Here is a 114,021-nt window from a genome sequence, read left to right on the forward strand (position 1 = left end):
CGGCATCAATGCCAATGGCGGCTACGCGCAATATCTGCTGACGGGCGAACGCTCGCTGATCCAGTTGCCGAAATCGCTCGCGCCGAAGGACGTCGCGCCGTATACCGACGCCGGCTTGACCGCGTACCGCGCCGCAAAAAAAGCGTCGCGCCATTTGCTGCCCAGTCAATTTGCCGTGGTGATCGGCGCCGGCGGTCTGGGGCATATCGGCATTCAGGTCCTGAACGCGCTTTGCGCGGCTGAAATCATCGTAGTGGACCGCTCCGATGTCGCGCTGCAGCTCGCGAAGGATTGCGGCGCGCATCACACGGTCAAGGGCGACGGTGATGAAGTGGAGCGCGTACTCGATCTGACGGGCGGCAACGGCGCCGAAGCGGTAATCGATTTTGTCGGCGAAGGCGACGCAATCGCAAAGGGCCTCGCCATGACGCGCAACGCAGGCTTCTACTACATCGTCGGCTATGGCGGAAAGATCGAGTTGCCGACCATCGACATGATCACCAGCGAGAAGACCATCGTCGGCAACCTGGTCGGCACCTATCCCGAACTCGTGGAACTGATGGCGCTCGCCGACCGTGGCCTCGTCCATCTGTCGACACGGGAATACCGTCTGAGCGAGGCGAACCAGGCGCTCAAGGATTTGCACCACGGCAAGGTCAAGGGCCGGGCGGTGTTGATTCCGTAGACGCCTCGACGGGCGGACCTTGACGTGGAGATTGCCGTGACTGTGGAGCGTGACGCAGCCTCGCTTTTCGAGCGCATGCGTCTGGTTATTGCACTGACCGAAGTCAATTCCCGCCACTTGCGCGGAGAAAGCAGACGCGCGGGCGCGGAGATCGAACTGGCGTGCGCATTGGCTTGCGAGGAGCGCGACGGTGTCTCGTCGGAAGGAACGTCGCATATCGAGCAATTGCGCGAGCGCCTCGGCGAGGCCGAAAGCGCGTTGTGGGCGATCGAATCCGAGCGGGAGCGGCTTGCGAACGAGCTGGCCCGATTGGACAGTCGAGCGTCGTCTGAGACACAAGGGGGCTGGCAATGAATCGGATTCCGGTTACGGTGCTCACCGGCTTTCTCGGCGCTGGCAAGACCACGCTGCTCAATCGTATTCTGCGCGAGCAGCACGGCCGGCGCTATGCGGTGATCGTCAACGAATTCGGCGCGATCGGCATTGACGGTGGTCTTGTCGTCGGCGCGGAAGACGAGGTCATCGAATTGAACAACGGCTGTGTCTGTTGCAAGGTGCGCGGCGATCTGATTCGCGTGGTGGCGGCCCTGGTCAAGCGTAAGGATGGCTTCGACGGGATCCTGATTGAAACTTCCGGTCTGGCTGACCCCGCGCCGGTAGTGCAAACCTTCTTTATCGATGATGAGATCCGGCAGCGCACGCGGCTCGACAGCATAATCTGCGTGGCCGATGCTGCGCATTTGCAGGCGCGCCTCGCAGACAGCCGCGAGGCCGCGGAGCAACTCGCGCAGGCCGACATCGTACTGATCAACAAGATCGACCTCGTCGATGCGGCCAGTCTCACTTCGGTTCAGGACGCCGTGCGGCGCATCAACCCGACTGTGGAATGGCGGACCAGTGTGCGCTGCGAAATACCGCTTGCCGTGCTGCTCGATCGCGGAGCGTTCGATCTCACGCGCATGGCGCTTGCCACATCGGCGGGTGAGGCCGGTGAATCATCACGCGGCGAGCGGACTTACCACTACGTGCCGCTTCGCGCAGGCGCCCCCGTCAAACAGGGTCGCCATAGCCACGGTATCGATAGCGTATCGCTGCGCGTCGAGCGCCCGCTCGAACGTACGCGCTTTCTCTCCTGGTTGCAGCAGTTGGTGGTCGAGCAAGGCCAGAACCTGTTGCGTGCAAAAGGTATCGTCGATCTCGCCGGATCGGAGCATCGCTTCGTGTTTCAGGGCGTGCACATGACGATGGATACGGATTTCGACCGGCCCTGGCGAGCCGGCGAACACCGTGACAGCCGCCTGGTGTTTATCGGCCGCAATCTCGACCGGCGCGAGTTGCGGGAGAGCATCCGGTACTGCGAGATCGACTCATGAACGCGCCCCCCGTTCTGATCGAACTGCTTGGGGCGTGTTGGGTCACCGACGCGTCCGTCGTCGAAGTCGTGTGGGACACGGCGGGGCAAACTGCTGGATTCGCCCTCGGCGACGGTACGCTTGCGCTCGCCACCGGTGTCTGGGACGGCGGCCCTCGACTCAAACCACGCGAGAGCGGCGGCGTCGAGGTCGTGCAGGCGCAAGCACCGCCAGCGCCGCTCGCGCGCTTCAGCGTGCATGAGGGCACGTGCCTGGCCCTCGCCGCCGACCCTGCGGGCGGATTCTTGAGCGGTGGTGACGACGGCCGTCTCGTCCATCTGCGCCTCGATGGCACGAGCGAACTCGTCGCGCATGAGGCCGGCGCATGGATCGACCGCGTGGCCGCCAGCCAGGCGGGTGGCCGAGCCTATGCAAGCGGCCGCCGGGTTCATTGGCTTGGGGCCAAACCCGCCTGCCTGATGCTGCCCGGATCGGCAACATCGCTGGCTTTCGACACGGCTGGTACACAACTGGCGATCTCGCATCATGGTGGCGTCACGCTTTGGGCGGCCGACACGCTCCGGGAGCGTCAGCTTGCGTGGCCGGGCTATCACCGTAACGTGGCGTGGAGCCCTGATGGTCGCTATCTCGTGAGCGGTATGGAGGAGAACGCGCTGCATGGCTGGCGGCTGCCCGACGGCGCAGACATCGAGATGGGCGGCTATCCCGGGCAGCCTCGCTCGCTATCGTTTTCCGCTGACGGCCGCTTTCTTGCCACCAGCGGCGGCATGCGCGCGGTGTGCTGGCGCTTCGATCCGCCCGGCGCGAACGATGAGCCACACGAATGCGGCGTTCCCGGCAAGGCGCCGGTAAGCCAGGTGGCCTGCCATCCGGCTCATCCGCTGATTGCAGTGGGTTATCACAGCGGTGCGGTGTTGCTGTGTCAGCCAGGCAGTAGCGACATTCTGTTCATCAAGGGATCCGGCAACAGCGCGGTCAGCGCGATGGCCTGGTCGCCGGACGGCGGGCGGCTCGCTCTGGGCACCGAGGCGGGCGAGCTGGCGCTGGTGTTTCTGCCGGACGAGCTGTTCCGCTTCGGACGCCGCAGATAAACGGGCCGTGCTCCCATCACATGTCAAAACGGAGACAACCATGCATAACGGACACACACCCAAAGAGCAGTTCTTCGAGCGCCTTGGCGCCGTGGCGGACGAGATGATCGAAGCGTACGGCAAGGATTTCGCGCTGGGCGCGCTAATTCTTACGGCACGCTTTGTCGCTGAAGGAAAAGAGTCCGACGGCGCTGCCCGAAGCGTGATTCTTACGAGTGAAAGCCACGGCAGCGTTGCGACGTAGCAGCGTGGCACGGTTTACTCTATTAGTCGTTATTAAAAATAAGATATCCGAAAGAATTTAGACGATCGATCCAGCATCCGCCACCCGATCCAAACGTCCCAATATCGGACAGCGTCGTGAGGCGGAGTTGTCGCAGAACACAACATGGCGCATTGCAAGAATTTTTAGCAGAAGCCCGTGCGCGTTACCAGGCTTGATGCGGAATAAAGGATTCCTTCTGGCACGCTTATCGCTCTATCAGTGCAGGTCAAACCGAAAGCGTCGACGTCACAAAACGCGAGCCGAAAACAGCAGGAGACACGATCAATGAAGACCGGCCCAGCAAGCTTGTCCTTCCGTTCCTTCTCCCGAACTTTTCGCTTGCCAGCGAGACGGCCCGCCCGTGTTGTTGACTCTGGTCCTGGCGGTAGCCGGCCCTGCCCGAAGCGTCGCATTGCGACAGTTATCGAAATGGAACTAGGAGAGCTCAATGTCTGATGGATTAACGCTCAACAAGATCACGTCCCAGCGCGGGATCAGCATTGGCGAAGCGGCACGCCGCGTTGCCGATCTCGGCTGGACTCCGAGTTACGTCCAGGAGGCCATGACCTTCCCGACGGACTACAAGATCAGCAAGGCGCCACGTGACCCGATGAAACAGGTGCTGCGCTCTTATTTTCCGATGCAGGAGGAAAAGGACAACCGCGTCTACGGCGCACTCGACGCGGCATTGCGCGGCGACATGTTCCGCAACGTCCAGCCTCGCTGGGTGGAATGGATGAAGCTGTTCCTCGCCATCATTCCGTTTCCCGAGATTTCGGCGGCGCGTTCGATGGCGATGCTCGGCCGGCTCGCACCGGGCGAAGAGCTGCGCACCGGCTTTACGATGCAGATGGTCGACGAGTTCCGGCACTCCACGATCCAGATGAACCTGAAAAAGTGGTACATGGAAAACTATATCGATCCGGCCGGGTTCGACATTACTGAAGCCGCGTTTGGCAAGTGCTATGCGACCACGATCGGCCGCCAGTTCGCCGAGGGGTTCCTCACCGGCGACGCGGTCACGGCCGCTAACGTGTTCCTTCAAGTGGTGGCCGAAACGGCGTTCACGAACACGCTGTTTGTTGCGATGCCATCGGAAGCCGCCCGCAACGGCGATTACGCGTTGCCGACTGTGTTCCTTTCGGTGCAGTCGGATGAAAGCCGCCATATCGGCAATGGTCACTCGCTGGTGATGTCGATCATCAACGATCCGGACAACCATCTGCTGCTCGAGCGCGACCTGCGCTATGCGTTCTGGCAGAACCACGCGATCGTCGATGCCGCGATTGGCACCTTCATCGAGTACGGCACCACGGACCGCGACAAGAACAAGGAATCGTACGCCGAGTTGTGGCACCGGTGGATCTACGAGGATTACTACCGCACCTACATGCTGCCGCTGGAAAAGTACGGCATCAAGATTCACCACGACGATGTCGCCGCCGCCTGGGACCGCATTGTCAAGCAGAACTATGTCCACAAGGTCGCACAGTTCTTCTCCGTGGGCTGGCCCGTCAACTTCTGGCGGATCGAAGCGCAGACCGAAAAAGACTTCGAATGGTTCGAACACAAGTACCCCGGCTGGTACGCCGAATTCGGCGACTTCTGGAAGTGGTACGCGAAAAAGAGCGTGCCGGGCGAAACCAACATGCTGTTCGATCAGGAAAACGGTTACGTGTATCCGCACCGTTGCTGGAGCTGTCTGGTGCCCTGTCTGATCCGTGAAGACTTCGTGGTCGACGAGGTCGACGGCCAACTGTACACGTATTGCTCGGAGCTGTGCCGCTGGACGCATAAGGTGGCGTTCGCGCCGGAATACGAGGGCAGACCGACCCCGGCCATGGGCCGCTTCAGCGGGCGCCGCCAATGGGAAGAGTGCTACCACGGCTGGGATCTGGCCGATTGCATCAAGGATCTCGGCTTTGTGCGCAACGACGGCAAGACGCTCGTGCCGCAACCGCATCTGCGCTTTGACGACAGGCAGATGTGGACACTCGACCACGTGCGCGGCTACACGATCCAGAGCCCGATCGTGCTGCTGCGCGCCATGACACCGGAGCAGCGCGAGAAACACATTGCCGACTATCGCGCCGGCTTCAAGATCAATCCGGTGAATTGACGAAGCTATCCGATCCGGCGGCGCCTGTATCGCCGCCGGACGGATCGGGAGCACAAGATGAGCGACACGCAAGAGACGAGGCACGAGATGACGGACACAGGCGACGACAAAGTATTCCATACCGTTTACTTCGAGCCGGTTGGTGTGCAGATGTCGGTGGCGGAAGGCGAGACAGTGCTCGATGCAGCGTTTCGCCAGGGCATTGCGGTGATGCATGGATGCAAGGAGGGGCAGTGCAGCAGTTGCAAGTCGCTGCTGGTGGAAGGCGATGTCGAACTCAAGAAATACTCGACGTTCGCGTTGCCCGACTACGAACGCGAATCCGGCCATATCCTGCTGTGCCGCACGCTTGCCTATAGCGATCTGACCGTCGAGCTACTGAATTATGACGAAGACCTGATGCGCCGCTCGATCGCGGTGAGCGAATATGATGCGACGCTCACGAAGATCACCGCGCTCACGCACGACATCAGGCTGCTGGAAGTGAGGTTGTCGAGGCCGTTGCGCTTTTGGGCCGGCCAGTATGTCGACTTGACGATTCCAGGCGCAGGCATCACGCGATCTTTCTCGATGGCGAATACACCTGACGGCGAATCAACGCTGAAATTCATCATCAAGAAATATCCCGACGGTGCGTTTTCGTCGCAACTGGACGGTGGTCTGAGTCCAGGCGACAGGCTGGTCGCGAAGGGGCCTTACGGCACCTGTTTCCGGCGCGAGGACCAACCGGGACCGATGGTGCTGGTGGGCGGAGGGTCCGGGATGTCGCCGCTGTGGTCGATCCTGAGCGATCACGTGCAAAGCGGTGAAGAGCGACCGATCCGTTTTTTCTACGGTGCGCGCAGCCGTCGCGATCTGTTCTATCTCGACGAGTTCGCGGAGCTGGAACAAAAGCTGCCGGATTTCCGCTTTATTCCGGCGCTCTCGAATGCCGACCCGGATGACGGCTGGACGGGCGAGACCGGCTTCATCCACGAAGTGCTCAGCCGCACCTTGCGCGCGGAGGCGCTTGCTGGCGAGATCGACGCCTACACATGCGGTCCTACCCCGATGATCGAGGCGGTGATGCCGGTTCTTCAGATGGCGGGTGTCGCACCCGAGCGGCTCTATTTCGACAAGTTCACGCAGGCGGTTCGCTGACCGAATCTGGCAAAACGCCTATTCGAAGTGCCTATAACCGAAACACGATGGAGGACTAACATGAGTACGTTGGCAGAGCAGTCGCCAGTGAAGTCGGGCGCGGCCGGCGCGGCCCAGTTTTCCGGCTGGGACAGCCGCAAGTACAACTACTTCGAGCCGAAGGGACGCAAGGCGAGCCACTACGAAGACATGACCGTGGATGTACAGCCGGACCCGAATCGGTATCTGCTGCAAGACTGGATTCTTGCATTCGCTGACGGCACGCCAACGTATTCGAAAACCTGGACGGCGGCCAGAAGCTCGGACTGGCATCAGTTCCGCGCTGTTGACGAAGAGTGGGAGCGTACCCATTACCAGCGTCAGTCGACCATTGTCGGCATGATCACCGGCGCGATCCAGAACGCGCGACGCTCAGGGGCGGTAAAGCGCTTCGACAAGACTTGGATCAAGGTGCTGGAACAGCATCTGGGCGCATACAAGCATGCGGAGTTCGGGTTGGGCACAGCAACGATGCATGCGCAGCGCTACGGCTACACCCAGATGATCAATAGCGCCATCCTCACGAACGCGTCGTACAAGCTGCGATTTGCTCAGGACCTGACGCTTTATTTGGGCGAGATCGCGTTGGACCTGCCCAATCTCGACCTCGATGCCGGCAAGCAGCATTGGCTTACCGATCCAATCTGGCAGGACACGCGCCGGGCGATAGAGACCATCGGCGGCGCCACCGATTTTCTCGAGAAGTACTTCGCCGTGAACGTCGTATTCGAACCGCTCGTGGCGGATCTGTTTCGCAGCGGATTCATCATGCAGGTCGCTGCCTCGCAAAACGACTTTCTGACTCCGACCGTCGTGTCCGCGGCGGAAGGGGACTATGAGCGCAATCTGGCCAATGCCGTCGAACTGTTCCACATGCTCGCTAACGACCCGCAGCACGGCGAAGCCAATCGCAAGCTGTTCGGCGAGTGGCTGGAGAAACACGGTGCGCTGGCCTCAGCGGCAGCAAAACAGTTGCAGCCGATCTGGTCGATTCCGCATGTGAAGACGGCCCAGTTCAACGACTGTCTGAACAGTTCGATAGAGCGGGCGGAGATGATCGCAAGAGAAATCGGCGTTCACTTTCCATCGTCGATCCGCGCCTGAGCGCTTCTCGAACCCATCGAACCAACCGCGAAGAGGAGTACGCAATGTCAGTGCATACCGACAATATTTTCAAGTCGATGAAGGACGTCCGCTTCGAACAGACCATTTCGCATCAATGTGGCGTGACGATGAACGACAGCGTCGAGGCCCGTGCGATTGCCGAACTGATGTCCGCCAAGCCCGGCATCACGGTGACCTATCTGCCCGCGATGATCCGTATCGACGGGCAGGGCAAGATCGAGTTCAAGATGGGCGAGATCAGCGAGGTGCTCGGTCGCGAGATGACGCCGCATCTGTTCGAAATCTCCACCTCGACCCACTACGGGCGGATGGTGATGATCGACGACGAGACGGTGGTGCTGTTCGGCAATATGGACGATGCGATGGCTTACGAGTGAGCGAACACCCCGCCAGCTAATCAGGCGGCCGGGTGCCCTCGACGGCGACGGGCCGCCCATGCAACCAAGGAGACGAATGCCATGTATCGAACCACGGACGGTGAGGAAATCTTCGTCATCGACGGACACGTTCATCTATGGGACGGCAGCAAGGCCAACCTTAAAAACGTGCACGGTCAGCAATTCATTGACTGCTTCTACGCGTATCACTCGAACCTGAGCCCCAAGGAGTATTTGTGGCCGAAGGAGAAGTTCGACAAGTACGGCGAAGAGGCGATGTACAACGACCTGTTCGTCACGGGCTACGACGACATGGCGATCTGTCAGCCAACCTATCTGACGGACTTCTACAAGAACGGCTTCAACACGACCGAATCCAACTACGTGCTGAAGCAGAAGTATCCGCACCGCTTTATCGTCAACGGAGCATTTGATCCGCGCGATGGGGAAGCCGGACTCGATCGTCTCGAGGAGCTTGCGTCCCTCTACAAGATCCAGGGCGTCAAGCTTTACACTGCGGAGTGGCGCGGCGACAGCAAGGGCTACAAGCTATCTGACCCCGGCGTGCAGCGTTATTTCGAACGCTGCGAGAAGCTGGGCATCAAGAACATCCACGTCCACAAGGGACCGACGATTCTGCCGCTGAATCGCGACGCGTTCGACGTGGCCGATGTTGACGACGCCGCCACCAGCTTTCAGAACCTGAATTTCATCGTTGAGCACTGTGGCTTGCCACGGCTTGACGACTTCTGCTGGATCGCGACCCAGGAGACAAATGTCTACGGTGGTCTCGCCGTGGTGCTGCCGTTCATCCATACACGGCCTGAGTACTTCGCGCATGTGATCTCGGAGCTGCTGTTCTGGATCGGCGAGGACAAGATCCTCTACGGCAGCGACTATGGCATCTGGTCGCCGAAATGGCTGATCGAGAAGTTCATGGCCTTCGAACTGCCCGAGTCGGTGAGTAAGGAAACCGGCGTGCAGTTGTCGCTGACGGCCAAGAAAAAGATCCTTGGGCTCAACGCGGCGCGGTTGTACGGCATCGACGTCGAGGCGCAAAAGGCGCTGCTGGAGGACGTCCGGCAACCGGCAACGGTCGGCGCATGAGCACCATGCGCACTGTGCAAGCACCGGCTGCCATCGTGTCGAAGAGCGCTTCCGACCGGGTCGCCGAGGTCTGGTCCCGGCTGGAGGCGGTCGACGACCCGGAACTCGATGAGTCGGTGACGGAGTTGGGTTTCGTCACCGCGGTGGAGGTCGACGGCGGCTGCGTGTCGATCGGCTTCCGCCTGCCGACCTACTGGTGTGCGGCCAACTTCGCCTACCTGATGGCGGACGACATGCGACAGGCGATAGCGGCCTTGCCATGGGTGACAGCCATCACGATCACACTCGACGAGCATATGTATGCCACCGAGATCAATCGAGGCGTAGCCGCTGGACGGTCGTTCCAGCAAACCTTTGGCAGCGAAGCGAATGGAGAAGTGGAGGACGTGCGGCGCATTTTTCTCGTCAAGGCTTTTCAGCGGCGACAGGAAGCACTTTTAAGCTGGCTGCTGGCGCAAGGCAACGAGCCTGCGATGCTGGTGCGCCTGAGCATGGCGCAGCTGTCGGCGCTTGCAAGCACGAGCGCGGACGACGGGAAAACCCAGCGCCTGGTCGCGCGATATCGCGAGCGGCGTTTTGTAGCGGGGCGCCGTATCGACGACGCAGAGCAGACGGATGAGCCGGCTTTTATCGACACGCAAGGCGCACCGCTGAATCCTGACGAGCTGGGTGCATACCTGCGCGCGTTGCGAAGGGTTGGCGTCAATGCCGAATTCAACGGCGCGCTATGCCGCGGTCTTCTGGCTGCGCGCTATGGCGAAAGCTGCACCCCAGCGCCAGCGGTCGAGATCAAACCGGTGCATTTCGTCCGCACTGGTGGCTCGAAGCCCGGAGGTACGTTCGCGCCAGCACGAGAGACACGCGGCGCAGCAGAGTAAAAAACAGCAATCCGAACCAACCGGATCAGGAGGAGCAGGATCATGCCGAATATCATGTTGCATGACGACGACGCGCGCATGGCGCTAGGTCGAGGTGTTGCGAAACTGGCCAAGGCAGTGCGAGGCACGCTCGGTCCGCGCGGAATGAACGCGATCATCGACCGGCCAATCGGCACGCCGATCATCTCGCGCGACGGTGTCAGCATTGCCAACGAGATCGAACTCGAAGATCCCTTCGAGAATATCGGTGCGCAAGTCGTGCGCGAGGTGTCCAAGCAAACCAACGAAGTCGCCGGAGACGGTACGACCACCGCCACCGTTCTGGCCGACGCATTGGTCCAGGACGGCCTCGCCTGCCTCGCGCAAGGCGCCAACCCTGTCGAACTGGTGCAAGGTCTGGAACTGGCCGTCAACGAGGCAATCGACGCGCTCAAGCGCGCTGCGACGCCCCTGCGCAGCGGCGACGAAGTGCGCGCCGTGGCGGTGGTGGCAGCCAACGACGAATTCACCGGAAAGCTGGTTGCCGAAGCATTGGAGCGGGTGGGCGCCGATGGGATTGTCGACGTGGAATACGGCACCACAGTCGAAACCCGTCTGGAGGTGGTGGACGGGATGGCTTTCGATCGTGGCTACCTGTCACACCACATGGTGACGGACATCGAGAGAATGCAGGTGGTGCTGGATAACCCGCTCATTCTGATGACCGACCAGCGGCTGCAATCGCAGGAAGAAGTCGCGGCGCTTCAGGCATTGGCGACTCGGAGCAAACGTCCGCTGCTGATCATTGCCGAGGAGGTGGCGCCGGCCTGTGTGATGACGCTGCTCGCATGGCGCGACAACGGCGGCATGCCTGTGGCGGCGATTCATCCACCGGAGTACGGACACTGGCGCAAGGCGATGCTCGAGGACATCGCAATCGTCACAGGCGGCAAGGTCGTTGCCCGCGACCTGGGCGGGAAGCTGGAAGCCACAGAATTGCGCGACCTCGGTAGCGCGCGGCAGGTGCGCATTTCGTCGAACCAGACCATCATCACGGCCGGCGGCGGCGATCCGTCGGCGGTGGCGGCGCGCCGTCAGCAGGTGGCGCGCCAGTATGAGATGGCGCCGGAGAACGTCGAGCGCGACAAGTTTCAGGTGCGCCTTGCAAAACTGTCGGGCGGCACCGCGCTGATTCTCGCGGGTGGCGCGACGCCGGTCGAACAGAAACGTCGACTGCATCTGATCGACGATGCGATTCACGCGGCGCGCGCGGCGATTGCCGAAGGCGTCGTGCCGGGCGGCGGCATGGCCTTGTTGCGGGTCTCGTCCGACCTGGAGGGCGTCATTGCCCGTAGCCACGGCAGCGTGCAGCAAGGCGCACGGCTCTTGCAGCGTGCGTTGGCGAAGCCGCTCTTTCACATCGCGACGAATTGCGGCCTCGACGGCGCGGCCATCGTAAGCGAAGCGGTGCGGGCGGAACCTGGCATGGGTCTCGACGCGCGTAGCGGCGCATTCGTCAATCTCGTCGAGGCCGGCATCATCGATCCGGTCAAGGTCAGCTACAGCGCGGTGCGCAATGCGGCATCCGTAGCGGGGCTGATTCTCACCACCCAGACGCTGATCGCCAAGAAGCCGGAGACGATCGATCCGACCGCCGGACCGGCGCTAGGCGCAGGCGCCGAACTGCTCGGCCGCCAATAGACGCGTGAGATCGACATAGCCGGTCTCCGTAGCGGGGACCGGCACAGCTCGGCCGCTGCCGCACGAACCAGGCGGCCACCGGTAGAAGGAGACGAACGATGGCTACAGGAATGGCCCGCCACTTCAGCGCAATTGCGATGACTGCCCGGTATCTTCGCGCGATGCCTCCGACGCGCCTGCTCAAGCTCACACTGGGCGGGAGCATCACGCTGTGTGGGACAGGTATTCTGGTCAACGATGTAAGCGCAACGATCGCGCCGTTTTTACGCGGCGTCGCCGGTGCGATCATTAAAGCAATGGTGTGATCGACATGCGTGCTTGCTTGGGCGCTCGCTCTTGCGAATTGCGGCGGGACGGAGAGCGCACGCATGGATGATCGCATTCGGCGAACGTGCGTGACGAATTCAGGGGTACGACAAAGGACGCTAAGAAAGGGGCGCGATCCAGTGCGCTGACCGTGTTTCCCCCAAAAGACATGTTGAAAATCCAGGGCTATACTGCACGCGCGTTAGCTGCTGGGTTTGAATAATAGAAGCCCCACCCGATACGCCCAGCCATAACATCCTAGCTAGTCAAGACGAAGCCAGCCGCAGAGCCCGGTTCCGCGTTAACCCATCGCCCAGGAGGAAAGTTGTGGCGAGGAGACATCAGATTGGCAGCATGTTGGGTCTAGGTGATCAGGCCGCGATGCGCAGCATCGTGGCCAACGCGCAGCGCGCCAATCTCCGTCATTCCGACCGGGGTACGATGCTCGCGTGGGAGCGTTTTCTGGCGGGCGAGCCGTCGACGTCCGCTCCCCCGGCGCTCATCGACTCATGGCAACGCAGCTTGCAGTCCGGCGTCAGTCCGACTGCGGTCTCGGCGCCGATCGCGGTGCACGGCGACGAGGTGGCGGCGCTGTGCTGGCGCCATCGCGACCTGCTGGCAGCGGCCGACCGCCTGTTCACGGTCACGGCCGACCTTTTCGCCGATTCACATTCAATCCTGCTGCTCACGAACCAGGACGGCGTGATTCTTAAAGCTGCCGGCGATTTGCGCACGCGGGCGGCGGGCGAAAAAATCCATTTGACGATCGGTGGCGACTGGGGCGAGGGCAGAGCCGGCACCAATGGTATCGGCACCGCGCTGGCGACCCGCGAGCCGACCTATATCCACGGTTCCGAACACTTCTGTGAAGGCATCAAGTCATGGAGTTGCGCGGCGGCGCCGATTTGCGAACCGGGCACTGGAGCGGTGATCGGTGTGCTCGATATTTCCGGACCGCCTTCCACCTATCAGATCAACAACCTCACGCTGGCCGTGACCGCGGCGCGCCAGATCGAAATGGTGCTCGCCGAGCAGGCCGCGCGCGAGCATATGCGTTTGTTGGCCTTTTGTCTGCAACGCTTGTCGTCGTCGGATGCGACCGGCATGGTTGCGATAGACCGCAGTGGCCGGCTCGTGCATACCACGGGCAAAGTCGCATTGCCGGTCGGCATCGGCGAGCGTTTCCCGGGGATGAGCGAGACTTCCGCCGTGGAGGACTGGACGCAGCATTTGCCCGCAGGGTTGCACGCCGACTGGTTCAATCCTGTCGTTGTCGACGGCAACACGATTGGCGCGATGCTGGTCGTGCCCGCGCGAACCCGGCCCATGCATGCGCGCGTCGCGGAGCGCAGCGGAGAGGCTGATCCGCTGCGCAACTGCTTCGCGCAGATCCAGGGGCGAAGTGCGGCGATGCTGGCTGCCGTCAATCGTGGGCGCCAACTTGCCAGCAGGCGCGTACCGGTACTGATCGAGGGCGAGACAGGGGTTGGCAAGGAACTGTTCGCGCGCGCAATTCATGGCGAAGAAGGCGGAGGCGGCCCGTTCGTCGCATATAACTGCGGAGCGGCGTCGAAAGAACTGATTGCCAGCGAGTTATTTGGTCACGTGCGCGGCGCTTTTACTGGCGCGACAACGGAAGGGCGGGCCGGCCGTTTCGAGCTGGCTCATGGTGGGACGCTCTGTCTCGACGAGATCGGTGAGATGCCGCTCGAGCTGCAACCTGTCCTGTTGCGTGTACTGGAAGAAGGCATCATCTACCGGCTTGGCGACACGCAGCCGCGGCGCGTCGATGTGCGTCTGCTGGCGATGACCAACCGTAACCTGCGCGAAGAGGTCGAGTCCGGTCACTTTCGCCGCGATCTGTATTACCGGATCAGTGTTACGCGCATACGTATTCCGCCGCTGCGTGAACGGGACATTGATATCGATCTGCTCGTCGAGCACTTTAACCGGAAGCTTGCCTTGCGCCACGGAGTCCCCGAACGCCAACTGAGCGCGGAGATCATGGCGGTGTTGCGCGCCTATTCGTGGCCGGGCAACGTAAGGGAAATGCGCAACGTGATCGAGAATATGCTTTTGACGTCCGGCGATCCCGTTGTGTCGTTCGATGATCTGCCTGCCGAGTTGCTCGATGAAATCGCGACGTCCGGGGCCGTACCGTTGCTGCGGGACGAGGGGGCGAGTCTCGAGGAAACGGAGCGTTTGGCCATTGCACGCGCGGTGCACAATGCGCACGGCAACCTTGCGCAGGCCGCCCGCGCCTTGGGCGTTTCGCGCAGTACCCTTTATCGCAAGATCGAGCTTTATCAGTTGGAAGGTATCGTCAAACCGGCGGGAAAGGAATGAGGTTGTGCGGACATCTGTGCATCGGCTGCTCATGGGTACGGATTCAACTGGTCGACGCGGACTTAAGGATGACCGTTGAAACTTGGAAGCTTCGATAGGCTGCTCCGGCGAGTGGTTGTTATGCCCTGCGCACCAAATCGACGATGCCAGTCTCAACGCTCCCGAAGTGCGATGCCGAATGTGTCAAAGTAACAGCTCTTACCATGAGCGACCCCACATGACCAAATTACCGATTGCCGACCGATGGTTCGAACTCAAACGCATCAGTGACGAAATTACCCTGCTTTGGGAACCCCACGTCGTGCCGCTGATGCGCTGCAATATCTGGCATGTGCGCGGCCGCGACCGGGACCTGATGATCGACACAGGAATGGGTATCGTCAGTTTGCAGGATGCAGCCAGGCATCTGCTGCAGAAGGACGTCACCGCTGTTGCCACGCATACGCACTCGGATCATATCGGCGGACATCATGAGTTCGAGCACACGCTGGTTCACGAGTTGGAGGCAGACAACCTGCGCTCGCCGCGTGAGTCAGGCACCCTTCTGGCGTCGGTATTGGGTGCCGAAGCAATTCGCCGGTATCGCGAAGCAGGTTATCCATTCGACGGCGATCTGATCACGGCCCTTCCCAGTGCTGATTACTCGATGTCCGACTATCGCGTGCGTGCCGCAACCGTCACGGAAATCGTCAAGGAAGGGAACATCATCGATCTCGGCAACCGGCATTTTGAAGTCCTGCATCTACCCGGCCACTCACCGGGCAGCATCGGCCTATGGGAAGCGGCATCCGGCACACTGTTCTCGGGCGATGCGATCTACGATGGCCCGCTGCTGGATGAGATAGGCGGTGCTGACATTCCGACTTATGTGCGCACGATGAAACGCTTGCGTGAATTGCCCGTGCAAGTGGTCCACGCTGGACACGACGCGAGCTTCGGGCGGGAACGACTGATCGAGTTGGTCGATGCCTATCTGGCTAAACGCGCCTGACCGTTGGCCGGGTCCGCCGCGCCGAAGCCGGTCGTCCGGAGCGTGCATCTCACACAGCCGCATCGACGCACTATCGCAGACCGGCCGCTGGCAGCGCGACTCGCTGCAGCGCGGCCATCGGGCCGAGCCGTTCGATTACTTCCATCTGCGCCGCGTCGCGCACGAAAAGCGATCCGGCGAATCCCAATGCGTTGATCGATACGCCCTCGACACGCTCTTCCAATCTCGGCACGAGCAGCATCCATCGGCGTGTAACGAGCAGGTTGTACGGCGCCGATTGACGAAGTTCACCGTCGGCCTCGACCGCCCGGACGTCGACGGCTTCGAGCAATGCACGGTAGCAGGAGAGGACCGATTGCGCCGCATCCACGGAGATCGCCGCGCCGGCTTCGAGGCGCGCGAATGCATGCCGGAATGGCAGGCCTGGTACGCATTGCGGCAGACCATCGGGGAGCGTGGTTGCGAGAATGGACTCAACGGGGACCGGCGGTTCAGAGTCGCCGAGCGGCAACGGTATGATTTGCAGATGCTTGTGCGCCTGACTCGCGCCCGCGGCAGCGCCTGCATTGTAGAAACCAATGCCGTCGAACTCGGCCATACAGGCAATCAGCGACTCGAAGTCGGCCAGGTTGAGCAGCGCGTCCTGCGATTCGAAATCACGGGTAACGATCAGCAGATGATTGTCGATCACATTGAACTTGTTGAGCAAAGCCAGATGCGTGTCAGAGATATCCGCGACAAAGAGATCCTGCTCGTACGGTAGGAATGGATTCACCGAGGGACGCTCCCCTCCATGAAGCTCTCGCGTTTGCCGGCTCTGCTGCTCCTTGTGGATCAGGCTCGAGACCTGCCGCACGACAAAACGGATGCCGCCGCTTTCGATCACCGCCTGGAAGGTGTCGATCTGTTGCAGCGCGCCGCAGCGCAGCGCGTGCGCGGTCTGGCGCAGCATGGCAGGCCACAGGGTTCCCGGTGAAAGGCGTCGATTTTCCATGGTTCGTTGGGGAGAGACGTTCGTCATTGGGCGCGATCATCGATTGCCGCTAAAGCTTGTAACCGATCGTGCGCAACAGATCCTTGCGCCATTGCACGTCTTCCTCGCTTTCGACGCCGAGCGGCGAGAATCCATCAATCACGCCGACGATGCCACGGCCCTGGTCCGTTTCCGCGATCAACACCTCGACAGGATTCGCTGTCGCACAGAAGATCCGGCATACCTCGGGCACCGCCTTGATCGCGTTCAGCACGTTGACCGGAAAAAAGCCGTCCCCCAGAAAGACAAAGAAGCTGTGGCCCGCGGCGACGCTCATTGCGTTTTTGCAAGCCATCTCGACCAGGCCCTCGTCGGTGCCGGAGCGGCGCACGAGGCGCTTGCCGGAAGCCTCGCAGAACGCCAGGCCGAACTTGATGCCGGGCACGGTGCCAACCATTGCCTCGTGAATATCCTCGACGGATTTGATGAAATGGGTTTGCCCGAGGATAAAGTTGGTCGTTTCGGGCTTGACGATTGTGACGGCGGACAATTGCATATCGGACCTCGCTCCGTTGCGGCAGCACAGCGGTAAAGACGCACAGATGACCGGCAATTGTGACTTCGGCGATTTGCGCCAGCCGGTCCACCGCTTTACCTCATCTTCTAGGCTAGTACTAACCGTTCGTCAGCGGAAGCACTGTTCGCCGATGAGGTCTCGCGAGCCTTCTGTTTTCTCGTTACCCGTCGGCATTCGTGTCTGGCGCGGTGCATCCGGTTTTTCAATCATTCGGGTACAGGCGTTGACCCGGAGCCCGCCGTCACGCGATCGGTCAGCGGACAGTTCTGAACTTTGCGTGCCGACGGCAATATGTAATCGCGGAACTGCTCGCGCAGCTTCAGCTTGTGCAGCTTCCCGGTCGCGGTGTGCGGCAGCTCGTCGACGAAGACGACGTCGTCAGGAATCCACCACCTGGCGACCTTGCCTTCGTAGAATCCACGTAACTCGTCCTGGGTCACATCGGTATCGGGACGCTTGACGACCACCAGCAGCGGCCGCTCTGCCCACATGGGATGCGCGCAGGCAATACACGCCGCTTCCGCCACCGCGGGATGGGCGACCGCCACGTTCTCGATGTCGATCGAACTGATCCACTCGCAGCCGGACTTGATCAGGTCCTTGCTGCGATCGGTGATGCGCATGAAGCCGTCGCGATCGATCGTGGCAACGTCACCCGTCGGAAACCAGCCGTCGACGAGCGGCGACGTATCGTGGCGGAAATAGCGGTCGATCACCCACGGCCCGCGCACATGCAGATCGCCGAACGCGACGCCGTCCCACGGCAATTCGCGCCCGCCGTCGCCAACGATCTTCATGTCGACGCCATAGATCACATGTCCCTGCTTCTCGAGCAGCCTGCGTTGCTCGTCCGGCGAGCGCTGCATCTGCTCGCAGTTGAGTCTTGATAGCGTACCGAGCGGCGACATCTCCGTCATGCCCCACCCATGGATGGCCTCGACGCCATAGTCTTCCTTGAACATCCTGAGCATCGCGGGCGGGCACGCCGAGCCGCCGATTATCGTGCGCTCCAGCGACGAGAACCGCACGCCCGCTTCGCGCACGTAGTTGAGCAGCCCGAGCCACACGGTCGGCACGCCCGCCGAACACGTGACGCGCTCGGCTTCCATCAACTCGTAGAGCGACTTGCCGTCGAGGTCCTTGCCGGGGAACACCAGCTTCGCGCCAGTCAATGGCGCGGCGTGCGGAATACCCCACGCGTTCACATGGAACATCGGCACGACGGGCAGCACGGAATCGCGCGCGGACAGGCGCATCGCATCGGGAAGCGATGCGCCTAACGCATGCAGCACAGTGGAGCGATGCGAATACAGCGCGCCCTTCGGATTGCCCGTCGTGCCCGACGTGTAGCAAAGATTCGATGCGCTTCGCTCGTCGATGCGCGGCCAGTCGAAGTGACCGTCGTTCCCCGTGAGCAACGCTTCGTAGCACGATACGTCCGTCGACATGCGCGGCATATGCGCTTCGTCCGTCATCGCAATCCAGCCGCGCACGTTCGGGCATTGTGGCGCAAGCGTGTCGACGAGCGGCGCGAACGTGATGTCGAACAGCACATAGCTGTCGTCGGCGTGATTGACGATATAGGCAATCTGGTCGGGAAAGAGCCGCGGATTGATCGTGTGGCAGACGGCGCCGAAGCCTGTCGTGCCGTAGTACGTTTCCAGGTGCCGGTAGCCGTTCCATGCGAGCGTGCCGATTCGCTCACCCGCTTCGACGCCAAGTGCGATGAGCGCCTGCGCCAGTTGCTTCGCGCGCCGCTCGCAATCGCGATACGTGTAGCGATGCACGTCGCCCTCGACGCGCTTCGACACGATCTCCGTCGTGCCGAAGTAGCGTGACGCATGCGCCAGCAACGAAGAAACCGTCAGCGGCACGTCCATCATCTGTCCATGCAGCGGTGTTGTCATAGCCGCGTCTCCCTGCTGTTCTCAACGCTTCCCTTTGGCACTCGAAGGCTGACGCTCTGTGCTCGAATGGACCGGCTGATGCTTCTATTGGCCTCTGACTTAACCCACGCAGCAATCCTGTTCAGTGATTCAAGATAGGCTAGCCCCAGACCTGTTGCAAATGGCTAACGGGAATATTGCCAGCCTCGATGGCGCCATCCTGGAAGAAGCCCTTTAGTCGGCTAATTAACGAGACGGTCTGGAGGGCGCTCTTGTCGCAAACGGGTCCTGCGCCTAATGTTTAGAAGCAGGCACCGGACAAGGGAAGGGATCGTATGCGCTGCACAAACTGCGGATTCGAGAATCCCGCTGGGGCCAGCTTCTGTGAAGCATGCCGCGTCGTGCTGGCACGCACATGTCCGCGCTGTGGGCAAGCGGCGGGGTCTTCCGCGAAGTTCTGCAGCGAGTGCGGCGCGCCGCTGACTGATGGGCCCGCAGGGGCGTCCCTGCCGTCCCGGTCCGTTTCGGAGCCGTCCCCGGCGCCTGTCCATTACACGCCACACCACCTTGCCGAGCGCATCCGCGCCGAGCAGGTGGCCATGGAAGCCCGCGGCGAGATCGCCGGCGAGCGCAAGACCGTCACGGCGCTATTTGCCGACATGGCGGGGTCCACGGCATTGGTTCACGACCTGGACCCGGAAGAAGCCCAGCGCCTGATCGAGCCAGTCGTCGCGCTGATGATGGAAGCTGTCCACTACTACGAGGGCTATGTCGCCAAATCGCTTGGCGACGGCATCCTGGCGTTGTTCGGCGCGCCCATCGCCCATGAGGACCATCCGCAGCGCGCGCTGTATGCGGCGCTGCGGATGCAGCATGCGATGCGCCGCCACGGGGACAGGATTCGTCTGGAAAAAGGGATTCCGCTGCAAATTCGCGTCGGTATCCACACCGGTGAGGTCGTCGTGCGTTCGATCCGCACAGACGATCTGCACACCGACTACGACCCGGTCGGACACACGATCCACATTGCGTCCCGGATGGAAGGGATCGCCGCCCCATCTTCGATTCTGGTGAGCGAATCGACGCACAAACTCGCCACGGGCTATTTTGAGTTCAAGGCGCTCGGGGCCACGCAGGTCAAAGGGGTCCCCGAACCACTCGTCGTGTATGAGGTATTGGGTCCCGGCGCGTTGCGCACGCGCCTGCAACTGTCGGCATATCGCGGCCTTGCCCGATTCGTCGGCCGCCAGATCGAACTGGACCATTTGCATGCGGCGCTGGAGCAGGCAAAAGAGGGACGCGGGCAGGTCGTTGCGGTGGCAGGCGAGGCCGGGGTCGGGAAGTCGCGCCTGTTCCATGAGTTCAAGGAGCGCTCTCAGGGCAACCGTGTGTTGCTGGAGACATTTTCGGTTTCGCACGGCAAGGCCTTCGCCTATTTGCCGCTCATCGAGCTATTGAAGAACTATTTCCAGATCACCGCTCGGGACGACGAGCGGCAGTGTCGGGAAAAGGTCACGGGCAAGGCGTTGACCCTCGAGCGAAGCTTCGAGGATCTCGTGCCTTACCTTCTCTACCTGCTTGGCATCGGCGAGCGAGGATCGGCGCTCGCGGAAATGGATCCGCAGATCCGGCGTGACCGGACCATTGACGCGATTATCGAACTTCTGACACGGGAAAGCCGCGATCAGCCGATCGAGTTGTTGTTCGAGGATCTGCAATGGCTGGACCGCGAGACTGAAGCGTTTCTCTTGAGCCTCATCGACCGCGTGGCGAATTCACGGATCCTGCTCCTCGTGAACTACCGGCCGGAGTATCAGCCGGTCTGGGAACGCGCGGGCCATTGCAGCCAGTTGCGACTCGAACCGCTGGGCCCGGCGGAGGCCCAGGGATTGCTCTCGGCGCTGCTTGGGGACGATCCCACCCTCATGCCGCTCAAACAGCTCATCCTTGAGAAGACGGAGGGCAACCCCTTCTTCATGGAGGAAGTCGTCCAGACGCTGGTCGAGGAGAAATCGCTGCTCGGTGAACCCGGCCGTTTCCGGATCGAGCATACGCCGGCTGCGTTGCATATTCCGACCACCGTGCAGGGTGTGCTCGCCGCCCGCATCGACCGGCTGCCTGTCGCGGAGAAGGACTTGCTGCAGGCACTTGCCGTCCTCGGCAAGGAGTTTTCGTTCAGTCTGGTCCAGCACATCTGCGACGGGCCGGGCGCCCCGGCCGATGACGCGTTGCGGGAGCTGCTGGCCCGGCTGGAGGCCGCGGAATTCATCTACGAGCGTCCCGCGTTTCCGGAGGTCGAGTATTCGTTCAAGCACGCGCTGACCCAGGAAGTCGCCGGCCGCTCGCTGCTGACAGAGCGCCGTAGCGCGTTGCATGAGCGTGCGGCGCAGGCCATCGAGGCGCTGTTCTCCACCCGTATCGCGGATTACTGGAGCGAATTGGCGCATCACTACCGGCTGAGCGGCAATGTCCCGAAGGCCGTGGAATACCTGCACCGCACTGGGCAACAGGCGCTCGAGCATTCCGCCCATCTGGACGCGATGCGTCATCTCGGCGCGGCGCGAGAATTGCTCGAGCATTTGCCTGACACGCCCGAACGCGCCCAGCAGGAACTGACGCTGCTGCTTTCGCTGGGGCCCGCCTTGATGGCCGTCCGCGGCTACGGCGCGCCAGAGGTCGTGGCGGCGTACACGCGCGCGCTGGCGTTGTGCGAACGGATCGGCGAGACATCGAAGATCTTCCCGGTGCAACTGGGACTGAGGACTTATTACCAGCTGCGCGCGGAGTACCGTACCGTGATCGAGCTGGGAGAACGGCTGCTGCGCATGGGACGCCAGCTCGGCAAACCGGCCTGGCTCGTGGAGGCGCATCTTGCGCTCGGGGCAAGCCGGTTCTTCCAGGGCGATCTCGCCGCTGCCCGTGTCCACCAGGAGCAAGCTCTGGTTTTCTATCTCCAGGAAAGGCACGAGGAGCGGGTCTACGACCACGTGATCGATCCGGGCGTGCGCGCCCTGAACTTTATCGCCTGGACCTTGTGGCATCAGGGATACCCCGATCAGTCAAGCAAGCGGAGTCAGGAGGGGCTTGCACTGGGCCGGAAATATACCGGCGGCTCGACCTTGGCACTGACGTTGACCTACACGGCGCAACTGCATCAGTTTCGCGGCGAGGCGACGCTGACCCGCCAGTACGCGGAGGCCGTCATGTCGCTCGCGGCCGAGCAGGGGATGCCGTTCTGGCTTGCGTGGGGAACGATTCTGCGCGGCTGGGTGCTGAACCAGCAGGGAAGCCTCCAGGAGGGGATTGCGCAGATACGCGAGGGCTTGGCCGGCTACCGGGCGACTGGGGCGGAAATGGGCTACTCGTACTTTTTAGCGCTGCTTGCCGACAGCTACCGGCAAGCGGGCGAGACGGACGCGGGCCTCGGCGCGATCGACGAAGCGATGGCGATGGTGAGCCGTTCAGGCGAGCACTGCTACGAGGCGGAGTTGCATCGGATCAAGGGGCATCTGCTGCTCGGCGCGTCGAGCGATCGTATCGGCGATGCCAGCCGCGCGGAAGAAGCCGAGGCCTGCTTTCATCAGGCGATCACAGTGGCCCGCCGTCAGGGCGCCAGGTCGTTCGAATTGCGGGCCGTATCGAGCCTCGCCCGTCTGTGGCAATGCCAGGGCAAAACGGCCGACGCTCGTCAGGCGTTGTCCGAGGTGTACGGCAGCCTGGCAGAAGGCTTTGACACGGCCGACATGCGAGAGGCGAAAGCCTTGCTCGATGCGTTGGCGTTGTGCGAGAGGTGAACGATCGAAGATCGATGGCGCTGACTCGCGCATCGGCGTGCTGCTGCACGGCGCGTGATTGACCGGCGCACTGCGCCGGGCGCGTGCTACCGATCCGCAGTGAGGCGAGGAGACGGGAAATGACGACGAAGAATACAAGACGTCGCGGCGATGACGAGCACAAGCCGATCGCGCTGGCTTTGCAGGGAGGCGGGATGCACGGCGCGTTCACGTGGGGCGTGCTCGACCGTTTGCTCGAGGACGGCAGGCTTGCGATTGAAGGGGTGAGTGCGACCAGCGCCGGCTCGATGAATGCCGCGGTGCTCGCGTACGGGCTGCTGAAAGGGGGCGAGGACGGCGCACGGCAGGCGCTGCACGACTTCTGGTACGCCGTGGCGCAATCCGCCGAGCGTTACAACCCGTTGCGCTGGATGCCGTGGCTGAAAGGGACGCACAGCTTCGGGTTCGATCATTCGCCGCTCTATGCGTTCGCCGACATGGCGCTGCGCATTTTCTCGCCCTACCAGTTCAATCCGAACAACCTCAATCCGCTGCGCGAAGTGCTGGACAGTCAGGTCGATTTCACCGAGTTGCGAAAACAATGTCCGATCCATCTGTATCTGTGCGCGACCAACGTCGAGACGGGGAAAATACGCCTCTTCACAGGCGAGGATGTCTGTGCGGACGCCGTGCTCGCATCCGCATGCGTGCCGACGCTGTTCCAGGCGATCAGCATCGACGGCGAACACTACTGGGACGGCGGCTACATGGGAAATCCGGCCATCTACCCGTTGATTTACCACTGCAAGACGCGCGACGTCGTGATCGTCCACATCAACCCGCTCGTTCGCCGGGGCGTGCCGATTACGGCTGCCGATATTCTCAACCGCGTCAGCGAAATCAGTTTCAATTCGTCGCTGATGCGTGAGATGCGCGCGATCGCCTTCGTCACCGATCTGATCCAGCAAGGCAAAGTGGATGGTGGCGAGATGAAGGAGATGCTGATCCATTCCATTCGATCCGACGAGGCCATGTGCGCGCTCAGCGTGTCCAGCAAGTACAACGCCGATTGGGATTTCCTTTGCGGCCTGCGCGATAACGGGCGGCGCGAGGCCGACGCGTGGCTCACGCATCACTACCGGAACGTTGGACAACGCTCGAGTATCGACATTCGCGAGGAGTTTCTTTGAGCATTGCGAGTCGATCGGCGCAAAGCAACGAGGTCATGATGGGGGCGGCGCCGGACGCTTACACATCCGTGCATGGTGGAAAGGGGCGGGAATGAGTCAGACGCAGGCGCGCTTCATCGCATTGTGGTCACGCAGCGGCGGCTTGCGCGGCGAGGCTGCCTATGCCGAGCTGGTGCAGCTGTATGCCGAACCGACGCGTCATTACCATACGCTGCGTCATGTCCGCCGCTGTTTGCGCGATCTCGACCAGGCGCGTGGCGCGATTCCTCATCCCGATGTCGTGGAACTTGCGCTCTGGTGTCACGACGTGATCTACGTTCCCGGCGCACGGGACAACGAGCAATGCAGCGCGGACTGGTTCCGGCAATGGGCAGATGACCGTATCGCCGCGGGCGAGCGCATCTGCGAAATGATCCTGGCGACGAAGCATAAGCGTGTGCCGGCCGGATTGGACGATCGCTTTGCCTGCGATATCGACCTCGCGGTGTTGGGCGCTCGACGCAGCCATTTTCGCGAGGATGGGGTGCGCCTGAGAGCGGAACGTCCCGACCTTGACGACCGCGCCTACGACATGCACGAACGGACGATTCTGGGCAATCTGCTTGCACGTCCGCGCATCTATCACACCGATTTTTTCCATGCCCGTTGCGAAACGAACGCGCGGGGCAATCTGATGTGGCGTCTTAGCCTGCCTGTGCCGCAATGACTGGGAGACGGCGGCGCGGGGCTGGCCTGCTCGGCAAGGGTCTCCTGACCGGCGCGATCGACGCAAGTACTGAGTTCGCCTCGCACGACTCTCGTAGAAAACATGCTGCGAATCTTCAAGGCGGCAAACTCCGCGAGATTTTCGGTTTTTATTCGTGGCGGTGGTAGCGGATGCGCCGTGCCAATGCTTGCGGCCGGGCGGGCACGGCGTCGCGTAGCAGCTTAAGAACAGTCCATAGGTCGACGCCCCTGGCGATAAGATGGCAAATGCAGCCTTAACTCGTCGGTGGAGTCGCACGTATGGATACGTTCCGTAACATGAAGATTTTCGTCGAGGTCGCGGAAGCCGGCAGCTTTACGGCCGCCGCACAGCAACTCGATGCGACGACAGGCTATGTGTCCCGTTCGGTCTCCGAGCTCGAAGCGCATTTGCGTACGAGATTGCTGAACCGCACGACACGCCGGATCGCGCTGACGGAAGCCGGCGAGCGCTATCTGAACCGCTGCCATGCGATCCTCGCCTCGGTGATGGAGGCGGAGGCCGAAGCCTCCGACGCCCATGCAAAGCCGGTGGGAACGCTGAAGGTGCACGCCATGGCGAGTATCGGGCAGAACTATGTCGTGCCTGCGATCGCTGCCTATCAGGAGCGCTACCCGTCGGTGACCGTCGATCTGACGCTGTCGCAGAACGTGCCCGATCTTCTCGAAGAGGGATACGACGTCGCGCTCAGGGTGTCACCGGATGCTTTGCCTGACTCGAATTACATTTCACATCAGCTCGGGACCGTCTACAGCGTGCTGTGCGCGGCGCCGGTGTACCTCGAGAAGCACGGCACACCCACGTCCGTCGACGATCTCTCGCATCACATTTGTCTGCAAGTGGCGATGCCTATTTTTCCGTCCGAACGCTGGCTGCTGATCGGTCCGGATGGAGAGCGTGAATTCCGGCTGCAGAACGCCCGCTTCAAGGTCAACGTACCCGATGCGATGGCGGCCGCCTTGCACGAAGGCATGGGCATCGGTGCGCTGCCGACGTTGACGATAAGATCGGCGTTCAAGTCCGGCTCCCTGATTAGAGTCCTGCCCGACTATCATCTTCAGCTTCTGAATATTTACGCGGTCTATGCATCGCGCCAGTACCTCGACGCGAAGATCAGAACATGGATTGATTTCTTGCGTGACTCGATCGCACAAGCGTTAAGCGCCGACCAGGCTGCTGTCGGGACGACGCCCGTCAAGGCGTAGATCGCCGCTACACATGTTGAAGAACGGCGCGGCACGGTGCTGGAGTTGAACAGCGACAACGTTACAGTCGCCGAGGTGCCGTCATTGAGGAGGGAAAGCGGAGAGCACGATCGAGCCGAGTTCATCGAGTATCTCGGCATACGGGCGCGGCGTGACCCGAGGGTTGAGTGCGACATGATTGACACCGGCGTCTCGCGCCTGCTCAAGAAAGTCTCTCAACGCACGGCTGCCTATGGCGAATCCACCGCGAATTCGTGTAAACGGATGATCCGGCTTCGGATGCAAATAAAGGAATCCACCAAAGGCGAGTGGTTTGAATGCAGTCGTGTTGGCGGCGGACCGTGTGAGGCTTCGCCATTCTTCCGTGAAGCTGCGCAACTCGGATGGATCCGGGACGAACCCGAGGTAACCATCCATGTTCTCGGCGATCCACTGCAACGCTTGCTGCGAGCGGCCGACGGCAATGGCGGGCGTTCGGCCATACGGCGGCTTGGGAAGCATATCCAGCCCACCCGACGACTGTCCGAAGCGCGCTGAGGCGAACTGCGGGAACGCGCGTTCGCTGACATTCCGATAGACACCGTAGGCGTCTCTGAACCGTTCGCCGCGTGTCTCGAAGTCGATGCCGAAGACGGGATACTCCGACGGCCGGTCACCACTCGACATGCCGATCACAACGCGTCCGCCCGTCAGTTGATCGAGCGAATTGACCTGTTTCGCCAACAGTAGCGGCTCGCGCATCGGCAGCACGATGCCCGTCGTGCCGAGCGTGATGTTGTGCGTGGCGGCAGCGAGTTGCGCGATATAGATCAGCGGCTCGAAAATCTGCCCGGCGTCGCCATAAGCGGGATCGAAGAACGGGATGTCGCGTGCCCATAATGCCGCGACGCCCAGGCTCTCCGCGCGTTGCGCCATCGAAATGTGGTCGCGCATCGTGGGATGGGGCATGCCAGGGTGTGTTTCCAGCGGCAGAATCAGCCCGACAGTGAGTTCGTGCGGCTGGAATACGCGGCTGTATCCCGGATGCGATTCAAGTCGAATCGTGGCTGCGGCTGCGGCTGCGTCGATGCGAGCAGGTGTGACGGACATATCCATGGCGTTTCCTCAGAGCGTGGTGCGAGATTACGCACTTTCTCGTCCGGGAAAAACGCAGCCATGCAAACAACACTTGATACACGGAGTCAACAACCGTGTTCACAAGACCTTTTCCATCTGGCGTACGCAAAACAACCAATACGTCCTCCCGGAAGCATTTATTCCATCGAGGAAAAACTGTTGTTCAGCGAGAGGTCGTGCCAAACAGCCGCCGCGACTCCTATAGTTCGCTTGGACCGCATGCCGGTTTTATCAGCCCATATGTACCAGGGCTCTATGTGCGCACTACCGCGCTTTACCGATCTGTTAAAACGGCGTCGTGGCGGCGCCGCACGGTGTAATCATGAAACGTTTTAGTCTGACCGCGTCACTATGTATTGCGTCGCTCATGTCGCCGGCCATTCAGGCGCAAGAATCGCAGATGTCCGGCTACCACTACACATTGCCGCTCGACGTCGCTCTCGACGCGGCGAAAGAAGCGATTCGCGTGTGCGAAACGAAGCACTACTGGGTGACCGCCACGGTGCTCGATATGGATGGCGTCCCGCAAGTGGTACTGCGCGGAGACAGGAGCACGGTGCACACCGCTGAATCGAGCATGCGTAAAGCGTTCACCGTCGTAACGCTAGGGCCGGAATTCGGCTTTGAGCGCTCGAGTGGCTTTTTCGAATTGATGAAGACGAGTCCGTACGCACCGCAACTCGCGACCGTGCACAACGTCATGGCGTTGCCGGGTGCGGTGGCGTTCAAGGTGAACGGAGAGATAGTGGGCGCGCTCGGTATCGGCGGCGCGCCCGGCGGCGACAAGGACGAAGTATGCGCTGCGGCGGGTGTGGCGAAAGTCGCGGACCGCTTACCGCACTGAGCCTGCTCCTCGTAACAGTGCGCGCTCAGGCGGCCGGGACTCGCGGGTCGAAGTCGAACTCGAGCCGAATTCCGCCCGGTTCAAAAATCATCGTGTGCCGCTTCGGGCCGGCACCCAAGGGTTCGGGTGCAAATTGAACTTCGACACCGGGCCATTGGGACACCTTGGAGAACACGTCCTCGAGCGCTGCTTCACTGCCGACGCGCAGGGCCAGGTGGTGCAGGCCCACGTTCGTTTTACGATCGAATTCCACGCGGCTCGCTTGATTCTGCACTTCCCACAGCGTCAGCATCACCTGCCCGTCGGAGACAAATGCAGCCGGATAATCCGGCTTCTCGCCAACTTGCGTCCATCCCAAACAATTGATGAAGAAGTCGCGAGTGAGATTCAGATCGCGAACGGTCAAGCCGATGTGATCGATGCCAAGCGTCAGCGGTTTCGCAGTCATTTCGAGCCTCCGGGTTGTGGTGATGATGCTACCGCAGAAAAGCAATGTCGATCGATGACGCGCGGGGCGGCGCAATCAGATCGCGATTGATGTAATCGGGACGCTCAGTCGTGCATTGCGAGCCAGTCGTTGCGTGCATTCACGCGCACCCGGTAAACGATGTCTTGATTGATTGGGGGTTAACCCCGACAAGGTTGAAGCATAGACTTCATTCACCGCTTCAAACAACTGAGTTTGTTGCAGGCAGGTTCCAACATTTATCGAGGTGTTTGCCATGAAATCAATTATCCGTGGAGTCCTTATTGCCAGCGCTTTTGTGATTCCCGCTGCTTCGTTCGCTCAATCGACGGAGCACACGACACGTGCGCAGGTCCGCGCGGAACTCGTGCAACTGGAGAGTGTGGGTTACCACGTCGGTGACGGCGATCCGACGCACTATCCTGATGCAATCCAGGCCGCCGAAGCGAAGGTGGCGGCACGCGATGCATCGACGAGCAACTACGGTGGCGCGTCGAGCAGCGCATCCCAGTCGGGTAGCGGCGTGTCGGCTGCGGACTGGAATGCAATGTATAGCCGCTGAGCGGTGATGGTTCTCCTTGTACCAGGACGCGGTCGTCACGCCGTCCCGTCCTGGGCTTGCGCATGACGCTCATCCATAAAGTCCGGCGCGGACGCAAAGAACCAATGCAAGAATTCTTGGCCGGCGGCGATAACTCGATTACTCTTTTCATTGCAATCGCGTAGGCGGTCGTCGCGCCCCGTCATTCTGGCGGTGCCCATCAGCATTGGAGGAGAAGCCGCGATGAGCAACGAATCGGGGTTGGAAGGCGGTACACCCATCCCTCAGCCGTCCGCAGACGAAAGCCGTATCGACGACGCATTCGCCGATGACCCGAGCGTGCGCGATCATCCGCGCTACCAACAGATGTTTCCGGTCCTCACCGATGCGGAAGTCGACAAGGTGCGCCGCTTCGGCAGCTTGTCCCGCTACGTCAAAGGTGAATTGCTCTACCGTGCGGGAAGTCTCTGCCCCGGAATGTTCGTCCTGCTGTCGGGCAAAGTCCGGATAGTCGGCCGTGATGGCCTCGGCCACGAACGGATCATTCACACCTATACGCAGCGCGGCGAGTTCACCTCGGATGTCACGCAGCTCTCGAGCAAGCCCGCGGTTGTCGACGCGCATGTCGTCGAAGATGTCGAAGCGGTGTTGGTGCGGCCCGACGAACTCAGCGCCATGATGATCAGTGAAGCCGATCTTGGCGAAAAGATCATGCGCGCCCTGATTCTGCGGCGTGTCCTCGTGATCGAGCGCGGCCAAGGTGTGGTCCTGCTCGGCTCATCCAATCATCCACAACTCCTCGCGTTGCAGAATTTCCTGCGCCGCAATTCTTTTCCGAACATGACGCTCGACGCCGAGCAGGATGCCGAAGCCATTGCGCTGCTCGAACGCCTGACGCCGCAGCCCGATGACTTTCCACTTGTCGTTTGTCCGAACGGTACGGTGCTGCGAAATCCCGACGAGGGGCAACTCGCATCTTGCCTCGGACTGATTCCCGAGTTCGATCCGACACACGTCTACGATGTGGCGATCGTCGGCGCAGGCCCGGCGGGACTGGCGGCGGCCGTCTACGCGGCATCCGAGGGACTGTCGGTGGCGGCGCTCGACTGTCGCGCACCCGGCGGCCAGGCCGGTACGAGCGCACGCATCGAGAACTACCTGGGCTTTCCCACCGGCATCACCGGTCAGGCTCTCGCGGGCCGCGCGTTCGTCCAGGCGCAGAAGTTCGGTGCACATATCGGCATCCCGTGCGAGGTCAAGGCGTTGTATTGCCACAAGCAACCGCCTGTCGTGGAACTTGCCGATGGCCGCCGCATCACCACGCGCACTGTGGTTATCGCCAGTGGTGCGGAGTATCGACGACCTGATGTCGAGGATCTCCCGCGCTTCGAACGCTGTGGCGTTTATTACTGGGCTACGCCCATCGAAGCGAGGCTGTGCCGCAAGGAACCGGTGTTGCTGGTAGGTGGCGGCAATTCCGCGGGGCAGGCGGCGGTGTTTCTGGCATCACACGCCGAGCATGTGCATATGTTCATTCGCGGCGCGAGCCTCGAGCACAGCATGTCGCACTATCTGGCCGAACGTGTCGCATCGCTGCCGAACGTGACGCTTCATACGCGCATCGAATTGACCGCGCTCGAGGGGGCGGCGCGCCTCGAGCGCGTGCACTACCGCGGTGCCGGCGGTATTGAAGGAAGCATGACGGCACATCATCTGTTCGTATTCATTGGCGCGGAACCGAATACTGAATGGCTCAAGACATGCAGCGTGTCACTCGACAGCAAAGGGTTCGTCTTGACGGGGACCGATCTTGGGGAGGCGGGCGTTCATTCGATGCCGTTGCAGACGAGCGTCGAGGGTATCTTTGCCATCGGCGACGTTCGTTCAGGATCGACCAAGCGTGTCGCGTCGGCAGTGGGTGAGGGCGCGGCCGTGGTGGCGCAGATTCACGGTTTCCTGGCCGGTGCGCGGTGAGCGTATTCGCGCACACGTGGCATCTCATTCAGACGGGTTTGACGTCGAGTCGGCGTGGTTTTCCACGCCTGAGTCAGGTCACGGTGTGATCCGAATGCCGGCCTCGCGTTGCTCTCTCGCGTCGTCGGCATCCGCAGGGCATGCGACGCTGGTCGAGAAGCTGAAGACCGAAGCCAAGGTGCTTTGATCACGCCCATCACCGATAAAACGGAGACGAATGAAAGGGCGATTCTGGTAATCGCTGAACACGGTAACGCTTCGCTGAAAGAGGCAACGCTGAATACGATTGGGGCCGCGGCCGCCATCGCGACATTCACGAATCAGGCGATCCACGTACAGCCAATACGAAGTGCATACGAGTCTAACGGCTTATATCCTGGGGCATGGGCGGAATATACAGCCGGCTGGTCACGAGCATCACCGCTGCCAACACAACTATCCCGGCGAGAATGCCGGATAGCCGCATGAGCGCTGGCAGCGGGTCGGATGACCAATGATGATCCTGGACAAATACCATGATAAACGCGATGGTGAATTGCCGGCCCACGTAGCTTGCGCCTTCCCGTCCCGTTTGCACGTGACATCCTACCCACACGCCGATGGACAGCGCGAGCATGCACAGCACTGCTTGCCCCTGCATCAGAGGGAGCAGCGCCACGCCGATCACACCGGCCAGCAGGCAGCCGGCCACGCGCTGCACCATCTTTTCCATGACCGGCTGCCGCGTTCTGTCAGCTGCCAGGCCCGGCGGCACGATCAGCACCGCGATCGCCGTGACCATTGCTTGCGCGAAACCCGGCAGATGCAGAACGTAAGTCAGGGATGCGAGGATCGTGATGGACAGCGCGGCCTGCAAGCACAGCAGCATGCGGGTCGAGCGCGCTGATTCCAATGGCGGCGTCAAAACCGCAGCGGAAGGCACGCCCGAATCGCCCGTTGCACGAGCGACTGAAGCCGCCAATGGCGTCCTGTTCTTTCGGTACCACTTCGGCCCGAAATGAAACACGCTCGCCACCAGCAGGCAAGCCAGTGTTCCGACCGCGACCTCGGCGACCCGCAGCGCCGCAAATATTGCGGTCGCGCGGACGGACGCGAACTTGTGCGCTTCGTACGTCACCATCAGGGCAGTCGCGCCGCCCAGAATCCAGGCGTAGGCCGCTTTGGACCCGTTGGCTCGATACACCGCGACAGCGCCGATCGCCCCCAACGCGGGCACGAATAGCCACGGGCGGTCGCCAATCCAGGGCCCTGCCATGGTTCCCAGCGCGGCGCCTATCACCGTACCCATGATGCGGTGTGCGGCACGCTGCATGGAGCCGGCAAAACTCGTTTGCATGACCGCGAAGCCGCTGATTGCGGCCCACCACGTGTCTGATAGATGCAACGCGTTGGCAAGCGCGACAGAGAGTGCGACCGAGAGCATCGCTTCGGCCCCGAATGTCGCGCGCGCTCCGGAAGGCTTCCAGGCCGCCAGTTCACGCCCGAGCCCGAATAGAGCCGTCCGGCTAATCTGAGCAAGCGTGCCGAAGAGCGTCATCTATGCCACCGCAGTCTCGTACCGCCAACGCGAGAGACATAGTCCCGCGGCATTGCCGCATCGCGGTAAGCGAGTCTTCCGAGCAATGGTGATCTGCCAGGCTTGGCGCACATGCGGCCCGAGCGCCGCACCCGAAACAATGAGGCCAAGCACAACGGCAGAAAAGACATAGTGATCCATGTGGAACCGCCCTCCGTCGATCGCGCAGATGATGACACTGACGTCGAGTCATCCTCGCGGCCATTGCAGATTATATGACTGGCGGTGCAACAGGCCATGCGCTATCCGGCGCACGGCCTGGCGGATCCGAATGGGCGGCTGATCCGGGCTTTCAGGAGGTCACGTCAGACGGGGTGACGTGAAACGCCCATCATCTTCCGCTGATTCTTGCACGGTACGAAGCGGACGTGCCCGTTGACGCATCTTGCCGGACAGGACGGGCCGGAAGTTGCCACGCGTCGCCCAGCAGTCTCAGGAACTCGGCTTCGCGATCGCAGTGGCCGCGGTCCGCCATGACAGCTTCGCTGCACAACTCCATGATGTCGCGCCGGAGTCGCCGGTCCTGCACATCAGCCGCGAGCCAGGCGAGCGTCGTGGGATCGACCTGACATACGTCGCTCCAGCTCAGGTATCCGGAGCGCGTCAGGTCTTCGTACAGCGTTTGCACGATCGAGAGCAGACGGTGTCGATTCAACAACAGGCGCCTTTCCATGCCGCAGCGATCGAGCGCCTCGAGTTCTGTGAGGCTGAGGTGTCCATCGGATAGCAGGCATGCCGCCAGGATGCGGCCGGCTGCCTCGGGACTGTTGCATTGATAGTGACGCATTTGCTACTCCTCTCTATATCGGCAAGAACAGATCGGCGAAATGAATCCTGAGATGTTCCAGGTGAATCGCCGTGACAATTCAGTTCACCTCACGCGTTCGCTAACTGAGGAAAACGAAATGATGGGTGTGTCATGCGGCCGGATGGGGTTCATTGGCGGAAGCATTCTGGCGACCGCCCAGCCGCCAGTCGGCGACGAGATTGCGACCGATCGAAGCGGGGCGTGGCTCGACCTCGAGTCGCCTTGCAGGATCATTTCGATTGCGTTGCGGTCTGCTTTCCCCTGTTCAGTAAGCGGCACGCGATCTGCCACGACGATATGAATCCGCCTGGCGACCAACGGGCCGAGCGCGATTTCGAGCCTGCGCATGCATTGCGCGACGTCCGCCTGCCCGGCGACCCACGGTTCGATCAGCGCGTTCCATCCGTATTTGCCGGCAGACTGGTTTGCGGCCAGCGCCACGGCGTAGCGAACGTCAGGCAAGTGGCACAGGGCGTCTTCGATCTGGGTGGGGCCGATCGCCAGTCCGTCGATCTCCGCGACATCGGCCGCGCGGCCGAGAACGTGCAGATCGGTTGCCTCGTCGATGAAGCCGGCGTCGCCAGTCAGGCACCAGCCGTCCTGAAACTTTTGTGCCTCCTCGACGGGTTGATGGTAGTAACCGTCTGCCACAGCGGCCGACCTGACTTCAATGTTTCCGCATTGTCCCGCGCGCGCCAGCGTTCCATCGGCGCGACGCAAACGTACTTCGACGCCAGGTCGAATGGGGCCCGCGCAAGCCAGCAGGTCCGGATTCGCCTCGTACGCGGATGGCGGCAGAATGCTGACGAGACCTGTTTCGCTTGCACCGTACATATGAGTGAGCACAGGACCCAGACGCGCGATCGCGCGTTGCCGCAGTACCGCGGGCGCTGACCCGCCGATGTGCGCAATGGAGCGCAGCGACGACAGGTCGCGCCGGCCGACGTCTGGGTGGTCCATTGTTTCGAATAGCTGAGGCTCGACCAGAAGCACGTCGGTGATGCGATCCGATTCGATTGTCGCGAGCGTCTCCGCGGGATCGTATCGACGCTTCAGCACGACCGTACCGCCGCCGATGAGCGTGGTGTCGACGAGCACTTGCGACAGGTAGGCGAGCGGGCCATTGATAAGCTGACGCCGGCTCTGGTCGTTCGCTGCGCCGACCATCTTCGAATATGTCGCAAAGGACCGTCGGCTGCATTTCGGCACACCCGTCGTGCCGCCCGACGAGACGACGACCGCGAGGTCATCGGGCCTCAGTCGTCTGCGTAACGGCTGATCCGACTGCGCTTGCGCGAGCGTGTCCAGGCGTGAAGATGCGGGACCGACGCCGACGAACGCGAAGACCACGTGGCCCTCCATCGCAACGGGAATGTGGTGAAGTGTTTCAGGGAAGGCTACGAGAAGCGTCGGTTGGATGCGGGTCAGCAAGGCTGCGCGCCGTTCGGCATTCGCAGACGCAGGCACGAACATCGTGGCCGAACCCAGGAGGTTTGCTGCGTAGCGAATCGCTAGCGCGTCCGGGCAATTGGGGGCGAGCAGTGCGACCAGGGAGCCCTGGCCGATGCCGAGCGCGGCAAGCGCCCGCGCATAGCGAAATATTGCGCTTCGCAGGATCCTGCCCGTTACGTCATGATCGAGATAGCGCAAGACTGCACGATCAGATTGGTTTTCCAGTTGATCGAGTAAGGCGTCAACATAGGGCCGAAAGGCTGCATTCCCGTCGTTTTGCATGATTGCTCCGCTCCAGTGGTGCGTGATTCGATGTGTGAATCAGGCTGTGCTGTGAAGCATTGTGCGTTTGCAAAATGAGCGGAGAATTAGGCGGTCGGCCACGCTGATGAACCTTGAGGTATTCACTGGCGCTGTTGCCAAAGAGCTTCGAGCGACCAGGCCCGAAGTCCGTGAGGCCGGCGAGAGACTGCTCGGGCTTCACAAGGGTCTTGTAGTGAAAGCGGATCGTCGACATGATGAGATCCTTCGTTTGGCTAACTAAGCAGAAAGCCGATATGTTCGGCTTGCGTGGCCGGTATGACTGCAGGAGCCTAGTATGTGAGGTTGACGCGTCCTGGACTTCAACTGATGTCTAACGATCCACGGTCAGCCAAGTTCAAAACCTCTGCCCGCCTTGAGCGGATCGGCGTGGATTCACACGCGTTCGATGGCTGTTGAAAAGCGAGAACGAATTCCATCGTCGGTTGCCGTTAAAAGAGAGGATCAGGCAGGCGTAAACGCGGCCGCGTGGCGGCGAGCAAATTCGGCGGCGGAAATCGGCGCGTGGCCGACCAACTGCTGGAAGGTGTCGGTCATGCGGTCGTAACGGTTGTCGCGATGCAGTTGCCCCATGACGACCAAATGCGCGGTCAGATGCGCCGGCTGTTGGAGCTCACGGAGTTTCGCTTCCCAGATCTGCGGCGGCACATTGAAGTATTGGATCGTGCGGCCCAGAGCGCTGCTGAATTCCTGTGCGAGTTCGGTCATCGTCAGCGACTGCGGGCCGGTCAATTCGTAGACTTTGCCGATGTGCGGTTCCGGGTTGGCCAGCACAGCAGCGGCGGCTGCCCCGACGTCGGCGGCGGCGATCGGCGAGGTCTTGCCGTCGGCGAACGGCAGGCGGATGGTGTTGTCGTTGCGGATGCCATTGGCCGCCGGCAGGAACAAGCCTTCGAAGAAAGCGGTTGGACGCAGATAGACCACCGGCAGGCCGGACCAGCGCAGCATCTGCTCTGCAAGCCAGTGCTGCTTCTGTTGCGGGCTGCCGGTGGTCTCTGTCTCGCTCATCAGCGACAGCGTCATCTGCGACAGATTCACGAAGCCCTTCACCCCGAGGCTTCTGGCTGTGGCCGCGACATTGGCGGCCGCTTCCAGATAGTCGGGCGAAACCGACATCGTGAAGTACACCATCGAGCAGCCTTGCATGGCTGCGCGCACGGCGACGATGTCGAGCATGTCGGCGACCACGACTTCGGCGCCCAGGTCACGCAACCTGTCGGCGCGGGCGTCGAGCTTGCGCACCATGGCGCGCACACGATGGCCTTGTTCCAGCAGGATGGCGATGGCCGAGCGCGCGGTCGAACCGACGCTGCCGGCGGCGCCGGTGACGAGAATAGTTTCTTGGGACATGGCCTTCCTGATAACATCGAGTATGTAGGAAAATACATAGTGGCACGCCGTTTTGACTATGTCAAAAAAAACATAGTCATCATGTGCGCGCTGACGCAATCCAGGAGCAATGCGAGTGAGTGATCTGAAGGAAGCCGCAGCGAGCAAGGAAAAGCCGCTGAAAAATGTTCTTCTTGCCGGGATATACAACGAGCCGCGTTCCGGCTATGAACTGACCAAGTGGCTGCAGGTGGTCGGTCAGCACTGCTGGTCGGTTGAGCACAGTTCGGTGTACCCCGCTTTGCGCGAGCTGGAGAAGGACGAACTCATCCAATCGAAGCGCTTGCCCGGAACGCGCGGGCCGGAACGCTCGATCTACAGCATGACTGATGCTGGACTCGACAAGCTGAGGGCGTGGGTGGCTAACGGTTCGCCGCGCCCCGCCATCAAGGACGAACAGATACTGCGGGTGTTGTGCTTCGATCTGCTTCCGCGCGAGACAGCGTTGCAGCAGATCCGTGAGGTGCGTGCGGACCACCAGGTCCAACTCGAATTCTTTCTCGCAAGACAGGCCATGCTGACCGAGCGTCAGCTTGGACCGCTGCTGGTGGCGCGCCGCGGGGTGCTGGCGGAACAGGCCTATATCGCGTGGTGTGACGAGGTGGAGGACGTGATCGCTCGCAGGCCGGCCTGATGTCAGGCCGAATTCAGGCGTGCCCCACAGTCAACCAGGACTGCTTGCGACCGTCAGCAGTCCATGGAGTCAACCGTCTATCCGCCCGGTCGACCGCGCGGGTAAAGATAGATCCATTCGCCGGGAACCTTCACGTGCGTCTCGCCAACCCGACATGAACGACCAGGCGATCTCGCAAATCGATTTCAACGCTTGACGATCTCGTGCGTGAAGCGTTTGATCCGGCGCACGGGTCGTTGTACGCGGAACCGCTTCGCCACTATTTCAACGACGTCTCGAAGGCTGAGTGTGTCACGCACGTACTAATACACATACAGGGCAATGACTTCGCGGTCCGTCGTCTCTACAACCTGCGAAGCACCGTTCCCCGGAGCGTTGTGCATGTCTGATATACATACATTGTTGTCCATTCGTTAAATCCCCCTGCAACAGTGCTCCCACAGTTCAAGGTGGATGCATTCGGTGTCCGGTAGGCATACACTTCGTGAAGTGTCCTGACTGGTTCAATACCAGGCATTGACCAACACCGTGAAGCCGACTGGATCGGAAACCAACGATGGATATGCTGCAGGGCATCCGTGCCTTTGCTCAGGTTGCTTCCGCGGGCAGCTTTACGGCGGCGGCTCAACAACTGGCGATTGGCACGCCTCAGGTTTCGCGCGCCATAGCGGACCTTGAAACGCACCTGAACACTCGCCTGCTAAATAGAACCACTCGGCAGGTGGCATTGACTGAAGCAGGAGAGCGGTACCTTTTTCACTGTGAAGCGATTCTCACGCGTTTGGCAGAAGCGGAGGCGGAGGCCCTGGGATTGAACTCCGAGCCGTCCGGGACGCTTAAGATCGGCGTGACCGCCAGCTTTGATCGGCACCATCTGCCTCATCTGATTTCAAGCTATCAAGAGCGATATCCACAGGTTTCGGTGAGCGTAACGCTGGCACAGCAGGTAACGGAAATACCGCTCAGCCACTATGACGTCTTACTTCTTTGCTCCTCGAATCCACCTGAGCCGCGCATGGCCTCTGAATGTCTTGGTGCGACGTCGTCCATCCTGTGCGCGTCGTCGGACTATCTGGCGCGGTACGGAGTGCCGCAAACACTCACTGATCTCAAGCAACATCGATGTGTGCGTCTTGCCGACGACCTGTCATCCAATCAATGGATGTTCGACGGGCCAAATGGACATGAAGCATTTTCGGCTGGCCACACAGTTCTTCAGTGCAATCTGAGCGACATGCTCAATGATTCCGTTCAGGCAGGTTTGGGCATTGGTCCTTTGCCGGTTTCGGTTGGGATGCCCGGATTGCGCACTGGCTCGTTGGTGCGTGTCCTGCCCGAGTACAGGATGAAGGCACGCAATGCCTACGTGCTTTATTCTTCTGCCCGGCATCTCGATGCAAAAATCAGGACATGGGTCGAGTTTCTCAAGGAAGCATTGCCGCAACGTCTTGCCAATGACCAGGCCGCATTCTCATGGCTTGTAACGACGTTTCGCGACGATGGCACGATGCCGGGCAACGTCACGCAAAACCAGGCTCTCTAGCACTCCCCCAGACCAACGCGGTTCCTCGACGGGTAAAGCGGTAAAACGCTTCACTCAAGAAAAAAGACCAGCCACCGGCTTGCGCCTGTCGCTGGTCTTTGACCGCGTCTTGCTTCAGCCGTGCAACAAGCTCTGATTAGAACTTGTGACGAATACCGAGGCTGACGATTTCTTGCGTGCGCGAATCTCCCGTGAAGCCGTAGTCGGCCACCGAGGCAACCGCGGGTTGTAGCTGCTGCGGTGGCGAGCTGCGCGGGTTCCGCTGCGTGCCGCTCGCGCGCTGCCAGGCGCCTACCAGGTAAAGGTCCGTGCGTTTCGACAGGTTGTAGTCCGCACCCAGTGAAATCTGGTTGTACGATGCAGACGTGTCGCCTGAACCGTGCGTGTAGGTATAACCGAGACCCAGCAACGCAGCCGGTGTCACCTGGTAGCCAAAATAGCCGCCGGCCACGTTGTAGCGCTCGGTCGAGACGAACGTCGACGCTCCGTCAGGCTTGTATTGCGCATTGCTGTAACGCACGCTGGCCGTGAACGGGCCGGTGACGAATTGCACGGCGACCGAAGCGATGCCGATCGACTTCGCCGTTGCGTATGCCCCGTTGACGATCGAATCGATCGTGCCGTCAGACGTGCTCGTGAAGGCGTTGTTCGGCCGTATCACGCTCGAGTTGGCATTGTTCATGCGGATGTAGCCTGCTGCCACGCTGAACGGGCCCGTTGCGTAGGTTGCCGCACCCGACCACGTTTGCTGCGAACCCGTCTGGCCTGCCACCCCGCCGAACGCGTACATGCCTTCGAACTGGAAGCCAGACCACGTTGGCGAGGTGTACTTGACCGCGCTGTTCGTGCGCGAGCTGTTGTCGTTGTTGTCGACGTCGCCCGGAGTGGTGAACGTGCTGCCGAAATAGTTGTCGGCCGTTAGCGGTTGAACCAGATCGACGACTGGGTCGTATTGACGGCCAAGCGTCACGGTACCGTATGCCTCATGTGCAAGGCCGACGTATGCCTGACGGCCGAACATGCGACCACCCTGGTTCAACTGGCCATTGTTGATGTCAAAGCCGTTTTCCAACTGGAAGATTGCCTTCAGGCCACCGCCGAGATCTTCCGTGCCCTTCAAGCCCCAGCGGTTGCCCTGCAGGTTGCCGCCAGCCAACTGGTACAGGTTCTTGCCCGCCGGATCGGCGTTGTGCACGAACTGGAACGCTTCATCGATGACGCCGTATAGGGTAACGCTGCTTTGTGCATGTACTGCGCCGGTTGCGCTGAGCAGCGCAAGCGAAACGGTAGATAGAGCGATTCGTTTCATCGATTTCTCCACGCAGACGGTTAGGTTGCTGTTGCGAAGTTGAGCGTAACCCCACACCCTGGGATACCGAAGCAAAAACAAATTTCTGTCGCTAAATTCTGACACTTTTGCGTGCCAATTTCGTTTCAAAGCGACTCGCATCGAACGTAGATCGGTCCGTGAAGTACGGATTTCACACATGGATCAAATCGAAATGATCTGCGTGCGCACAGAAACATCTGACAAAAGATCTGGGGCCGATTGCATGGCAAATGCGGGTTGTGAACGTTGACGCGTTCGTTTGTGCATCAGGAGCACGATGCGCGAACCTTGTTGGACTGCCGCAAACAGCGGCTCAAAAAAGCGTTCGATACAGTCAGACATCGCGGCTTTTCAATCTCGCGAAATACCTTTGTGGTTGAGATCAACTCCTGTTTATTTTCAGGTGGTTAGCGTCGCTCATGGGATGAGCGGATCGCGCTTGGCATAGCCCGTGCATTTGTAGCTGCGGGCGCAACGACGACCGGTTTCGTGCTTTCGCCGCGGCGTCAGCAATATTGCTCACATTCCAGGGGAAATGCGTTGTTCGTTTGAGCCTCTTTGTCAGCGCGCGGCAGGCCCTTTGCCTCTTCCCATCAACGTTGAATAGCGCGCCGAAAATGGACCCGATCAGGGTGCATTCGAGTATTCAACAAATTTATTATTGGAGTCCTTATGAAGACGAAATTTATCGTTGCTCTATTAGTCGCAAGCTCTGCCTCGCTGGCTGCTCCCGCGTTTGCGAGCGGTTACGGCCCTGCACCTTTTTATCGCCCGGACGTCGGCGAGCCAGCAGCGCAGCGCAGTCAAAGCGCTCAGACGATGGCCGCGGAAGTAAGCTCGCCAAGAATGGTTGACGAAAACAGTAGTGGCGTTGGTGGTAACGAATCGGTCAGATCACAGTCTGGCGGGCCTGCCTCGCCTGATAGCGTCGGCTTGATGTATCGCGGCAATTGATAAGCCCGGTCGCGGGGCGCGAGTCAGCGAGCGCTCCGCGACCGAACTCTTGTTGCCGCGGGCTATTTCAGTTTGCACTCTCGTTTAGCAAAATCATCCCGTGTATGCCCGAAAGCGTCTGTTGCCATGTACTGCTGTTCCGTGCGGCCTGGTTATCGTCAAAGAAAGGTTTTAGCAAGGTAAGCAGATCTTTCGAATCCGACGTGTTCGTTGGCGTGGTGACATCCGACACCAGCACGCCTCTCACGTACTCGGATTGTCGTACAGACTGATTGGACGCCTGGTTCAACGTCGCCTGAAGTAACTTGCCGCGTTTCGTTGCGATGTTGACTGTGCTGCTTGCGTCGTCGTTGATCTGCACATAGTCGTAGTTCTGTGACGCTAACGATTTGTCGAGTCGTAGCGTGCCGCCGGCTAGCGCCTGGTGGTAAGTCGCTTGCAGATGCGATTGCTGGGTTTGCGAAATCTTGCCGTCCAGCAGATTGCCTTCGGTTCGCGTGCTTTGCGAGACCTGATAGGAAAAAGTATCCGTTTGATTCACCAACATCGGATTGGATGACACCGGGTTATCGGTCATCGAGCCGGTGAAATCGGCCAGACCCGTCAACATGGCATGATCCGACTGGGCCAGCCACGGCGCATAGGCCGTATCGGGAAGCTGTTGCGACGACGTCCCATAATCGCTGTTCAGTTGCGTGAACGCGTCTTTGAACATTGACATCAACGCGGTGTTCCCGTGACCTTTCGCGTCGGCGTTGTCGAACTGCGCCAGATAGCTTGCGATGGCCTGGTTGCGTTGCGCGCCCGAGCCCCAGACTGCGGAATCGCTCGTATCGACCTTGAGGTTGATCGTGCCGGCCGAGTCCGTGACGCTCACGCTCCTTGCTGAACTGTCCAGCGAGATATCGGCTGACACGTTGTTTGGGCCGTCGCCCGTCACATCGAACTGCATATTCACCGACGACAATACCGACGTGTCGTACTGGGTCAGACCGCGCCCGCCGAAGCGATCGTGACCGACTGCGAGAAATTGCTACCCGTGGTCTTGAAGCGATCGAGCAGCGCACTTCCCAGATTGTAGAGTTGCCCGGACATCGTGCCGGCCATGTAGTCGCCCGCCATCGTCAGAGATACGGCATCGGTGTTGCGGTGAGCCCAGGTGATGGTCGGTCCCGTACCCGCCAGCGTTCCGTGCTGCGTGTACACGATGGGCGATTCGACGCCCGCGTAGGGAATCGTGACAACTGTCGACCCGGTCCCGGTGACGGCATCTTCCGATACGACGCTTGCTGTCGAAGCAAGGCTGTTCGCCGTACTCGATGATGGCGTCACCGTTAGAGGAACGCCTACGTTCAATGACGATAAGGTGGTCATAGTGCCGTGCTTTGTTATTTTTCGTTGCAGGATTGAGGTCATCTGCGCGACAAGCGGCTGCAGTCGATATATCGACTGCAAATTGAAAATCTTTAAACTTAATAAATGGTTTTATGGAAACCCGCGACGCTTCGACCTGGCACGATTTTCCACGATAGTTTAGCGGCCACCGACGCGTCCCATATCCTCCTGTGTCGATGCCTTCGCAGTGTAGTCGCCGAAGCGCGAGTTACCACGAGTAAAATGATCCGACTGCAACGCCAACCAGTCAAAAATATGAACCTCGGCCGGATCGACCTTAATCTCTTGCGTGTATTCGACGCAGTATTCGAGGACCGCAATCTGGTCCTTGCCGGAAAGCGGTTGAATCTTAGCCAGTCCGCCGTGAGTCACGCACTTGGGCGGTTGCGGGACGCACTGGAGGATGACCTGTTCGTCCGGACCTCGAAGGGGATGGAGCCGACCGCGCGTGCAGTCGCAATGGCATCGCCGTTGCGCAACGCGCTCCACCAGATTCAAGTGGCGCTGGGCGATGAGCCGTTCCGGCCCGACGTCGCTGAACGTGAGTTTGTCGTCGCGGCGAACGACTACATCACGATGCTTCTTCTCGGCCGTCTCAGTCAGAGACTTGCCGCCGAAGCGCCGATGGTGAACCTTGTGATACGACCTTCCACGCGATTGGATCTCGCCGGGCAAATCGACATCGGCCGGATCGACATCGCCATTGGAATTTTTGCGGAGGTGCCCCCGCGCTTTCAGTCGATGATGGTGTGGCAGCAGAGAGATGTGCTGGTGATGCGTCAGGATCATCCCATTGGCGAACGTACGGTTACTCACGACGACCTGTTGAGCTACCCACTTGTTGCCGTCTCGCTCGGTGGCGCGGAAGAGGGGGCTGTTGGCGGCTTTATCGTTGAACGGGGTTTGGCGCGGCAGTCGGAAATGTTCGATCGGCAGGCGTTGGAAGATGCCTTTCCAGAGGGATCGGCGCGACCGCGGCTGAGGCTCGCTGTGGCTCATTCGCTGGCGATCCCTGCATTGCTGCGTCACAGTGAGATGTTCGCCATCGTACCTTCCCCATTAGGACGCGAGTTCGAGCGCTACGGCGAGCTGAAAACGCGGGCGACGCCGTACCCGCCTCCTGAGTCCGCGGTCAGAGCGGTGTGGCATGCGCGAAACGCCCACGACCCGGCGTTGCAGTGGCTGCGGGCCCAGATACTCGACATCGGCAGGCAGGTTCGAAGCTAGCCGGTCCCGTTTCCTTCAAGATCATCTTGCAGTCTTTTCACCGCGCCTGATCTTCTGGCTATGCCATCATGGGGACACTATGCATATAGATATCCCTAACGCCGCGGAGACCGGTCATCAAATGCATTCGGACGCTCAAGTCGTCGATTCGGTTATCCGGTCACGGAAAGCCGTTCGTGTTTTTCGTCCCGATGCAGTCTCACAGAAAGACATCATTGACATTCTCGATGTCGCGCGCACAGCGCCAAGCAACTCGAACATGCAGCCGTGGCGGGTTCACGTGCTGCGCGGACGAAGTAAGGAGTCGCTGAGTGAGGCGCTTGTGCGCGCCCATGTCGCGGATTTGCATCCGCCGCTGCAGCATATTCCAGACCCCATGCCGGAGGCTTATCGCCCGATGCAGGAGGAGTTCGGCGCGCGATACTACGGCGCCCTTGGTATCGACAAGGCGGACGTCGCCGGCCGCTCCCGCGCCACAGGTCGAAACTTTGGTTTCTTTGGGGCACCGGTCGGCCTGATCTTCACGATCGACGCGAGACTGAAAAAGTACAGTTGGCTCGACTATGGTCTCTTTCTGCAGACGGTCATGCTCGCAGCCCGCGCACGAAGCCTTGATACGTGCCCGCAAGTGTCGTTTGTACGCTATCAGACGATCATCGCAGAGCATCTCTCACTCGAGCCTGGCTTTGACGTGGTGTGCGGTATGTCGCTGGGTTACGCAGACCACGATTCAGCGGTCAACAGACTCGCTATTCCGCGCGAGGCGGTCGAAAGATTTGCAACGTTTGTCGGCTTCGACGAAGAGGCATAGAGTCGAAGACCGTTATTTTTCGACCGGTCAACCAGTCGTTCTCCAATTTCAGAATCCACGTGCGTTGCAGTTGCGCTGCACGCATTCGCATTGCCGAAGAACCCGCGAGCCATGCGCACCGGGCATGGTGTCCCAACGTGTGTATGCGACATGATCACGGTTCATCTGAACACACGATGTGGATCAGCCAGCAATTGTTCAATCGGTTCACCTCAACCTTTTTTTGACTCCACTACTTCTCAGAATATGACAGTAAAGATCCTTGCCTTTTGTGGGAGTACCCGCCGTGATTCCCTTAATCGAAAACTGTTGGAAATAGCCGCGTCTGCGGCACGAACGGATGGTTCGGAGGTCACGTTTATCACACTCGCAGACTTTCCCTTGCCAATTTATGACGCTGATGTCGAGAGTGGGCATGGTGTCCCTGAGCGTGTTCGAGCACTGCAGGAATTGTTCGCCGAACACGACGCGCTGTTAGTCGCTTCGCCTGAGCATAACGGCGGCTACACCGCTGTGCTCAAGAACATGCTGGACTGGGTAAGCCGGCCGACCACGACGGGAAGTTCCGGCCTGACACTCTTCGCAGGTAAGGCAGCAGCGGTTGTTTCGGCATCGCCGGGACCGATGGGTGGTATTCGTGCAATGCTCGGAATGCGGGGTGTCCTTGAGAAGCTGGGCGCGATCCTGATTCCTCAAGGGTTCTCGCTGGGTTCTGCCCATCAGGCATTTGCCGAGAATGGCGGACTCGCCGATGAGAGGGCGGACGCCGAAGTGCGACGTGTCGGTCTTGGCCTCGTTGGCGTGACAAAGCAGCTGACCAGAAGGTGATTGTCGGTGTCCGGGCGCAACTCAACGCGCCCGGCGTGATATCAGTCTGGCGTTCCAGCTTCCAGATTGAAGTGGAACCGGTGTCGACGCGACACAAGCGCAGAACACGCCGTTATCGACGGGTCCTGCGCATGATCAGTTTGCGTCAGGCGCCTTGACGTTGTACGCAATGCGCCCTGCAGGCAGAAAGAACAACGCGATAATTGCACCGCCTTTTGTTTCCGGATAGTGATGACTGCCCGGCGCTGGCGCGGTCCAACCGCCATAACACCAGCCATTCGGACCGGCGAGGGCCGCGCCTTCGTTTAGCGACACCACCATGTTGAATTCGCCGTAGGGATGCGCGTGGTAATCGCCCCGGAAGCTTCCTTCCGGATTGTTTTGGTCATTTCCGGTGCTATCCATATAGACAGCCGTAATACTGAATCCAAAGGTCTCTTCTGAAGGGTCGACAAGACGTGCGCGCCGATAACGGCGTCCGGATATTTCAACGTTAGCCGCCCAGCCTTCTTCCACTACGCCAATCGTGATCAGGCGCTTGAGATCTTTATAGAACTCGCTCGATGTACCGTATTTTTCATTGAGCCACCGTTCGACCTCACTGCCCGTAGTCAGATCCTTGACCTCATCGAGAAAGGGCAGACATTTCGCTATCAGTTCGTCTCTACTGCTTGGGTTATTGGCTTGTGACAAATTTGTCCTCGCTGGTCTGAAGGGCTGCATGTGCAGTCCGGATCGACGACGCCGCGCCGAAGATGGTGGGCTTTGCCCGTCGACGCATAACAACTGGGCGCTCACCGCTGCAGTCACGATGCCACATCGCTTCTCGAGGACGAAGGGGAGAATTTTCAATACCACATTGAATGATGTTCAAGAGCCGCACACCGGATAGAAACCGGTTGAGATGCCGTGGATGCAACGAGTTGCTGCGTTCAATAGGCATATGAACACAATTCATTTCGATATTCGAGGCGTCCGGTGATTCTCTCTCACGGGCGGTAGTGTATGAAAATCATCGCTGATCACGCCGCGGAAGGAAAAGTACATGCGTCTGTGTCCTGACAGGAGAATTTAAATTTTCCAAACGTTCGGCAGATGCAACGTGGATTTCCGTCGCCCCGTGTTTCACCGTGTTGTTGCTTTTTATTTGCAAACATAAGCTCCGGACCAATGATTCGTATCACATAAAGTAGTTTGGATAACGAAGCGACTAGCCAATCATTGGGAGGAGTATGAAGCATGGAAGGTTTGCAGCGTTCGGTCTCGGGATGTTGAGTGCATCGGCTTTCGCACAAAGCAGCGTCACACTGTATGGTTTGATCGATACCGGCATCGAGTACGTGTCTCATGCAAATTCCGCCGGTGACCACGTGGTTCGGATGCCGGCCATCAGCGGGGAATTGCCGTCCCGGTGGGGGATCCGCGGAGCCGAAGACCTTGGGGGCGGCTGGAAGGCCGTCTTTACCCTCGAGAATGGCTTCAATACGAGAGCCGGAGACATTGGACAAGGAGGACGGCTTTTCGGGCGCCAGGCGTGGGTCGGCCTCGATGGACCGTGGGGGGCGCTAACCTTCGGCCGCCAGTACAACATGATTTATTGGGCTTTGTCTGATGCGGACATGCTGGGCCCCGATGTTCACGGGATCGGCGCGCTGGACAATTATTTGCCCAATGCGCGGAGCGATAACAGTATCGTCTACAAAGGCAGCTACAAGGGGGTGACAGTCGGCGCCTCGTATTCGCTCGGTCGCGATGCGGCTGGCACCGGCAATTCGCCGGGACAGGGTACATGCGCCGGTCAGGTTCCAGGCCAGTTCAACCAATGTCGCGAGTGGAGCGCAATGCTCAAATACGACGCGGCAAGCTTTGGCGTTGCAACTGCGTACGACGAACAGCGCGGCGGTGCAAACGCCGCGGCCAATTTCTTTGACGGCATCGGCACTTTTCCCACTGCGTCGGGCGCAGACAAGGACACGCGTATCGCGGCGAACGGTTACGTGAAATTTGCCGGGCTGAAGGTCGGAGCGGGATGGCTCGGAAGACACGTCGAGACGAACTCCGTGGCAGCGCCCGACGTACGGTCCAATCTCTACTTCGTAGGCGCCGAGTATTTCGTGACCCCGAGCTTTGTGATCGATGGCGAAGGTTTTCGGATCGTGGTCCGGGACCAGGATGCGCGCGCAACGATGACAACGCTTCGCGCCACTTACTTCTTATCGAAAGCCACTGCGGTCTATATCGGCGGTACGTATTTGTGGAACAGCGCCAAGGCGCACTTTTCCGCGAGCGTGGGCGGCGGGGGCACAACGCCGGCGGCGGGCATGGGTCAGTTCGGTGCGATGGCAGGAATTCGGCACCTGTTCTAACTGGGCACGTGGACGGAGCGCGAGTTGCCCGATAGAAGCGACGGGCACCGTGCTCCGTGAATCCGCAGGGCAATCATCAACCAAGGCAGGCGGACAGTGTTCTGGCGAACGCTCCGCCCGCTTGATCACGGAGTTTGCATGAGCACACGAGATATCGGCGAGCAGAATGTACTTAACGTCGAACAGTTCATTGACGAACGTAGGTTTTCACCCTATCAGTGGCTGATTCTGTTTTTCTGTTTTCTGATCGTCGCATTGGACGGATTCGATACCAGCGCAATCGGTTTTGTTGCGCCGGCGATCGCGAAAGAGTGGGGAGTAACAAAAATCGCGCTTGGACCCGTGCTGAGTGCGGCGCTCGTGGGTCTCGCAATCGGTGCGCTGCTGGCTGGGCCTGTTGCCGACAGGATCGGGCGTCGCAAGGTTTTGATCGGATCGGTCTGCTTTTTCGGCGTGTGGACGATCGCCTGCGTATTCGCTTCGGGTGTTTGGCAACTGTCGGTCTTTCGCTTTTTAACCGGAATTGGGCTTGGCGCGGCACTTCCGAACTCGACGACGTTATTGTCGGAATATGTGCCGGCGAGATGTCGATCCTTGCTGCTGAACGTCATGTTCTGCGGATTCACCTTGGGCGCGTCGGCGGGCGGTGTCGTGTCGGCTGCATTGATCCCCGACTTCGGATGGCGCTCGATCTTCCTCGTGGGCGGTATTGCGCCTGTCCTGCTTGCATGTGCCCTTGTTGCGCTGCCGGAGTCGGTGCGATTCATGGTGATCAAGGGCTGGCCGGATGATCGGATTCGTCGAGTACTTCGAAGAATTGCGCAAGGTGAACTGGTGGCTGTTTCAAAGTTCTCTGTATCTGACCGGGTAGGAGAGAAGGAAAACGCGCCGCTTGCTCTCATCCTTTCCACGCGTTACAGGTTCGGCACGTTGATGCTGTGGCTAGCGTACTTCATGGGCCTGCTTGTCTATTACATGCTGACGAGCTGGATGCCGACGATGATCCATGACGCGGGGTTCACCTTGCGCCAGGCGTCGTTGGTGTCGGCACTGTTTCCGGCGGGAGGCGTAATCGGCGCATTGGGTTGTGGCTGGTTGATGGACCGCTTCAATCCCTGGCGAGTGGTCGCGCTCGCATTTCTGTTGCTGGGCGTCGCTGTCTGCGCGATGGGACAAGGCACTGCCAATGTTCAGTCGCTTGGGATCGCGACGTTCGTGGCGGGTGTCTGCATGACGGGCGCGCAAATGTCGATGCTGGCCCTTGCGGCGCTGTTCTATCCCACACACGGGCGCGCGTCCGGCGTTGCGTGGATGCTGGGCATCGGGCGCTTGGGAGGCATTCTCGGCGCGCTCGGTGGCGGAGCGCTTTCGGCTGCCGGCTACAGCATGATCGCCATTTTGACGTCGATGGCCGCGCCCGCATTTGTCGCAGCCATGGCATTGCTTGTGGCAGTATCGGTCAATAATAAGCAGGGAAGTTTGCAGGCGGCGATTGTTGATCCGAGTCCGTGAGAAAGCGGACGCTGCCGGATTCGCGTTAGCATCTCGGAACAGACCGGATGATGCCGATCGACAGCTTTGCATGGGACCTCAGTAAGCGCTAAAGCGCTAACTGCGGTCGACAGCTTTGCATGGGATCGGAGTAAGCGCCAAAGCGCTAACTCCGATCGACAGGAGACAGCATGGACCTATTCATGTCGATGGAAGCGTTCGTCCGCGCCGCGGAAGCGCAGAGCTTCGCCGGCGCGGCACGCCAGCTAGGCGTCGCCAAATCGGTGGTGACCTCGCGCGTCAAGCAACTCGAGGACCATTTCGGCGTGCCGCTCTTTCATCGTTCGACCCGCGCGGTGCGCCTGTCCGAACTCGGCGAGACGTACTACCGCGAGTGCGCCGAGCTGGTCACCAAGGTCCATGATTTGTCCGGCCGCTCGCGCGGCGATCCGCAGGCGCTCGCGGGCACGCTCAATATCCACGTCCTGCCGGGCTTCGCGCTCGGCCATTTCTCGCAGACGCTGATCGAATTCCGCGCCGCATATCCACGCGTGGAATTCGTCGTGACCGTCAACGACCGGGTCATCGATCCGGTTCAGGAAGGCTTCGATCTGGCGTTGCAAATCTATCCGCCGGCGTCGAACCTGCTGGTCGAGCGGCGTCTCTTTCCGGTGCGCGGCGTGCTCTGCGCCGCGCCTGGCTATCTGAAGGAAGAACCGCTGATCGAGACACCGCTCGATCTGCTGCGGCACGATTTCGCCCGCTATTCGTACTACCCTTGGGGCGATAAGTGGCCGCTGATGCGCGGCAACGAATGCTTCGAAATCGCGCTGAATCCGGTGCTCAAAACCAATAGCGTGCATCTGCTGCTCGAATTCGCGAGGGCCGGCGCGGGCGTCGTCTATCTGCCGACCATGGTCGCCGCCGCCGATCTGCTCGAACGCCGGCTGGAGCGTGTGCTGCCGGAATACGCGGCGCCGCCGCTGTGGCTGTCGGCGGTGTATCCTGCCTCGCACCGCTCGACCACCAAGGTCAAGGCCTTCGTCGACTTCCTGCGCGCGCGCTATCTGCGCGAACCGCAGTGGGACAGGGCGCTCGGCATTGCGCCGCCGGACGACGAAACGAAAAGCGTCGGCGAGGAACTGTCCGACAGTTGAGGCCTACCCGAGGCCCATGAGGGTTCGCCACCAGGTAGTTTCCCTGGCGCGATTTTGGAGCACCCGGGGTTCGCGTTTTCCGACCCTCAGAACATTGCTGTAGTGCCTGTCGCCGCTTAATCTTCGATGCAAGCAACGCATTCGTGGATCAACTGGAGGCAGACATGCAACAAACCTGGTTCGGCAGCCTGGACAACTTTCGGAAAGGCTCCATCGAAATCATCAAGGGCAAACCGGAACATTACGCCATGTCGAATGTATTCGACGTGGCGAGCCGCGCTGAGCCCTACGAGAAAGTCGTCGTCGGCAAGAATCTCAAGTACGTGATCGAGACGCTGCGCGCGGAAGGTTCGTCGCCGTGGTTTGCTGCGTCGCACGATGAGTTCGCAGTCGTGCTCGACGGCGAGATCGACATCTATTTCATCAAGCCGTCGGACGGCCCGCTGGTCGACGCACAGACCGAAGGCAGCGTGCGTCTCGAAGGCCAGCCGTCGGGCCAGTCGATGGGCCATGTGCGGCTGCGTCGCGGCCATCAGGCACTGCTGCCCGCCGGCGCCGCCTATCGCTTCGAAGCGAAGACAAAAGGCGTGCTGCTCGTGCAGACGATCCTCGGACGCTATTCGGTCGAGAAGTGGGCCGACATCTGCATCCACTGAATCCCTCTACACGATCGATCCATCCGGAGCCCATCATGGACAAACTCAGCACCCTGCAAAACGTCACCGCGAGCGAAGCCGACGCGGTCACCGGTTATCGCACCTTCTGCCTCGGCGATTTCGAATTCAGCCGCGACGCTTATTTCGCCACCGTCAGATGGCCCGCCAAAGGTCAGCTCCGCTCGCATCAGATGCATGCCGACGACTTCCTGCGCGCAATGATGCGTGACGTGGCGTGGGGCTTCTTCTACGGCTGGGTCAACTTCGACGAAGTGATCGGCACGCGCAATCACTACGGCAAGGTCGACATGTACGCCGGAGCGTATAACGCGAGCTTCAAGGAAGCGGGCGTCGACCATATCCAGCAGTTCGACACGCCGCTCATCATGGCGACCTTCAAGGCGATCCTGAAGGATTGGGTCAACGAAGGCTTCGACCCGTTCGCCGCGCCGGAAGAAACCGGCTCCGCATTCGGCACGAAACATGGCGACAACATCGCCGCGATCGAGCGCACGCGAATTGCCACCAGGCGCATGCCGGGCCTCGAAGGCGATTCGCCGTTGCGCGACGATCTTCCCGTCAATCGCCAGTTTGCCGATGTCGGCCAGGACGAACCGGAGATTCACGCGGAGCCGGGTTTCGAAGGTGCGCTGCATGCGTTCAGCCTCTTCAAGTATCTGTCGCGCTCGGACGTGACCTGGAATCCCTCGGTCACGTCGGTGTGCCAGCAGAGCCTGTTCTGCCCGACCACCGAGGAATTCGTGCTGCCGGTGTTCCACGGCAACGACCGCGTCGAGTGGTTCCTGCAACTATCCGACCAGATCATCTGGGACGTCGCCGACAAGGACAGCGGCGAGCCGCGCGCGCGCATCACGATGAACGCGGGCGACATCGCCGCGATGCCCGCCGATATCCGTCACAAGGGCTACTCGCAGAAGCGTTCAATGCTGCTGGTGTGGGAGAACGCGACGCCCGATCTGCCCAAGCGCTACGAAAGCGGTGAACTGCCGCCGTATCCGATCCAGATGTAACTCTCCGGCATTCCCTCCGATCGTCGATCGAACGGCGCCAGACCGCTGGCGCCGTGGGGAAAGTCGCGTCCAGGTTTTACTTGCACAGGACTGACATGCAAACGCAACTCTTCATCGGCGGCCGCTTCGTGCCGGCTGCAAACGGCGAAACGCTCGCCTCCCTCAATCCGCACGACAACTCGGTGATCGCCGACGTCGCGATGGCGGGCCCGGCCGATGTCGATCGCGCCGTCGCGGCGGCGAAGGCAGCGTTTCCGAAGTGGAGCAACCTCGCCGCGATGGAGCGCGGGCGCCTGCTTCTCAAGCTGGCCGACGCGATCGAAGCGAATGCCGACAAGCTCGCGCGTCTCGAATCGCTCGATACCGGCCACCCGATCCGCGATACACGCAACCTCGACGTGCCGCGCACCGCGGCCACGTTCCGCTATTTCGGCGGCATGGCCGACAAGTTCGAAGGCTCGGTGATTCCGGTCGAGCAGGGCTTTCTGAACTATATGACCCGCGAGCCGGTCGGCATTGTCGGGCAAGTCGTGCCGTGGAATTTCCCGCTCATGTTCACGAGTTGGAAGATGGCGCCGGCGCTCGCCGCGGGCAACTGCGTGATCATGAAGCCCGCCGAGCTCACGCCGCTGTCGAGTCTGGCGATCGCGGAACTGATGGCCGAGGTGGGTTTCCCGGACGGCGTCGTCAACATCCTGCCGGGCTTGGGTCATGTGGCCGGGCAGTACATCGCCGAACACCCGGAGATCAGCAAGGTCGCGTTCACCGGCTCGACCGCGGTGGGTCGCAAGGTCGTGCAGGCGTCGAGCGGCAACCTGAAGAAGGTGCAACTCGAACTCGGCGGCAAGGGCGCGAACATCGTGTTCGGCGACGCGAATATCGATGCCGTCGTGCAAGGCTCGGCGTTCGCGATCTTCCACAACCAGGGGCAGGCCTGCATCGCCGGCTCGCGGATGATCGTGCATGAATCGATCGCCGACGAAGTACTCGAAAAGTTCGCCGCGTTGAGCCGCACAATCAAAATCGGCGATCCGCTCGATCCGTCGACCGAGATGGGGCCGCTTACCTCGCGTCAGCACCGCGACCGCGTGCTTTCGTTCGTCGATGTCGCCCGCGAACAGGGTGGCCGCGTGCTGGCAGGCGGCAAGGCGCCGGACGATGCGGCGCTCGCCAACGGCTGCTATGTCGAGCCGACCATCGTCGAAGCGAAGCCGGAGCATCGGGTGTCGCAGGAAGAGGTGTTCGGGCCGTTCATGACGGTCACCAGATTCCGCACAGACGAAGAAGCGCTCGCCATCGCGAATGGCACCGAATACGGTCTCGGCGCGGGTTTGTGGACACGCGATCTGCAACGCGCGCATCTGGTGGCGCGCGAGATTCGCGCCGGCATGGTGTGGATCAACTGCTACAAGCGCGTGAGCCCGGCGTCGCCATTCGGCGGCGTCGGCGCAAGCGGCTACGGCCGAGAAATGGGTTTCGAAGCGATGCGCGAATACACGCAGCCCAAGTCGATCTGGGTCAACGTGGATGCGCAGATTCCGCCTTACTACCCGCGTTGAACCACCATGGAACCGTTCATCTATAACGGCTTGCCGTCACGCGTGATTTTCGGTGTTGGCAGTCTCGAGCAGCTCGATCGCGAGATCGGCCTGCTCGGCGCCACGCGGGCGATCGTGCTGTCCACGCCGCAACAGCGCGCGCAGGCCGAAGCGCTCGCGGCGAGCCTCGGCTCGCGGGCGGCAGGCGTCTACGCCGAAGCCGTGATGCACGTGCCGGTCGAAACCGCTCGCGCGGCACGCGACTTCGCCGCAAGCCTCGGCGCCGATTGCGCGATCGCTATAGGCGGCGGCTCCACAACAGGCCTCGGCAAGGCGATCGCGCTCGAAACCTCGCTGCCGATCATCGCGATTCCGACCACGTATGCAGGCTCCGAGATGACGCCGATTTACGGCCTCACCGAGGGCGGCGTCAAAAAGACCGGCCGCGATCTGCGTGTGCTGCCGAAGACGGTGATCTACGACCCGGCATTGACAACGTCGCTGCCGCCTGGGTTGTCGCTGACGAGTGGGATCAACGCCATCGCCCACGCGGCGGAAGGACTCTACGCGCAGGACGCGAATCCGATCATCAGCCTGATGGCGGAAGAGGGCATCCGCGCGCTCGGCCAGGGGCTGCCTCGCGTGATGCAGCAACCAGGCGATCTCGCGGCGCGCGGCGATTGCCTGTATGGCGCCTGGCTATGCGGCGCGGTGCTCGGCAGCGTCGGCATGGCCTTGCATCACAAGCTGTGCCATACGCTCGGCGGCACTTTCAATCTGCCGCACGCAGAGACGCACACCATCGTGCTGCCGCATGTGCTCGCCTATAACCGTGCAGCTGCACCCGAGGCGATGAAGCGTATCGCCCACGCATTGCATGCCGACGACGCCGCGCAAGCCGTATTCGATCTCGCACACGATCACGGCGCGCCGACCGCGCTAAAAGACATCGGCCTCACATCAGCCGATCTCGATGTCGCACTCGATCTCGCGTTGAAGAACCCGTACTGGAATCCGCGGCCGGTCGAACGAATACCGCTGCGTGCCTTGCTCGAAGCCGCCTTCGATGGCCGACGGCCGGACTAGCGCGCCCGAATCACTCATACAAAAAAATTCAGGAGACAACCATGGACTCACATACCTTCGATGCGAGACGCCGCCGCTTTGTCAGCCTCGCGGCAGGCGGTGCGCTCGCCGCTACGACCTCGGCATTTTCGCCGCTCGTTTTCGCGGCCGGTCCACGCACGCTGAAAATCGGCTACGTATCGCCGCAAACCGGACCGCTCGCGCCGTTCGGCGAAGCGGATCGCTTCACGATCCAGCAGATGCAGACTGCGCTGAAAAACGGCATCGTGATTGGCGGCAAATCGTATCCGGTGTCGATTGTCGTCAAGGATAGCCAGTCGAATCCGAATCGCGCCGGCGAAGTCGCCAACGACCTGATCCTGAAGGACAAGGTCGACATCATGCTGGTGTCCGGCACGCCGGAGACCGCCAATCCCGTGAGCGACGCGTGCGAACTGAACGAGATGCCGTGTGTGTCGACGGTGGTGCCGTGGCAGCCGTGGTTCTTCGGCAGAAAGGGCGATCCGAAGAAGGGCTTCCGCTTTACCTATCACTTCTTCTGGGGACTGGAAGATGTGATCACCGTCTACACCGGCATGTGGCAATCGGTGCAAACCAATCACAGCGTAGGCGGCCTCTTTCCCAACGACGGCGACGGCAACGCCTGGGGCGACGCGAAGCTCGGCTTTCCGCCCGTGCTTGCGCAGAAGGGCTTCACGCTGAAGGACCCCGGCCGCTTCCAGAGCATGACGCAGGACTTCTCCGCGCAGATTTCGTCGTTCAAGCAGTCGAATGCGCAGATCGTCACCGGCGTCGTGATTCCGCCTGACGCCAAGAACTTTCTCGTTCAGGCGCGTCAGCAAGGGCTGAAGCCCAAGGTCATTTCGATCGGCAAGGCGCTGCTGTTTCCGACCTCGATCGAAGCGCTCGGCGATCTCGGCGACGGACTCTCCACCGAGGTGTGGTGGTCGCCTTCTCATCCGTTCAAATCGTCGCTGACAGGGCAAACCGCGCGGCAAGTCGCCGACGACTACGAGCGCGTCACCTCGAAGCAATGGACCCAACCGATCGGTTTCGCCCACGCGCTATTCGAAATCGCCGTCGATTCGTTAAAGCGCGCGAAAGACGTCGACTCGAACGAAGCGATCCGTGACGCGGTGGCCTCGACGAAGCTCGATACGCTGGTCGGCCACGTCGCCTGGGGCGGTGGCCCGGTGAAGAACGTCGCGAAGACGCCGCTTGTAGGCGGGCAATGGGTGAAAGGGCAGAAGCATCCCTTCGACCTCGCGATCGTCAACAACCAGCTCGCGCCGAGCGTGCCGCTGTCCGGCCCGCTGAAGCTGATCGCCTGAAATCAACGCGGAGAGCAGTGATGAATCCAGTGCTCAGACTCACCAGCGTGTCGAAGCGCTACGGCGCGCTGCAGGTGACCGACGATATCAGCTTCGCTGTCGAACGCGGCGAAACCTACGGCATCCTCGGCCCGAACGGCGCCGGCAAGACCACGCTGTTCAACCTCGTCAGCGGCGACGTGCGGCCCGATCAGGGCAGTGTCGAATTCGACGGCGCGGATGTGAACCACTTGCCGCCGCATCGACGTTGCGTGGCGGGTATCGGCCGCTCGTATCAGGTGCCGCGGCCGTTCGGCGGGATGACGGTGTTTGAAAACCTGCTGGTCGGCGCGACCTTTGGCGGCGAACTGACCGGCCACGCCGCGTACGACGTCTGCGTCGACGTGCTCGAACGCACCGGCCTCAAAGCCCGCGCCAATCAGTTGGCCGGCACGCTGGGGCTGCTCGACCGCAAACGGCTCGAACTGGCTCGCGCGCTCGCGACGCAGCCGCAACTGCTGCTGCTCGACGAGATCGCCGGCGGCCTCACCGAACCCGAAACGCACGCACTCGTCGACGAGATTCGCCGCGTCAAGGAGCGTGGCGTGACGATCGTGTGGATCGAACATGTCGTGCATGCGCTGCTCGCGGTGGCTGACCGTCTGCTTGTCATCAACTTCGGCAAGCGGCTCGCGGAGGGCTTGCCCGCCGCGGTGATGGACGACCCCGAAGTGCGGCGCGTGTATCTCGGACTGGAGGCTTGATCATGTCGGCACTATTGGAGACTCGCGCGCTGAGCGCGTTTTACGGTGACTTCCAGGCGCTGTTCGGCATCGACGTGACGGTGGCGCCGGGCGAAGTGATCGCGCTGATCGGCTCGAACGGCGCGGGTAAGTCGACCTTTCTGAAATCGGTGGCGGGTCTGCTGCGTCCGCGCACTGCCGAGCAGATCCTGTATCGCGGCGAGCCGGTCGGCGCTACGCCGGCAGCGAGCATTGTCGGCAAGGGCATTGCGCTGGTGCCGGAAGGACGGCGTCTGTTCGCGAGTTTGAGCGTCGAAGAGAACCTGTTGCTCGGCGCGTTCAGCAAAAGGCCAGGGCGCTGGAATCTGCAAAGCGTCTATGCGCTTTTCCCGGCGTTGCGGGAGCGCCGTCATCACGCGGCCACGGCGTTATCGGGCGGTCAGCAACAGATGGTGGCGATCGGCCGCGCGCTGATGAGCAACCCCGATCTGCTGATGTGCGACGAACTTTCGCTCGGCCTCGCGCCGGTGATCGTGCGCGAAATCTACGCGGCGTTGCCCGAGATCGTCTCGCATGGCATGAGCGCGATCGTCGTCGAGCAGGACGTGCAACTGGCGCGCCGCGTGTCGTCGCGTTTCTATTGCCTGCAGGAAGGGCGCGTGTCGTTGACGGGCGTGTCGGCCGAAGTGTCGGACGAGGCGATCACGCAGGCGTATTTTGGAGTGGCCGCATGAACACGTTCATCAATATCGTCGTGCAGGGCGTGCTGTTGGGCGCGCTATACGGGCTCTTCGCGATGGGCCAGTCACTGGTGTTCGGTGTAATGCGGCTCACCAATACCGCGCATGGCGACTTCATCGTGCTGCTGGTGTTCGTGCTGTTCGCCTTGACGAGCTTCGCTCATCTGCCGCTCGCCGTCGCGCTCGTGCTGTTGCTCGTGATCGCGTTCGGCGCGGGGTATGCCGTGCAGTTCGCGCTTCTGAACCGCGTCAGCAGCCGCGATCCGCTGCCGTCGCTGATCGTCACGTTCGGCCTGTCGATCGTGATCCAGAACGTGTTGCAGCAGATCTTCTCCGCGGATCCGCGTTCCATCGCCACCGGCAGCTTCGAATCGCAGAGCATCACGCTCGCGGGCGGCGTCACGCTCGGCTATCTGCCGCTCGTCACACTGGTGGCGACGGTGGCGCTCGCCTTCGCGATGCAGTGGCTGTTCGGCCGCACGCCGCTCGGCCGCGCGTTTCGCGCCACCTCTGACGATCGCGAGATCGTGCAACTGATGGGTGTCTCGTACCGCCGCACCTATGCGCTGGCGATGGGCATCGCTTTCGTGCTGATCGCGGTGGCCGCGGCGCTCTACTCGATGCGCACGGCGGTGTCGCCGACCGATGGGCCGGCGCTGCTGCTGTATGCGTTCGAGGCAGTGATCATCGGCGGAATGGGGTCGTTCTGGGGCACCTTCGTCGGCGGCATGGCGCTCGGCATTGCGCAGCAGGTGGGCTTTTACTTCGACCCCGGCTGGGGCATCTGGCTCGGCCACGTGGTGTTTCTCGGCGTGCTGGTGGCGCGGCCGCAGGGCTTGCTGCCCAAAACCGCATAGAGGCTTCGACATGACCATGCAATTGAACCAGCCCGCAGCGGGCTTCGAGGTGCGGCGCGCGACGCGTGCGAGCCGCGTGGCGGTGATCGTGCTGCTGATCGTCGCGCTGGCGGTGGCGAGCGCGCCGTGGTGGGCAGGGCGCGACGCCATGCGCGACTTCGTGCAACTGGCGTCCTACCTGGTATTCGCGTTGATGTGGAACCTGCTGGCCGGTTATGGCGGGATGGTGTCGATCGGCCAGCAGGCATTCTTCGGCATCGGCGGATACGGGATGCTGATTCTCGCCAACTATTGCGGCATCTCGCCGTTCATCGCGGTGCCGATTGCTGCCGTGATTGCGACGGTGGTGGCGATTCCGGTGTCGATGGTGGCGTTCCGGCTCGAAGGCGGCTACTTCGCGATCGGCACCTGGGTGATCGCGGAAGTGTTCCGGCTGACGGTGGCGAACGTCTCGGTGCTCGGCGGCGGCTCGGGCACGAGTCTCACCGCATTGCAGGACGTGCCGCGTGCGCTGCGCGAATCGCTGACGCTGTGGCTGGCGCTAGCCATCGTCGCGGCGGCGATCGGACTGCTGTATCTGTTTCTGCGCTCGAAAGCCGGTCTCGCGTTGACCGCGATGCGCGACAACGCGGTGGCGGCCAGCAGCCAGGGCGTCGACGTGAAGCGCGCGCGCCTGATCGTCTATCTGGTGTCGGCGTGCGGCACCGCACTGGCGGGCGGCCTGTACTTTATCGGCAACCTGCGCATTTCACCCGACGCCGCGTTCTCGGTGAACTGGAGTGCGTTCGGCATTTTCATCGTGATGATCGGTGGCCTCGGCACGCTCGAAGGGCCGATCCTCGGCGCGCTGATTTTCTTCCTCTTGAACCAGTTCCTGTCCGATTTCGGCACCTGGTATCTGATCGGCCTCGGCGCGCTGGCGATCGTCGTGACGATGTTCTTTCCGCAGGGACTATGGGGCTTCGTGTCGCACCGCTACGGCCTGCAATTGTTCCCCGTGGGCCGGCGCGTCGTGTTTCGCGACGCGGGTCCCTCTCAACAACGCTCGCCGGACGGCGCGTCCGATCCGCTCGACGCGGGTTCGGCGGCACACCGCGCATGAGGCCAACCATGAACGATAAAACCATCCATCAGTTGACGCAGAACGTGCTCGACACGTTTGCCGATTGCACCGATCCGCGCCTCAAGCAGATCATGACCGCGCTGGTCACACACCTGCATGCATTCGCCAGCGAAGTCGAACTAACCGGGGACGAATGGCGCCGTGGCATCGAATTCCTGACGGCCACCGGCAAGATGTGCAACGGCATCCGCCAGGAATTCATTCTGTTATCGGACACGCTCGGCCTGTCGATCATGATCGATGCGATCAATCACGGGCGCGGCGGCGTCACCACCGAGAGCAGTCTGCTCGGTCCGTTCTATCGCGAAGGCGCGAAGGAAGAAGAATTCGGCGCCAACATCGCGCGAACGGAAGGCGAGCCGACGCTGATTCATGGCCGTCTCGTCGACGAGCGCGGCGCGCCGGTGCCCGGTGCGTTGATCGAGGTGTGGGAAACGGCGAACAACGGCATGTATGAAGGCCAGGATCCCGATCAACCCGAGAGCAACCTGCGCGGTAAATTCCGCTCGGGGCCGAACGGCGAATACGCATTCAGGACCATCAAACCGACCAGCTATCCCATTCCGACCGATGGCCCGGTCGGACAGATGCTGATGGCGACCGGCCGTCATCCGATGCGGCCTGCCCATATCCATTTCCTGATCGTTGCACCCGGCTACGAGACGCTGACCACCGCGCTTTACTCCGAGGGCGATCTCTATGTCCACTCCGATGCGGTGTTCGGCTCGAAGCCGTCGCTCGTAATCGACTACGTGCCGAATCACGACGCGGCCGCTGCCAAAGAGTGGGCGCTGCCAAGCCCGTTCTTCGAAGTACAGCGCGACTTCGTGCTATCCGCGCGGCAGGGATGAGGAGGCGAGGCGATGAACGCGGTGAATGCCGAACCTCACCAAGGCTTTCTCTGCGCGCTCGACGATATTCCCGACGGCGGCGCGCTTGAGATCCCCGCTGACCAGGCCGGCGCACCAGGCGTCGTGATTCTGCGCCGCGGCGATGACGCGTGGGCGTACCGCAATGTGTGCCCGCACTTTTCGATTCCACTGAATTACGAACCGAACACGTTCTGGGCCTACGACGCCGAATTGCTGATGTGCGCGCATCACAGCGCGATGTTTCGCTTTGAAGACGGCGTGTGCGTCGATGGACCGTGCGAGGGTGCCTCGCTCACGCCGGTCGACATCCGCATCGAACAACGACAGATATTCAACAACGACTGGAGGAGACAGCTATGAAAGGGACCAAGCCGAAGCGCCTGGCAATGGCAGGCTGCACGTTCGCGTGCATCGCGCCGGGTATCGCCTGCGCGCAAAGCAGCGTGACGCTGCAAGGCGTGATCGATGCGGGCGTCACGTATGTGAACAACCAGCACGGCGGCGCCGCGACGCTGTTCGATAGCGGCGTGCTCTCGCCGGACCTGCTGACGTTCAAAGGCAGCGAAGATCTGGGCGGCGGCAACAAGGCGATTTTCGAACTCACGTCGCAGTTCGATCTGGGCAGCGGCGCGACGATTCCGGGCGCCGGACAGATCTTTAACCGCACGGCGCTGGTCGGTCTCACCAATGACCGCTTCGGCTCGCTCACCTTCGGCACCCAGTACGACTTCATGTTCGAGACGCTGACGCTCGGCCTGTATGACGGCGCGTTCCTGTTCGGCGGCATTTACGATTTTCGCCAGGGGCCGTTCACCGCGTTGGGCGTGCCGAACAATCCGACCGGTTCGTTCGATTTCGACCGCATGGCGGGCGCGACACGCGTAGGGAACTCGGTCAAGTATCGCAGCCCCGACATCGCAGGCTTTACGTTCGGCGCGCTCTATGGATTCGGTGGCGTACCCGGCTCGTTCTCGTCGGACTCGACGATGAGCTTCGGCGCGAACTACGCGAACGGTCCGTTGGGCGTCGGCGCGGCGTATGTCGAGGTGAAGTATCCGCAACTGGGCGATGGTCACGACGGCATCCGCAATTTCGGCTTCGGCGCGCACTACAACTTCGGCAGCGTGCTGGGGATGCTGCTCTACACCAACACGAAAAACACCGCGAGCGGCGCGAAGATCGACGTCTACAAGGGCGGGGCGTCGTGGACGATCTCAGGTCCGTGGACGCTCGGTCTCGATTACGCGTACATGAAAGGCAACGACGTATTGCTGAACAACAAGGCGCAACAGGTCACCACCGCGTTGCAGTACAACTTTTCGAAACGCACCACCGCCTATGTCGAAGCGATCTATCAGCGCGCCAGTGGCGACGCGGCTGTGACGCGGGCCTGGATCAACGGTTTGCTGCAACCGGACGGCGCGGCGAGCAACCGGTCGCAGACGCTTGCGCGCGTCGGTTTGCGTACCAGCTTCTGACGATACAGGCGTGCGCTGTCTTATCCAGGCTATTGCGATAGTCGACGCGAGTGGATGCCGGCTTCACACCGGCCCAATGCACTGACGCGCCTCGTCGCTCGACAATACGCCGCGGTCCTTGCGATTCGCGGCGCTGGCTGCGTACACGTCCTTGCGTGCGTGTGTGATGCCTAGCGGTTCGAAGCCGTTGGCCGGGTTGAAGGCCATCTGGTTGATGCGCGCTTCGTCGTCGGCGGAGGGCGGTGACGCGATCTCCAGTACGCCTATCGCAATCGGCGTGCCCGCCCATACGACCGATGCATCGTTGACCGGCGTGCTTTCTTCATCCACGAAGAACTGAGCGCAGAGTTGCCATTTGAGTGGGCCGGTTTTTAAGCGGTTTAACAGGTCTTCGCGCAGATAGTCGTTGCCGTTACGGTCGCCGTTTGTTCCCGGCACGGTTGTATCTTCGGGTTGAAGCGAGTACTTGATGGCCGCGGCGCCCAGCTTGACGACCGAGCCCCAGAACCGCTCGGTCGTGAGACTCTCGACGGCGTGCAGGGTCGTCTCCTTTGCCAGGATCGCGACGATGCGGGCTGTCTCGACGGGGCCCAGTTTGCCGCTCAACACTTCCATCGACGCCTGCTCCAGTGCGCCAAGCGCACCTTTGGCGATCTGGGCGACGAGGATATCGGCGAAGTCCATGAACTGCACCGCGTTTCGCGCGTGCGAACGGCCGCCCTCGTTGGTCATGAGAAGATCGGTTTCAATGCCCTGCGCGGTGAAGAACTTGACGGCGACACCGCGAACGTCGGCGGCCTGGTCCGAAAAAGGACACGGCTGGCCGTTCGAAAAGCGGCAGGCGACCCGATAGCAAAGCGACGGTCCGAGTTCGTCCTCTTTCACAAAGGGGCCATGTTTGAGCGCAATGGGTATCGTTTCGAAGATTCGCAGCGTGCCGAAGGCGCCGAGCGTTTGCTTCTGATGCTGACCGCGGTCGACGCGGCCGTCCAGATGAGTCGTGCTACTCGCGGCAATCGTCGCTTGCTGCGCCTTGATTTTCTCGACAAGGAGGGCGATCGCCTGCGCGTCTTCGGGCTGGTCGATCCAGCCTGCGCCGCGTTCTGCTGTGTCGGGGGAGTCGTTGGCCATGCTCGTCCTCCATCAAGGGTCGCCGCGATGGGAATGCGTCCAAGCCTGCGCTGAGGTAGCAAACGTGTTGCTGCCGGAGCGCATGGATTTGAACTACATCGTAGACTACGGCGCAATCGAACGCATGAGCACCGCGATCGAACGAGCGGCGGTTCCCCCGCTTAGTGCGTGCCCGACGGGTTCGGCGGCGGCAATGTGGGATCGAGCTTGGCGGACTCTTTAACGAGTTGTTGCGTCATCGCTGCCGCGACGGCATTCGAGCCGCGATGCGGCTGATCGTCGTGCACAAATGGCTCAGCAGGCTGAGGCGGCGGGAGCGCCGGATCCAGCTTGGCGGATTCCTTGACGAGTTCGTCCGTCGCAGAAGTGGAGACTGAAGTTGAATCGCGGCGGTGCAGACCGTCACGGCCGCGACCGGGTTGCACAACGGTGGCTGTTTTTGAATCGGTGGCGGCCAGGACGGTGGCCACCGCGGGCGTTTGCACGGTTTGCGGGTGCGGTTGTGCCGGTTGCCGTGGCAATTGCGCCGCGTGCTCCGTTGACGGTTCGGGCGCGGGCGCAGACGTGATGTGTCCCTGCACAGATTGCGCGGGGATTTGCACAGGGACGCGTGCGGCGTTATCCGCGCTTGCGCCGGGCGACGGGGCGCCGTTTGCGTTGTCGGCGGTCACATGTAACGTACCGGACTGAACCTTATCCGAGGCGAGCGCTGCAGAGCCGTCCGTAACGGCCCCGGGATCGCGCGTCGACGGGTCGCTTTTTGGGGACAGTAGGTAGACGGCGAATGCGACCTCTGCAAGCACAAGGCCGACTACCAATGCTTTTCCGATATTCCTCATAATTAGTCAACGGGTGCTCGGAGCGATGCAATCGCACATCATAACCAACCGCCCGCCGGCGGTTTGTAACGAGAGGTATGCGGAAGTAACCGGAATACTCGGCGCGGAGCATGCTAGATTTGACTTATCGCGCCATCAACGGAGTTTGTTCCATGGACACTCATTCGATTCTGGGCATGATTCACGCCGAAGAGGCATTACTGGTCTCCATCGTACGGTCGTTACCGCCCGACGTGCGACGCGCGGTCGCTAACGATTTCCACGAGCAAGCTCAACTCGCCGAGACGTCACATCTGAATCCCACCACCGATCGTGAGGCGAGCGACGCATTCAAGGCTCACATCAGACGGCTGTCGAACATGCTTGCGTCGCTATCCTGAGGAGATAGGGGGCGCTGCGGGAGCGAGGGCGCGGACGGCGTGCGGTCTCGACCCATCACGCCGGAGTCGGCCGGGACCGCACGCTCGATTCAACAACCCCAAACCGCACCGATCAGACCTGAGAAACCCTGCGCGACGATTCGACGAGCATCCGCGAATAGGGATGCGCCAGTTCCGCCGTCGACAGATCACTGGCACCGCGTGTCTCGACAATTTCGCCCTTGAGCATGACCGCCACACGATCGCACAGATGCACCACCACACCGAGATCGTGAGTAACGAGCAAGTAAGTCAGCCCCTCCTTCTGACGTAAGTCCGAAAGCAGGTTCAGAATTTCCGCCTGAACGGAGACGTCCAGCGCGGAGGTCGGCTCATCCAGAAGCAGCACACGCGGCTCGAGCACCAACGCGCGCGCGATGGCGACGCGTTGCCGCTGTCCGCCGGAAAGTTGGTGTGGATAGCGCCGGCGAAAAGACGCATTCAGTCCCACCTTGCTCAATGCTTTGTCGATGCGCGTATCAATGCTGTCTAGCCCATGTATTTTCAACGGCTCCCCCAACGCGGTTTCGATCGTATGCCTTGGGTGCAGCGATCCGAACGGGTCCTGAAAGACCATCTGCACCAGCCGGCTTCGGGCGCGATCGATCTTGCGGCCGATCTGGACGCCATTCAGCGCGATCTCTCCGCTCCAGCCCCGGTAGAGGCCCGCCACACAACGCAGAATCGTGCTCTTGCCGCATCCCGATTCGCCGACCAGCCCGAACACCTCACCTTCATCCACGCTCAGATTGACGCCCAGCAATACGGGGTTCGCCGCCGCGCCCGAGCCGAACGTGAGTTCGAGATTCCTGATATCGATCATAACCATCGGTTTTCCTACTCAGTTAGCCAACGCGGATCACGCTCGAGTTGCGGCAGTCGCGCGCGCCGGTGCTCCATGCTCGGCAACGCATCCAGCAGGCCGCGCGTATAGGGATGCGTTGCGTGATCGAGCCTTGCGGCCGCAATCGATTCGACCACCCGGCCCGCATACATGACCAGCACGCGATCGCAGAAGTCGCGCACCAGATTCAGGTCATGGCTGATGAACAGCAGGCCAAGATTGTTTTCAGTCACGAGTTCATGCAGAACGTCCAGCACCTGCAGTCTCACGGAGATGTCGAGTGCCGAGGTCGGCTCGTCCGCGATCAACACTTCCGGCTTCGGGATGAGCATCATCGCGATCATGACGCGTTGGCCCATTCCACCGGAGATTTCGTGAGGGTACAGACGTGAAGCTCGCAATGGATCGCGAATGCGGACTTTCTCCAGCATCTCCAGCGCGCGTTCGTGCGCCTCTTTCGCGCTCGCCCGATGATGCGCGGAGTAGGCCTCGGCGATCTGATGGCCGATCCGCTTGACCGGATTCAGCGCGAACTTCGGATCTTGCAGGATCATGGACATGCGTCGGCCGCGGATCGAGCGCATGGTCTTTTCAGACGCGCCGAGAAGATCGGTCTCGTCAAACCGCAGTGCTTTCGCGGAGATCCTCGCGGAGCGCGGATGCAGTCGGAGCAGGGTGCGTCCGATCGTCGATTTCCCGGACCCCGATTCGCCGACGATCGCGAGCTTCTCCGTCCCGAGCGCGAACGACACGCCCCGCACCGCGTCGAAAGTCCCTTTCTCGCTGGTGAAACTCACGCGCAGGTCGTCTACTTCGATCTTGCTGGCAGCGGTATGAGCAATAGAAATTGGCTGGTCCATCGGTGTTCCTTATTCGCTTCGCGGATCGAGCAGATCGCGCAGTCCGTCGCCGAGCAGATTGAACGCAAGGCTCACGATCATGATCGCGGCGCCCGGCACCGTGACGAGCCACCAGCACTCGATCATGTAACGCCTTCCCGCGGAAATCATCGTTCCCCACTCGGGCGACGGCGCCTGCGCGCCGAGCCCCAGAAAGCCGAGTCCCGCGGCGGTGAGAATGACGGTCGCCATGTTCATCGTGAGCCGCACGATCACCGATGAGAGGCACAGCGGCCAGATATGGCGTACGAGTATGCGAATCGGTGACGCGCCTTGCAGCTTGACCGCCGAAATGAAATCCGCGTTTCGCAGCGAGAGGGTTTCGGCTCTGGCGAGGCGCGCAATTGGCGGCCACGACGTCAGCGCGATCGCAAGGACCGCGTGTTCGAGGCCCGGTCCCAGCGCGGCGACAAACGCGAGCGCCAGCACGAGACTCGGAAACGAAATGAAGATGTCGGTGATGCGCATGAATACCGTATCGACCCATCCGCGGAAATAGCCGGCCGCCGTGCCTACCGCGAGGCCCACCGGCCCGACGATGATCGTCACGAGGCCCACGATATACAGCGTGATGCGCGCGCCGTACACGAGCCGGCTAAAGACGTCGCGACCGTACTCGTCGGTGCCGAACCAGAAGTCGCCGCCGGGTGGGCGCAGGGCGTTGGACAGATCCTGCTGGAAAGGCGGGTGCCGGGCGATCAGCGGGGCGCAGATCGCGATGAGCGCCAGCGCGAGCACCACGAACGCGCCGGCTGTGCTGAGCGGATTGCGCAGCATGCGCCGGCCGAGCCGCAGCAGATTGGCGAAGCGGCCTTCGGAGCCGGGCAGGGTCATGGTGCTTTGTCCACCGAAAGTCGCGGAATTGCCGGAAATTTTCATGTCTCGAACTCGATGGCGTTCAGTGTGTGCGTGGATCGAAGACGCGGTACAGGGCGTCGGTGACCAGATTCAGCGTGATGAAAACCAGCCCGACGATCAGCACGCAGCCCATCACCGCGTTCATGTCGCCGAGCAGCAGGCTGCTGGTGAGGTACTGCCCGAAGCCGGGCCACGCAAACACGCTTTCGATCAGCACGGCGCCTTCGAGCAGCGAGCCGTAGGCGAGGGCGACAATGGTGAGCAACTGAACCATGATGTTGGGAAACGCGTGCCGCCAGATCACGCTGCGCTCCGATAGGCCCTTCACGCGAGCGGTCAGGATGTATTCCTGCGAAAGCTGGTTGAGCATGAAACTGCGCGTCATCCGGCTGATGTACGCCATCGAATGCAGGCCGAGGATGCAGGCGGGCAGCGCGATATGGCTGAATGCGCTGCGAAACACGGCCCATTTGCCCTCGAGCGCCGAGTCCAGCAGCAGGAATCCGGTGAGCGGTTTGAGGTCGGCTTCGAACGCGAGGCCGACCCGGCCGACGCCGCCGGACCAGCCCAGCTTCTGATAGAAGAACAGCAGCCCGAGCATGCCGACCCAGAAGATCGGAGTCGAATAGCCGAGCAGACTGAAGAGGCGAATCACGTTGTCCGCGATGCGGCCTCGGTGCGTGGCGGCCGCGACGCCGAGCGGAATGCCGGCCAGCGTGCCCAGCACGATCGCGACGGTCGCGAGTTCGACGGTCGCCGGGAACACGCGCACGATGTCCTCGATCACCGGCCGCCCGGTCAGCAGGGCGCGTCCGAGATTGCCGTGCAGCAGGTCGGTCAGATAGCGCAGGTATTGGACCCAGACAGGTTGGTCGAGTCCGAGTTGAACATAGACCTGGTGATACAGCGCCTGGTCCGCGTCGGGTCCGACCACCGACAACACCGGATCGATCGGCATGACGCGACCGATCACGAAGGTCAGCGTCAGCAGGCCCAGCAGCGATGCCGCCACGTTGGCGAGCCGCGACAGCACCCGCGTGTGCCGGTATGACTGCTTCGTCCGCCGGCGTAGTGTTATTTCTGACATGTCTCGCTCCACTTGTTTTCGGCTGCGGCCAACGGCATTCAGCGTTGCTTGTAGACGTCCCGCAGGCGCGTGGTCCACGCCGGGCTCACGAAGTAGCCGCGCACATCGTTCGCGAGGACCACGGTATTGGTCATCTGCGAGATCGGAAAGATCGGGCCGACATCCGCGTCGTAACGCTGCTGCACCTGCTGATAAAGCCGGATCTGTTCAGCGCCGTCGCGCTCCCGTTCGGCCTGTTCGATGAGGCGATTGATCTGCGGATCGCTAAAGGAAGTCCGCCAGCCCTGGAAGTTCGTGAGCTTCGCCGACGCCGCGTTGTTCGGGTTGTAGACGAGCGCGCGCAGATTTGAGTACGGATCGGGTTCCATGCCACCGCCGCCGCGTCCCACGACGATCTGGAAGTCGCGGTTGCGCATGGCGCCATAGACCTGATTGCCGGTGCCCGACAGCACCTCGGCCTGAATGCCGGCTTGCGCGAGTGTCGACTGAAGCGAAGTCGCGATGTTCATGAACGGGGGATCGGCCAGCACCCGGATATTGGTTTTGAAGCCGTCCGGAAAGCCGGCTTCCGCCAGCAATTTTCTGGCGGCGGCAACGTTGAGCGCATAGCCCGGATCAGGCAGTGACGCCGGCAGTGCGGACTGCACCGGACGCTGATGGAACACGCCATAGTTCGGCATGATGGTGCGATTGATGCCGTCGTAGTCGATCAGACTGCGGATCGCTTCGCGCACGCGCCGGTCGGCAAATTTTGGATCGCTCATGCTGAGCGCGACGTAGTACATCGAACCACTCGCAACCGACTCGACCGCGACGTTCGGGTCATGTTTGAGCGCATTGAGATCGGGCGCCGACATGCCCATCGCCACGTCGAGATCGTTTCGATCGATCATCAGGCGCAACGATTGCGATTCGGGAATGTGCCGGAGCACCACCGCGCGCAGTTTCGCCGGGCCGCGCCAGTAGCCGTCGAAACGCGTCAGCAGCATGACGTCCTCGGGCCGCCAGCGTGTCAGCGCGTATGGTCCCGAGCCCGCTGCATGCGTGGTCAGCCACTGCGCGCCGTAATCGCCGTTGTGTTCGTGCGCGAGCACTTCCTTGCGGTCGAGCACCACGGCGCCGATCGATGTCGCCAGCGTGTAGATGACCAGACGCGGATCGGTGGGACGCGGAAGATGAATCACCAGCGTCGATGCGTCGGTCGCTTCAATCGAACGCTCCACGTTCGCGGCGGAAAAGCCATAAGCCTTCCACGGCGAAGCGAGGGCGCGATTGATCTTCAGCGTGCGCGCCAACGACCACGCGGCGTCCTCCGCGGTCAACGGATTGCCCGATTGAAACTTCACGCCGCTGCGTACCTTGAAAACGATGCTGCGCCGGTCGTCGGCGATCGTCCAGCTCTCGGCGATGCCGGGGCGGACCTGCGTCGGATCATGAGGGTCGAGTTCGACGACATAGTCGTAGAGATTCGCGGCCACGGGCACGACGTCATTGCCGGTTGCCGAGGCCGGATCGAGCGTCAGAACATTGTTCATGTTCATCCCGACCAGCAACTGATCGGGCGGCGTCGCCGCGACGGCGAACCGGCCGGCTGCCAGAACCAGCATCGTGGCGAGCGCAACGGCCTTCAAAGGGTGCAACACATTCACTGCTGTCTCCTGCATGATTTCTACTTCCCGACAACGGCCAGCCTATGGTCGGCTTTTCTTTTGCTGGCCGGTTTCAGTATGTCCGTACGGTATGCGCGCGGATATAGTCGAAGTCGATGTCCTCGCCGAGGCCTGGTGCCTGCGACAGATGAACGAAGCCGTCCTCGTCCATCGGGTCGGACAGTGAGCGCAGATAGGCCGGCACTTCGTCGTAATCGAGGAACGGATGCAGCAGGCCGCGCTCATACCAGCGGCAGTTCTTGATGGCGGCGACGACGGCCAGATTCGCGGCGCCGTTGCCGTGCACCTCGCAGTCCATCCCGAACGATTCGGCCAGATGCGCGACCTTCAACGTCGGGCCGATGCCGCCGACGCCCGGCACACCCGCGCGAAGAATGTCGCACGCGCCGGCCATCACCCAGTCCGCACGGGTGTGATGCTTGCCTGACATCGATTCGGGGCCGATCACCGGAATGTCGAGCTGGCCGGCGAGCCACGCATACGACGCGATGCTTTGTTCATTCATCATCTCCTCGAACCACGCGAAGTTGAGTTTCTCGAGCGCACGTCCAATGTACAGCGCGTCGGTGCGGCTGTACCAGTGAAAGCCGTCGAGCATCAGGTCGATGTCCGGGCCGACTGCTTCGCGCACCGCCGCGCAGGCTTTCACGTCCATTTTCGGGTCGGGCGCGAACGAAACGGGCGGCATCCACGTGTGAAGTTTGATCGCCTTGTAGCCGCGCTTGACGAGTTTTTCCGCGAAGCGTGCATAGTCCTCGGGCGTGGCCAGACCGCCTTCGAGCGTATCGCCGCACATGGTGCTGCCATACGCGGGCACCTTGTCGCGATAGCCGCCGATCAGCTTGTAGACGGGCTGTTGCATGACGCGTCCGGCGAGATCCCACAGCGCCTGTTCGACCACCGCCAACGCGCGGTCGGTGAGCTGTCCGGCGCTTCCGCGTTGCCAGTGAGCGAGGTCCTGCCAGATCTGCTCGCGCATGAACGGATGCTGGCCGGTCAGCGACTTGCGCACGAATGCATCGAGGATGAACGGACGGATCACCTCGGGCGGTGCGAACGCGTGGCCGGCGCTGCCGTCATCGGCCTGCACGGTCAGCATGGCCATTTCGACCTGCTTCTGTTCGCCCGGATGCGAATGGCCGGCACTGTCCACCGAGCGGCGGGACGGGTAGGTGAACACCACGCCGCTGATTTTTTCGATCTTCATGTTCTTCCTGATTTCAGTGTGTTGCTGACGAACGGCATTGCGCATGGCGGCTGACCGCGAGCGTGCGCTGCTGGACCGGCGGCCGTCCGTACGTCGATGGCTATTGCTAGAAGCGATGCCGGAAGCCGACCATCCCGACGAATTGCGAGCTGCCCGAGGACGGTGTCGAATTGGAAATGCGGCCGACCATCGCCACCGAATTCACGATGTCGCCCGTGCCGGCAGCGCCCAAGGTCTGACCCAGCGCGTGTTGATACGCTTCGAGGAGGTAGATCGTGCTTCGCTTCGAAAGGCTGTAGGTCTGTTCGAACGAGAACTGGTGAAAGCGCGCGGGATCGCTCACCCCATTCGCCGACGATGCGCGCGTGTAGCTGTAGCCCGCGGCGAGGGAGATCGCCGGGTTGACCAGGTACGTCGCGATGGCACCGAAGTTGTTGAAGACCGCGGTGTCCTTGAAGAGCGAGCCCGCATCAGGCTGGTACTGGACGTTCGCGTAATTGACGCCGACCAGCAGTGGCCCGAACGTGTAGTTCGCCGCCGCGGCGAGATATTGCACGGCGTGAGCGCTGACGTAGCCGGCATTGATCGGCGACTGGTCGAACGTTCCGGTGGCGTTGGTGCTGAACTTGCCCGGCGTGTCGTTGTTGGTGACCTTCAGGTAACCCACGGCGAGGGCCAACTTGTTGTAGTTGTATTTCAGTGCGGCGCTGAACGTATTGCCTGACGGGAAATCGCCCGCCACGCCTCCGAGCGCATACAGGGTGCTGACCTGAAGACCCGCGATGTTCGGCGAGGTATAGGTCACGGCGTTGCTTGCCCGGCTGTCGACGTCGAGCTGGTCGATATCGCCCGGGTGTGCGCCGGTGGCGCCCGTCAGCACCGGCGCCGAACCGAGAGCGCCGACGTACAGGAGATAAGGCGTGTACTGGCGGCCGAGTGTCAGCGAGCCGTACTGGTCATTGCTCACGCCAACGTAGGCAAGGCGGCTGAAAATATAGCCCGCGTCGCTCATCGCTCCGTTGTTGACGTTGAAGCCGCTTTCCAGGCGGAAGAACGCCTGATTGCCGCCGCCCAGGTCCTCGCTTCCCTTGAAGCCGAACTTGCTCGACTCGAGGCTGCCGCTTTTCAGATAGACGTTTGATTTGCCCTTCTGGTTGCTGGTGTAGGCGATGGCGTCGTCGACGGCGCCATAGAGCGTGAAACTGGTCTGGGCGAGCGCCGCGAGCGGCGTTGCGCTTAGCAAGGCTGACACGACCGTGGGTACAACGACTCCTTTTCGCATCTGTTCTCCTGTCTCGGTAGTTTTTGTCTGGCGTGATCAGGCGGAAGACCCGCCGGCTTGTTACCTGTATGACAACACCTGTGAGACATCCTATAACATGGCGCTAAGCTGTGACAAGAGAGTTGATGTTTTATTAGGGTAAACGGCGAATGATTTGGATGGATCGGTACTGACTTGCTGTATGTTATCGTACAACTAAGCTGGCTGATGTGGATCCATCTGACATCCCGTATAACAACGGCCGCGTCGCTCGGCCACACGACGCCTGACCTTATAATCACCGTGCTGATTCAACGCAAAACAACCGAGGGGATAGTGCAATGCCAACGTCGACACCGTCTGGAAGCATCAGGCGTCGGCCACGTAGCCTCGCTCAGGAAGTGCTGGATTCCCTGACGGAGCAGATCCGTTCGGGCGCCCTTGCGCCCGGCGTGAAACTGCCCAGTGAATTTGAACTGACCCAGACGCAAGGGGTGAGCAGAACCGTGATTCGCGAGGCAATCCTGCGATTGCAGGCCTCGGGACTGGTCGAAACACGTCAGGGTATCGGCACTTTCGTCCTCGAGAACGTCGAACGGGCGGTTGAGCTCGAATCGACGAAATTGCAGGGAGGGCGCGACGTCTTCGCGATCCTCGAGCTGCGCACCTGTATCGAGACCGAGGCTGCCGGTCTCGCCGCGCAACGCGCCGATGCACGCGATCTGGAAAACATCTTTCAGGCGCTGCAGTCTATCGAGGCTCGCGCGCGACTCGGTGAAGATGCCTCATCGGAAGATTTTCAGTTTCACATGCAGATCGCGCGTGCCACGCGCAACCCTTATCTGGTCGATGTGCTTTCGCAGCTCGACCCGCGCAAGGCGCCGCGTGCGAATCTGGATCCCGAGCGCTATCTGTCGCGTGTCAATCACGAGCACACGGACATTTACGAAGCCATTGCGCGTGGCGAGGCCGAAGGCGCCCGGGCCGCGATGCGCATGCATCTGATCAACAGCCGTGAGCGCATGCGGCGCGCGTCCGTGAATGCTCAAGGCTGACGTCAGGGCGAGCGCTCGCCTACGCTGATCAAACACCATCCACGACGAAGAAGCTTTCAATCATGAAACGACACAGCGGTGTGTTCACGACGTTGGCATCCATCCTGGTATCCAGCGCGGTCTTGCCCGCATTCGCGCAACCCAACGACGCGAGCGCCCCGCAGGCCACAACTTCAAAACCAGCAAGTGCATCGATGGCGGCCGTATTCGCTCCGAGCGGTACCTTGCGCGCGTCGATCAATCTCGGCAACCCCGTGCTGGCCGCGCTCGATCCGGCGACGGGCAAGCCGGTCGGCGTGTCCGTCGATCTCGCCAGCGAATTCGCCAAACGGCTCGGCGTGCCGCTGCAACTGGTCGCGGTGAAGTCGGCGGGCGCCTCGGTCGAGAACGTCGAGCAGGACAAGGCCGACATCGGTTTCTTCGCCGTCGATCCGAAGCGGGGACAGGAAATCGCATTCACGAAGCCGTATGTGCTGATAGAAGGCTTTTATCTCGTGCGCGCCGCCTCGCCGATCACCACCAACGAGCAGGTCGATCAATCCGGCGTGACGGTCGCGGTCGGCAAGGGCAGTGCCTACGATCTGTTTCTGACCCGCGAACTACACCACGCGACGCTCGTGCGGATTCCGACTTCTCCTGCTGTTGTGCAAGGCTTTCTCGATCAGCATCTGGACGTGGCCGCCGGCGTCAAGCAGCAGCTCGAAAAGGACGCCGCCAAAACAGGCGGAGTGCGCCTACTGGACCAGCGCTTCATGGTGATCCGTCAGGCGATGGGCGTACCTAAAGCAAAAGGCGACGACGCGGCCGCATACCTGTCGAAATTCGTCGAGGACATGAAAGCGTCCGGCTTCGTCACGGCATCGCTGGCGCGGCATCAGATCACCGGCGCGGTGGTGGCGAAAGACAACGACTAACGCGGCCTAGGGCGACGCGTTCTGTTGCCCCGGCTTCCGCGGATCACTCAGTTCGCTAGCGGACCAGCCGCCTCCCAGGTCGCCGATCAACGACGCCGCATCGAGCAGCCGTGTTTGCTGCACGTTCAATGCGGTCTGCTGAAGATTCAACTGCGTCGCCTGCGCCGTCGCGACCGTCGTAAAGTCCACCGTCCCAGCCTGATATTCATTGCGCGCGATCTCCGTGCCGCGCGTGGCGTCGCGCACGGCGCGCTCCAGCACCTCGGCTTGCTGCGCGAGGATCCGCAATCCGGCAAGGTCGTTCTCCACACCTTGGAACGCCGTCAAAACGGTGCCGCGATAATTGGCCACGGCCGCTTCGTAAGACGCTCTTGCCGCGTCGATCTGCGCGCTGCGCTGGCCGCCATCGAAAAGCGTTTCGCTCGCCTGGCCGCCCAGCGACCAGACATAGTTGCCGATGTGCAGCAGGCCGGCCAACGGCGACTGCGTGAAGCCGTCCAGCGCCGATAGCGAAATCGTCGGGTAATACGCGGCGACGGCCACGCCGATCGCGGCGTTTTGCGCCGCCATCTGGCGCTCGGCGGCGGCAATGTCGGGCCGGCGTTCCAGCAGCGTGGACGGCACGCTGACAGGAATGGACGGCAGCGTCGGCAGCGTGGTGTTCTGGGGGATGTCCAGCTCTTCCGGATTTTTGCCGACCAGCACGGCGATCGCATGAACGTTTTGAGCTCGCGCGACGCCCAGCGCAATCAGACTCGATTGCGCCGACTCCAGTTGCGTCTGCGCGGTCACCAAATCGGAAGGTGGCACAGTGCCGGCTCTGTCCTGCTCGGCGACGACGCGCAACGATTGCTCGAACGCATCGACGGTGTGAGTGAGCAAGTCGATATTCGCGTCCGTCACGCGCAGATCGATGACGGCGTTCGCCAGCGCGATTTGCTCGGAGAGCGTGGCGTTCGCGAGCGTCGCCTGGCTCGCCTGCGCGGTGGCGGCGCTTTCCTCGATGTTGCGTCGCACGAGGCCCCACAGGTCGGGCGCCCAACTCGCATTGGCTTCGAGCGAGCCGGCGTTGTTTATGCGCTGGAAACTGCTCGCGCCCGCAGCGCCACCGAATGAACTGCTATTGAAATTGCCGGTCGACGACCGTGCGCGCGTCGCCGATCCGGTCACGCCGATCGTCGGGAACAGGGCGCTACGCGCAAGCCGCACTTCGGCGAGCGCCTGCTGGTAGTTCGCATAGTCCTGGCGCACGGTCTGGTTCGACACCGACACGAGCGGCTCGAACTCGTTGATGAGCGGGTCGTTGAAGCCCGTCCACCAGTCGCCCTTCGGACGCTCGGCGGCGGGCTGCGCTTCGGTCCAGCCGGGCAGTTCCTTCCACGTGGCGGGCGTCGCGACGGGCGGGCGATGATAATCGGGGCCGACCGTGCAGCCGCCTGTCAACACAGTCGATAAGGCCAGCATCGCGCCGGCCAGTCGGGTGGGGGAGATCGTCTTCATCATGCGCTCGTATCCGGTGCTTCGCCGCGGCGATTCCACGGCAGGCGCGCTGACCATTTCGCGAGTCGCGCGCGCAGCCGGTCGAGGTACAGATAAATCACCGGCGTCGTGTACAACGTAAAAACCTGACTCACGAGCAACCCGCCCATGACCGTCACGCCGAGCGGCTGGCGCAGCGACGCGCCCTGGCCGATGCCGATCGCCAGCGGCACCGCGCCCAGCACGGCGGCGGCGGTCGTCATCATGATCGGACGCAGCCGCACCACCGCGGCCTCGTGAATCGCATCGCGCGCGTTCATGCCGTCGTGGCGCTGCAACTGGATCGCGACATCGACCATCATGATGCCGTTTTTCTTGACGATGCCGATCAGGAGAATGATGCCGATCATCGCGATCACCGAAAAGGGCGTGCCGAAAATCAGCAAGGCCAGCGTCGCGCCGATGCCCGCCGACGGCAGTGTCGACAGGATCGTGAGCGGGTGCACCGTGTTTTCGTACAGCACGCCGAGCACAAGGTAGACCACCACCAGCGCGGCGAGAATCAGCAACGGCACGGCGCCCATCGACTGCGCATACGCTTGCGCGGCGCCGGCGAACGCGCCGTGCACCGACGCGGGCATGCCGATGTCGCGTTCGGCCTGCGCAATGATCTGGCCGGCCTCGCTCAGCGATCCGCCGGCCGGCAGATTGAACGAGATGGTGCCGGCCACGAGGCCGCTCTGGTGGTTCACCTGGGTCGCGGTATGGCTGTTCGAGAAGGTCATCATCGCGGAGAGCGGGACCATGGTTTCCGCCGCGGTGCTGTCCGCGCTGCCGCTGGAATTACCACCCTTGCTGTTCGAGATGCTGTTGGTCTGCTGGTTTGCTTCCGCATCGGCGTTCAGCGAATTCGTATTTGCGCTGGTGCTCGACGCGCTGCTGACCGCCGCCGCCTGTTGCACGGCTTTGACCGTGGCGCGGGACATCTGCGTCTGCTGCGTGCCGTTCGCGTTGCCCGCGGCCGTGCTCAGGTAGATCTGGTTGAGTGCTTGCGGATACTGCCAGTAAGCCGGCGCGACTTCCATCACGACGAAGTACTGATTGAGCGGGTTGTAGATGGTCGACACGGTGCGCTGCCCGAAAGCGTCATACAGCACATTGTCGATCTGGTTCGGCTGGAAACCATAGCGCGTGGCGGTCGCGCGGCTGAAGTTCACGTAGGTCTGCAAGCCGTTCTGCTGCAGGTCCGAGTTCACGTCCTCCAGCTTGCCGCGGTATTTGCCGAGTTCGGTCACGAGTTTCGGCGCCCACGTGAAGAGCGCGTTCGCATCGTCGCTGGTGAGCGTGTACTGGTATTCGGCAGCGGCCTGGCGTCCGCCGATCTGCAGATCCTGCTGCGCCTGCAGGAAGAGCCGCGCGCCCGAGACCGCGTTGAGCTTGGGCCGCAAGCGGTTGACCACCTCCGTCGCCGACAGATGGCGCTGCGCGAGCGGTTCGAGTTCAATGAACACGTTGGCGGTGTTCAGCGCGCGTCCGCCGGTGAAGCCCGCAACCGACGCCACCGCCGGGTCCTGCTTCACGATCGCCTGCAATTGCGCGAGCTTCTTTTCCATGGCGTTGAACGAGACACTCTGATCGGCGATGATCTGCCCGATCAGAATGCCGGTGTCCTGCTCCGGAAAGAACGTCGCGGACAGGAAGCGGGCCAGGAACACGTTGAGCACGAGCAGGCCGATCAGCAGAAGGACGACCGCGAGCGCGTGATCGAGCGCGGTCGAAAGCGAACGCGAATACGCCTGCTTGAAGCGCTCGAACTGCGCCTCGACCCAGCGTGCCCAGCGTGCCTTTGAATGCATTGCGCGTTCGTGGCTGAGCAGGTAGGCGCACATGACCGGCGTGATGGTCAGCGAGATGAGCAGCGACAGCAGAATCGCGATCGAGAGCGTCACGGCGAACTCGTGAAACAGCAGCCCGACAATGCCGGGCATCAGCAGGATCGGCAGAAACACGGCGATCAGCGAGAGGCTCATCGAGATCACCGTGAAGCCGACCTCGGCGCTGCCGCGCAGCGCGGCTTCCTTCGGCTCGAGACCGGCCTCGAGATGACGCACGATGTTCTCCAGCACCACCACGGCGTCGTCGACCACGAAGCCGGTACCGATCGTCAGCGCCATCAGCGAGAGATTGTCGATGCTATAGCCGAGCAGATACATCGGGCCGAATGCACCGACGATCGACAGCGGCAGCGCGACTGCCGGAATCAGCGTGGCGCGCGGCGAGAGCAGGAACACGAACACCACGCCCACCACCAGCAGCACCGCGATGAACAGTGTGCGCTCGGTATCGGCCACGGAGGAGCGCACCGACTCCGAGCGGTCGATGGCGACGTTCACGTGAATCGTGCTCGGCAACGCGGCTTCAATGATCGGCAGGCGCGCGCGGATCTGCCCGACCGTCTGTACCACGTTGCTGCCCGGCGTCGGATAGACGATCACCAGCACCGCCGACTTGCCGTTATAGAGCCCGGCATTGCGGATATTCTCGTTCGAGTCGCGCACCTGGGCGACGTCGCGCAGCAGGACGGGCGCGCCGTCGCGATAGGCGATCACGACGTCGCGATACGGCGCGGCCTTGCTGATCTGATCGTTCGACGTCACCACGTAGCGCTGCTCGCCCTGATCGATATGGCCTTTCGCGCTGTTCGCGTTCGCCGCGCCGATCGCCGCGCGCACGTCTTCGAGGCCGATGCCGTAGCTGTTCAGCTTGCCCGGCTCCAGTTCGACGCGCACCGAGGGCAACGCGCCGCCGCCGAGCGTGATCTGCCCGACGCCGTCGATCTGCGACAACTGCTGCTGGATCACCGAATCGGCGGAGTCGTAGAGCTGCGCTTTGGTCAGCGTGTCGGAGGTCAGCGCGAGCACCATGATCGGCGCGCCCGCAGGGTTGTACTGGCGATACGTCGGATTGCTGCGCAGCGTGGTCGGCAGATCGGCGCGCGCGGCCTGGATGGCGGCCTGCACGTCGCGTGCCGCGCCGTTGATATCGCGGTTCAGGCCGAACACCACGATGATCATCGACGAACCCACGTAACTGATCGAGGTGAGCTGGTTCACATCGGCGATGGTGGCGAGGCGCCGCTCCAGCGGCTCGGCAACCGTGGCGGCCATGATTTCCGGACTCGCGCCCGCCATGTTCGCCTGCAACGCGATCACCGGAAAGGCGATGTTCGGCAGCGGCGCGACCGGCAGCCGGAAGTAGGCGAGCACACCCGACAGCAGGATCGCGACCGCCAGCAGCGCGGTCGCGACCGGGCGCCGGATGAAGAGCGCCGAGATGTTCACGGCGCGTTCTCCGGCGGCGCGGCGGCGCCGTCATTCGCGGCGCGGCGCCGGTTCTTCACGCGCTGCGCGGCGCGGTCGAAGAACAGATAGATCACCGGCGTCGTGAACAGCGTCAGCACCTGGCTGAGCGTGAGCCCGCCGATGATCGCGAGACCGAGCGGCCGGCGCAGTTCCGAACCGGTGCCGGTGCCGAGCAGCATCGGCAGCGCGCCGAGCATGGCGGCGAGCGTGGTCATCAGGATCGGCCGGAAGCGCAACAGCGACGCTTCAAAGATCGCTTCACGCGCCGGCTTGCCGTGCACGCGCTCCGCTTCGAGCGCGAAGTCGACCATCATGATCGCGTTCTTCTTGACGATGCCGATCAAGAGCACAATGCCGATGATGCCGATCACGTCGAGGTCGCTGCCCGCGATCATCAACGCAAGCAGCGCGCCGATGCCGGCCGACGGCAGCGTCGAGAGAATCGTCACCGGGTGGATGTAGCTTTCGTACAGCACGCCGAGCACGATATACACCGCAACCAGCGCGGCGATCAGCAGATACACCTCGCTGGAAAGCGAATCTTCGAACGCCTGGGCCGCGCCCTGGAACGAGGTCGTGATCGACGGCGGCAGCTCCACCGCGTGCTCGGCGTCGCGGATCTGCGCAACGGCGGCGCTGAGCGACGCGTCCTGCGCGAGGTTGAACGAGATCGTGACGGAAGGGAACTGCGCGAGATGGCTGATCAACAGCGGCGATTGCGTGATGCTGATCTTCGCGATGCCCGACAGCGGCACTTGGCCGGTGCTGCTGGTCTGGCTCGGCAAATACAGATTGCCGATCGACTGCACCGTGGGAATCGTCTCGGGCTTCGCCACCAGAATCACGCGGTATTGGTCGGACTGCTGGAAGATGGTCGAGACGATGCGCTGGCCGAGCGCGTCGTACAGCGCGTTGTCGATCGTGGCCGCCGTGATGCCGTAGCGCGCGGCAAGCTGGCGGTTCACTTCGACGTTCACGCTCAGGCCGTTGGTGTTCAGATCGCTGGTGACGTCCGTGATGGCGGGAATCTGCTTCATGCGCGCAATCAGCGCGGGCACGTACTGGTTGAAGGCCTGCTGGTTCGGCCCGCGCAGCACGAAGTTGTACTGGTTGCGCGAGATCGACGTGTCGAGCGTCAGGTCCTGCTCGGGCTGCAGATAGAGACGAATGCCGGGCACGTCGGCGACTTCCTGCTGGATGCGGCGGCCGATTTCCTCGGCGGTGACCGAGCGGTCGTCGCGCGGGCGCAGATTGATCAGGAAGCGGCCGTTGTTCAGCGTCGGATTGGTGCCGTCGATGCCGACGTACGACGTGAGCGACACCACGTCGGGATCCTTCAGAATCGCGTCGGCGAGGGCGCTTTGACGCCGGACCATCGCCGTATACGAGACCGAGTTGTCGGCCACGCTGATGCCCTGGATCACGCCGACGTCCTGCACCGGGAACAGTCCTTTCGGAATCACGATGTACAGGATCGCGGTGAGCGCGACCGTGATCAGCGCGACCACCAGCGTCAGCGTCTGATGATCGAGTACCCAGCGCAGGCCGCGTTCGTACGCGGCGAGCGTCTTGTCGAACAGGCCTTCGCTGATGCGCTCGAAGCGGCTCGGATGGCGCTGCGCCTGCGCGCGCAACAGACGCGCGCACAGCATCGGCACGACGGTCAGCGAGACCACCGCCGAGATCACGATCGTCACCGCGAGCGTGATCGCGAATTCGCTGAAGAGCCGGCCGATCACGCCGCCCATGAACAGCAGCGGGATCAGCACCGCGATCAGCGAGACCGTCAGCGAAAGGATCGTGAAGCCGATCTGCCCGGCGCCTTCGAGCGCGGCTTCGAGCGGCGTCTTGCCTTCCTCCAGATAGCGCACGATGTTCTCGATCATCACGATCGAGTCGTCCACGACGAACCCCGTCGCGATGATCAACGCCATCAGCGAGAGGTTGTCGATCGAATAGTTGAGCTGGTACATCACGGCGAGCGTGCCGATCAGCGAGACCGGCACGGAGATGCTCGGAATGATGGTGGCGGGCACGTTGCGCAGGAACACGAAGATCACCAGCACGACCAGCACGACGGCGAGCACCAGTTCGAACGCGGCGTCCGAAACCGACGAGCGGATCACGCCGGTGGTGTTCGCCACCACCGTGACCTGCAGTCCGGCCGGCAGCGTCGATTCGAGCGCCGGCAACTGCTTCATGATCTGGTTGACGGTGGCGATCACGTTCGCGCCCGGCTGACGTTGCACGTTCAGCACGATGGCCGGCGTGCGCCCGTACCACGCGCCGCGTTCCACATCTTGCGCGGCCTGGCTCACACGCGCGACATCGCGCAGATAGACCGGCGCGCCGTTCTGATAGGCGATCACGGTGGCGAGATAGTCTTGCGGGTCGACGATCTGATCGTTCGCGTTGATCGTGTAGTCGAGTTCCGGACCGTCGAAGTTACCTTTCGGCTGGCTGACGTTGACGTTCGCAAGCAGCGTGCGCAGATCGTCGAGATTCAGGCCGTAGGCGGCGAGCTTTTGCGGGTCCGCTTCGACGCGCACGGCCGGCACGTTGCCGCCGGCGGTCGTCACGAGACCGACGCCGGGGACTTCGGAAATCTTCGTGGCGAGGCGATTGTTGGCGGTGTCCTGCAATTGCGTCAGCGACATGGACTTCGAGGTGACCGCGAGCGTGAGGATCGGCTGATCGGCCGGATTGACCTTCGCATAGGTCGGCGGCGCGGGCAGGCCGGTCGGCAGGAAGCTGTTGGCGGCGTTGATCGCCTGCTGCACGTTCTGTTCGGCGATGTCGAGATTCAGCGAGAGATCGAATTGCAGCGTGATCACCGAGGCGCCTTCCGAACTGTAAGACACCATCTGCTGCAAGCCCGGAATCTCGCCAAGTTGCACTTCGAGCGGCGCGGTGACGGTGGTCGCCATCACGTTCGGACTCGCGCCCGGATAGAAGGTCTGGACCTGGATGGTCGGATAGTCGACGTCGGGTAGTGACGAGACGGGCAAAAAGCGCACCGCGACCAGGCCGACGAGCACGAGCGCGATCATCAGCAGCGACGTCGCCACGGGTCTCAGGATGAACAGGCGGGAGAAGTTCATCGGCGGGGTGGCGTGCTACGAAGCCGTGGAAGCCGTGTCGGGCGCGGACGCGGGACGCGTGCGCCGTGCGGTGGACGCGGAGGCGGGCGGCGGCGCCGCCGGCGTGGCCGCTGAAGCGCCCGCGGCACCCGAAGCCGGCCGCGTCGCGGACGCCTTGATCTTCACGCCGTCGCTCAAGCGGTCCATGCCGTCGGTGACGACCACATTGCCCGCGGCAAGCCCCGCCGTGATCACCGTATGCCGCCCGTCGCCCGGTCCCAGCGTGACCTTGCGCACCGATACGGTATTGTCGGCGTTGACGAGATAGACGTAGTCGCCGGGCGCGCCGCTCTGCACTGCGGGAGTCGGCACCAGCACCGCGTTTTGCAGCGTATCGACCAGCAGCTTGACGTTGACGAACTCGTTGGGGAAGAGCGCCTCGTCGTCGTTGGGGACGGTTGCGCGTAGCGTGACGGTGCCGGTCGCGGTCGCCATCTGGTTGTTGATCGCGTACAGCGTGCCGGTCGCGATTTGCCGGGAATTGTCGCTGCTGAATACGGCGACCGGTAGCTGCGCGCCGGCGTTGACGCGCTGCAGCACCTTGTCGAGCGCGGTTTGCGGCACGGTGAATTCGACGGTGGTCGGCTTCATCGTCGTGATGACCGCAATGCCCGGTTGACTCGACGCGGTCACGTAGTTGCCTGGGTCGACGAGGCGCAATCCGACCCGGCCCGACACCGGCGCGGTGATATGGCAGTAGATCAGGTCGAGCTCGAATTGCGCGACGTTGGCTTCGTCGGCCTTGACCGCCGCTTCGTCCTGCTGGACGAGAAACTGCTGATCCGCATAGGTCTGTTCGGCGATCGACTTGCGCTCGTTGAGTTGCGTAAAGCGCGCGAGATCGGCGCGCGCCTGGGCGAGCGCCGCCTTGTCCTTGGCGAGTTGCGCCTCGGCTTGCCGCTTGCTGATTTCGTACTGGCGCGAGTCGATCTGCGCGAGGAATTGGCCTTTCTGCACGTCCTGGCCTTCGCGATAGCCGACGGCGGTCAGGTAGCCGCTCAGTTGCGGCAGCACGGTCACGGTGGCGACGGGCGTCACGGTGCCCAGTTCGCTCAGCGTCTCCGGCATCGGTCCCGTGGTGGCGGCGGCGACCGTCACGACCTGGGGCGCCACGCTGGGCTTGGCCGGCTTCGAGCGCAACAGATGAAACACCACCAGCGCGATCAGCGCCAGCACCACGAGCGCGAACACGATGCGGCCACGCCGCGGACGCTTGACCGGGATCGACGACGCTTCGCTCATGACGGTCTCCCGCCGGACCCGTGGCACCCGGCGAACGCCGTCGATGGACGGCCCGGCCAATTGCTGTCGAAGAGCGTCATACGAACTCCCAGGATGGGGCATCGCCGTCGCCGGCGACAGGAATCCAGACAATCACGAACAGAGTCTATCCGACTGTGGAGCTAATTCTCACGACAGGACCTTGACGGGCGTTTCGATTTGTTACGGTCGGCCGGGCCGTGGCGCTATGCCGTCTGTCCAGGCGCGAGCGCGGCCATACGGAAAAAAGTAGCGACGACGCGGGCTGTCATCGCGGAACCGGGGAATCACGCGCGCCGTGCCGACGTGTAACCGCGTAACTTGACGCAACGCAACCGTAGCCTGAATGTCGGACTCGCGCACTAGCATGACCGCATTGTCCTGACTCAACCGACGAGGTAACCGATGCTGAGCCATCATGAACTCGCGACACTGCTGCGTCTCGCGGACACCGGGCGGCGTCCGGAGGCCATCGATCCCGACGTGCTCGCGCTGAGCCGATACGATCTGGTCGAAATCGATCGGCGCGAGGAGGGCGTGATAGTGGGCGGCACGTCGACCTTGAGGTTGACGAGCCGCGGGCGTGAACTGGTGCGCCGCCTGTGTGGCAACGACGACGGAGTCTGAGCGGATCGCCCGCGCCCGTCGCCGGCACTGACGTCACATGAGATCGGGGCGCGGCGCAGGTGTGCGTCTGATCTGCCGCGCCAGCGTATCGCGATAGATGCCGGGCACGGCGCCCAGTTCCGCCGGCGTGCCTTGCTGAACGACACGGCCGCGGTTGAGCACCACGATCCGGTCGAAGGACTGCAACGTCGACAGCCGGTGAGCGATCGCGACGACGGTGCGATGCTTCATGAGCCGTTCGAGCGCCGCCTGAATGGCGATCTCCGAGGCGGTATCGAGCGCCGACGTCGCTTCGTCGAGCAGCAGGATCGGCGAGTCTTTCAGAATGGCCCGGGCGATTGCGATGCGCTGCCGCTGTCCGCCCGAGAGTTTGGTGCCGCGATCGCCCGCGACGGTGTTGAGCCCTTCGGGCATCGCGTCGATGAAATCGAGGCAGTAGGCGTCCTCGCACGCGCGGCGCACGTCGGCCTCGTTCGCGTCGGGACAGCCGTAGCGGATGTTGTCCAGCAGCGAGCGGTGAAACAGCGACGCGTCCTGCGGCACGACCGAGATGGCGCCTTGCAAACTTTGCAGCGTGACATGCGCAATGTCCTGGCCCGAAATTCGCACGTACCCGGAGCCCGGCTCGTAGAAGTGCTGAAGCAGCGCGAGGATGGTCGATTTCCCCGCCCCCGAGGGGCCGACGAGACCCACGCGCTCGCCTGCGCCGATATGCAGGTTCAGTCCGCTCAACACCGGGCGGCGGCCCGGATAGGCGAACGTCACGTCTTCGAAGTCCACGGTGGCGCGCCGGACGTCGAGCGGCGCCGCCTTGGTCGGCTCGGGCATGGCGTGCGGGATCAGCAGTGTCTCCGACGCTTCGCCAAGCCGGGCGACATGCTGGGTCAGGTCGACGAACGCCACGGCAATGTCGCGCGAACCGTGCAGGATCGAGAAACCGAGCGAGCCGACCAGAACGACGTCGCCGGTGGTCGCACGGCCGACGCTCCACAGCCACACGGTCCACCCGAGCACGCAAGCGGACAGAATGCAGATGGCGAACGCGTGCAACAGGCGCAGCTTCTCAAGATAAAGCAGGCTGCGCTTGCGGGCGTCGCTCTCGGCGGCGAGCAGCGCGTCGAAGCGCCGCCGCTCGATCACCACGGAGCAGAAGGCGCGGACCAGCCCCATATTGCCGATGACGTCCACGAGTTCGCCGTCGACCGAAGCAGCCTGGGCGGCGAACGCCGCGTGCCGGGAGGTGCCTTTGCGCGCCAGCAGGAACAGGCAGAAAGCCAATCCGGCGGAAATGGCGACCAGCGTCAGGCTCATGGGAATGCTGACCGCGCCGACCATGAGGATCGCGCCGACCACGGTCAGGCACGGTGGAAAGGCCGTCCACGCCACCGTGTTTTCGATCACGTACACCGCGTTGGCCGTTGCCGATATCCGGCTCGACAGGACGCCCGGTTGCTTGTCGGCGAAGAAGGTGGGGGCGTGCACGATGAGATAGTCGAACATCTCGCGCCGGATGTCGCCTGTCACGCCCACGAACGTGCGCGCCGAGATCCAGCCGGCAATGCGCCAGAAGAGATTGTCGGCGAGGATCAGCGCGACGAGCACGGCAAACGCGTGAATCACGTGTTGCGGTTGGGCGCGGCCGCCCGGCAACGCGTCGATCAGATTACGAATCCCATATTGCGACCCCAGCGCGCAGCCGACCGCCGCCACGACGCTGGCCAGCACGACCGCATGCGCCAGCTTGCGACGGGCCACGTAACGCCAGATCAGCCGCAGGGGCCGCCCGGCGTATCGCGACAGCACGCGCGACTGCCGCCGCCTGCGCACGCGCCCGGCCCGGCCGGTATCGCCATCGTTGATCAGTTCCATGACAGCGCTTGCCCTGGTGGAAGGAGTCGGACGTCCATACTGTGCCGCCGCGACAGGCAGTCGACAGAAGTCCGGTTCCGGCAGCACGCAAGCGGCGTGCCTTCGCAAGCAGTGAGCCGGTCTGACCGGCGGCGATGCATATTGGGTAAGGGCGTGCGGTGTTTCCCTGTTTTTTGTCTGACGCGATACCCTATACTTCCAAACTCCAAAACGGTCCGGCGCGTGTCACCGGCAAGCCGTTTTTATCATCCGCAACGTGGGCTCCGTGCAATGTCGACCCGCCGCCATCCGCTGGGAATGCGATGAGTGACCCTATGCAGCCGCCGTTTTCCATTCTCTTCGTCGACGACGACGAGATGTCGCGCAACCACTTCGCGCGCGCGATGAGTGCCGATTACAAAGTGTATGTCGCCCAAGGCGCCGACGAGGCGATGACTGTGCTAGGCAAGCATGCTTCGGAGATTGCCGTCCTGGTGACGGACTTCCGCATGCCGGGCCGCGATGGCGACGATCTGCTGCGCCAGGTGGCGCAAGAGTATCCGCAAATCGTGCGCATTCTCGTGACCGCCTATGCCGACAAGGACATGCTGCTGCAAACGGTCAATACGGGCGACGTGTTCCGCATTATCGAAAAGCCGCTGCGAACGGACATGGTGCGCGAGGTCCTGCAACTGGCAACCGCGCGCTACACGGAGCGGGAAACGCGCCAACAGCGGCTTCTGGCGATGGATGAGACGCTTGCTTTCCTCGCCCACGAGCTGAATACGCCGTTGGCCACGATCTCGCTGTTCGCGCGCTCCGTCGAGAACGACGTGGCCGAGCAATACGATCCGGAGCGTCAGCGGGAGATCGGTCTCGCCGCAAAGTCGATGTTGAACAACGCGCAGTATTGCCTGACGCTGATCTCGTCTTTCTGGGCGACGGTGCACAAGAGCGGCGGCCAGAAGTCCGCCTCGGGCGGCGGCACGCGCGCGGTCAGAGCGACGCGGTTGATCGCCACGCTGCTCGACACCTATCCGTTTGTCGCGTCGCAGCGCGATTGGGTGAAGGTCGACGTGGAAGGGGATTTTGTCGTGCACGCCATGCCCAATTGCGTGGCGCTCGTGCTGTCTTCGCTGTTGTCCAATGCGCTGCGCGCGCTCGACGGCAGCAGCGCGCCTTCGTTGCGCCTCGAAGTGGTGGCGTTCCCTGAACCCGGGATTCGCATTCGCGACAATGGCCCGGGCATCGCGCCGGAGGTCAAGGCGCGTCTGCTGCAGGATCCGGTCACCACTTACGCCGGCGCCGGCGGCCACGGCATGGGCATGATCTTCTGCAACCGCATCATGCAATCGTTCGGTGGATGCCTGCGGATCGAATCCACGGTCGGCGCGGGCACCACGGTGACCATGGGCTTTCCCAGTTTCAATAGCCACATGCACACCGCTGACGACGAAGAACCGTCCGACAGTCCGGTGGCCTCGCGATAAAATCGAATGGCCTGCATGGCCGCTTGTATTACTGCTAATCGCTCAGAAAATCCCGATGATCGCGGCGTGCCTTGGCCGTGGCGAAATACGTCTGCAGCGCATCGGTTGAACGCTCGCTCAATATGCTGATGCGCGCGAGCCAATCGGTTTCCACCGGCCATTCGCCTTCCACCACGCGCGGATAGATTTGCCGCGCGAACTGGTGCAGCGCTCTTGCGCCGATATTGCCGCTGACGCCAAGCAGAACGTGCAGCGCGCCGTGCGTCGATTCGAGGTCGACGGCCGCGACGCTGGCCGCAAGCCGCGCCACGAGCTGGCGAATCTGCTCGATGCCTTTGAGGAACGATTCGTCGAGCAGGTCGAGCGACGCCAGTTCTTCGAGGTGTTTCTCGTCGAGCAGTTCGCTTTCCGTGACGATTGGCAGCTTGCCGGGCGGCGTGGCCGGCGGTAGGCCGGTATCCGTCGACACGGTCGAGCCACGTTGCTGTGCAAACTGTCTCGCAAGGCACGCATAGAGAGAGCTGGCTTGCACGGGTTTGATCATGACTTCGTTCATGCCCACTGCGAGACAGGTTTGAACTGCCTTGATATCGGACTGGCTGGTCAAGGCGATGATCGGCACGGCGGCGTACGAGTCGGCACGGGCGCGAATCGACGCGGTCGTTTCCAGACCGCCCATTCCCGGCATATTCATATCCATGACGATGGCGTCGATCACGCCGTCCGCCTGCAGATGCGCGAGCACGGCCTGCCCATGCTCGGCCTCGACGACGCTCGCGCCGCATCGCTCCAGATAGGCTTTGGCCACCAGCCGGCTGTAGGTGTCGTCGTCCGCGACCAGGATCGATTTGCCCGAGAACGCGTCGGATTGCTGGCTCAAGTGGTGCCGGCTGCCGTTTTCGAAGAGCGCCTGGAGCGTCGTGATCAAGTCGAGCACGCTGCAGGATTTGCTGATGATCTCGTCCATGCCGGCGCGTCGGGCGAGCACACGCACCACGGTTCCGGGCTCGGCCGTAAAGGCGGCAATCAGGACATTCCAGCTCGGATAGTCGTGACCCGTGCGAATTCTCTCGGCGGTCGTGTAGCCATCCAGAACGGGCATGTTGATGTCCATCAACACGAGGTCGTAGGGGGCCGATTCCCGAAGCACGCTCAATGCGATCGCGCCGTTTTCCGCTTCGCTCAGGTAGGCGCCCACTTTCGACAACGCGCGACAGGCTCGCGCGCGCTGGCCCGCGTCGTCGTCCACGACGAGAATACGCTTGCCTTTGAAGACAGGCGTGGCGCGTTCAAAAATCTGCCGCTCGTGGTCCACGATTTCGCTCTTCGGGACGACGGGAAATTGCAGCGTGAATTCCGTGAATTTGCCGACTTCCGAACGGCAACTGATGCTGCCGCCGAAGGCGCGCATCGCCCGCTGGCAATAGGCGAGTCCGAGCCCCGTGCCGTCCGAATTGCCCGCTGTACGGAAGGGCTCGAACAGATGCGACAGCATGTCGGGCGCAATGCCGGGACCGGTGTCGCGAACCGTGACCGACTGCTGCTCGATCGTCAGTGTGAGCGTGGCCGCCGGGTGCGTGGCGATGTGGTGCAGCGCGTTCTTGATCAGGTTGAACAGGGTGAACAGATAGACGGTTTCGTCGACCTTGAAGGTGAAGTCTTCCCGCACCACGAGCCTGACTTTGCCGCGTTCCTTTTCGTCGCCGAAGCCGTATTCTTCCAACGCCTTACGCGTGGTACTCGTCGCGCTCAGATAAGTGAGGCAGTCCGGGCGGATGGGTTTGGCGCTGACTTCGTCCAGCGTCATGGCGATGATGCGCAGGCCACGCTCGATCGACAACTGCCCTTGGGCGAGATGACGATAAAGCCCCGCGGCGCTCTCGGGCCTGTCGTGCCTGTCGTGTGTAAGTGCCAGCGGCCGGCTGGATCCCATCGTCGCGGGCAAGGCTTCTTCCACTCGATCGAGCACGTAGCGCAACTGGCTGAGAGGGTTGCGCATTTCATGAGCGATCGAACCCGCGAGGGCCTGCAACGCGCGGTTCTTTTCGACGAAGATGCGCCCTTTGCTGATCGCATGGCTAAAGGCCATGCTGCACAGAACGACGACCGGCAGCAAGGCGAGATTCGATTGATCGGCCGCGCTCACGACAATCGGAACCGGCGAGCTGATCACCGCGGCGAGCGCCCCGGAAAACACGCCAATGCCGATGCAGCCCATCAGCAAAAGCGGATTGTCGATGCACAGCGCCATGATGAAGATCATCATGACCTCGGTCATCATCCACATGGTGGAGAAGGAATTTCTGATCGCGAGAAATGTGCAAACGAATGGCAGTACGTAGATCAGGCAGCAATGCCAATAGATCAGCAGGTAATGGTTGAACCGCTTTGGCCAATGCGCCTGGAAAATCAATGGAATGCAGACGAGCGCCGCACTCAATCGAAGGAAGAGGTTGTCGTAAGGTTGCGGCAGGACATAGGTCCAGACTACGTAGTAGATGGGGTGGCACAGGAGGCCCAGTGCGCCGCCCCATCGTATTGCAAACCGGCTTCGTTCCAGCACGTCCCGCATGCTCTCGCGCGGTATTACCATCAGGCCTCCAATGACGTTTACGAGCCCATCAATTCTCGCTTGCCGCGAAGTTGTGCATCCAGCTCGATCGGCGAGCCGTTTTTCCCATGAAAAGGGCCGACCGCGAAGCCGTACTTCTTCAGCAGGCTGTGCGTGTAGGAGACGGACCACACGGGCGGGCTGCCGATGATGAAGTCGGACGCAATGCCTTCCTGCCAGGCGGAGTAGCCTTCGGCGAAACAGGTATAGCAATCGCGCGTGGTCGGCAGCCGGAACGGGAAGGTGGTGTTGAGTCCGGCCGGGCCACGGGCGAAGCACTCAATATATAGCGTATGACCGCGTGACGCGAGTTCAGCCTCGACGCTCGCCGCCCGAGGGTGCGAGTCGTCGATCCAGAACTGCGCGCGCTTGAGGTCGGCTGCGGTGAGGTAGGGCACGCTGGTGCTGCTCGCCAGAATGGCGCCATCGAAGTCCGGCAATGGAGTGTTCGGACTGAAGGTGTGCACGGAAACCCGCGTTTTGCCGAGCAGGTCCGACGCCATCAACTCCTTGGCTTGCTCCGTGAGCAGGTTCACCTTGTCGGGCAGATCGATCAGAACAAGCTCGCGCGGTGCATCTTTGTAGAGCGCGTATTTGGCCACCGTCGTGCCGAGCCGGCCGGCCGCGCCGAATAGAGCAAGCTTGGTCTTGCCGAACTCGAGATCGAGTTCATTGCAGCAGTGCATGGCCCAGTCTTTCAGCATCGCCGCGGTGGCGGCGTGACCCGTGGTGATATGCGGCGGCTTGGTATCGCGCGGCAGTGCTCCGTAGTTGCAGGCGTAAGGCGTGGAGGCGCCCATTGCCACCATGTTCAGGCCCGCCTGTCTTGCCAGCTCCAGCGCCGGGAAGAATTGCGTCTCGCGGAATCGCTTGATGCCGCGCGGGCTGCCGAGCCATAGCTCGAGCGGAACCGGACAGGCGATATTGGCCCCGATGATCTGGGAGCCCGAATAGATCGGTGAGGCAATGAAAGGCTTGGTGTTCCAAAGTTCTTCTTCGAATGACGCGTTTCGATGCTTCACATTGTGAAATGAAAACGAAAGTGTCTCCCAGTCGGTAGCGTGAAATAAAAACCCGACGCCGCCTTGACCGGCGGGCAGGTTATCCCGGATCTCGTCCGGGCTGATGGTGTGTTTAAGTGCCAAGGGGGCGCCCGTTTGAAGTTGACGAACCCCGGTTTGCTCGTCGGAATAGGTCATTACTTCGTGGTGAACAGAAGTTCTCATTTGATTTTCCCTTTGATTGAAACTCACGCTGAACGATCAGCGCGACAAAGCCGACCGGCGTGTTGGATGGTCGACCCTTCAACTCTAGAGAAAACTGATGCGGTGTGCCCGTCTGTTGGTTCGCATTGCCGAGAATGGGAGTCGTCTCGCGACCAGGTCGAACACGGTTGTATGTGCATTCGACTTCTTGACAGTCTGCCGAGCGCCGCTGCCGACAAGCTGCGCAAGCACGCCAGCCGTGTCTCGCCTGACAGCGCATCGATCAGGTAGATATTTCCAATGAGAAGATGGGTTGACCAAACGGGTCGCTAAAGTCAAAATCTTTCCATTGGAAAATTTTGGACGGGCGTATGAACGAACGTTTGAACACGAATGGGTACCGCGCCAACCTGGCGCCGATCGATTTCGAAGTCGACTGCGGCCCGCTGCCTGTGCGCGGCGAATTGCCGTCCGGGTTGGCGGGCGTGCTGGTCCGCAACGGCCCCAACCCGCTTCATCCCGATCCGGCGCAGCACTGGTTCGCGGGGCATGGCATGGTCCATCGCTTCGAGTTCGCGAACGGCGGCGTGACGTATCGGAACCGCTGGGTACGCACGCAGCGCTGGCTTGCCGAACGGGCAGGCGCGGCCGCCGACTTCACCGCCTTCGGCGCGCGGCCGCAGAAAGAGATGCCGAACGATGACGGCGTCGCCAATACCAATGTGCTGATGCACGGCAACCGCCTGCTTGCACTGGAGGAGGCGCATCTGCCGGTGGAGTTGCACGCGCGGACGCTGGACACGCTCGGCCAGGTCGACTTCGGCGGCGAGTTGCAGGGTGCGTTCACGGCGCATCCCAAGGTCGATCCGGATACCGGCGAGCTGCTGTTTTTCGGCTATGGCGGACCCGATGGTTTGGGGGCGGGCATGACGGCCGGCAGCATCGATACGGGTGGGCGCGTGACGCATCTGAAGCGCTTCGATGCGCCTTACGCGAGCATGGTCCACGACTTCGCGTTTAGCGCAGGGCATCTGCTCTTTCCGGTGACGCCGCTCACGGCAAGCAAGGCGCGGATGCACGCGGGCTTGCCACCCTACGCCTGGGAGCCGCAATTTGGCAGCTTCGTCGGTGTCTTGCGGCGCGACGGCAGTGGTGAAGTCGAATGGTGGAAGGGACCGGCGTGCTTTGTCTTTCACGTGATGAACGCATGGGAGGACGACGATTGCATCTGCATCGACGTGATGCAGCTCGACGCCCCGCCGAACTTCACGTGGCCCGATGGCCGCACAATCGACGGCGCCGGCCACGCGCGCCTGTGCCGCTGGACGCTCGACCGGCGCGGCCGCGAGCGCGTCTTCACGAGCGGGATCATCGCCGAGGTGAGCGGCGAATTTCCCCGCATCGACGAGCGTTTCGCCGGCGCGCCGTATCGTCATGGATGGCTGGCCGCGCATCCGGACGATGGCGGCGAACCCTTCTCGCAAATCGCCCGCGTCGATCATGCGAACCCGCGAGCGCTTGATATCTATCGGCTCGCGGACGGCGACGCGACATCGGAGCCGGTCTTCGTACCGCGCACGATCGATGCCGCCGAGGGCGACGGATGGATCCTCGCCGTGGCCTACCGCGGCGCCGAGCAGCGCAGCGACCTGCTGGTGTTCGACGCGTTGCGGGTCGCGGCGGGGCCAATTGCAACGGTGGAAATTCCGCACCGCGTGCCGAACGGTTTTCACGGCAACTGGGTGGCGGCGCGTCAATAGCCCGCGTGAACGGCGTGTTAGGCCGGAGCACGCGAGCTAGTCGCGTCCCCAACCTCGTGGAGACGATTGAGCGAATCACGCATGAGTGCGTGGGCGGGAACACGCGCTTCAAATCCTCCATTCATGCGGCGTGCTGGACACATACCAGCGTGCCGGATCCGCATGCGTTTCGACAACGTTGATGCGGTGTTCGAGATCGACCAAATCAACCGACGACGCCAGAAAGGCTTCGCGTTCGTGATCCTCGGTGTTGATCAGCAAGGCGCCCAATTTCTTCGTAAGTTCAGCAAACATGATTTTCTCCAGTCCGTATTGCGACGGGCGTTTCGATCCGGCTATGGGAGCCGGCGTTGCCCGTCGATGGAATGAAGCTTAGGCGCGAAGAATGAGCCGGAAATGAGCGCTCGAAACCGGCGAATCACGCCTCGACATGGTGCGAATGTCGAACTGACACACCGCTAATTTCCCCCTCATTCTGCGTGACCACAATGCAGTCATTCGATGCAGCCAACCGACTCGCACCGATCGACAAGGGGAACAGAAAATGAAAGTCATTCGCCATCTGGTAGTCGCCGCGGCGCTCGGCGCCGGCTTGGTGAGTTGCGCCGAAGCGCATGTGTTCGTCGGTGTCGGCGTAGGTGTGCCGGCGTTTCCGATGGTGCCGGTGGTGCCGGCTTACGTACCGCCGCCGGTCTACTACGCACCGCCGCCGCCACCTCCGCCGCCGGTGTACACGGCGCCTGTCGTGATTGGGTACTACGGGCATCCGCAGTATCCGCGCTATTACGGCGGCTGGGGTTACGGCTATGGCTACTGGCGCCGTTGAGGCGCGGGCCTGAACCGGCAGTACCACGAACCAACAATCAACGATCAAGAGGATTTTCAGGCATGAAGCAACGTCAATTATGGCGACGCGGTAAACGCGTCGTCCGCCTGGACGAGCGGGGCGCAGTCACCTCGAAGCCATGATGAATTCGCGATGAATTCGCGGTAAACAGCCCCGCTCGCATTGCCGATTCGCGCTGACCATGGCATCGGCTATTTCTTTCCGATCAGATCATCATCATGAACGTTCAGCCGACCCAACCCACTTCGACCGATCATGGCGTGCCGCTCGACTCGCTTACGCGACCGCGTGCCGAAAGCTGGCAGGCCGCCTGGCTGCGCCGCGCGATTCCACTTGTGATGGCGTTGCATTTCAGTTCGAGCCGCCGCCCGGCGCCCGACGTGCATGCGCTACGCTTGCGCGCGCATCGCTACAGCTTGCCTGGACGGCTCGCCGCGGCATGCCTTTATCCGCGCATGCGCCGTCACGCCGATGCCGAACTGAAGGGCGAATGGATTCGTCCGCCCGGCGCTGCACAGGAATCGGTGGAGAGAGTGGTGCTGTACCTGCATGGCGGCGCGTACTACTTCGGCTCCCCCGCGACGCACCGTGCGTTGACCATCGAACTGGCCCGTTCGACGCACTCGGCCGTGTTCGCGCTGGACTACAGCCTCGCGCCCGAACATCCGTTTCCCGCCGCGCTGGAGGACACCCTGCACGCCTATCGGGCGTTGCTGGCGCGCCGCATCGCGCCGCGCTCGATTGTGTTCGCCGGCGACTCGGCGGGCGCCGGCCTCGCGCTCGCCGCGCTGGTGGCATTGCGCGACGCGAGCGAGCCGCTGCCCGCGGGGGCCGTGCTGTTCTCGCCTTGGGCGGATCTGACGACGATCTGGCGCGCGAGCCACAACGCGTTGTCGATGAACCGCACCGCGATGGAAGCGGCCGCCGACATGTATCTTCGCAACGTCAGGCGCTTCGAGCCGCTGGCGTCGCCCGCGCGCGCGAAGCTGCATGGCTTGCCGCCCATTCACGTGCAGACCAGCGACGCCGAGGCGCTGAGCTTCGATGCGCGCGAGCTCGCGGTAAAACTTCAACGCGCAGGCAACGCGGTCGAGTTCGCGCAATGGCATGCGATGCCCCACGCGTGGCAGTGCTTCTCGCCGTTCGTGCCGGAAGCGCGCGCGGCGTTGGCCGAGGCTTCGGGATTTATTGGCCGCTGCTGGGCGGGCGCGACCTTGCGATGAACGCGTTGATCGCGGCGGCGAGCGCGTGCGGGTATTGATACATCATCGCGTGGCCGGCCGAGCGCACGACGCGCAGTTGCGCATGCGGAATCTGCTCGGCGAGTGCTTCCGAGTTCTGCTTCGGCAAGACCTGATCGTCGGCGCCCGTCAGGACCAGGGTAGAGAGGCGCACGTTTTTCAGCGCTGCGGCGGCGGCCTCGTTGCCGGCCCAATCGTGCAGCAGCGCGGACTGGCCTTCGGTCACCGTCGCCGAAATGGCGGGCGACTGATAGTCGGCCGGCTGGAACATATTCTTACGGAAGCACCGCTGCGCCGCGTCCACCGCAGTAGGCGGAAACAGGACCCGCATGACGTCCATGAAGGTCGTGCCCGATTTGCCGGACAGGGTGGCTTCGACGTCGGGCGTCACCGGCACGCCGAGCGATCCCGGCGCGGGCGCGCTCATGAGGACGATGCGCCGCACGGCGAGCGGCGGGTCGAGTGCGAGTTGTTGCGCAATGGCGCCGCCCATCGACCAGCCGACGAAGGTGACGTCGGAGAGCCGCAGTGTGTCGATCAACGCGGCCGCGTCGAGCGTCATGTCCCGCGCGGAAAAGCTGGACGCACCCGGTTCGGAGCGGCCGATGCCGCGGTTGTCGAAGACGATCACTTCGTGCCGCCTGGCGAGATCGGTCAGAAAGGCCGCGTCCCATTCGGCGATCGTCGCGCGAAAGCCGGTTTGCAGCACGATCGGCGTGCCGTGGCCGAAACGGTAGTACGCGATATCACCGTTCACCGTATGCGCGATCTGCTCGCGAATCGATGGCTTGTGGTCCGGGCGATCGGCGACGACAGGGCAGGCCGTTTCGTTCGCGTAGTGGACGGTTTTCGCTTCGACGAGCGTGGCCTGCGTGGCGCCAAATAGCGCCAGCAGCGAAGTCGCCGCGATGACACGGCGCAGGCGTGTCATGACGCCCGGCCTTTGCCGGCTTCGCCGAGCATGACGGTCCAGCCAAGTCCTCGCACGTTGCGAATCACCGTGAGCCCGAACTTCTTGCGCACCGAATGGATCAGCACATCCACCGCATTACTTTCGACCTCCTTGCCCCAGCCGTACAAACGGTCTTCGAGTTGTTCGCGCGACAGGATCGTGCCGGGGCGTTCGAGAAACGCGAGCATCAACGCGAATTCGCGTGCGGAGAGCACGGTCGTGGTGCCGTTGCAGGTCAGCGTGCGTTTGTCGAGATCGAGGCTGAGCGATTCGTCGCCGAGACGGGACGACGCATAGCCGGCCTTGCGGCGGATCACTGCGCGGATGCGGGCGAGCAGTTCGGGGACGTCGAAAGGCTTGAGCAGGTAATCGTCGGCGCCGACATCGAGACCCTGGACACGCGAATCGAGATCGTCGCGGGCGGTCAGGATCAGCACCGGAACCGCGTTGCCGGCCGAGCGCGCCGACTTCAGCAACTCGATGCCGCTCATGCCGGGCAAGCCCAGATCGAGCAGCACGACGGTGTATTCGGCATTGGCGATGGCGTCGCGCCCGGCGATCCCGTCCCTGACCCAGTCGACGCTATAGTCGGCGTCCTTGAGTGCACGCAGCAGACTTTGGCCAATCTGCAGATCGTCTTCAACGAGGAGAATTCTCATGATCTTCCTGTCGGCAGCAGTCAGGTTGTGCCTGACTCGCAGCTCGCGCGTGTGTGGCCAGGCCACGGTAGGCGAGCGATTGAATGATAACCGACGCACGCGCGGCGGCATGATCCGGAGTGCCGATCTGGTCGAATGGATGAGGAGTTTTGTGCGTGTCGACGCAAGCGTGGACGTGGGACGATTGGAAGACTTCGCTGCGTGCGCAGCGACGGGTGGCCGAGACTCGTGGCGTGCCGAAATCCCGCTGGCGCAAATGGCGGATCGAGCCGCCACATGACGCGGTGTGGCGGCTCGCGGCGTCGTCAATAAGCGCCGGCCATGGCGAGCAGATAGAACGGCAGCAGGTCTTCGTTCGATGGCGGCGGCTCCAGCGCTGCTCCGGATACGTCAACGGTTGAGTTGGCGGTGTCGTCGGACTGGGTGGAAAGGGCGATTTGCGTGTCCATGATGCTAATCCTCGTGATGATCGAACCGCATCTGTGGAGATCCGAAAGGGTCTTTCCGTGCGGTACAGAGTCATCGTGATCCTCGTGAATTAGCGTGAAATTAGTCGATGTTCCGAGCGCTGCGATGGAGAAGCGCAGGGCTGCGAAACGCGGCTGCTAGCGCGAAGCCTGCCCGGCCGCGTGCTGCTCCGGATACCACGACGTGAACTTGACCGCGGCGATCAGCGCGGCCACGGTCGCCATCACGCCTACCGAATGGGGCAGCGCCGGCGCATACACCATCGCGATATCCGCGAGCACCAGCATGCCGAACGCGAGCGCCCAGGCCGCGCTGATCACATAGTTGACGTGGATGAAACGCGCGCTGTTCCAATGCTCGCGACCGACGGTCTCGCGTGCGTATTGCAACGTGAAGGGCCGCCGCAAGGCGATCGACGCCAGCACGATCAGCGCGAGCCCTGCGTCGACGCGCAGCCGAACCGCGGCGATCGACCAGTGCACGTCGCTGGTCAGTGCGTAGATGGCCAACGCCCCAAATAGCAGGACGGTGCCGACTTCCAGCAGCTTGACGTGGCGAGCCGGGCTCACGAGATCGCGCACCAGCAGCGCGGCGGCGACGAGCGCACCGGCAATCAGTCCCGCCTGCGCGCCGGCAAGGCGTTCGATCACCGCAAAAGCCAGGAATGGGGCAAAGCTCAGCAAGAGATTCATCGTGGACTCCAAAGGAGGGAGAGGTTCGCGTGATGGCAGCCGCCGTGCGTTTCGCAAAAAGCGGACTACGCATGGCGGACATGCGAAGCCAAATACCGATATGTTTACAGTGGAAAGATATCGCCTAAATTTTCAGCGTGAGTCAAGCGGAAATGATTGGGGCTAATGTCATTCGTTCGCCGGGCAAACTACCTCGACGCCGACGTCGATCGACTTGCAGACGAGCGTGGTCTTAGTGCTCACTTTCACCTAACTCTTGACGTCGATCATGTGTCCTGCAGCACGCGAAAACGACGCTTATCGAAAACAACCAAGGGTGAAGGAGAATCATCATGTCGACACTTCGTTCAGCATTGGCCGGCGCCGTGATGGCCGCGTCCGCTCTCGCGGTGAGTACCGCTCATGCCGCCGACGGCTGCGGTCCGAACGGCTGGCGCGGTACCTGGGGCCATTGCCATTACGCCCCGCCGGTCTATGTCGCGCCGCGCCCGGTGATCTATGCGGCGCCGCCGGTTTCGACCTATGCGTGCCCTCCAGACTACTGGCTGGGGCCGTGGGGTCATTGTCGGGATACGCCGTATCACGGTCGCCTGCCGAATGGCGGGTGGCAATGAGGGGGCGTGCCGTGGACGTTGCGGTGTTTGGACTGGGAAATTCAGAACTTGCATGCGCAGTTGTATGCCAGCCCGCTACGGAGGGTTTTGATTCTCGACATACGTAACGCTTACGCGGATGCGCCGATAATGTGGGCACGCGCCAGCCCGGATGGTTAGATTAATTCCGCATTGAAGCTCAGAAGGACCAGGCAAATGATTAAATCAGTTCACGAATACCCCGACAATTACGACCCTACGGGCGACAACCCGCCATTGACTGCGGCCCAGGAGGAAGCAGTGAGTCGCCTGACGGCAGTTGATCTACGCGCCATTGATGCCGCTATCCTCGCTAACGTAGTCGATGACTGGCGCAAGGTTGCGAGAGTGGCAGGCACGGCCATGAACGTGTATGCCGACCAGAAACTGTATCCCGGCTTGGGTGACGTGTTTTACGCACAGCGGATCAAGCTGATGGTTGAGAAGGGGCTGCTTGAGTCGGTCGGCAACCTGAACAGAATGGGCTACAGCGAGATTCGCTTACCGCAGCCCACCAGTGGCCAGCTCGCTCCCGCAACAAACGACGAGCCTTAAAGGCATCTTCCGTACAGACATGGCGCTGCCATCGTTCACGACGCGCCCGTGATCGGCGGTGCTGAGACGGAACGGATGTTTGTGGACCTTGTGTGGAGTTGACCCTGCAACTCAGGACACTTGGACACCGTTAGGTTGATGATGCAGCGGTTCGCCGGAACTCCCGGGGAGAACGGTATTTCAATGCTTTATGCGGGTGTCGCTCGTTATAGTGTTCAAAGGCACCGGCCAGATGCGAAAGCGCCGTTGGGACGTCAGGCTTCTCCATAAAAGCGATGTAGTCGTGCTTGATAGTCTTCACGAACGATTCGGCCATGCCGTTACTCTGCGGCGAACGGACAGGCGTAGTCAACGGCTCCAGACCTAACTCGCGAGCGAAGCTGCGCGTGCGATGGTCGATGTAGGCAGAGCCGTTGTCCGACAGCCATTCGATGGGTGCGTCTGCCTGCGTTGTGCCGAAGCGTTGCTCGACCGCTGCGAGCATCACATCACGCACGACGTCGCCGCTATGGCTGCCAGTAGTCGCTGCCCAGCTGATGGCTTCCCGGTCATGGCAGTCCAGTGCAAACGTCACGCGCAACGGGGAGCCGTCGTCACAACGGAACTCGAAGCCGTCCGAGCACCAGCGGACATTACTCCGGTCAACGGCAATGCGTCCATCATGTCGGCGGGTATCGCGACGTTGGCCAAGGCGCCGAAGCAGCAACTGGTGGTCGCGCATGACGCGATAGACCCGCTTGGCGTTCACGCACGGCGCACCAGTCATTTCATGACTACGCCGCAGCAGTGCCCAGACTCGCCGGTATCCATACGTCGGCAAGCCCGCCACATGCTCATGGATTGCAGCGACCAGCTCCGTGTCGTCGGTCTGTCGGGCGCGGCGGCCGTCCTGCCAGTCCGGGGAGCGGGCTTTTCTGACTGCCAAAGCAGAGCGCGCCACGCCGAGAACATCGCAGACCGTTTTCATTGGTCGTCCCCGGGCAGTAAGGGCGAGCGCGCAATCCAGTTTTTTGAGCGGCCATATGGAACCTGCGCCTGATCGCTCAGCATCAACTCGGTGGTTTCGCGCCATGCCGGCAGTGTTTCGCCCAGTTCATGGCCGAATAGTTTACCTGTCGGCAACGCCTTCCAGGCCATGTAGCATTCAACGCAGATTTCTGGAACGAAGGCTTTGCCATTGGATTGCAGTCCGGTGAGGCTTGCTGGGGGTGCAACCGGATCATTTCCCAGTTCCCAGTTGGTGAGCCAGACTCCCAGTTCGGCATCGCTGATCGGCTGCCACCAGGCGCCGTTCGTTGACACCTGAGCAGTGTGCGAGGACGCCGTACCGTCTGGACCGTACCGGTAATCGACTGCCAGTACACGGGCAAGTCCACCATTTAACGAACTTGCCGGTTCGTTATACTGAAAGGACTTTACGCGACCGCGCTCGTCGTACCCGACGCTCGCCTGACCGCTATTACCCGCTATCTGCGTCGCGCGGTTCTCGGCGTCACGACTCAGGGTTCTCATTGCCCAACCCGATACGGCGTCCTGCGTCGTCGCGATGTCGCCGCGCGCGTCATACGTGTAGGTCCAGTCTTCAGTCTTCGCACCATTCCGGACGACAGTAGCAGACAGAAGACGGCCCGCCTGGTCATAACGTGCCCCGACTGTCATCTGATTGCCCGCCGCAACTGCCTGCATTCCCTGTTCGCCCGTCAGGTCGGTTGTCTGCCACTCTGCGTAGCCGGTGACGTTACCTCCTGTGTCATAGACGAAAGCCCTGATCTTCCCAGGTGTCGCGACAAGATGCGGGCGCAGCGACGTGCTGTCACTGTACTCAATGGTCGTTACTGTCTTGCTGCCAGCGACTGTTGCAAATGCCTTGGTTGGCCGGTTGGCGCCGTCCCACGTGTACTGTGTATTCCCATCCGGCGTAACTGTCTGCTTCAGGTTCCCGGACATATCCCACGTGCGTGACACCGTGCCACCGGGCGTGACAATAGAGCCAGGACGAGACGTATCTCCAACATTAAAGGAGTATGTGCTGTTGCCAGCCAGGTTGCCGACCGTTGTCGTGCCCGAGCCATAACTCAGTGAAACATTACGGGTCGTGTCAGGATGAGTGGCCGAGATCGCGCGTCCACTCGAATCGTAGGTCCATGTTGCAATCCGTGAACCGGATTCGTCCTTTAACCCGGTCATTGCATTGGGGAAGCGGGCATCCTCATAAAGGTACTGACGAACGTATCCAATCGGCGCGGTTACTGAAACAAGATTACCTTTCGCATCGTACGCATAGTGCGTCGCATTGCCCGAAGGAGGCACCACGCTCAAGAGGCGACTATTGCTGTCGTATGTCAGGCTGAGTGTCAGCCGCGATGCAATCTGCCCGATCCGGTCGACGGGCCACTGCACAATCCACTCAATCCTTTGCCCTACGTACCCAACCTCACGGTACATACCCGTGCGGGTTGTCTCGGAGTGCAACAGACCCATACTGTCCGAGTATGTTTCCGTCGTACCGAGTCGCTCGTCTTTCAGGTAGAAGTATCCGTCGCCAGATTTTGTCAGGGAAATACCTGCAGTTCCCGGTACGGCCCACGCTCCGCCACTCGACTTGAATATCAGGGGCTGTCCGTTAGCGCGATATGCTGTGACTCTCGGAGTGCTTGCATTGATTGCGGTTAGATCAAGCCTACGCTGCCAGTTGTTGATCCAGAACCCACCCATCGCTGTCTGCGCTTTGTCGAATGGCTTCGAAACATACGTACGACTAAACACAAGCGGCGAGGTGTCGCCGCTTGCAAAGTCAGTTTCAGAGAGCGTGACAATCCCATTTGCCGGAAATACCGGGTCCGCCACCGGGCAGGTATCGTCCGGCGGAGTACCGGTTGAATTACACCACTGATCAATCTGGGCAAGATCATTGATACACGCGTAGTTGCCCATTCCGCCTGGCGTATTGCTGGTGACATCGAGCTTGCAGGTCTTTGAACCCGGCGTGGCGCCGGACTTAGCGTACAGCGAGAAGCAGTCGTCTGCGTTTGCGCTGAACGCAAGTATCAGCAAGATGAACGCAGCCATTAGGCGGCCCGAAAATCCGGCCGCCTCTCCGTACAGTCTGTGTCTTTTCATTTTTATCGCTATTGGTTTACTTTTTACTTGTTTGACGCACAAGCACCCTATAGGGATCAAGATGACCGGAAAATCCGACAATTCTTAAAATTACGCTCACCTTGCATTCACGCAAACCTTGACCAGGGAATGCTGACGCGAGCTGTAGGAACCTTCAACAACGTTCATCAGACATCGTCGATCGAAAGCTAACGAAATGGCGGACCCAAGGCACCCGATACGGCCATAATCAATGAGGCAACCGAGCAAAAAAGACGGGTGCCGTGAAGGCCACCCCAAAGGAAGTGCGACCTCAGGGTATGGCGTCGCCGTTAAATAGTAATACTAATTTTCTCACCGATAAACAGATGCGCGTTGCATCAGCAAGTCACTTTAACAGGCCGATGCAGCCATAGCCTGTGTTGCTGCGCCAAGGGAACCGTCCTGGTTGATGTTAGTCCGCAACAAATACGTCACCCGTGGATGCAGTAAGTAGTGACCGGATGCGCAGCGGGTGCCAGCTCGCATCCGGACCGACCAGTTGCGCAACCACGTTGCAGGCTTTCGGCAGATAGATCCACCTCGGGTAGAACCGCTGCTCGTTCGTGATGTCCGGTACGGTCTTCACCATACGGACGAGGCTCTCGTTCGGATCGTGGTCCGTCGCCGGGTAGCGTTCACGTGGCAGGGTCATGTCATCCCCTCACTGTCTGACATACGGGGGCCTAGGTCTTATCTTCCCGGATAGCCGCGACGTTCAGGATATAAACGCCCCACGTACCAGTCGCCTCATGCACGCGAAGCCGGCCGGAATTTCGATCGCCTGGAATGTTCCAGGCCGGTCCACATATCCTGATGGTGTCCCGGATGAAATCGTCCCTGAACTTAACGCCAAACCGGCAACCCTTCCAACCGCTGCTTCGCTGGTATGTGACATCAAAGGTTCGCGAAGACTGCGCGGTGAACCGTGGCATGGCTGAAAAGCATTGCCACATGGCAGCGCAAGCAAGCAGCCCCGCGACCACAGCGGTTCCCGTCACATGGGCAGCGATGTTTCTCAGCGCCCCGCGAAGCCTCTTGAATGTACAGGCCCAAAGCAGGCCAAGAATTACCGCTAAATCACCTGCATAGACATACCACGTTACCCACGCACCGAGGTGGCAGTCACCGGACAGTACTGCTCCCGTCAACCAGGCAAGAATAGGCAGGAGAAAAATACTCAACGGCTTCCGGGGCGCGCCGTCACCCGCGCTGTTTGCCAGCCTGAATGTCATTTGTACGCCTACCTATGTCTCAAAAACGGCATTCTTTCATTCTGCGTCGCAGTGCCATCTCAATTTGAAATGTGGCGTTGTTCATCACTTAAAGCGGGGATGATCGGCGATATTGCCATCATCCGGCGCGAGCACCACGCCACCGTGTCCGCCCGTGTCGCTGATGGTGTTATTGCTGCCCTCGATGGTCACGAGTGTGCAACCACTGAGAAGCAGTACCAGGCTGCAAGTGACTTGAACAACGATGGAATTCATAAGTCGTCCATAAGAGTCGACATCGTTGCCCATGGATCATGCGTAAGAAACTTAATCAAGCGACATCGGCTTTATCATCGCGCGGACTTCTTTGCCTGTAAGCTCAAATTCGAGCGTTTGACCGTCGTGGTACACCACAATCTGGTCCTTAGACTGCGCGATTCGAAAACCTGTCGCAATCGTTTTGCCATCTTTGACGATCTCAATACACACACCCGTCGCCTTTTCGCACCCTTTAGCAGAGTCCTTAACCATCAACCCGGACTCATAAAGTGCGGCAGCTTCTCCCACGACTGCAGGAAGCGCGAGAACGATACCCAAGGCTGGAGTACACAAGAAGGTTATGCAGAAACAAAGAAACAATCCCTTGACCATGCGGGCCAACTGCGTTGCATAGATGTTTCTAGCGTGGGGAGGAGTTGTGACGACTTTCCTCTTGCCTTTCTGCAACCCAATCCGAACACCAACCACTGTTCCAACCGTGCCGCCCACAAGAAAGTAAGCAATTAGGGTTGCGACTCCTGCCCAATGTCTGCCGACCATTCGGGCATGCCGCCTGCAAAAAAGACGAATCCTCTTATGCCCATTAGCAGGTAATTGGGCTGATCAAGCGGGAATACCCTACTGTCAACGTTAAACTGGCCGAGCAGCGTCATGTAGTAAGACTGCCCGACCAGATAGCCTGTCGCTGCGATAACAACACCAAAAATTGTTAAAACCCTCGCCCCGATCCAATCGGGCAAGCCCATAAATTTATCTAGAACCTGGATGCTCTTCAAGCGGCTTCCCTTGTGCAAATAGTGATCGCTACGCATGGCTTCATGCAGGCGTTAGATGAGTGGGCTGATCTTGGCACGATCGGTGGGTTGATGCCCGCTGGCTTCAATGTTAGAAGCCGTGCATGGTGACCTTGCAGTTCGCCACCGAGACACCCGCTCCGAAAAACTCACTGCTCGATCCCGTGGCGGACCTTGTTTGCGACCGCTACCGGCGTGCATGGCATTGGCGTGCGATGGACCGCATAGATCGATGGACCGTTGAACAGGCGCTGCAGAATTCCTACCAGCGATACCACAGCATCCTTTCCGCGTGACGCGGAACGGGTCGATGCGTCGGGTATCGACCTCGATATCTCGGTTGTCGATGTGCTTGACCGCTATAGGGGCGTCTAGGGGAACCGTCGTGAACTGCGAGGTCTCCACTGGAATCCTGAGGTGTGCGCCGGCCTATGGTGGGCAGGACGGAGGCATGACGGGCGCATCATGTGACTCGCGCTACCGTACTGACGTGGTGTTCGATACACATTCAGCGAGCCGCTACAGCGGCGTGTTCGTGGTTGATCCGGGTGCGGTGCTTGTCGTGTCTGCGTTCGATCTCGCAGGCGGCACGATGAACGTGTTCAAGGTTGCGCTCGCGTCACACCCCTTGCACGGACCGGTGCGTTGTCCACCATCGCTTCGGGATGCCACGCTTCGAACATGGCTTTCACGATCAGTTGTGATTCCGCATGCTCACGCTCCCGGTCGGCCAGTTCCTGCTGTTCCTGGACAACCCGCGCCTTCTCGACCTTCAGCTTGTCCGCGACAAGCTTCCTCTGGCCTGCCGGGTCGCCGCCGCGTTGTACACGCAGTTTCGTTTCATCAAGCTTCAGCTAGATGGCGACGAGCGCCACGCGCGGCCATGCACCAAGTGGCATTTCACGCGACTCGCCGTCGAAGGGTAGCGATAGCGGAAGTGGACGCTGATTCCTTTCGCGCCGGCATGCACGCGACCGGACAGGCCGGTGCCGGCGTTCACGATACGGTCATGATCAGCGGCGCCAAGTCTAAGGCGCGACCCTTCGCTGATGGTTTGCGAACGATTTTCCCCCACGATATTCCCCACCAAACACCTGCCGTGCCCCGATGATACGGACAACCGGAGGCCGTGTGCCAACAACTAAGTTGTTGAATTCAAACGGAACAGATGTTCGTGGACCTTGTGCGACGCGAGATCAAGTTACCCACAGAAATTGTTCGCAACCCTGTGGACAACTCCTGGCCAAGCGAGATAACTGATTGAGCGCAGAGTAATTTCTTCGCGGGAGCAGCGAACGCGCTCACTCCATCGGCGAGGCGAGCAACGACACCGGCACGCCATGGCAACTGACCCGGGCGACGAGCGCCGCGTCCAGGCCCGCACTCGACTTCTCGTGCGCGTCGAACGAGGTCATGTCCCGGTCGACCCGCAGAATGTTGATGGGCCACGACCGCCGGGACAGCCGTTCGTGCGCGAAAGCGCCGACCCATAGCGGTGTGACGGACATGCCATTCGCCACCGCGTAACCGCTGGGCCAGAAACGCAGCACGTCGCGTTCGTCGCGCGTGTCGCCCGGACGCATGAAGACCGCCGAGGAAGGCACGCCGTTGTTGAGCTTCGGCAAGACCGGCAGCGACACCGCGGCCACGTTGGGCGAAGCCAGCGAGAGCAGGCTGTGCGCCGAGACGTCCGTGCCCTCCACCCACCCCTGGGCGCGCAACTGTCCGCGCATCGAATCGAGGTTCGAGACCCACTGCAGCGTGAGCGGCTCCTTGCGGTCGCCGCCCATGTCCGAGCGGTAGCACGGCAGGCGCTTCCACACGGAGAGCGTCCACTGCGATTGTGTGACCAGCACGGGAGGCGGCCGCAGCGCGCTGTCCGGCGGCGGGGTCGGCATATTGAAACCGACCTGCACGCCCACGCTGACCAGCACGATCACCAGCACCACGACGGGCATGAACGCGCGTTCGGGCGGCGCTTCCGGGTGCCGCCACATCGCTGTCAACGCAACGATCGCCACCCAGATGTACGCGAGCGCGGCGCCGCCGATCGCGTCGGACACCCAGTACCTGCCGAAGTACAGGCCCGCGAGCGCGACCAGGATCACCACGATCGCACTCGCGGCCGCCACCAGCACACCCTCCAGCCTGCCGACCCGGCGCGCCAGCAGAAACGCCAGGAAACCGTAGACGATGACGGTCGCGGCGACGTGATTGCTCGGAAACACATAGGCGCCGATCATCTGCGCATTGGGTGGCGCGCGGCGCATCGCGAACTGCAGCACGTAGATCAACAATTGGGAAAACACCACCGCCGCGAGCCAATAGCCGACGGTGCGCCAGCGCCGCTCCAGCAGCATCCACACCGCGACCGTCACGACCAGCGCCGCGAGCGTGAAGCTGCTGCCGAGCGTCGAGAGACCGGCGAGAACGGTGTCGCTCCAGGGCGTGCGTACCGATTGCAGGAAGTGATAGACGGAGAGGTCCACTTGCGTCAGCGGATCGCCGCTGATGACGTCGTCGAGCACGCCGAAAAACAGCGCGCCCGACACGAGTACGACCAGCGACGTCAGCAGGATGCTGCTGGCGTCGGGTGTGCCGGGGTCGAGCATCTTGCGCGCGAAACGGCCGAACGGCCCCGGATGCCGGCAGGCCCAGCTGCCCACCTGGCGGCCCGCCGCGCTCGACCACGCATTGGCATGCGAGAGCAGAAAACGCGCGGCGCGAAAGCTCAGCCAGACGATACCCACCAGCAGCGCGATGATGACGACGAGCCGGAACGACACCGCGCCGGCCAGCAGCACCGAGGCGCCGAATATCATGCCCGGCAGGATATGGGCGGGCGCCCAGATCAGCGCGGACAGCACGTTCATCGCGTAGAAGCGCAGCGGCGACATGCCCAGCATGCCCGCCACCACCGGCACGATCGCCCGCAAGGGGCCGATGAAACGCGCCAGCACGACGCTCTTCGCGCCATGTTTGCGGAAGAAGCGGTGGCCTGCCTCGAGCACCTCGGGATGTTTGCAGAACGGCCAGAACTGGACGATCCGGTCCTTGTAGCGGCTGCCGATCCAGAAGCTCATGCCGTCGCCGGCGATGGCGCCCGCGATCGCCCACACGAGTGCCCAGCCGAGGCTCAGCGAGCCGGTACCGATCAGCGCGCCGGCGAGGAACATGGCGGTGCTGCCCGGAACGAAAGTGCCGATGACGGCGAGAGACTCCAGCAAGGCCGCCAGGAAGATGACCGTGAGCGTCCAGCCGGGATGACCGGCTAACAGATGCAAGAGGTGGATGTAGGCGTGCTCCATCGTGCGCGATCAGCCGTTCTGGCGTAACGATTGATCATAACGCGCGAGGGAGCCGTCTTATTCCTTTTTGGGAACCGGCCGCATGTTCACGAAGCGCTAAGCGAATCGCCGGAGACGTGGACGCGTTGGCCGATCTGCACGGTCGGCTGCGTCGGGTAGCTGAAGTTGCGGTAGCTGCCGTCCTGCATACGGACCTGGACTTCGTAGGTGGTCTGCTTGCGCACCGCGTGTTCGATGCCGTTACCGGCGAGTCCGCCGCCGACCGCGCCCGCGATCGTCGTGAGAATCTTGCCGCGGCCGCCGCCGATCTGATTGCCGACCAGCCCGCCCGCCACCGCTCCGCCCAGCGCGCCGAGCCCCGTGGTCGGCTCGGGCGCCTGCACCGTATTGATGGCGACGACTTCGCCCGCGTATGGGTCGGCGGCGACCGGCCGCGGCGTCGCGGCTTCATAAGGTGCCTGGTAGCCCTGATTGTTTGCGTAGTTCGGCGCGGCCACCGGGTTTGCGCGGCGCGGGTGGTGAACCGGCGGCCGGGCAGGGGCGGCTTGCTGCGCTGTCTGCTGAACCGGCGCCGGTTGCGGCGCCGCGATCGGTGCGCTGGCGATCTGCGGCGCCGCTGCCGAGACCGGCAGCGCGGGTTCCGTGACGGCATGCGAAGTCGGCAGCAGGCCGGTCATCGCGGCGATGCCGGTTGCGCTCGCCAGGATGACGGCGACAGCCGCGCCGGCAACCAGCGGATGAATACGGCTGCGTTGCGATTGGCTGGTAGTGAGGTTCGTGTTCATGGCGGACTCCGCGGGTAGGTGCCTGCAATAACGCCGCGAAACTGCGTCCGGTGCACACGGAAAGCGTGGTCCTTTGTAAGGATTTGTACAACTTCGCGCGCGCGGTTACAGGTTCAGATCTCGTCGCTGAATTCGTCGAGGAAACGTTGCAGTCGGTCATGGCGAATGCTCGCCAGCCGCGCGCCGGTCGCCGTCTGAAAACCCGCGGAGAGTTTCAGCAGCTTGGTATGGAAATGGTCGAGCGTGTAGCGCGTGTCATCCAATGGGCGCTGTGTTGCGTGCGGATCGGCCGGGTCGTACAAGGCGCGGCCCATCCGTCCGGCGACGTAGAAGCAGCGCGCCACGCCCAGCATGCCGAGCGCGTCGAGCCGGTCGGCGTCCTGCAGCGTTTTCGCTTCGAGCGTGGTCGGCGTGACGCCGGCTGAAAAACTGTGCGCCTCGATCGCGTGCGCCGCGGCCTCGACTTGCGCTTGAGGCCAGCCGAGCGAGGCCAGCACGCGTGCCGCTTTTTGCGCGGACAGGCGCGACGCCTGCGCGCGCAGCGGCGAGTTTTTTTCGACCGCTACGCAATCGTGCAGCAGCGTGGCGGCGAACAGCACCTGCGCGTCGCCGCCTTCTTCCGCCTGAATGGCCGCGGCGTTTTTCCAGACGCGTTGCAGATGCGAGGTGTCGTGCGAGCCGTCGCCGTTGTCGTCGTCAGCGTGCGGCAGGAGGGTTCGGGCCAGATCCTGAAAGGGGGCGAAGGCGGCTTGGGTCATCGGCGCAGTTTGTGAAGAAAGCCGTCGATTATCGCGCATCGTTCGTCGAGTTCCGGTTTGGCGGCGGTGAACGAAGCGGGTCGGGCGTCGTCATACTATTTGAGCGGCCTGCAATGCGGACCCCGCGGCCGCGCAATTCGACGATGTAACGGAGTTGGCTATGAAGATCGTAAAGGGCAGTATCGTGGCGTCGGCGCTGATGATCGGTGCCGTTGCCGTAGCGTATGGACAGTCGGTCACGCAGCCGGGCGCCACCGGTGCGGCTGCCGCCAATGGCGCGCCTTCCGGCATGACCAACAACGCGGGTGCCACAGCGGGAACGGGTCCGGCAACGGCCGCCGGCATGAGCCCGATGTCGCCGGGCGTGGGAACGATGGGCGGCGCGGGCGCCGGTCCCGCGCTCAACACCATGCGGGCAAACGGCACGAGCCTGAACATGAACCCGGACCCGCGTGTGCCGAATCTCGCCGGCAAGGGCATGCCGCCGCGGAATTAGTCAGCAAGCTGCGTGCGTCCATCGCGTGATGGCCGCGTATAAAATGCACGCCTCGGCAAGCGGATCCGCTTCGACAGCAAGGAGATGGGCATGGCGTACGGCGAGCACAAATACAAGGTATCGGTGCAGTGGACCGGCAATCGCGGAAGCGGCACTTCCGGCTACCGCGACTATGGGCGCGAGCATGTGATTGCCGCGGGCAAGAAGCCCGATATTCCAGGTTCATCGGACGCGGCCTTTCTCGGCGACGCCAATCGCTGGAATCCGGAAGATCTGCTGGTCGCCTCGGCCAGCGCCTGTCACAAACTCTGGTATCTGCATCTGTGCGCGGATGCCGGCATCGTGGTGACCGCGTATCGCGACGACGCCGAAGGCACCATGCTCGACGATCCAAAGCAAGGCCGTTTTTCACAGATCGTTCTACGCCCGCGCGTCGTGGTTCGGGCGGGCGGCGATGTCGAACTCGCCGCGCACTTGCATCACGTGGCGCACGAGAAGTGCTATATCGCGAACTCGGTCAATTTTCCGATACTCTGCGAGCCGGTCATCGAAACGGACACGCATTGAACGAGGCAGGCCCCGGCCGCCGCTCGCCGGAGGAGCGGGCGGCGGCGCGGCGCTATCGATTCAGTGCAGCAGCGTCATCTGAACGACCTTCACGATCACCAGCGCGACCGCCACGATCAGATAGCCGCGCAGCACACCCATCCAGACACGCTTGGACATCGTCAATTGCGGCGCCGGCAGTTCGTCCAGAGGCGGCATGCGCCAGGCAGCGCGGGTTTCCTTCGACAGGCTGAGCTCGCTTTCGTGAGCCGCGGAGTTCTCTGAGTCCCGCCGCAGCTTGCGGACCACGACGGTGGCCGCGTAGCCTGCCACGGCCATCAGCGTGCCGCCCGCGAGCACTTCAAGAATCGCTTCGCCCGTGATGTCCGGATACATTACCGATGCCGTGAGAATGATGGATAGCATGACGAGCACCCAGACTACTGCGCCTGTGAAAACGTTGAGCTTCTTCGAGTTCACCCACGGTCCGAGGACCGCACGGTCGTTGCACAACAGCAGCAGAAACACGGTCGCGCTCGGCAGCAGCACGCCTGCGAGCGTCTGCACTGCTTCCGTCAGAAGGCCGAGCGGGCTGCCCGGAATCAGCACCAGCGTCGCCGCGGCCGCCACGATGCCGAAGTAGACGAGGTAGAAGCCCTTCGCGTCCGACACACCGCGATGCAGCGAGTGGCGAATCTTGAAGACGTCGCCGATCGCGTAGGCGGTGGACAACGACACTGCCGCCGCGCCGATGATGCACGCGTCGAGCAGCGCCACGGCGAACAGCACGGCGGGCGTGCGGCCGGCATATCTTTCGAGGTCGGCGATCACGCCGCCCGCATCGGTGAAATTGCCGGATTCCGGCTTGCCCGCGTAGAGCGCCGCGCAGAACGAGATCATGGCCACGGCGCCGATCATCACGAAGACGATACCGATCCACAGGTCGGCTTTTTCGTACTTCATGAAGCGCGGCGTGATGCGTTTATCGACGATGTAGCTCTGCTGGAAAAACAACTGCCACGGCGCGACGGTGGTGCCGACAATGCCGATCACGAGCAGCATCACGTCGCTGAGTTTCGAGTGGGCGGGCCAGCCGGGAATCAGAAAATCGTGTGCCATCTGGCCGGCCGGCGGATGAATCGACACCAGCACGGGCACCAGCAGCAGGCTCATCAGGCACAGGACCACGGCGAAGCGTTCGAAGCGCCGGAAGTTACCCGTGCTGACCGCGGCCATCGTCACCGCCGCCGCGATGCAGACGCCGGCCACTTTCGAAATGCCGAAGAATTGCAGCACGAACGTAATGCCGATGAACTCGGTCACGATCGTGAGCGCGTTCAGGATGAACAGATCGACCACGCTGAAGGCGCCCCAGAACTTGCCGAAGCGCTCGAAGATCAGCCGTGCGTGACCGACGCCGGTCACGGCTCCCAGACGCAGCACCATCTCCTGATTGACGAACAGCACGGGCACGAGCAGCAGCATGGTCCACAACAAGGTGGTGCCGTAGTTCTGTCCCGCTTGCGTGTAGGTGCCGAAGGCGCCGGCATCGTTATCGCCGACCATCACGATGAGGCCGGGCCCGAGAATCGCGAGCAGCGTGCGCACACGGGCCCACCAACTGTTGCGCGCACCCGTGTCGTGATGGGCGATGGTGCCGAGCGCGCCCTTGATATCGCCGAGGTGCGCGTCGTCGAGAACGGCGCTGCGGGGTGGTGAGACGTTGATTGGAGTGGACATGCTAGCCGCCTGAGTAGGTTTGATTGGATTGAGCGGGGCGCCTTCAGGATTCGCAGGGTGTACGCGGTCGAACGACGGCGGCGCAGGCGGATCGCGAAGGCGCGCTGAGCTGGGCGTGCGTAGTTACGAAGCGGTGTGCGAAGCGGGCAGCGAAGCGCGGCGCGACGCGAGCGCCTTGAGGCGTTGCCAGGCTGCCGCGAGCCAGTGCGGCGTGGTGTCGTGCAGCGCGAGAGCGGCGTCGCTGTGGGTGTGGGTTTGCTGCAGTGTCGGTACGAGGATGGCGAAGTACATGTTATTTCTCCGGGCGTATGGCTTGACGCGGATTGCGGAAAGCCAGCAGACACGGAGCGCGGCGCATCAGGCGCGGCGAAGGACGTCTACTTGCTTTCCTTAGGCAAATAAAGCTTTGCGTGCCCGCTCGGTCGTGACTGAGCGGCACTTAAGCGGCATATGGGATAACTGTCACTGTCCATGGTGGCTCCTAATCGGCGTTCAGTACGCACGTGTTTGTCCACGCGCCCGGCCGCGCCGTGTCGAACGAATCGAAACGGCGCGAGCGAACGCTGCCGCGAGCCGAGGCTCGCGACGCGATGCCATTCGACGAAACGCACGTGCGTAAGCACGTCCGCGGCCGGATGGCGCTAATCAAGGTGCACGGAGAGGGTTACTGCGGCGCGCACCGTCTGCCTGCTGGCAAGACGGCGGCTAAGAAAAGAGAGCGCGGGCGTCGGGCCGGTCAGGCAGTGAAGCTGTTCGAAAGTCGACTACTGCTGGTGTCCAAGGCATGGGCCCCGTTTGTGAAGACGGCGAATTTTAGGCACTCCGGCAAGAGGAAGTCAACATGCTTCGTTAAACGAAGCAAATATTCTTTTATGGGGCGTGGGGTAGGCCACGTTGTGGTTGCCGGAGGCGTCTTGTCTTTCAGTTTGGACAGGAAAGAAAGGCTAATGAAGGGTATGTTTTTGCCGCTGGCGCAGAGAGGATTGGGCTGATATCGCGGTCCGGGTTCCGTGTGCAACTCGGCCTGGTCCGGCGCCCGCACTGGCAATAAACACGAGGCGGTTGCCGCGCGTTTGTGACTCGCGGGTACAGGCGAGCGTGCCCAGTCGATGGAGCCGATTTCGGGCGCGCTTCGCCGCCGCTACACCGCGAAGCAGGCTTCGAGGCGTCTCAGCGATTGCCGTCGAGCAGATCGCCAAGCAGTTCGTCGAACGCGGCTTGCGCGTCTTCGAGTTCCTGCAGCGCGGCGTCGAACGTTTGCAGCGCGAACTGCGAAGGCTTGCCGCTGCCGGCCGGCGGGAATTGCGATTGCAGCGACGCGAACGCCGACTGCACGCGCTGCGTCGCGGTCAATACGCGCTGCATCGCCGCGGTTTCTTCGGCTCGCGCCTGTTCGTGATCCATGAGAACTCCGTATTCGTCTGGTCGGCTCGCGCCGTTTTCAAAGGGGTGACTATGCCACGTTCGCGTTCAGGACAGCGGCAAGCCGCCGTTGGCCTTCACTTCGCGCAACGACAGTGCCGATTCCACCGATGTCACGCCCGGCAGGCTGCGCATCTCGTCGCGCATGAAGGTGCCGTAGTCGTCGAGGTCGCGTGCCACCACCTGCAAGATGTAGTCGGCGCTGCCCGACACGTTGTGACACGCCAGGATTCGCGGGATGGCCTGCACCTCGCGCTCGAAGCGCGTCGCCACCGTGCGGTCGTGCACGGCAAAACGCACGTAGACGAACGCGACCACGCCGAAGCCGAGCGCGGAGCGTGACAGCATCGCGCGGTACTGGTCGATATAGCCGTCGTTTTCGAGGCGCTTGAGACGGCGCGCGCAGGGCGTTTCGCTCAGGCCGACCGTTTCGGCCAGCCGCGCATTCGACATGCGGCCATCTTTCTGCAGCGCGGCGAGGATCGCGCGGTCTGTTTTATCGAGGTCGGTTGTCATGGCTCAGTGGTGCTGATCACGGATTGGAGGAAAGCATAGGCTTAAGCCGCAATGTTAGCGCATTCCTCCAAACATGAGCACACGAGGCCGGTAATTCGCCAGCAAACCCTCCGCCGACGATAGCAAGATAGAGCCTTGAAAACAGGAGACTTTCATGATTTCCGCACATCTGCTGGCCGTGTATATCGCAGCGCTTTTCGTCGTCTATGCCGTGCCCGGACCGGACATGGCGCTGGTGCTGCAAACCAGTATCGGACGCGGCGTGCGCAGCGGTTTCGCGGCTGCCGGCGGCCTCGGTCTCGCGCGCGCGGCGCACGTCACGCTCTCGGCATGCGGGGTGGCCGCGCTGTTGCGCAGCGCGCCCTGGCTGTACGACGTGGTGCGCTATGGCGGCGCGGTTTATCTCGCATGGGTGGGGATTCAGATTTTTCGTTCGCCGGTGTTCGCGCTGCCTGACGGCACAACTGCGGGTGCTACCGCAAGCA

General features: G+C 61.8%; 108 protein-coding genes and 1 pseudogene (2 of these 109 running past the window's edge). 58 read left to right on the top strand and 51 right to left on the bottom strand.

The window, feature by feature from the left end; genetic code table 11:
- The 15 genes from PQR42_RS25645 to PQR42_RS25715 form a co-directional block, all read left to right on the top strand.
- On the top strand, positions 1-685 hold the 3' portion of the coding sequence (locus PQR42_RS25645) for an NAD(P)-dependent alcohol dehydrogenase (protein WP_408493927.1). Its footprint begins 359 nt before the window's first position; only the last 685 of its 1,044 coding nucleotides appear in the window; the start codon falls outside the window, past its left edge; its stop codon occupies positions 683-685.
- Positions 686-721: 36 nt separating this feature from the next.
- On the top strand, positions 722-1,039 hold the full coding sequence (locus tag PQR42_RS25650) for a hypothetical protein (RefSeq protein WP_408208972.1): 318 nt from the start codon (positions 722-724) through the stop codon (positions 1,037-1,039).
- Positions 1,036-2,058, top strand: coding sequence for a CobW family GTP-binding protein (locus tag PQR42_RS25655; protein ID WP_408208975.1), 1,023 nt, complete (start codon positions 1,036-1,038; stop codon positions 2,056-2,058). Before PQR42_RS25650 ends, PQR42_RS25655 begins: the two co-directional genes overlap by 4 nt.
- Complete coding sequence (locus PQR42_RS25660) at positions 2,055-3,149, top strand: WD40 repeat domain-containing protein (RefSeq protein WP_408389740.1); 1,095 nt, start codon at positions 2,055-2,057, stop codon at positions 3,147-3,149. Before PQR42_RS25655 ends, PQR42_RS25660 begins: the two co-directional genes overlap by 4 nt.
- A gap of 40 nt (positions 3,150-3,189) precedes the next feature.
- A complete protein-coding gene (locus PQR42_RS25665; protein ID WP_408389738.1) occupies positions 3,190-3,393 on the top strand; it encodes a hypothetical protein in 204 nt (67 codons plus the stop codon).
- Between the two features lie 469 nt (positions 3,394-3,862).
- Complete coding sequence (locus PQR42_RS25670; RefSeq protein WP_408389736.1) at positions 3,863-5,533, top strand: aromatic/alkene/methane monooxygenase hydroxylase/oxygenase subunit alpha; 1,671 nt, start codon at positions 3,863-3,865, stop codon at positions 5,531-5,533.
- A 57-nt stretch (positions 5,534-5,590) separates the two neighbouring features.
- Positions 5,591-6,673, top strand: a complete 1,083-nt coding sequence (locus PQR42_RS25675) for an NADH:ubiquinone reductase (Na(+)-transporting) subunit F (protein ID WP_408389734.1) — start codon at positions 5,591-5,593, stop codon at positions 6,671-6,673.
- A 60-nt stretch (positions 6,674-6,733) separates the two neighbouring features.
- Positions 6,734-7,816 carry an aromatic/alkene monooxygenase hydroxylase subunit beta gene (locus PQR42_RS25680; RefSeq protein ID WP_408208988.1) on the top strand — a complete coding sequence of 361 codons (1,083 nt, stop codon included), beginning with the start codon at positions 6,734-6,736 and terminating at the stop codon, positions 7,814-7,816.
- A 44-nt stretch (positions 7,817-7,860) separates the two neighbouring features.
- Positions 7,861-8,214: an MmoB/DmpM family protein gene (locus PQR42_RS25685; protein ID WP_018434416.1), complete on the top strand. Its 354-nt coding sequence runs from the start codon at positions 7,861-7,863 to the stop codon at positions 8,212-8,214.
- Between the two features lie 81 nt (positions 8,215-8,295).
- Complete coding sequence (locus PQR42_RS25690) at positions 8,296-9,321, top strand: amidohydrolase family protein (RefSeq protein ID WP_408389732.1); 1,026 nt, start codon at positions 8,296-8,298, stop codon at positions 9,319-9,321.
- Positions 9,318-10,199 carry an iron-sulfur cluster assembly protein gene (locus tag PQR42_RS25695; RefSeq protein WP_408389730.1) on the top strand — a complete coding sequence of 294 codons (882 nt, stop codon included), beginning with the start codon at positions 9,318-9,320 and terminating at the stop codon, positions 10,197-10,199. The genes PQR42_RS25690 and PQR42_RS25695 overlap by 4 nt, the downstream gene beginning before the upstream one ends.
- Positions 10,200-10,241: 42 nt before the next feature.
- Entirely contained in the window at positions 10,242-11,879 is a 1,638-nt protein-coding gene (locus PQR42_RS25700; protein ID WP_408389728.1) for a molecular chaperone GroEL, read from the top strand.
- A gap of 98 nt (positions 11,880-11,977) precedes the next feature.
- Positions 11,978-12,184, top strand: coding sequence for a hypothetical protein (locus tag PQR42_RS25705; protein ID WP_408389726.1), 207 nt, complete (start codon positions 11,978-11,980; stop codon positions 12,182-12,184).
- A gap of 355 nt (positions 12,185-12,539) precedes the next feature.
- On the top strand, positions 12,540-14,531 hold the full coding sequence (locus PQR42_RS25710; protein WP_408209002.1) for a sigma-54-dependent Fis family transcriptional regulator: 1,992 nt from the start codon (positions 12,540-12,542) through the stop codon (positions 14,529-14,531).
- 178 nt (positions 14,532-14,709) lie between these two features.
- Positions 14,710-15,522 (top strand): MBL fold metallo-hydrolase, encoded by an 813-nt coding sequence (locus PQR42_RS25715; RefSeq protein ID WP_408493931.1) that lies wholly within the window; start codon positions 14,710-14,712, stop codon positions 15,520-15,522.
- Between the two features lie 70 nt (positions 15,523-15,592).
- Here the strand turns inward: PQR42_RS25715 and PQR42_RS25720 are convergent, their stop codons facing one another.
- The 3 genes from PQR42_RS25720 to PQR42_RS25730 all read right to left on the bottom strand — a co-directional run bounded on the left by PQR42_RS25720 (position 15,593) and on the right by PQR42_RS25730 (position 18,979).
- A complete protein-coding gene (locus PQR42_RS25720) occupies positions 15,593-16,516 on the bottom strand; it encodes an ATP adenylyltransferase family protein (RefSeq protein WP_408389722.1) in 924 nt (307 codons plus the stop codon).
- A gap of 49 nt (positions 16,517-16,565) precedes the next feature.
- On the bottom strand, positions 16,566-17,051 hold the full coding sequence (locus tag PQR42_RS25725; RefSeq protein WP_408389720.1) for an adenosine-specific kinase: 486 nt from the start codon (positions 17,049-17,051) through the stop codon (positions 16,566-16,568).
- Between the two features lie 227 nt (positions 17,052-17,278).
- Entirely contained in the window at positions 17,279-18,979 is a 1,701-nt protein-coding gene (locus PQR42_RS25730; RefSeq protein WP_408493933.1) for a 3-(methylthio)propionyl-CoA ligase, read from the bottom strand.
- A gap of 314 nt (positions 18,980-19,293) precedes the next feature.
- Here PQR42_RS25730 and PQR42_RS25735 point away from each other — a divergent pair, with 314 nt between their 5' ends.
- From PQR42_RS25735 to PQR42_RS25750, 4 genes are all read left to right on the top strand, one after another.
- Positions 19,294-22,752 (top strand): adenylate/guanylate cyclase domain-containing protein, encoded by a 3,459-nt coding sequence (locus PQR42_RS25735; RefSeq protein ID WP_408389716.1) that lies wholly within the window; start codon positions 19,294-19,296, stop codon positions 22,750-22,752.
- 119 nt (positions 22,753-22,871) lie between these two features.
- Positions 22,872-23,921 (top strand): patatin-like phospholipase family protein, encoded by a 1,050-nt coding sequence (locus tag PQR42_RS25740; RefSeq protein WP_408209018.1) that lies wholly within the window; start codon positions 22,872-22,874, stop codon positions 23,919-23,921.
- A gap of 91 nt (positions 23,922-24,012) precedes the next feature.
- Positions 24,013-24,627: an HD domain-containing protein gene (locus PQR42_RS25745; RefSeq protein ID WP_408389714.1), complete on the top strand. Its 615-nt coding sequence runs from the start codon at positions 24,013-24,015 to the stop codon at positions 24,625-24,627.
- 299 nt (positions 24,628-24,926) lie between these two features.
- Complete coding sequence (locus PQR42_RS25750) at positions 24,927-25,871, top strand: LysR family transcriptional regulator (protein WP_408389712.1); 945 nt, start codon at positions 24,927-24,929, stop codon at positions 25,869-25,871.
- An 81-nt stretch (positions 25,872-25,952) separates the two neighbouring features.
- On the opposite strand, the gene PQR42_RS25755 is transcribed toward PQR42_RS25750, so the two are convergent.
- Positions 25,953-26,966: a TIGR03571 family LLM class oxidoreductase gene (locus PQR42_RS25755; RefSeq protein WP_408389710.1), complete on the bottom strand. Its 1,014-nt coding sequence runs from the start codon at positions 26,964-26,966 to the stop codon at positions 25,953-25,955.
- 343 nt (positions 26,967-27,309) lie between these two features.
- Between PQR42_RS25755 and PQR42_RS25760 the strand changes: the two genes are divergently transcribed.
- On the top strand, positions 27,310-27,831 hold the full coding sequence (locus PQR42_RS25760; protein ID WP_408209028.1) for a GlcG/HbpS family heme-binding protein: 522 nt from the start codon (positions 27,310-27,312) through the stop codon (positions 27,829-27,831).
- A gap of 25 nt (positions 27,832-27,856) precedes the next feature.
- Here the strand turns inward: PQR42_RS25760 and PQR42_RS25765 are convergent, their stop codons facing one another.
- Complete coding sequence (locus PQR42_RS25765; protein ID WP_408209030.1) at positions 27,857-28,279, bottom strand: VOC family protein; 423 nt, start codon at positions 28,277-28,279, stop codon at positions 27,857-27,859.
- A 75-nt stretch (positions 28,280-28,354) separates the two neighbouring features.
- Positions 28,355-28,555, bottom strand: a complete 201-nt coding sequence (locus PQR42_RS25770) for a hypothetical protein (RefSeq protein WP_408389708.1) — start codon at positions 28,553-28,555, stop codon at positions 28,355-28,357.
- Here PQR42_RS25770 and PQR42_RS25775 point away from each other — a divergent pair.
- Together PQR42_RS25775 and PQR42_RS25780 are read left to right on the top strand one after the other, a co-directional pair.
- On the top strand, positions 28,554-28,859 hold the full coding sequence (locus PQR42_RS25775) for a DUF4148 domain-containing protein (protein WP_408389706.1): 306 nt from the start codon (positions 28,554-28,556) through the stop codon (positions 28,857-28,859). The genes PQR42_RS25770 and PQR42_RS25775 overlap by 2 nt on opposite strands.
- A gap of 222 nt (positions 28,860-29,081) precedes the next feature.
- On the top strand, positions 29,082-30,812 hold the full coding sequence (locus tag PQR42_RS25780; RefSeq protein WP_408389704.1) for an FAD-dependent oxidoreductase: 1,731 nt from the start codon (positions 29,082-29,084) through the stop codon (positions 30,810-30,812).
- 361 nt (positions 30,813-31,173) lie between these two features.
- On the opposite strand, the gene PQR42_RS25785 is transcribed toward PQR42_RS25780, so the two are convergent.
- From PQR42_RS25785 to PQR42_RS25800, 4 genes are all read right to left on the bottom strand, one after another.
- The gene (locus tag PQR42_RS25785; protein WP_408389702.1) at positions 31,174-32,349 is read right to left on the bottom strand and encodes an FUSC family protein; all 1,176 of its coding nucleotides are present in this window, start codon (positions 32,347-32,349) and stop codon (positions 31,174-31,176) included.
- Positions 32,350-32,719: 370 nt separating this feature from the next.
- Positions 32,720-33,175 carry a TerB family tellurite resistance protein gene (locus PQR42_RS25790; RefSeq protein WP_408209043.1) on the bottom strand — a complete coding sequence of 152 codons (456 nt, stop codon included), beginning with the start codon at positions 33,173-33,175 and terminating at the stop codon, positions 32,720-32,722.
- Positions 33,176-33,259: 84 nt separating this feature from the next.
- Positions 33,260-34,930, bottom strand: a complete 1,671-nt coding sequence (locus PQR42_RS25795; RefSeq protein ID WP_408493936.1) for a class I adenylate-forming enzyme family protein — start codon at positions 34,928-34,930, stop codon at positions 33,260-33,262.
- A gap of 483 nt (positions 34,931-35,413) precedes the next feature.
- Positions 35,414-36,319 carry an NmrA family NAD(P)-binding protein gene (locus PQR42_RS25800; protein WP_408209049.1) on the bottom strand — a complete coding sequence of 302 codons (906 nt, stop codon included), beginning with the start codon at positions 36,317-36,319 and terminating at the stop codon, positions 35,414-35,416.
- Positions 36,320-36,428: 109 nt separating this feature from the next.
- Between PQR42_RS25800 and PQR42_RS25805 the strand changes: the two genes are divergently transcribed.
- The gene (locus PQR42_RS25805) at positions 36,429-36,992 is read left to right on the top strand and encodes a PadR family transcriptional regulator (RefSeq protein ID WP_408209052.1); all 564 of its coding nucleotides are present in this window, start codon (positions 36,429-36,431) and stop codon (positions 36,990-36,992) included.
- Between the two features lie 556 nt (positions 36,993-37,548).
- Positions 37,549-38,535: a LysR family transcriptional regulator gene (locus tag PQR42_RS25810; RefSeq protein WP_408493938.1), complete on the top strand. Its 987-nt coding sequence runs from the start codon at positions 37,549-37,551 to the stop codon at positions 38,533-38,535.
- 136 nt (positions 38,536-38,671) lie between these two features.
- Here the strand turns inward: PQR42_RS25810 and PQR42_RS25815 are convergent, their stop codons facing one another.
- The gene (locus tag PQR42_RS25815; protein ID WP_408209057.1) at positions 38,672-39,844 is read right to left on the bottom strand and encodes a porin; all 1,173 of its coding nucleotides are present in this window, start codon (positions 39,842-39,844) and stop codon (positions 38,672-38,674) included.
- Between the two features lie 183 nt (positions 39,845-40,027).
- Positions 40,028-40,207 carry a hypothetical protein gene (locus PQR42_RS25820; protein ID WP_408209060.1) on the bottom strand — a complete coding sequence of 60 codons (180 nt, stop codon included), beginning with the start codon at positions 40,205-40,207 and terminating at the stop codon, positions 40,028-40,030.
- A 330-nt stretch (positions 40,208-40,537) separates the two neighbouring features.
- On the opposite strand from PQR42_RS25820, the gene PQR42_RS25825 reads away from it, so the two are divergent.
- Positions 40,538-40,819 carry a hypothetical protein gene (locus tag PQR42_RS25825; protein ID WP_408389696.1) on the top strand — a complete coding sequence of 94 codons (282 nt, stop codon included), beginning with the start codon at positions 40,538-40,540 and terminating at the stop codon, positions 40,817-40,819.
- Between the two features lie 67 nt (positions 40,820-40,886).
- On the opposite strand, the gene PQR42_RS25830 is transcribed toward PQR42_RS25825, so the two are convergent.
- Both PQR42_RS25830 and PQR42_RS25835 read right to left on the bottom strand, forming a co-directional pair.
- On the bottom strand, positions 40,887-41,786 hold the full coding sequence (locus tag PQR42_RS25830; RefSeq protein WP_408389694.1) for a hypothetical protein: 900 nt from the start codon (positions 41,784-41,786) through the stop codon (positions 40,887-40,889).
- Between the two features lie 20 nt (positions 41,787-41,806).
- Complete coding sequence (locus tag PQR42_RS25835; protein WP_408389692.1) at positions 41,807-42,151, bottom strand: hypothetical protein; 345 nt, start codon at positions 42,149-42,151, stop codon at positions 41,807-41,809.
- A 318-nt stretch (positions 42,152-42,469) separates the two neighbouring features.
- On the opposite strand from PQR42_RS25835, the gene PQR42_RS25840 reads away from it, so the two are divergent.
- The 3 genes from PQR42_RS25840 to PQR42_RS25850 all read left to right on the top strand — a co-directional run bounded on the left by PQR42_RS25840 (position 42,470) and on the right by PQR42_RS25850 (position 45,080).
- Positions 42,470-43,441, top strand: a complete 972-nt coding sequence (locus tag PQR42_RS25840) for a LysR family transcriptional regulator (RefSeq protein ID WP_408209303.1) — start codon at positions 42,470-42,472, stop codon at positions 43,439-43,441.
- A 79-nt stretch (positions 43,442-43,520) separates the two neighbouring features.
- Positions 43,521-44,252, top strand: coding sequence for a nitroreductase (locus PQR42_RS25845; RefSeq protein WP_408389690.1), 732 nt, complete (start codon positions 43,521-43,523; stop codon positions 44,250-44,252).
- A 150-nt stretch (positions 44,253-44,402) separates the two neighbouring features.
- Complete coding sequence (locus PQR42_RS25850; protein WP_408389688.1) at positions 44,403-45,080, top strand: NADPH-dependent FMN reductase; 678 nt, start codon at positions 44,403-44,405, stop codon at positions 45,078-45,080.
- A gap of 135 nt (positions 45,081-45,215) precedes the next feature.
- Here PQR42_RS25850 and PQR42_RS25855 read toward each other — a convergent pair whose 3' ends face one another.
- Positions 45,216-45,803 carry a 4-hydroxylaminobenzoate lyase gene (locus PQR42_RS25855; RefSeq protein ID WP_408209074.1) on the bottom strand — a complete coding sequence of 196 codons (588 nt, stop codon included), beginning with the start codon at positions 45,801-45,803 and terminating at the stop codon, positions 45,216-45,218.
- Between the two features lie 509 nt (positions 45,804-46,312).
- Between PQR42_RS25855 and PQR42_RS25860 the strand changes: the two genes are divergently transcribed.
- From PQR42_RS25860 to PQR42_RS25930, 15 genes are all read left to right on the top strand, one after another.
- The gene (locus PQR42_RS25860) at positions 46,313-47,446 is read left to right on the top strand and encodes a porin (protein ID WP_408389686.1); all 1,134 of its coding nucleotides are present in this window, start codon (positions 46,313-46,315) and stop codon (positions 47,444-47,446) included.
- A 138-nt stretch (positions 47,447-47,584) separates the two neighbouring features.
- Positions 47,585-48,958 (top strand): MFS transporter, encoded by a 1,374-nt coding sequence (locus PQR42_RS25865; protein ID WP_408389767.1) that lies wholly within the window; start codon positions 47,585-47,587, stop codon positions 48,956-48,958.
- Positions 48,959-49,128: 170 nt separating this feature from the next.
- On the top strand, positions 49,129-50,094 hold the full coding sequence (locus PQR42_RS25870; protein ID WP_132382599.1) for a LysR family transcriptional regulator: 966 nt from the start codon (positions 49,129-49,131) through the stop codon (positions 50,092-50,094).
- A 164-nt stretch (positions 50,095-50,258) separates the two neighbouring features.
- Positions 50,259-50,750, top strand: a complete 492-nt coding sequence (locus PQR42_RS25875) for a cupin domain-containing protein (protein WP_106301548.1) — start codon at positions 50,259-50,261, stop codon at positions 50,748-50,750.
- Between the two features lie 35 nt (positions 50,751-50,785).
- Entirely contained in the window at positions 50,786-51,781 is a 996-nt protein-coding gene (locus PQR42_RS25880; RefSeq protein ID WP_408389684.1) for a hydroxyquinol 1,2-dioxygenase, read from the top strand.
- Positions 51,782-51,876: 95 nt separating this feature from the next.
- Positions 51,877-53,340 carry an aldehyde dehydrogenase family protein gene (locus PQR42_RS25885; RefSeq protein WP_408389682.1) on the top strand — a complete coding sequence of 488 codons (1,464 nt, stop codon included), beginning with the start codon at positions 51,877-51,879 and terminating at the stop codon, positions 53,338-53,340.
- A gap of 6 nt (positions 53,341-53,346) precedes the next feature.
- Complete coding sequence (locus PQR42_RS25890) at positions 53,347-54,405, top strand: maleylacetate reductase (RefSeq protein ID WP_408389680.1); 1,059 nt, start codon at positions 53,347-53,349, stop codon at positions 54,403-54,405.
- Positions 54,406-54,446: 41 nt separating this feature from the next.
- Positions 54,447-55,736 (top strand): ABC transporter substrate-binding protein, encoded by a 1,290-nt coding sequence (locus tag PQR42_RS25895; protein ID WP_408389678.1) that lies wholly within the window; start codon positions 54,447-54,449, stop codon positions 55,734-55,736.
- A gap of 20 nt (positions 55,737-55,756) precedes the next feature.
- Positions 55,757-56,479, top strand: coding sequence for an ABC transporter ATP-binding protein (locus PQR42_RS25900; RefSeq protein WP_408389676.1), 723 nt, complete (start codon positions 55,757-55,759; stop codon positions 56,477-56,479).
- A 2-nt stretch (positions 56,480-56,481) separates the two neighbouring features.
- On the top strand, positions 56,482-57,192 hold the full coding sequence (locus PQR42_RS25905) for an ABC transporter ATP-binding protein (protein ID WP_408389674.1): 711 nt from the start codon (positions 56,482-56,484) through the stop codon (positions 57,190-57,192).
- On the top strand, positions 57,189-58,055 hold the full coding sequence (locus tag PQR42_RS25910) for a branched-chain amino acid ABC transporter permease (protein WP_408389672.1): 867 nt from the start codon (positions 57,189-57,191) through the stop codon (positions 58,053-58,055). Before PQR42_RS25905 ends, PQR42_RS25910 begins: the two co-directional genes overlap by 4 nt.
- Before the next feature lie 10 nt (positions 58,056-58,065).
- A complete protein-coding gene (locus PQR42_RS25915; RefSeq protein ID WP_408389670.1) occupies positions 58,066-59,157 on the top strand; it encodes a branched-chain amino acid ABC transporter permease in 1,092 nt (363 codons plus the stop codon).
- Between the two features lie 8 nt (positions 59,158-59,165).
- Positions 59,166-60,029 carry an intradiol ring-cleavage dioxygenase gene (locus PQR42_RS25920; protein ID WP_408389668.1) on the top strand — a complete coding sequence of 288 codons (864 nt, stop codon included), beginning with the start codon at positions 59,166-59,168 and terminating at the stop codon, positions 60,027-60,029.
- Positions 60,030-60,041: 12 nt separating this feature from the next.
- A complete protein-coding gene (locus PQR42_RS25925) occupies positions 60,042-60,410 on the top strand; it encodes a Rieske (2Fe-2S) protein (protein ID WP_408209107.1) in 369 nt (122 codons plus the stop codon).
- Positions 60,407-61,528, top strand: coding sequence for a porin (locus PQR42_RS25930; RefSeq protein WP_408389666.1), 1,122 nt, complete (start codon positions 60,407-60,409; stop codon positions 61,526-61,528). The genes PQR42_RS25925 and PQR42_RS25930 overlap by 4 nt, the downstream gene beginning before the upstream one ends.
- A gap of 63 nt (positions 61,529-61,591) precedes the next feature.
- Here the strand turns inward: PQR42_RS25930 and PQR42_RS25935 are convergent, their stop codons facing one another.
- Both PQR42_RS25935 and PQR42_RS25940 read right to left on the bottom strand, forming a co-directional pair.
- Complete coding sequence (locus PQR42_RS25935) at positions 61,592-62,659, bottom strand: catalase family protein (RefSeq protein WP_408389664.1); 1,068 nt, start codon at positions 62,657-62,659, stop codon at positions 61,592-61,594.
- Between the two features lie 161 nt (positions 62,660-62,820).
- A complete protein-coding gene (locus PQR42_RS25940; RefSeq protein WP_408493944.1) occupies positions 62,821-63,144 on the bottom strand; it encodes a hypothetical protein in 324 nt (107 codons plus the stop codon).
- Between the two features lie 506 nt (positions 63,145-63,650).
- On the opposite strand from PQR42_RS25940, the gene PQR42_RS25945 reads away from it, so the two are divergent.
- Positions 63,651-63,878, top strand: coding sequence for a hypothetical protein (locus PQR42_RS25945; protein ID WP_106284719.1), 228 nt, complete (start codon positions 63,651-63,653; stop codon positions 63,876-63,878).
- 112 nt (positions 63,879-63,990) lie between these two features.
- Here PQR42_RS25945 and PQR42_RS25950 read toward each other — a convergent pair whose 3' ends face one another.
- The 7 genes from PQR42_RS25950 to PQR42_RS25980 form a co-directional block, all read right to left on the bottom strand.
- Positions 63,991-64,740 (bottom strand): ABC transporter ATP-binding protein, encoded by a 750-nt coding sequence (locus PQR42_RS25950; protein WP_408389765.1) that lies wholly within the window; start codon positions 64,738-64,740, stop codon positions 63,991-63,993.
- A 14-nt stretch (positions 64,741-64,754) separates the two neighbouring features.
- Positions 64,755-65,621 (bottom strand): ABC transporter ATP-binding protein, encoded by an 867-nt coding sequence (locus PQR42_RS25955; protein ID WP_408389660.1) that lies wholly within the window; start codon positions 65,619-65,621, stop codon positions 64,755-64,757.
- Between the two features lie 9 nt (positions 65,622-65,630).
- Positions 65,631-66,494, bottom strand: coding sequence for an ABC transporter permease (locus tag PQR42_RS25960; RefSeq protein ID WP_408389763.1), 864 nt, complete (start codon positions 66,492-66,494; stop codon positions 65,631-65,633).
- 64 nt (positions 66,495-66,558) lie between these two features.
- Complete coding sequence (locus PQR42_RS25965; protein WP_408209119.1) at positions 66,559-67,605, bottom strand: ABC transporter permease; 1,047 nt, start codon at positions 67,603-67,605, stop codon at positions 66,559-66,561.
- 38 nt (positions 67,606-67,643) lie between these two features.
- Entirely contained in the window at positions 67,644-69,254 is a 1,611-nt protein-coding gene (locus PQR42_RS25970; RefSeq protein ID WP_408389658.1) for an ABC transporter substrate-binding protein, read from the bottom strand.
- Positions 69,255-69,327: 73 nt separating this feature from the next.
- On the bottom strand, positions 69,328-70,482 hold the full coding sequence (locus tag PQR42_RS25975) for a mandelate racemase family protein (protein ID WP_408389656.1): 1,155 nt from the start codon (positions 70,480-70,482) through the stop codon (positions 69,328-69,330).
- Between the two features lie 106 nt (positions 70,483-70,588).
- Positions 70,589-71,764 (bottom strand): porin, encoded by a 1,176-nt coding sequence (locus PQR42_RS25980; RefSeq protein WP_408209126.1) that lies wholly within the window; start codon positions 71,762-71,764, stop codon positions 70,589-70,591.
- 320 nt (positions 71,765-72,084) lie between these two features.
- Between PQR42_RS25980 and PQR42_RS25985 the strand changes: the two genes are divergently transcribed.
- Positions 72,085-72,798: a FadR/GntR family transcriptional regulator gene (locus PQR42_RS25985; protein ID WP_408209129.1), complete on the top strand. Its 714-nt coding sequence runs from the start codon at positions 72,085-72,087 to the stop codon at positions 72,796-72,798.
- 28 nt (positions 72,799-72,826) lie between these two features.
- Here PQR42_RS25985 and PQR42_RS25990 read toward each other — a convergent pair whose 3' ends face one another.
- A complete protein-coding gene (locus tag PQR42_RS25990; protein ID WP_408389771.1) occupies positions 72,827-73,039 on the bottom strand; it encodes a hypothetical protein in 213 nt (70 codons plus the stop codon).
- On the opposite strand from PQR42_RS25990, the gene PQR42_RS25995 reads away from it, so the two are divergent.
- Complete coding sequence (locus PQR42_RS25995) at positions 72,993-73,712, top strand: ABC transporter substrate-binding protein (RefSeq protein ID WP_408209313.1); 720 nt, start codon at positions 72,993-72,995, stop codon at positions 73,710-73,712. The genes PQR42_RS25990 and PQR42_RS25995 overlap by 47 nt on opposite strands.
- 6 nt (positions 73,713-73,718) lie before the next feature.
- On the opposite strand, the gene PQR42_RS26000 is transcribed toward PQR42_RS25995, so the two are convergent.
- The 4 genes from PQR42_RS26000 to PQR42_RS26015 are packed head-to-tail and all read right to left on the bottom strand — an operon-like array spanning position 73,719 to position 82,935.
- A complete protein-coding gene (locus PQR42_RS26000; protein WP_408389654.1) occupies positions 73,719-75,215 on the bottom strand; it encodes an efflux transporter outer membrane subunit in 1,497 nt (498 codons plus the stop codon).
- A complete protein-coding gene (locus PQR42_RS26005) occupies positions 75,212-78,532 on the bottom strand; it encodes an efflux RND transporter permease subunit (protein ID WP_408209135.1) in 3,321 nt (1,106 codons plus the stop codon). The genes PQR42_RS26000 and PQR42_RS26005 overlap by 4 nt, the downstream gene beginning before the upstream one ends.
- On the bottom strand, positions 78,529-81,654 hold the full coding sequence (locus PQR42_RS26010) for an efflux RND transporter permease subunit (RefSeq protein WP_408389652.1): 3,126 nt from the start codon (positions 81,652-81,654) through the stop codon (positions 78,529-78,531). Before PQR42_RS26010 ends, PQR42_RS26005 begins: the two co-directional genes overlap by 4 nt.
- A 15-nt stretch (positions 81,655-81,669) precedes the next feature.
- The gene (locus PQR42_RS26015; RefSeq protein ID WP_408389650.1) at positions 81,670-82,935 is read right to left on the bottom strand and encodes an efflux RND transporter periplasmic adaptor subunit; all 1,266 of its coding nucleotides are present in this window, start codon (positions 82,933-82,935) and stop codon (positions 81,670-81,672) included.
- A gap of 423 nt (positions 82,936-83,358) precedes the next feature.
- On the opposite strand from PQR42_RS26015, the gene PQR42_RS26020 reads away from it, so the two are divergent.
- Positions 83,359-83,580: a hypothetical protein gene (locus PQR42_RS26020; RefSeq protein ID WP_408389648.1), complete on the top strand. Its 222-nt coding sequence runs from the start codon at positions 83,359-83,361 to the stop codon at positions 83,578-83,580.
- A gap of 33 nt (positions 83,581-83,613) precedes the next feature.
- On the opposite strand, the gene PQR42_RS26025 is transcribed toward PQR42_RS26020, so the two are convergent.
- Entirely contained in the window at positions 83,614-85,449 is a 1,836-nt protein-coding gene (locus PQR42_RS26025) for an ABC transporter ATP-binding protein (RefSeq protein ID WP_408493948.1), read from the bottom strand.
- A 302-nt stretch (positions 85,450-85,751) separates the two neighbouring features.
- Here PQR42_RS26025 and PQR42_RS26030 point away from each other — a divergent pair, with 302 nt between their 5' ends.
- On the top strand, positions 85,752-86,918 hold the full coding sequence (locus PQR42_RS26030) for an ATP-binding protein (protein WP_408209149.1): 1,167 nt from the start codon (positions 85,752-85,754) through the stop codon (positions 86,916-86,918).
- Between the two features lie 34 nt (positions 86,919-86,952).
- On the opposite strand, the gene PQR42_RS26035 is transcribed toward PQR42_RS26030, so the two are convergent.
- Positions 86,953-89,511 carry an ATP-binding response regulator gene (locus PQR42_RS26035; RefSeq protein WP_408389644.1) on the bottom strand — a complete coding sequence of 853 codons (2,559 nt, stop codon included), beginning with the start codon at positions 89,509-89,511 and terminating at the stop codon, positions 86,953-86,955.
- Positions 89,512-89,528: 17 nt separating this feature from the next.
- Positions 89,529-90,728, bottom strand: coding sequence for a hypothetical protein (locus PQR42_RS26040; protein WP_408209155.1), 1,200 nt, complete (start codon positions 90,726-90,728; stop codon positions 89,529-89,531).
- Between the two features lie 377 nt (positions 90,729-91,105).
- On the opposite strand from PQR42_RS26040, the gene PQR42_RS26045 reads away from it, so the two are divergent.
- Complete coding sequence (locus tag PQR42_RS26045; protein ID WP_408389642.1) at positions 91,106-92,494, top strand: carotenoid oxygenase family protein; 1,389 nt, start codon at positions 91,106-91,108, stop codon at positions 92,492-92,494.
- Between the two features lie 108 nt (positions 92,495-92,602).
- On the opposite strand, the gene PQR42_RS26050 is transcribed toward PQR42_RS26045, so the two are convergent.
- A complete protein-coding gene (locus tag PQR42_RS26050; RefSeq protein WP_408209163.1) occupies positions 92,603-92,788 on the bottom strand; it encodes a DUF3563 family protein in 186 nt (61 codons plus the stop codon).
- Positions 92,789-93,038: 250 nt separating this feature from the next.
- Between PQR42_RS26050 and PQR42_RS26055 the strand changes: the two genes are divergently transcribed.
- Both PQR42_RS26055 and PQR42_RS26060 read left to right on the top strand, forming a co-directional pair.
- Positions 93,039-93,320, top strand: a complete 282-nt coding sequence (locus PQR42_RS26055; RefSeq protein WP_408389640.1) for a hypothetical protein — start codon at positions 93,039-93,041, stop codon at positions 93,318-93,320.
- 239 nt (positions 93,321-93,559) lie between these two features.
- Positions 93,560-94,564 carry an alpha/beta hydrolase gene (locus tag PQR42_RS26060; protein WP_408389638.1) on the top strand — a complete coding sequence of 335 codons (1,005 nt, stop codon included), beginning with the start codon at positions 93,560-93,562 and terminating at the stop codon, positions 94,562-94,564.
- Here the strand turns inward: PQR42_RS26060 and PQR42_RS26065 are convergent.
- The 4 genes from PQR42_RS26065 to PQR42_RS26080 form a co-directional block, all read right to left on the bottom strand.
- Complete coding sequence (locus PQR42_RS26065) at positions 94,527-95,513, bottom strand: alpha/beta fold hydrolase (protein WP_408389636.1); 987 nt, start codon at positions 95,511-95,513, stop codon at positions 94,527-94,529. The genes PQR42_RS26060 and PQR42_RS26065 overlap by 38 nt on opposite strands.
- On the bottom strand, positions 95,510-96,193 hold the full coding sequence (locus tag PQR42_RS26070) for a response regulator transcription factor (protein WP_408389634.1): 684 nt from the start codon (positions 96,191-96,193) through the stop codon (positions 95,510-95,512). The genes PQR42_RS26065 and PQR42_RS26070 overlap by 4 nt, the downstream gene beginning before the upstream one ends.
- Positions 96,194-96,498: 305 nt before the next feature.
- Positions 96,499-96,642, bottom strand: coding sequence for a hypothetical protein (locus tag PQR42_RS26075; RefSeq protein WP_408389632.1), 144 nt, complete (start codon positions 96,640-96,642; stop codon positions 96,499-96,501).
- 156 nt (positions 96,643-96,798) lie between these two features.
- On the bottom strand, positions 96,799-97,353 hold the full coding sequence (locus PQR42_RS26080) for a DUF3159 domain-containing protein (RefSeq protein ID WP_408389630.1): 555 nt from the start codon (positions 97,351-97,353) through the stop codon (positions 96,799-96,801).
- A gap of 332 nt (positions 97,354-97,685) precedes the next feature.
- On the opposite strand from PQR42_RS26080, the gene PQR42_RS26085 reads away from it, so the two are divergent.
- Positions 97,686-97,967, top strand: a complete 282-nt coding sequence (locus PQR42_RS26085) for a GCG_CRPN prefix-to-repeats domain-containing protein (RefSeq protein WP_408209184.1) — start codon at positions 97,686-97,688, stop codon at positions 97,965-97,967.
- A gap of 195 nt (positions 97,968-98,162) precedes the next feature.
- Positions 98,163-98,540, top strand: a complete 378-nt coding sequence (locus PQR42_RS26090; protein WP_408389628.1) for a DUF3658 domain-containing protein — start codon at positions 98,163-98,165, stop codon at positions 98,538-98,540.
- Positions 98,541-98,670: 130 nt separating this feature from the next.
- Here PQR42_RS26090 and PQR42_RS26095 read toward each other — a convergent pair.
- From PQR42_RS26095 to PQR42_RS26125, 7 genes and pseudogenes are all read right to left on the bottom strand, one after another.
- Positions 98,671-99,552: pseudogene (locus PQR42_RS26095) on the bottom strand (IS3 family transposase); the annotation flags it as partial.
- Positions 99,504-101,609, bottom strand: a complete 2,106-nt coding sequence (locus tag PQR42_RS26100) for a DUF6531 domain-containing protein (protein ID WP_408493952.1) — start codon at positions 101,607-101,609, stop codon at positions 99,504-99,506. The gene PQR42_RS26100 and the pseudogene PQR42_RS26095, both read right to left, overlap by 49 nt.
- Positions 101,610-102,093: 484 nt before the next feature.
- Complete coding sequence (locus tag PQR42_RS26105; protein ID WP_408392631.1) at positions 102,094-102,333, bottom strand: hypothetical protein; 240 nt, start codon at positions 102,331-102,333, stop codon at positions 102,094-102,096.
- A 31-nt stretch (positions 102,334-102,364) separates the two neighbouring features.
- Positions 102,365-102,913 carry a hypothetical protein gene (locus PQR42_RS26110; RefSeq protein ID WP_408392634.1) on the bottom strand — a complete coding sequence of 183 codons (549 nt, stop codon included), beginning with the start codon at positions 102,911-102,913 and terminating at the stop codon, positions 102,365-102,367.
- Between the two features lie 84 nt (positions 102,914-102,997).
- Positions 102,998-103,168: a hypothetical protein gene (locus tag PQR42_RS26115; RefSeq protein ID WP_408392636.1), complete on the bottom strand. Its 171-nt coding sequence runs from the start codon at positions 103,166-103,168 to the stop codon at positions 102,998-103,000.
- A 51-nt stretch (positions 103,169-103,219) separates the two neighbouring features.
- Positions 103,220-103,711 carry a hypothetical protein gene (locus PQR42_RS26120; protein ID WP_408209209.1) on the bottom strand — a complete coding sequence of 164 codons (492 nt, stop codon included), beginning with the start codon at positions 103,709-103,711 and terminating at the stop codon, positions 103,220-103,222.
- Positions 103,675-103,947: a hypothetical protein gene (locus tag PQR42_RS26125; RefSeq protein WP_408209212.1), complete on the bottom strand. Its 273-nt coding sequence runs from the start codon at positions 103,945-103,947 to the stop codon at positions 103,675-103,677. Before PQR42_RS26125 ends, PQR42_RS26120 begins: the two co-directional genes overlap by 37 nt.
- A 122-nt stretch (positions 103,948-104,069) precedes the next feature.
- Here PQR42_RS26125 and PQR42_RS26130 point away from each other — a divergent pair, with 122 nt between their 5' ends.
- Together PQR42_RS26130 and PQR42_RS26135 are read left to right on the top strand one after the other, a co-directional pair.
- The gene (locus tag PQR42_RS26130; protein ID WP_408392639.1) at positions 104,070-104,261 is read left to right on the top strand and encodes a hypothetical protein; all 192 of its coding nucleotides are present in this window, start codon (positions 104,070-104,072) and stop codon (positions 104,259-104,261) included.
- A 414-nt stretch (positions 104,262-104,675) separates the two neighbouring features.
- On the top strand, positions 104,676-104,891 hold the full coding sequence (locus PQR42_RS26135; protein WP_408209216.1) for a hypothetical protein: 216 nt from the start codon (positions 104,676-104,678) through the stop codon (positions 104,889-104,891).
- 375 nt (positions 104,892-105,266) lie between these two features.
- Here PQR42_RS26135 and PQR42_RS26140 read toward each other — a convergent pair whose 3' ends face one another.
- The 3 genes from PQR42_RS26140 to PQR42_RS26150 form a co-directional block, all read right to left on the bottom strand.
- Positions 105,267-107,273, bottom strand: coding sequence for a bifunctional DedA family/phosphatase PAP2 family protein (locus tag PQR42_RS26140; protein ID WP_408209218.1), 2,007 nt, complete (start codon positions 107,271-107,273; stop codon positions 105,267-105,269).
- An 86-nt stretch (positions 107,274-107,359) separates the two neighbouring features.
- Complete coding sequence (locus tag PQR42_RS26145) at positions 107,360-108,058, bottom strand: glycine zipper 2TM domain-containing protein (protein WP_408209220.1); 699 nt, start codon at positions 108,056-108,058, stop codon at positions 107,360-107,362.
- A 113-nt stretch (positions 108,059-108,171) separates the two neighbouring features.
- Positions 108,172-108,816: an HD domain-containing protein gene (locus PQR42_RS26150; RefSeq protein ID WP_408392642.1), complete on the bottom strand. Its 645-nt coding sequence runs from the start codon at positions 108,814-108,816 to the stop codon at positions 108,172-108,174.
- A 160-nt stretch (positions 108,817-108,976) separates the two neighbouring features.
- Here PQR42_RS26150 and PQR42_RS26155 point away from each other — a divergent pair, with 160 nt between their 5' ends.
- Positions 108,977-109,312 (top strand): hypothetical protein, encoded by a 336-nt coding sequence (locus PQR42_RS26155; RefSeq protein WP_408392645.1) that lies wholly within the window; start codon positions 108,977-108,979, stop codon positions 109,310-109,312.
- A gap of 90 nt (positions 109,313-109,402) precedes the next feature.
- The gene (locus PQR42_RS26160) at positions 109,403-109,879 is read left to right on the top strand and encodes an OsmC family protein (protein WP_408392648.1); all 477 of its coding nucleotides are present in this window, start codon (positions 109,403-109,405) and stop codon (positions 109,877-109,879) included.
- A gap of 60 nt (positions 109,880-109,939) precedes the next feature.
- Here PQR42_RS26160 and PQR42_RS26165 read toward each other — a convergent pair whose 3' ends face one another.
- The 4 genes from PQR42_RS26165 to PQR42_RS26180 all read right to left on the bottom strand — a co-directional run bounded on the left by PQR42_RS26165 (position 109,940) and on the right by PQR42_RS26180 (position 113,536).
- Entirely contained in the window at positions 109,940-111,598 is a 1,659-nt protein-coding gene (locus PQR42_RS26165) for an NRAMP family divalent metal transporter (RefSeq protein ID WP_408392651.1), read from the bottom strand.
- 123 nt (positions 111,599-111,721) lie between these two features.
- Positions 111,722-111,889 (bottom strand): hypothetical protein, encoded by a 168-nt coding sequence (locus PQR42_RS26170; protein ID WP_408392653.1) that lies wholly within the window; start codon positions 111,887-111,889, stop codon positions 111,722-111,724.
- An 879-nt stretch (positions 111,890-112,768) separates the two neighbouring features.
- A complete protein-coding gene (locus PQR42_RS26175) occupies positions 112,769-113,002 on the bottom strand; it encodes a hypothetical protein (protein ID WP_012426650.1) in 234 nt (77 codons plus the stop codon).
- A 66-nt stretch (positions 113,003-113,068) separates the two neighbouring features.
- Positions 113,069-113,536 carry an Lrp/AsnC family transcriptional regulator gene (locus PQR42_RS26180; RefSeq protein ID WP_408392655.1) on the bottom strand — a complete coding sequence of 156 codons (468 nt, stop codon included), beginning with the start codon at positions 113,534-113,536 and terminating at the stop codon, positions 113,069-113,071.
- Between the two features lie 154 nt (positions 113,537-113,690).
- Between PQR42_RS26180 and PQR42_RS26185 the strand changes: the two genes are divergently transcribed.
- A protein-coding gene (locus tag PQR42_RS26185) for a LysE family translocator (RefSeq protein ID WP_408209238.1) crosses the window boundary here: on the top strand, positions 113,691-114,021 show its 5' portion. 311 nt of this gene lie beyond the right edge of the window; the window shows 331 of its 642 coding nt (coding positions 1-331); it begins with the start codon at positions 113,691-113,693; its stop codon lies beyond the right edge, outside the window.

The sequence above is a fragment of the Paraburkholderia sediminicola genome, from assembly GCF_046027355.1.
In the GTDB taxonomy this organism is placed as follows: Bacteria; Pseudomonadota; Gammaproteobacteria; order Burkholderiales; family Burkholderiaceae; genus Paraburkholderia; species Paraburkholderia sediminicola_B.

Coding starts and splice junctions, on each gene's coding strand:
- PQR42_RS25655 (WP_408208975.1), top strand. CDS start 1,036: ATGAATCGGATTCCGGTTACGGTGCTCACCGGCTTTCTCGGCGCTGGC.
- PQR42_RS25660 (WP_408389740.1), top strand. CDS start 2,055: ATGAACGCGCCCCCCGTTCTGATCGAACTGCTTGGGGCGTGTTGGGTC.
- PQR42_RS25665 (WP_408389738.1), top strand. CDS start 3,190: ATGCATAACGGACACACACCCAAAGAGCAGTTCTTCGAGCGCCTTGGC.
- PQR42_RS25670 (WP_408389736.1), top strand. CDS start 3,863: ATGTCTGATGGATTAACGCTCAACAAGATCACGTCCCAGCGCGGGATC.
- PQR42_RS25675 (WP_408389734.1), top strand. CDS start 5,591: ATGAGCGACACGCAAGAGACGAGGCACGAGATGACGGACACAGGCGAC.
- PQR42_RS25680 (WP_408208988.1), top strand. CDS start 6,734: ATGAGTACGTTGGCAGAGCAGTCGCCAGTGAAGTCGGGCGCGGCCGGC.
- PQR42_RS25685 (WP_018434416.1), top strand. CDS start 7,861: ATGTCAGTGCATACCGACAATATTTTCAAGTCGATGAAGGACGTCCGC.
- PQR42_RS25690 (WP_408389732.1), top strand. CDS start 8,296: ATGTATCGAACCACGGACGGTGAGGAAATCTTCGTCATCGACGGACAC.
- PQR42_RS25695 (WP_408389730.1), top strand. CDS start 9,318: ATGAGCACCATGCGCACTGTGCAAGCACCGGCTGCCATCGTGTCGAAG.
- PQR42_RS25700 (WP_408389728.1), top strand. CDS start 10,242: ATGCCGAATATCATGTTGCATGACGACGACGCGCGCATGGCGCTAGGT.
- PQR42_RS25705 (WP_408389726.1), top strand. CDS start 11,978: ATGGCTACAGGAATGGCCCGCCACTTCAGCGCAATTGCGATGACTGCC.
- PQR42_RS25710 (WP_408209002.1), top strand. CDS start 12,540: ATGTTGGGTCTAGGTGATCAGGCCGCGATGCGCAGCATCGTGGCCAAC.
- PQR42_RS25715 (WP_408493931.1), top strand. CDS start 14,710: ATGTGTCAAAGTAACAGCTCTTACCATGAGCGACCCCACATGACCAAA.
- PQR42_RS25720 (WP_408389722.1), bottom strand. CDS start 16,516: ATGGAAAATCGACGCCTTTCACCGGGAACCCTGTGGCCTGCCATGCTG.
- PQR42_RS25725 (WP_408389720.1), bottom strand. CDS start 17,051: ATGCAATTGTCCGCCGTCACAATCGTCAAGCCCGAAACGACCAACTTT.
- PQR42_RS25730 (WP_408493933.1), bottom strand. CDS start 18,979: ATGACAACACCGCTGCATGGACAGATGATGGACGTGCCGCTGACGGTT.
- PQR42_RS25735 (WP_408389716.1), top strand. CDS start 19,294: ATGCGCTGCACAAACTGCGGATTCGAGAATCCCGCTGGGGCCAGCTTC.
- PQR42_RS25740 (WP_408209018.1), top strand. CDS start 22,872: ATGACGACGAAGAATACAAGACGTCGCGGCGATGACGAGCACAAGCCG.
- PQR42_RS25745 (WP_408389714.1), top strand. CDS start 24,013: ATGAGTCAGACGCAGGCGCGCTTCATCGCATTGTGGTCACGCAGCGGC.
- PQR42_RS25750 (WP_408389712.1), top strand. CDS start 24,927: ATGGATACGTTCCGTAACATGAAGATTTTCGTCGAGGTCGCGGAAGCC.
- PQR42_RS25755 (WP_408389710.1), bottom strand. CDS start 26,966: ATGGATATGTCCGTCACACCTGCTCGCATCGACGCAGCCGCAGCCGCA.
- PQR42_RS25760 (WP_408209028.1), top strand. CDS start 27,310: ATGAAACGTTTTAGTCTGACCGCGTCACTATGTATTGCGTCGCTCATG.
- PQR42_RS25765 (WP_408209030.1), bottom strand. CDS start 28,279: ATGACTGCGAAACCGCTGACGCTTGGCATCGATCACATCGGCTTGACC.
- PQR42_RS25775 (WP_408389706.1), top strand. CDS start 28,554: ATGAAATCAATTATCCGTGGAGTCCTTATTGCCAGCGCTTTTGTGATT.
- PQR42_RS25770 (WP_408389708.1), bottom strand. CDS start 28,555: ATGGCAAACACCTCGATAAATGTTGGAACCTGCCTGCAACAAACTCAG.
- PQR42_RS25780 (WP_408389704.1), top strand. CDS start 29,082: ATGAGCAACGAATCGGGGTTGGAAGGCGGTACACCCATCCCTCAGCCG.
- PQR42_RS25785 (WP_408389702.1), bottom strand. CDS start 32,349: ATGACGCTCTTCGGCACGCTTGCTCAGATTAGCCGGACGGCTCTATTC.
- PQR42_RS25790 (WP_408209043.1), bottom strand. CDS start 33,175: ATGCGTCACTATCAATGCAACAGTCCCGAGGCAGCCGGCCGCATCCTG.
- PQR42_RS25795 (WP_408493936.1), bottom strand. CDS start 34,930: ATGCAAAACGACGGGAATGCAGCCTTTCGGCCCTATGTTGACGCCTTA.
- PQR42_RS25800 (WP_408209049.1), bottom strand. CDS start 36,319: ATGTCCCAAGAAACTATTCTCGTCACCGGCGCCGCCGGCAGCGTCGGT.
- PQR42_RS25805 (WP_408209052.1), top strand. CDS start 36,429: ATGCGAGTGAGTGATCTGAAGGAAGCCGCAGCGAGCAAGGAAAAGCCG.
- PQR42_RS25810 (WP_408493938.1), top strand. CDS start 37,549: ATGGATATGCTGCAGGGCATCCGTGCCTTTGCTCAGGTTGCTTCCGCG.
- PQR42_RS25815 (WP_408209057.1), bottom strand. CDS start 39,844: ATGAAACGAATCGCTCTATCTACCGTTTCGCTTGCGCTGCTCAGCGCA.
- PQR42_RS25820 (WP_408209060.1), bottom strand. CDS start 40,207: ATGTCTGACTGTATCGAACGCTTTTTTGAGCCGCTGTTTGCGGCAGTC.
- PQR42_RS25825 (WP_408389696.1), top strand. CDS start 40,538: ATGAAGACGAAATTTATCGTTGCTCTATTAGTCGCAAGCTCTGCCTCG.
- PQR42_RS25840 (WP_408209303.1), top strand. CDS start 42,470: ATGAACCTCGGCCGGATCGACCTTAATCTCTTGCGTGTATTCGACGCA.
- PQR42_RS25845 (WP_408389690.1), top strand. CDS start 43,521: ATGCATATAGATATCCCTAACGCCGCGGAGACCGGTCATCAAATGCAT.
- PQR42_RS25850 (WP_408389688.1), top strand. CDS start 44,403: ATGATCACGGTTCATCTGAACACACGATGTGGATCAGCCAGCAATTGT.
- PQR42_RS25855 (WP_408209074.1), bottom strand. CDS start 45,803: ATGCAGCCCTTCAGACCAGCGAGGACAAATTTGTCACAAGCCAATAAC.
- PQR42_RS25860 (WP_408389686.1), top strand. CDS start 46,313: ATGAAGCATGGAAGGTTTGCAGCGTTCGGTCTCGGGATGTTGAGTGCA.
- PQR42_RS25865 (WP_408389767.1), top strand. CDS start 47,585: ATGAGCACACGAGATATCGGCGAGCAGAATGTACTTAACGTCGAACAG.
- PQR42_RS25870 (WP_132382599.1), top strand. CDS start 49,129: ATGGACCTATTCATGTCGATGGAAGCGTTCGTCCGCGCCGCGGAAGCG.
- PQR42_RS25875 (WP_106301548.1), top strand. CDS start 50,259: ATGCAACAAACCTGGTTCGGCAGCCTGGACAACTTTCGGAAAGGCTCC.
- PQR42_RS25880 (WP_408389684.1), top strand. CDS start 50,786: ATGGACAAACTCAGCACCCTGCAAAACGTCACCGCGAGCGAAGCCGAC.
- PQR42_RS25885 (WP_408389682.1), top strand. CDS start 51,877: ATGCAAACGCAACTCTTCATCGGCGGCCGCTTCGTGCCGGCTGCAAAC.
- PQR42_RS25890 (WP_408389680.1), top strand. CDS start 53,347: ATGGAACCGTTCATCTATAACGGCTTGCCGTCACGCGTGATTTTCGGT.
- PQR42_RS25895 (WP_408389678.1), top strand. CDS start 54,447: ATGGACTCACATACCTTCGATGCGAGACGCCGCCGCTTTGTCAGCCTC.
- PQR42_RS25900 (WP_408389676.1), top strand. CDS start 55,757: ATGAATCCAGTGCTCAGACTCACCAGCGTGTCGAAGCGCTACGGCGCG.
- PQR42_RS25905 (WP_408389674.1), top strand. CDS start 56,482: ATGTCGGCACTATTGGAGACTCGCGCGCTGAGCGCGTTTTACGGTGAC.
- PQR42_RS25910 (WP_408389672.1), top strand. CDS start 57,189: ATGAACACGTTCATCAATATCGTCGTGCAGGGCGTGCTGTTGGGCGCG.
- PQR42_RS25915 (WP_408389670.1), top strand. CDS start 58,066: ATGACCATGCAATTGAACCAGCCCGCAGCGGGCTTCGAGGTGCGGCGC.
- PQR42_RS25920 (WP_408389668.1), top strand. CDS start 59,166: ATGAACGATAAAACCATCCATCAGTTGACGCAGAACGTGCTCGACACG.
- PQR42_RS25925 (WP_408209107.1), top strand. CDS start 60,042: ATGAACGCGGTGAATGCCGAACCTCACCAAGGCTTTCTCTGCGCGCTC.
- PQR42_RS25930 (WP_408389666.1), top strand. CDS start 60,407: ATGAAAGGGACCAAGCCGAAGCGCCTGGCAATGGCAGGCTGCACGTTC.
- PQR42_RS25935 (WP_408389664.1), bottom strand. CDS start 62,659: ATGGCCAACGACTCCCCCGACACAGCAGAACGCGGCGCAGGCTGGATC.
- PQR42_RS25945 (WP_106284719.1), top strand. CDS start 63,651: ATGGACACTCATTCGATTCTGGGCATGATTCACGCCGAAGAGGCATTA.
- PQR42_RS25950 (WP_408389765.1), bottom strand. CDS start 64,740: ATGATCGATATCAGGAATCTCGAACTCACGTTCGGCTCGGGCGCGGCG.
- PQR42_RS25955 (WP_408389660.1), bottom strand. CDS start 65,621: ATGGACCAGCCAATTTCTATTGCTCATACCGCTGCCAGCAAGATCGAA.
- PQR42_RS25960 (WP_408389763.1), bottom strand. CDS start 66,494: ATGACCCTGCCCGGCTCCGAAGGCCGCTTCGCCAATCTGCTGCGGCTC.
- PQR42_RS25965 (WP_408209119.1), bottom strand. CDS start 67,605: ATGTCAGAAATAACACTACGCCGGCGGACGAAGCAGTCATACCGGCAC.
- PQR42_RS25975 (WP_408389656.1), bottom strand. CDS start 70,482: ATGAAGATCGAAAAAATCAGCGGCGTGGTGTTCACCTACCCGTCCCGC.
- PQR42_RS25980 (WP_408209126.1), bottom strand. CDS start 71,764: ATGCGAAAAGGAGTCGTTGTACCCACGGTCGTGTCAGCCTTGCTAAGC.
- PQR42_RS25985 (WP_408209129.1), top strand. CDS start 72,085: ATGCCAACGTCGACACCGTCTGGAAGCATCAGGCGTCGGCCACGTAGC.
- PQR42_RS25995 (WP_408209313.1), top strand. CDS start 72,993: ATGGCGGCCGTATTCGCTCCGAGCGGTACCTTGCGCGCGTCGATCAAT.
- PQR42_RS26000 (WP_408389654.1), bottom strand. CDS start 75,215: ATGATGAAGACGATCTCCCCCACCCGACTGGCCGGCGCGATGCTGGCC.
- PQR42_RS26010 (WP_408389652.1), bottom strand. CDS start 81,654: ATGAACTTCTCCCGCCTGTTCATCCTGAGACCCGTGGCGACGTCGCTG.
- PQR42_RS26015 (WP_408389650.1), bottom strand. CDS start 82,935: ATGAGCGAAGCGTCGTCGATCCCGGTCAAGCGTCCGCGGCGTGGCCGC.
- PQR42_RS26020 (WP_408389648.1), top strand. CDS start 83,359: ATGCTGAGCCATCATGAACTCGCGACACTGCTGCGTCTCGCGGACACC.
- PQR42_RS26025 (WP_408493948.1), bottom strand. CDS start 85,449: ATGGAACTGATCAACGATGGCGATACCGGCCGGGCCGGGCGCGTGCGC.
- PQR42_RS26030 (WP_408209149.1), top strand. CDS start 85,752: ATGAGTGACCCTATGCAGCCGCCGTTTTCCATTCTCTTCGTCGACGAC.
- PQR42_RS26035 (WP_408389644.1), bottom strand. CDS start 89,511: ATGGTAATACCGCGCGAGAGCATGCGGGACGTGCTGGAACGAAGCCGG.
- PQR42_RS26040 (WP_408209155.1), bottom strand. CDS start 90,728: ATGACCTATTCCGACGAGCAAACCGGGGTTCGTCAACTTCAAACGGGC.
- PQR42_RS26045 (WP_408389642.1), top strand. CDS start 91,106: ATGAACGAACGTTTGAACACGAATGGGTACCGCGCCAACCTGGCGCCG.
- PQR42_RS26050 (WP_408209163.1), bottom strand. CDS start 92,788: ATGTTTGCTGAACTTACGAAGAAATTGGGCGCCTTGCTGATCAACACC.
- PQR42_RS26055 (WP_408389640.1), top strand. CDS start 93,039: ATGAAAGTCATTCGCCATCTGGTAGTCGCCGCGGCGCTCGGCGCCGGC.
- PQR42_RS26060 (WP_408389638.1), top strand. CDS start 93,560: ATGAACGTTCAGCCGACCCAACCCACTTCGACCGATCATGGCGTGCCG.
- PQR42_RS26065 (WP_408389636.1), bottom strand. CDS start 95,513: ATGACACGCCTGCGCCGTGTCATCGCGGCGACTTCGCTGCTGGCGCTA.
- PQR42_RS26070 (WP_408389634.1), bottom strand. CDS start 96,193: ATGAGAATTCTCCTCGTTGAAGACGATCTGCAGATTGGCCAAAGTCTG.
- PQR42_RS26075 (WP_408389632.1), bottom strand. CDS start 96,642: ATGGACACGCAAATCGCCCTTTCCACCCAGTCCGACGACACCGCCAAC.
- PQR42_RS26080 (WP_408389630.1), bottom strand. CDS start 97,353: ATGAATCTCTTGCTGAGCTTTGCCCCATTCCTGGCTTTTGCGGTGATC.
- PQR42_RS26085 (WP_408209184.1), top strand. CDS start 97,686: ATGTCGACACTTCGTTCAGCATTGGCCGGCGCCGTGATGGCCGCGTCC.
- PQR42_RS26090 (WP_408389628.1), top strand. CDS start 98,163: ATGATTAAATCAGTTCACGAATACCCCGACAATTACGACCCTACGGGC.
- PQR42_RS26100 (WP_408493952.1), bottom strand. CDS start 101,609: ATGGCTGCGTTCATCTTGCTGATACTTGCGTTCAGCGCAAACGCAGAC.
- PQR42_RS26105 (WP_408392631.1), bottom strand. CDS start 102,333: ATGACCCTGCCACGTGAACGCTACCCGGCGACGGACCACGATCCGAAC.
- PQR42_RS26110 (WP_408392634.1), bottom strand. CDS start 102,913: ATGACATTCAGGCTGGCAAACAGCGCGGGTGACGGCGCGCCCCGGAAG.
- PQR42_RS26115 (WP_408392636.1), bottom strand. CDS start 103,168: ATGAATTCCATCGTTGTTCAAGTCACTTGCAGCCTGGTACTGCTTCTC.
- PQR42_RS26120 (WP_408209209.1), bottom strand. CDS start 103,711: ATGGTCGGCAGACATTGGGCAGGAGTCGCAACCCTAATTGCTTACTTT.
- PQR42_RS26130 (WP_408392639.1), top strand. CDS start 104,070: ATGGTGACCTTGCAGTTCGCCACCGAGACACCCGCTCCGAAAAACTCA.
- PQR42_RS26135 (WP_408209216.1), top strand. CDS start 104,676: ATGCTCACGCTCCCGGTCGGCCAGTTCCTGCTGTTCCTGGACAACCCG.
- PQR42_RS26140 (WP_408209218.1), bottom strand. CDS start 107,273: ATGGAGCACGCCTACATCCACCTCTTGCATCTGTTAGCCGGTCATCCC.
- PQR42_RS26145 (WP_408209220.1), bottom strand. CDS start 108,058: ATGAACACGAACCTCACTACCAGCCAATCGCAACGCAGCCGTATTCAT.
- PQR42_RS26150 (WP_408392642.1), bottom strand. CDS start 108,816: ATGACCCAAGCCGCCTTCGCCCCCTTTCAGGATCTGGCCCGAACCCTC.
- PQR42_RS26155 (WP_408392645.1), top strand. CDS start 108,977: ATGAAGATCGTAAAGGGCAGTATCGTGGCGTCGGCGCTGATGATCGGT.
- PQR42_RS26160 (WP_408392648.1), top strand. CDS start 109,403: ATGGCGTACGGCGAGCACAAATACAAGGTATCGGTGCAGTGGACCGGC.
- PQR42_RS26165 (WP_408392651.1), bottom strand. CDS start 111,598: ATGTCCACTCCAATCAACGTCTCACCACCCCGCAGCGCCGTTCTCGAC.
- PQR42_RS26170 (WP_408392653.1), bottom strand. CDS start 111,889: ATGTACTTCGCCATCCTCGTACCGACACTGCAGCAAACCCACACCCAC.
- PQR42_RS26175 (WP_012426650.1), bottom strand. CDS start 113,002: ATGGATCACGAACAGGCGCGAGCCGAAGAAACCGCGGCGATGCAGCGC.
- PQR42_RS26180 (WP_408392655.1), bottom strand. CDS start 113,536: ATGACAACCGACCTCGATAAAACAGACCGCGCGATCCTCGCCGCGCTG.